The organism is Acinetobacter sp. UBA6571, assembly GCF_002434085.1.
Taxonomy (GTDB): Bacteria; Pseudomonadota; Gammaproteobacteria; order Pseudomonadales; family Moraxellaceae; genus Acinetobacter; species Acinetobacter radioresistens.
Map to the genome: position 1 here is coordinate 1 of NZ_DJJJ01000050.1, position 115,343 is coordinate 115,343.

The window sequence follows — 115,343 nt, forward strand, 5'->3', positions numbered from 1 at the left end:
CACGCTGTTTACCACGAAAATCTGCTACTTCGCCTTTAGGATCTACTGTAAAAATAACGCCGTTATCGACTGCGAGTCGTAACCGGAGTGGATCAGCTTCATCGGTAGAAGAAACATTTTGCGAAAATACAGGCACCAGACTTTTTGCTTGCGCAAGCTTTGGCAGTGGATTCGGTTTGGCCTCTTCTACTTTAATTTTATTACTTGAGCAACCGATCAGCGCAGCTGATAATACTGCCATTGCAAATGATATTTTATATTTTCTATCCATTAAGACTCATCCACTTGTGTTTCCAAAATAGGGCGTTCGATTGCAGGATCATCAACTAAAACGCCTACACTTTCGAGTTTAATTTGTAAAATTTGTCGTTCTTTTTTACGCTCAGCAAGTGCATCCCATGCGCTCTGATAAGCTTTTCTTGCTGAGGCAATATCATTTTTTGCCACATACACGTCGCCACGTGCTTCTTCAGCAGTAGCTTTAAAAGCCGGATCAGTTACATCAGCCAGAGTATTAAGTGCCGCATCATATTTGTTTTGAGCCAATTGGGCATAAGCCAAGCGCAGTTTCAATACATGAACCAGACCTTCATCCTTGAGTTTAGTCGCTTCCACCCGCTTGAGTGCTTTTTCTGCTGCAGCATAATCACCACGGTCATAAGCCTGCTTAGCCATTACAAACTGGGCCTGAAGTGCATGTACAGAATCAGGCGCTTCTTTCACAATCTTGTCAGCAGATTGTGAAAGTGCATTCAGGGCATTAATATCCTGACTATTTACATTTCTGGCTTCATCCATAAGCTGCTGCACCTTGGCAGTACGCATCTGGTTCTCAGCCAGAGTTTTCTTTTGCCAGTATTCCCAGCCAAAAAAGGCAATTAACGCAATTAAAATACCGCTAATAATGGCAGAGCCATATTTTTTGGTAAATGACTTTAAATTATCTAGCTGGTCTTCATCACTTAATGCGTTCATGTGATTATCCTTTTTTGTTTATATTCTCGGCTTATTCGGAGGCAAGCTGTTCAATCAGGTACGGCGTAAGATTATCTATTTCAACTTCAACCTGCTCTGCATTTTCCAGACGTTTTACTGTCAGCTTCCGGTTTTCCCATTCGCGCTGCCCCAGAATCACGGCAAAAATTGCTCCAGACTGATCGGCCTTTTTCATTTGGCTTTTCATGCTGCCCTGTGATCCGGTTTTTAGGCGGAATGGACTGTTAGCTGCCTCAAACTGGTTACGGAACTGTTCTGCCATGACTAGGACTTTCCCCTGATAAGCAGGTTCTGCCAGCAAGAATATCTCGCAGTCACGCACGGCAGTATTATCTTCAACCTGTTCAAGCAGAAGTAATAAACGTTCCATTCCCATAGCAAAACCCACAGCCGGTACAGACTGGTCTGCTTTACCTTTAAGCTGGCCTACTAAACCGTCATAACGGCCGCCGGCACACACTGTGCCCTGTGAGCCTAAATGAGTGGTGGTCCATTCAAAGACAGTTTTGTTGTAATAGTCGAGACCCCGTACCAACTTTTGATTAATGACAAAACTAATGCCTGCATCAGTCAAATACTGTTGCAACAGGTTAAAGTGCGCCAATGTTTCCTCACCCATAAAGTCATGAAGTTTTGGCGCATTTTCTAAAATAGATTGAGTTTTAGCATCTTTGGAATCCAGAATTCGCAAGGGATTCGTGGTTAAACGGCGCTGTGAATCTTCATCCAGATCTGCTTTATGTGATTCTAGAAATCCGACCAGTGCTGCACGATAAGCTGCACGTTCATCAGCTTCACCCAAGGTATTTAGCTCTAACTGAACTTTGTCTGCCACCCCCATACGTTTCCACAGACGTGCAGTCATCAGAATCAGCTCTGCATCCATATCTGGCGTTGCTACACCAAAAGTTTCGACCCCAAACTGATGAAACTGACGATAGCGGCCTTTTTGCGGTTTTTCATAACGGAACATCGGACCGATATACCACACACGAGGCGTCGCTCCGCGCAGCAGGTTATGCTCAAGCATTGCACGCACACAGCCTGCCGTTCCTTCAGGACGTAATGTCAGAGACTCCGGCGGATTACCTTTGTCCAGAAATGTATACATCTCTTTTTCAACAATATCGGTTGCATCACCGATCGAACGTTTAAACAGATTCGTCTGTTCAACTATCGGCAAACGGATTTGTTGATAGCCATATGCATCCATCAAAGATGACAGATGCTGCTCTAGACGTCTCCAGGCCGGGGTCTGTGCTGGAAGAATGTCATTAAAACCTTTGATTGCGACAATTGAACTCATGATGAACTACGAATGATCTCTTTAGATTTAGCTTCTTCAAGCTCGGAAACACGTTGACGAACCATAGTTTCGATTTCATCAACCAGCTGATTGGTATCAATTAAATGACTTTTTTCACCATTACGGTACACCAGTGAACGTGGACTTGCACCCACTACACCAATATCGGCTTCTTTAGCCTCGCCCGGACCATTGACCTTACAGCCAATTACGGAAACATCCATAGGTGTACGGATATCTTCCAGACGCTCCTCTAAAGCCTGCATAACTTTAATCACGTTGAATTCCTGACGTGAGCAGCTTGGACAGGCAATAAAGTTGATACCATTGGAGCGCAGACTGAGCGATTTTAAAATATCAAAACCGATTTTAATTTCTTCTTCAGGTTCAGCCGCCAGGGAAATACGCATGGTATCTCCGATGCCTTCCATTAACAAACCGCCTAGCGCAATGGCGGATTTGACAGAGCCTGTCCGGTAGACACCTGCCTCAGTCACACCTAGATGCAGCGGATTATCAATCTGCTGTGACAAGAGGCGATAAGCATCCATAGTCAGAAATACATTAGAAGCTTTAACCGAAACTTTAAACTCCTGAAAATTCAGGCGATCAAGAATGTCAATATGGCGCATCGCTGACTCAAGCAATGCCTGCCCGGTCGGTTCACCATATTTTTTCTGAATGTCCTTTTCCAGTGAACCAGCATTTACTCCAATACGCATAGAGATATCATGATGTCTGGCTGCAGCGACTACTTCACGGATTTTGGCTTCAGAACCAATATTTCCAGGATTAATACGCAGGCAATCTGCGCCAAAATCAGCAACAGCCAAGGCAATTTTATAGTCAAAGTGAATGTCAGCCACCAAAGGCACACTTACTTGCTTACGGATTTCACCAAATGCCTTTGCCGCTTCCATACTTGGCACTGAAACCCGCATGATATCCGCTCCAACATCTACACAGCGCTGAATCTGTGCAACTGTTGCAGCCACATCACAGGTTTCGGTATTGGTCATACTCTGGATACTGATGGGAGCATCACCTCCCACATACACTGAACCGACACGGATTTTACGTGTCGGCCGGCGTTTAATCGGATTTTCAATCATTGCATCGCTCTACTGTTGCGAATTAGCGAGACAAACGGAATTCTGCTTTTCCGTTCACCGTATATGGAGACAATGAAATCTGCTCACTATTTAAACTGAGTGATACTGCGGTCGCATCATCAAGACGGATCTGATATGGGCTTTCACCGCTTAGTGTCAGGGTGGAATCCTGACGTCCTGTCGCCAGCACCTTACCTGTCGCATCAACTATATGAACAGAGGTAGGCCGGGTAAAATTCAAGACCAGCTGATCACCAGATGCTGCTGCATTCGGACTGTTATCCAGATCAACAACCTGAACCTCTGACTGGGCTACAGCTGGACGCTCAGTTTCGTCCTTTTTACCTGATGTCCAATTCTGGATAGCAGCCACCACCAGCCAGACTAGCAGTAGAATCACAGCTGCCACAATAGCCCGTTTTATCCATTTCCGGTTACGGTCACTGTTAGAACCAGGCAGTTTACCCATAATTTTAATCGGGGAGTTATTCAGTGCATGATTTGGCAGCAGGCCGGTATCATTGGCATAAATCTCATCAAACCGCTGGATAATAGCAGTTGCATCCGTACCCAGATATTTAGCATAAGAGCGGTAATAACCTTTAATAAATGCTGCCTCAGGCAGGGTTTTATAATCATCCTGCTCAAGCGCCTTCAAAGTCTTTAAAGGTATTTTAAGGTCAGCCGCCACAGTTTCAAGTTCAAGGTTTTTTGCAATACGGATATGGCGTAAATACTCACCAGGACGTTGAACATTTCCTAACGCATTCGGCGCTACGTTAGAGCTAGAACCAGTAGGTTGCTGTGAATTAGGATTTACTTCCATACGGCCTCAGTACTGTGCTGTAATTGCAAATAACGTTGATATTCTTGGCTGTCCGGGAACAAGGCACGTAACTGGTTCACCAAAACTTGTGTTCCCATTTTATCATCATTGGCACGCGCAATTCGAATTCCGATCCAAAGAGCACGCGCACCCTGATTCTTTTGCCCTACACGACGCACATATTGTTCATAAAGCTGTGTAGCAGCAGGAATCTGTTGCCGCAAATAGAAAATTTCCGCTAACTCTAACATTGAAATGGAAGAATCGCGGTTAGCTTGCAATGCCTGTTTGAATGTTTTTTCAGCATTCGCAACATTGCCGAGCTTAAGATAAATTCGTCCCAGATTTTCAAGCGCCTGGTAACGCTGCTCATAGCCTAAAGTTGCACCAGCAATTTCCAGTTGTTCGATCGCATCTTTATAACGACCGATCTGGTACAAATAGGCGCCATAATTATTACGCGCCTGTGCATTTTTAGGCTCAATTGAAATAGAGCGTCTGAAATAACTCTCAGCCTTGTCCAGATTTAGCTGACTCCCCTCTTGCTGGAGCAGTACTCCCATCATCATGTTCGCAGTGGCGTCTCTGGAATCAACTTCAAGTGCCTGGTCTAGTGCCCGTTTAGCAGCATCCAGATCACCCGATTTAATATATTCCGCTGCCAGCTGGGTTCGAACCTTGACTGCCTTTTCTGGATCCTTACTGAGGGTATCAGGAGTCTGGCAAGCAGTAACAAGCAAGGCCGACAAAGTCACTGTAAGTAATACAAATGTTTTATACACCGGCTTTCTCAACTGCTTTTCTCCTCTCAGGTTTATCTATCCATGAGAGCGCATAATTTCATTGCGCTCTGCTACTTTCTTTTTCCATTGTTCAGCACGACGGGTACGGTCCGCAACCTGTCCCACCAGCTGGCCGCAGGCTGCATCGATATCATCACCACGAGTCTGACGAATCGTACACACAAAACCCGCATCCGACAAAGCTTTTTGAAAAGCAATAATACGGTTGCGGCTAGAGCGGCCATAAGGAGCATGCGGGAACGGATTAAACGGTATGAGGTTAATTTTGCTTGGCAGGTTCTTTAACAGCCTGATCATCTGCTGGGCATGCTCAAGTGAGTCATTTACCCCGTCCAGCATGACATATTCAATCGTAACGTGTTTGCGTGCACTTTCATTGCCATCTTTATTGATGTAACGCTGACAGGCAGCAATCAGCTGCGCCAACGGATACTTTTTATTGATGGGAACCAGCTCATTACGCAGTTCATCATTTGGCGCATGTAAAGAAATTGCCAGGGCTACATCAATATCCTGTGCCAGCTGGTCAATTTTAGGCACTACACCTGAAGTCGACAATGTGACACGGCGCTTGGACATCCCATAAGCAAAATCATCCAGCATAATATGCATGGAGCTTAAAACCGCATCATAGTTTAAAAGCGGTTCGCCCATTCCCATCATGACCACATTGGTCACGGAGCGGGTGCGTTCAGCTACCGGTACATCTTCCATATAAGACTGGTTAGCTACCCATAACTGCCCGATAATTTCATCAGGTGTTAAGTCACGCTGAAAACCCTGTTTACCGGTAGAGCAAAACGAGCAGTCCAAAGCACAACCGACCTGTGAAGAAATACATAGGGTTTTGCGCAAACCGGTCTTATCTTCTGCTGGAATCAGTACGGTTTCTACCAGTGAGCCTGTGCCATCTCCAACACGAAAAACCCATTTACGCGTACCGTCTTTAGAATAATGACGGTGCACCACTTCAGGTGCCTTGATTTCACATAACTGTTCTAGCTTGGCACGCAGCTTTCCAGAGATATTGGTCATCTCGGCAAAGTCGGTCACAAAATATTGATGCATCCATTTCATCACCTGACCGGCACGGAACTTTTTCTCTCCAAGCTTTTCGAAAAAATTTTCCAGCTCAGCACGAGACATGCCCAGCAGATTCACCTTTTTCAGCGCACTATTTGAGGCTTGAGTAGCAGGTGAAGGCTGTTGTTCATCTGTTGACGGAGATGAAACGACCACTTCAGAACTCATGTGTATTACCTAACTCATGTCAGAGATCAATGGGAGTTGCTCAATATTCAAGCAATAAATTCTTTAGAGAATAAAAAAACCAGATAAGTATAATAACACTTATCTGGTTTAAATGCTGTCAATTAACGAGTGCGTGGGCAGATCTCGTTGTCAGCAAAGAAGTAAGCAATTTCACGCTCAGCAGATGCAACTGAGTCTGAACCGTGAGCAGCATTTTCATCAATAGAAGTTGCGAAATCTGCACGGATAGTACCAGGAGCTGCTTCTTTCGGGTTAGTGGCACCTAGAATGTCACGGTGAGCAAGCACTGCATTTTCACCTTCAAGTACAGATACAACTACTGGACCAGAAGTCATGAATGCAACCAGGTCACCAAAGAAACCGCGTTCTTTATGTTCAGCATAGAAGCCTTCAGCTTCAGCTTGAGTCAGGTGTTTCATTTTAGTTGCAACGATTTTTAGGCCAGCTTTTTCAAAACGAGCAAAAATATCACCGATGTGGTTTTTAGCTACTGCATCCGGCTTAACAATAGATAGAGTACGTTCAACTGCCATGATTGGCTCCTTAACTGAAAATTTAAACGTCAAAAATTTGGCGCATTATACCTGAGGTCATACGCGATAAGCAGCTTTGAATATGTAAAAAGTTTAGGTTTTTTTAGCTATTTTTAGCGGACTTCATCAATCCAGGCCATTTGAATCGCTTCAAGTAGTCCTTCAGTTGATTTTTCTGGATTATCACTAAACTCAGGTAATGCACAAACCCAGGCATGTAGGTCAGTAAAGCGTACCCATTGTGGGTCCACTTCAGGGTGTGCTTCAGAGAGCTCAATGGCAATATCAATGGTATCTGTCCAGCGTAAACCCATAATCCAAGTTTCCATCATTTATTTACTGTTACGCTACTTTATCAATTCCGTCTGGGTAGAGATAGTCTGGAGATAAAAACTTATAACTTAAAGTATAAGCTCAAACCAGGGAGCACAGTAGATCAATACTCCTGCAACGCCCGCACCCAGAATAGCGCCAACCAGTACATCACTCGGATAATGCAGCCCTAGAACCATGCGTGAAACAGCTACCAGTACCGTAAAAGGCAGCATAAGTATCATAAGTACAGGCTGTACATAGCCCAAACTTACCGTCGCCAATACTGCATGTAGCGTATGTCCTGAAGGAAAGCTGAAGTGATCCAGAGGGCGCTCACCCAGAATGATGACCTGATGTACCTGATAAGGTCTGGGTCGAGTAGTTTTACATTTTAAGAACTTATAGAGACCTGTTCCAAGCAGCCCACCCAATGATAAATAGATAATTTGCAGACTATAAGCCAATCCTTTAAGCATCCAGACAGCTGCCAGCATTACATACCAGAAAGCTCCATCGCCTAGCCGGCTGATTATTTTAAAAAACAGGGCTATACGCTGTGAATGGGAAAAGTGATTAAGATATAGGCAACCTTTTAAATCAAGGTCTAATATTCTAATTTTGGCATTTCTAAATCTCATTATTATTCTCCTCTTTAGAAAAAGGATGCTAGGTGGTCATGACGGACTCCTGCACGACTTGGTAGAGCGCCTGCTCAAGCTGTTGTACTGGCTGCTGCCAGCCTGCATGCTGAACCCGCTTGCGGGCGTTTAGGCCCATTGTTCTTAAAACAGCATTCTCAGGCAGGTTCTCAATTGCCCTGCTTAAATCATTTATATCTTTTAAAGGGCTGAGCCACCCCGTTTGCCCGTGTTCAACATATACATGGGCACAAGCATAATCATAAGCGATTACAGGTAAACCGCTAGCCATCGCTTCTAAAACTACATTTCCAAATGTTTCGACCTGGCTGGCAAAAGCAAATACATCAGCACTAGCGTATGTAGTCGCCAATACTTCTCCACTTAAATTACCAGTAAAGATCACATTCGAATTCTGGACCATTTTTTGTAAGCGTGAACGGTCCGGTCCATCGCCAACAATGACTAATTTAGGTGATGACTCTTTATTGCTATAGAGCCGTGCATGACTTTCAATCAGCACATCTACTTCTTTTTCAGGAGAAAGCCGCCCCACATATAACAGAACTTTCGTATCGGCAGTTACTCCCCAGCTTTTACGCAACTGCTCAGAGCGTTTCTCCGGATTAAATTGTTGTGGATCTACTCCACGCGCGATCACTTTTAAAGGGCAAGAGACCCCCATATCTTTTAGCAACTGCTCGGTATCCTTGCTGGGTATACAGGTCAATTGGGTACTATTATGAAACCAGCATAAATATTTCTGGACAGGTTTCACCAGAAAAGCCAAATCAAAGAAACGGCTAAAATCCTGAAAAGGAGAATGAAAACCGCTTGAAACAGGAATACCAGCTGACTTTGCCGCCTGTAATGCTGTTAATCCTAGCGGCCCTTCTGTCACAATATGCACCACATGAGGCTTGAAATCATCTAGTGCCTGGGAAACCTTTAAATACTGGGGCCAGCCAAAATGCAGTCCCGGATAGCGTGGAATCGCTTGCGAAACCACCAGACATTCCCGGTTGGGAGTAAAATGTGGACATGTCTGATGCTGATGTGGCCGGATGAGTAAAATTTTATGGCCTTGCTGTTGCAGACCTTTACAAAGCTGTAGCAAAGATAAAGCTACGCCATTAATTTCGGGTGGCCAAGTTTCGGTGACCAAGGCAATTTTCAGGCGTGGACGGACTATTCCCTGAATCAGCTCAACTTCAGAGGTAGAATTAAGCTGCTGGTTTTTAAAATAGAATCTGAAATTTTCTGGAAAATCCTGCTGCTTGAAGGCTGTAGCGTATGGATTAGACATACGTCACCTGACTGATCTAGTTATTCTCATATATTCACTATAGAAGTCATGCTTGACAGAAATATGATCAGGTCATGACAGTTTTCTGACAGCTCATATAAAAAGCACGCCGAAGCGTGCTTTTTTCACTGATACACCCTAGTGTTTTAAGCTTGACCTTTTAACTTGGCATAGTCTAAAAGCACATTTGCAGCTTCAGAAACGAAGGTTTCTTCCTCGGGTAATGGTGGACGTTGAGTAGCTTTCATCTTGGCACGTGATTCTGCTAATGCTTCCAGTGAAGCCTGATAGCTTTCCCAATTAGCATAAGGTTTTTGGCCTGCGATTTGGCGACGGGCATTTTCAGCAGCCAAGGTTTTCTGTTCAAGATCCTTTAACTCAGCCTTGCGTTGATCAATGTCCAGCGCAAGCTGTTTTTTCTCTTTGCCGGCCTGAGAGATGGCTTTACGTTGTTCCAGATACTTAAATTGTGGATCAAGCTTTACGCGCTGGCTGGATAACTGGGCCAGTTGGGCAACATAAGGCTGAATAGATCCTTCACGCTTGAAAGGTGCAGTTGGAATAGTATCCCACTTTAAGGCATTTTTAGCTTTACGCTCGCCAAATTCCTCATCATAAATATCGACCAGTTTAATATCAGGAATGACACCCTTATTCTGGGTACTGCCACCTGTAACGCGGTAGAATTTACGCTGTGTCAGTGTAGCCTGTCCATATGCCAGAGTATCCAGCTGCACTTGAGCAGTCCCCTTACCGGTGGTAGTACTGCCAATTACAATACCACGCTCATAATCCTGAATAGCTGCTGAATAGATTTCACTTGCTGAAGCAGAAGCCAGATTGACCAGTACCGCCAATGGGCCGGCATAGGTTTGTAATCCACCATCATTATCTTCAAAGACGCTGACATTACCGTTACCATCACGGATTTGCACTACCGGGCCTTCCTTGATGACCTGACCCAGCATACGTGCGACTTCTTCTAGTGAGCCTCCAGGATTATTGCGCAGATCAATAATTATTCCTTCTACATTTTTAGCAGAAAGTGCACGTAATGCATTATTGGTATCCTCTGAAACCGAGCGATACTCCGTACCTGCACGACGTGCGCGGTAGTTCAGGTAGAATGACGGAATTTCAATTACACCAAACACATGTTTTTTACCATCACGGTTGATTTCAACCGTCCGTGAACGGACTCCTGCATCTTCTTCCTGAATGACATCACGAACTAAAGTGACGGTACGGGCCTGTCCCATTGAAGCTCCACTACCTAAAAGCTTTAAGGTTACTTTGGTGCCACGCTTGCCTCGAATCAGTCCAACAATTTCTGCACTTGGCCAACCAATGACGTCAATCATTTTGCCGCCATCTTGTGACACCCCGATAATTCGGTCACCAGATTTCACTTGTCCCGATTTACCAGCCGGACCACCTTCTACAATTGTTTCAATTTTAGTGTAGTCTTCATTACCACGTTCCGGCCGGATTGATACCCCGATGCCTTCAAGCTGTAAAGTGGTCTGACGGTTCAGCTCCATTGCATCAATTGGCGGGAAATAGTTACTGTGCGGATCATAAGTTGCCAGCATAGCATTCAAGGTTTTGTCCAGCACATCGTCACTCTTAATGCGACTGATACGTTCCAGCTGACGGGTATACCGTTTGGTGAGGGTCTGAACCGGGGACAAGTCCTCAAAACTGGAAAGATCCTGGCCGTTTGCCAGCTCCGGGTTATCTTTAATCGCTTTTTGCTTGGCCAGTTCTTCTTCTTTAGTGATAGTCAGGTTAATCAGCTGGGACACCAGCATTTTCCGCCAAAAATCTTGCTGCTCGGCAGTTGTTTTAAAATAAGGTGCCTTCTCTCGGTCCGTTTCAATGAAGACATTCGGCTGTTTCAAATTCTGCTGTTTCTTAAGTTCATTAAGCATGAACTGGTAAAACGCAGCTAGACGCTGACGGTACTGTGCATGAATTGTATAGGGTCCAGACAGATCTCCCGCCTTTAAGGATGCGCCAAAATTTGAACCGTATTTATTTTTATATTGCTCGACTTCCGGCTGTAGAAATAGTGAATGGTCTGGATCAAGGCTGTCCAGATACATCTCCAGAATCCGATTGGATGTCTGGGCATCAAGACGCATATTTAAGTAATGCTGACGGTCTACCAAAGTTGCCAACTGACGTGAAACCAGAGCCTGTTCCTGGGTCGGCTGAAGCGATACAGAAGAAACAGCCGTTTGATTGGTTGCAGCAGTTGCCTGACTAATGGCATGTGAAAAGAACAGTCCCCCAGTTGCCACTGCAACTGCACAAGCGAGCATTTGAAGTTTCATAAATAATTAATACTTCCTTGGATATTCCCAATTACACCACGATGTTTCCGAAATGAACAAAGCGAATTCAATATCTTAAACAGGCCGAAAAGTTGTATCGTGTAGTTTTATCATATTCTGTACCCACAAAATGTAGCAAAACATTGCTGAATTCAGGTATTGTTTTAATTAAAGATCTTAATACGGAACCCCATATGATTGGCGCACTAATGCTCGATATCGCCGGTACAACCCTGACCTTAGAAGATATTGAACTATTAAAGGCTCCGCAAGTCGGCGGCATGATTTTATTTTCACGGAATATTGAGTCTCCTGAACAGGTCCGTACGCTGACTGATCATATGCGCCTGATTCGTCCAGATATTTTAATTGCGGTAGATCAGGAAGGTGGCCGGGTACAGCGCCTTAAAACCGGCTTCACCCTGCTACCTGCCATGGGCCGTTTTGGTGAAGTCTATCAGCAGAATCCAGAAGCTGCTCTGGACCTCGCAGAAAAATGTGGCTGGCTTATGGCAACTGAAGTTCTTGCTGTAGGGATCGATTTTAGTTTTGCGCCCGTGCTCGATATCAATGCCATTAGTGATGTCATTGGTGACCGGGGTTTTGCTTTGACCCAGGCTGATATTATTCCTCTCGCACACGCTTTTATTCAAGGTATGCACCGTGCCGGTATGGCCACTACAGGTAAACATTTCCCAGGCCACGGTAATGTCAAAGCAGACTCTCACGTGGCCGCTGCCATTGATAACCGTAGTTATGATGAAATTTATCAGAATGACATGCAGCCCTTTATTCAATTACAGTCCGAACTGGATGCACTCATGCCGGCTCATGTGATTTATGAACAGGTTGATTCTAAACCAGCCGGTTTTTCCGAGTTTTGGGTACAACATATTTTGCGTAACGAACTTAAATTTGATGGTGTATTATTTTCAGATGACCTGACCATGCAGGCCGCTTGTGTGGCTGGTGGTGCTGATGCGCGTATACAAGCTGCACTGCAAGCTGGCTGTGATATGGGTCTGGTTTGCAATGACCGTACAGCTGCCCGTCTGGCACTGAGCGCCATTCAGGATTTCCCATTACCAGACCAGCAACGCCTGGAACGGATGCGCGGTAAAATCCCAGATATTTTACCTAAATCAGGACTTGAACTGGGTACCGAATGGCAACAAATCAAACAGGAAATTGAAGCATTTAAAGCCAATAGCTGCCATTAAGCGGTTAAAGTCAAAAGAGCATTACACATGCTCTTTTTTCTTATATAAATAGCAACTGATTAAAATAAAAATGAGGATTTATTCATGACACGAGAGCTGTCTAGACACCGGCATATTTCTTTTACTGCTCATTATACTGGTTATATTTGGTATCAGATGGGAATTTCACATCCTGAACTTGCTACGTCCAAGGGTAAAAGTCTGGCGATGCTGGTTAAACCGGTAGAAAGCTGGGCAGAGAAATTTATAGGCGCCAGTATGCGCAGCTCTTTGAAACAGCGTCATGAAATGCTAGATGATGCGCTTAAACAGTTGCTTGAGCAAACACCAAATTTACAGGTTCTGGAAATTGCCTGTGGATTATCACCACGTGGTTGGTGGTTTAGAAAACATTATCCACAAATCGACTATCGTGAACTGGACTTGCCAGCAATGGCACACATCAAACAACAAGCACTACAACAGATTGACCCTAATAGCCCAGAAGTTTTATCTGTTGATTTATTTAGTGAAAACTTTAAACAGGTTTTTGAAATTTTTGATCCTAAACGTCCTTTAGTTGTTATCAGTGAAGGATTAGTCAACTATTTTGACCTGACTCACTTAAAACAGCTGATCAGCAATATTTCTCTTTATGGCAGTAAGTTTAGAACATTACATTATCTGACCGATCTTTATCCCCAGCCCCAAGGCAGACGTCTGGCAAAGGTCATGTGGAGCAGCAGTAAATTATTAAAATGGATGTCACGTAGTGCTTTTACTTTCCATTTTCAAAATCCGGCTGAAGTACAGCAATTTATACAGAACGCAGGTTTTGATGAGGGTGAGGTTATTCAACCTGCAGATTCTCTTTATTCAAAAGGCTCCAAGCCGGCTCAAGAGGCCCGGTCACACGATATTGTCTGGATGGTTCATGCACAAAAAAAACAGCGTATATGACGCTGTTTTTTTAATATTTTAAATCAAGCTAAAGTCATAGCTTCCTGCTGACAGGCAATAAAATGAAGTAAACGTTCTGCCAGTTCAAAACTGCCATGCTTGAACAGTGCACGTATACCCTGCTGTTCTGCTTCAAAAATCAGACACTCTATTTGAAACACTCCCTGATCATCTTCAAGGTGAAGTGCCAGATCACGTGGATATTGCTGTATCAGGTTTAATTGCTGCGGGTCAGGAATTTTTAAATACACACCAAAAAAGCTGATGTCAGAAATATTCACTTGAAATTCTACAGACAGGTAACGGTGTGACAGTTGTGAAAGTTGACCGTACATAGAGATACGTCTTTCTCCACGGCGCTCCATCGTCAGGATTTCTTCACGAGTCATGGGAATAATGCCTTCGAGTCCTTCCAGCGCTTCGGCATTTAGGAAGGCTGAAAAGAGACGCATAGTTTCTTTACGCCGCTGTAACTGTGGAACATGGTCAGCATTGGCAATCAGGGCAAACTCCATATCCGGACATTGCAAGGCAAAATATGCGTTTTCATGAGGTAGTGTAAAACTGTCATATTGTCCAGCTGCAACGAGTGTTTTACAGGCAGGAGCAGGAACATGCTGTAATCTGAGTAATCGACTGCAATTAATCGCATAACGCTCACGTTCAGTAGACTGAAACTCAGCCATTTGCCGAAAAAATAATCGTTTGGCAGTAGGTGACATACGGGTCTTATCTAACTTGGCATGATTAACCAGATACAGAATCACTGCCTGACCGAACTCTTCCATCCGGTCTTCCTGCATAAGTTTGAGTGATTCTTCTAAAATCATGCGCCAGCTTTTCCGGGTTTTTTGCATTACGCCCATCAGAATCATACGCTCTACCAGTTCAGGTCGCTGCTCAGCAAAATAAGCCGCTACTACAGACCCAAGGGACATGCCCATAACTGATACTTTTTCCAGTCCTTCAATGTCGAGCCATCGACCAAGCATAGCCGCCAGGTCTGGCAATTCCAGACTTCCGGCAGACACACCGCTGTCATGATTCATAATTTGCTGGTTAGCCCCCATAGAAGGCAAGTCAATCAGAATAATCGGACCACTGGCAAAAAGCTGTTCAACACAATACTTGTAGGAATTGAAATTCTGAAATGCTCCACCCACAATAACGATAGGAGTTTTATGCACTGTCGCAGGTTGGGCGATAGCCATATACTCAACTTTCCAGCCGTCAATCCAGGTCATGCGTGGAGGTTGTTTAAAAATGTCCTTATGGTAAAAATCAAAAAAATGACGGTGTTGCTTCCCTTCGGCATCCATGTCCAGTTGGATAATGGAATTCATACTCCCTCCTCAACGCTTGCTTTATTTTTTATTGTGCAAGTCGGTTTTTAAAACCAAGGTATTCCTCTACCTTTTATAGATGTTTTGTTTTCTATAATTTTTTATTCATTTTATAGAATGCATTTCATAGTATACAAATGCTTTATTTTTGGGCAACTGCTTTCGTTACCGTTCATCTAGTTTTAGCGCTGAAAGTATTTCCAAAACTTTTTTATACTGCACTACATGACAGTTTTTTTTGAGACAAGCCTTCATTGCGCAGGCGGAGACTGTTACTATCAAAGAAAATTCTGAGTGATCAAACCGCTATGCACAATTCGATTGAACAGTATATGCAAACGGTCGGACAACAGGCTCGTCAGGCTTCGCGTCTGCTGGCCAGTGCTTCTACCGATACTAAAAACAATGCCTTGTCCGCAATCTACACAGCGCTTGAGAACAGTGAAACACAAATTCTCACGGCTAACCAGATGGATATGACCAAGGGCCGTAACAATAATTTGGACAGTGCACTGCTCGATCGCTTGGAACTGACTCCCAGCCGTTTCAAAGGTATGCTGCAGGGTTTAAAGGATGTCATCGGTCTGGTAGATCCGATTGGTGAAATTACTGACATGTCCTATCGTCCCTCAGGCATCCAGCTCGGTAAAATGCGTGTGCCCTTAGGCGTAGTCGGTATGATTTATGAATCCCGTCCGAATGTTACCCTAGAGGCTGCCTCTCTTGCGCTTAAATCAGGCAACGCCATCATTTTACGTGGTGGCTCTGAAGCATTCGAATCGAATCAGGCGATTGCAGCGGCTATTCAACATGGTTTAAAAACTGCCGGACTGCCCGAACATGCGGTTCAGGTACTGGAAACCACCGACCGGGCTGCTGTAGGCCAACTGATTACCTTGACCGAATATGTCGATGTTATTGTGCCACGTGGTGGCAAGAGCCTGATTGAACGAATCACAGAAGAGGCACGTATTCCTGTGATCAAGCATTTAGACGGTAACTGCCATGTATTTGTAGAGGCACAGGCAGATTTGCATAAAGCCTTGCCAATTGCTTTAAATGCAAAGACTCATCGTTACGGCGTATGTAATGCCATGGAAACCCTGCTGGTCGATGAACAGATTGCTGATGACTTTCTACCCCATATTGCCGAGCTGTATCAGGAAAAGCAGGTTGAGCTACGTGGCTGCCCTGAAACCCGTCGTATTTTGGGTACTTCAGTCAAGGCCGCCACTGAAGAAGACTGGTACACTGAATATCTCGGACCAATTCTGGCAGTAAAAGTCGTGAGTGGTATTGATGAAGCAATTGAGCACATCAATAAATATGGCTCGCATCATACTGATGCCATTATTACTGAAAACTTCTCTCTGGCACGCAAGTTTCTGGCCTTAGTAGACTCAAGTTCAGTGATGGTCAATGCATCGACCCGTTTTGCTGACGGCTTTGAATATGGTCTGGGTGCCGAGATCGGCATTTCAACTGATAAGATTCATGCCCGTGGTCCGGTGGGTCTCGAAGGGCTAACCTCACAAAAATGGATCGTTTTAGGTGATGGACAAATCCGTCATTAATTTCCTATTTAATTAGGATTACCTGTATACAAATCCTGATGTTTAGCATCAAACTCTGGTGCTAAACAGCCCAAATACTCCAGAATTCCTCTTTTCAGTCTAATAATTATAAAAACAAGGAGATGGATATGTTCTTTTATTTAATGTTGAGTACTTTCATTTTAGCACTGCTGGTTTCCTTCATTGTGATGCGAATTTTTTCCAGCTCTATTAATACTATTTTAGCCCGTATTATTCATGATCCTATTTATACAGCTTGGGCCAAATATACAAAATTTGCCGGCATGGTCGTAGGTACCTCTTCCGGAGTTCGCATCTACGATATGGAAAAATATATTAATCCTGTCAACTACGGCCCCAAAGATGAACGTTTTATTATTGAACTGACGAATGAGCGCTGGTTTCTGGAAATTTACCGGACAATTATCGAAACTCTGCAAGGTTTAGCCTGGATGATGCTGGTATTTTTCATGGTGGCACTGATTGCCTATGTTCTGGTGAGATGGGCCGAGATGAAATATAAATCTCAGGGGCAAGAGTAATAAATAAAGAAATGAACTATAGATGAAATTTGCAACGATACTTTAGCTTTGCGTAAAACCGAATATGATTTTTTTATTCCTGTGCTACGCTATAACAATTAACTGATTAATATTAAATATTATTGAATAGACCATCCATAGTGCTTAAGTCTAATCGGCTAAAGTCTAGGTTGGACAGAAAAAATACACGTGTTAAAACATACTCATGATCTCTAGCCTGTACACTGGTTCAAGATCAGAGGGACAAGATTATTTCAATTAGAATTCGGGTATCCAACGTGTCTACATCAGTATTAGTCATCAATTGCGGTTCTTCATCTATTAAATATGCCTTAATCTCTGAGCAGGCAAAAGATCGTATCTATGGTTTGGCAGAAAATCTGGGCTCTGCTGATGCACGCATCAAAGGTGTTACCATTGGTGGACAACCACTTGAACTTTCGATCCCTCATGCTGATCACGAACAGGCACTAGAAACCATTTTAAGCCGCCTGTCACAATACAAACCGCAAGCAATTGGTCACCGGGTAGTTCACGGCGGCACACTAACCAAGGCCGAACTACTGACTGATACGATTGTAGAACGTATTCGTGAAGCAACTCCGCTCGCACCATTGCATAACCCGGCTCATCTGGTAGGTATCGATGCTACCATGCGCCTGTTTCCCGAGCTTCCTCAGGTTGCAGTTTTCGACACTGCTTTTCACCAGACAATGCCGGCGCATGCTTATCGCTATGCAGTACCAAAATTCCTATACACAGAACATAATGTCCGTCGCTATGGCTTCCATGGCACCAGTCATGCTTACGTTTCTGAGCGTGGTTCAGAACTGGCTGGAAACCTTAAACAAGGGGGCTGGCTAACTGCACATCTGGGTAACGGCAGTTCAACTTGCGCCATTTGGAATGGTCAGAGCGTAGATACATCAATGGGGCTTACCCCTCTTGAAGGTGTAGTAATGGGTACACGCAGTGGCGATGTTGATCCAAGTCTGCACAGCTTCTTAGCAGCCAACCTTGGCTGGGATGTCTATAAGATTGACCGCATGCTAAACAAGGAAAGTGGCCTGCTGGGCTTATCTGATCTTTCTAATGACATGCGAACTTTAATTGAAGCTTCTGAACAGGGCAATGAAGATGCCACGCTGGCAATTGAAGTATTCTGTTACCGTCTTGCCAAATCTCTTGCTGCCATCAGCTGTGGGCTGCCACGTATTGACGGACTGATCTTTACTGGGGGTATTGGGGAAAACTCAGCTTATATTCGTGAAAAGACGCTCTCCTATCTGCCACACTTTGGCTTCAACTTAAATAAAACCCAAAACAATGAATTAAAACGTGGTACTGAAGGTCGGATTGACCAAGGCCATGGCCCACAAATATGGGTGATTCCAACCGATGAAGAGGCACGGATCGCCCAAGAAACCCGTCAGGTAGCTGCACAGACGAGCTTACTATCAAAAAAGTCTGAACTTGCTGTAGAGCCTGCTTAATTGCGGGCTTTAACCTTCTGTGATTTATATTTTGTTTAATTTTTTAAGGCTCCTATGAATACAATTCTACTGATTCCAACTGGAGAAGGTGTCGGTCTGACTTCAGCCTGCCTGGGAATGATCTATGCACTGGACTGTAATGGTATTAAGGCAGGATTTTTAAAACCTTTTTCTGAATCTTTTCAGGAAAATGATCAGAACCGTACCACTAGCCTGTTTGAACATTTATTCCAGACCAGTACGGTTGAACCGATTGCATATGAAAGAGTTAGCCAGCTGATCGCACTGGAAGAAATGGATGAATTGCTTGAGGAAGCAGTCAGCCTGCATCGCAGTATTGCCACCAAACATGATGTGATTATTGTAGAAGGCTTACTGCCAAATCATGAAGACCAGTTTGCAGGTGAGTTAAATGCCGCCCTTGCACAGGCACTAGATGCCAAGGTAATCCTGGTCAGTACTGCAGACGTACAGAATCCGCGTAAAACTGCTGAAAAAATTGAAGCACATCTACGCCAGTTCGGTGGCGCTGCTTCAGAGCGTACAGCAGGTGTGCTGTTCATGCGGACTAAAGGCTTACCTGAAGAAGTTGCACAGATTCCGGTGACCATTGATCCTTCACTGCGTTTAAGTGCAGAAATTGCAACCTTCACGATAGAGCTGCAAAAATATAACCGTTATTTAGGGACTGCTGACTTACCGATTATTGGTCTGGTTCCATTTAGCAATACCCTGAGTGTTCCACGTACACTAGACATTGCCCGTCTGATTCAGGGCGAATGGATTCATCAGGGGGAAGCACGGCAGCGTCGTGTATTACATAGCAGCCTGATTACCTCAAGTATTGAATATGAGCTGAACAAATTTGTTGCCGGTGAACTGATTATCAGTGCTTCCGAACGTACCGATGTACTACTTGCCAGCAGTTTAGCTACCAGTCATGGTATACCGCTAGCAGGCCTGGTACTAACCGAGCGTCAGGCACCCAATGCCCAGATTCTGAATTTCTGCCAGAATGCTATCAAACAGGGACTGCCCATTTTACATACGCAGCTGACTACTCTGGAAACAGCACAGCGTCTGGCAAATCTGAGCAATGAAATACCGGTTGACGATACAGAACGTGCCGAGCAGGTTACCCGTTTTGTCTCCAGTCATATTGATCTGGACTGGCTGACCCAGCAAATCAATGGCAATGCAACTCCCCGCCTGTCCCCTTCAGCTTTCCGGCATGAACTGGTTCAGAAGTCGATTGCTGCGAAAAAGCGCATCGTTCTACCAGAGGGTGATGAACCTCGGACTATTCAGGCTGCGGCGATCTGCCAGTCTCGCGGAATTGCTCACTGTATTTTGCTAGCCAAACCAGAAGCAGTTTTAGAAATTGCCAAAGCCCGTAATATTGAATTACCAGACGATCTTGAAATCATTGATCCGGATACTATTCGTAGCCAGTACATTAGCAGTATGGTCGAGCTGCGAAAAGGCAAGATCAATGACATTCAGGCCAAAGAACAGTTACAGGATACTGTAGTGCTAGGCACCATGATGCTGGCACTGGATCAGGTTGACGGACTGGTTTCTGGGGCGGTACATACCACGGCTAACACGGTGCGACCGGCATTTCAACTGATTAAAACAGCTCCAGAATATTCGCTGGTCTCTTCAGTATTCTTTATGCTGTTACCAGATGAAGTCTATGTATATGGGGATTGTGCTATTAATCCCGATCCAGATGCCCAGCAGCTTGCTGAGATTGCCATCCAATCCGCAGATTCAGCCAGGGCCTTTGGTATTGACCCGCGTATTGCCATGATCAGTTACTCAACCGGAACCTCAGGTACCGGTGCCGATGTTGATAAAGTTCGTGAAGCAACAGAGATTGCCCGTCAACGTCGCCCTGATCTGTTGATTGATGGTCCTTTGCAGTATGACGCTGCGTCTGTTGAAAGCGTGGGCCGCCAGAAAGCACCTGAGTCACCTGTAGCAGGGCGCGCCAATGTCTTTATCTTCCCAGACCTCAATACTGGCAACACAACTTACAAGGCTGTACAGCGTGCTGCAAATGTCGTAAGTGTTGGCCCAATGCTGCAAGGACTGAACAAGCCGGTAAATGACCTGTCACGCGGCGCTTTGGTTGATGATATTGTTTTTACGATTGCTTTGACTGCCATTCAGGCAGAACAACAGGCGACAGTATAAATTTTTAAATAAAACAGCCCCAGTATTTCAATTGGGGCTGTTTTATTTTGCTCTAAAACACTTTCCTTTACATTAACTGGGCCAACCATATGGTATGTCGGGCGCAGTCAGGATCTTCAAACCGCATATTTACCACCCTAAAACCGAACATCTCAAACAGATTCTTATATTCATCCGGGTCCAGACTTGCATGATATAAAACCTCACCCTGCATTTCCCCTAGAGCTGTGCCATGACTCGGGCCAGTGGTTAACATTAATGCCGTACCGGTTTTTGCATGTTTCTTAAAAATATGAAACATTGCTCTCTGGTCATTATGAGTCAAATGAAAAAAGCTGTCCCAAGCGATAATGCCATTAAAGCTTTGCTTCAAATCCAGTTGACGCATATCAGCTTCTAACCAGTTATGCTCAGGAAAACGGTTCCTAGATATTTCGAGCATGGCAGCTGAACTATCTATACCTGTAATTTGACATTTTTTTGCAGAAAAATATTGAGCGGTTGGTATGCCAGTACCGCAACCCAGGTCAAGAATAGATGATTGATCAGGAATCAGATTTAAAAACTGTTCAAGCCAGACTTGTTCATAAAAATGCTGGGAGCGTACCTTATCCCATTCGATCGCATATTTTTTATAGATCGGAATAATATTATCTGCGTATTGTTGATCTGACATACCTGATGATAGTTTTAAAATTCAGGAAAAGAATAGCAGAATGCCAAGAGAGGTTACAGGCTAAAAGTAGATAAAGAAGAGAACAATCTAGAAAGAAGATAAAGCTTAGGCTTGATCTTCTAACTGACCATAGAACCAGGTTGCAGCAATAAATATCATAAATGCAATAACCATGAGAATGCTAGATACTGTCATTGTTGATGACTCTATGTAGTGGATACCGGCATTATGCGAAAGTTTTATGACAACTTTATGACAATTTTCTTAAAACTTATATTACTAAAATAACTTTATATAAATCAAATAATAATGACTAAAAAACCTTGATTTTCAGGTATGCAACTATTACCGAAGTGTCATATCACAGAAAACGCATTTAAAAGACCTGCCAAGAATTCGTTTTATGCCATCCTGCGCTACCTTTCTTTTTACTATTAAACTTTCGCCCAAAACCTTGCCGGAAATACCCACAGCGGATGCTTTTTGTCTTATAATTTTGGCCGCTAGCTAACAGCCCGCTCAAGAGACATTTGATATGACAACTATTATCAAGCAAGACGACTTGATCACTTCGGTCAAGGATGCGCTTCAGTTCATTTCGTACTACCACCCGCAAGACTTTATTCAGGCAATGAGCCGTGCGTATGACCGTGAAGAAAACCAGGCTGCTAAAGATGCAATTGCACAGATCCTGATCAACTCACGCATGTGTGCTGAAGGTCATCGCCCAATCTGTCAGGATACAGGTATTGTCAATGTATTTCTTGAAGTGGGTCTGGATGTTAAATTCGATTTAACCATGAGCCTGGACGATGCCATTAATGAAGGTGTACGTCAGGGTTATTTGGAAAATACCAATGTCTTACGTGCTTCCGTTCTAGCTGATCCGGCATTTGGTCGCAAAAACACCAAAGATAATACCCCGGCAGTGATCCACTATAAACTCGTTCCGGGTAATAAAGTAGATATTACGGTTGCAGCAAAAGGCGGCGGCTCAGAGAACAAATCTAAACTGGCAATGCTCAATCCATCTGACTCAATCGTGGACTGGGTTTTAAAAACTGTCCCAACTATGGGTGCAGGCTGGTGTCCTCCTGGAATGCTCGGAATTGGTATCGGTGGTACTGCTGAAAAAGCCATGATGCTTGCTAAAGAAGCTCTCATGGAAGAAATCAATATGGATGAGCTGCTACGTCGTGGCCCACAAAGCAAGATGGAAGAGCTGCGTATTGAAATCTTCGAAAAAGTTAATGCCTTAGGTATTGGTGCACAAGGTCTAGGCGGTTTGACTACAGTACTGGATATCAAGATCAAGGATTATCCTTGTCACGCTGCTGGCAAGCCAGTAGGCATGATTCCAAACTGCGCCGCGACCCGCCATGCACACTTTACACTAGACGGTTCAGGTGTAGCGCATATTCAGGCGCCGAGCCTTGAAGACTATCCTGCTGTAACTTGGGATTCCTCAACTTCTAAACGTGTTGATCTCGACCACATTACTCAAGAAGAGATGAATTCCTGGAAACCGGGCGATACCCTACTTCTTAATGGTACAATTTATACTGGCCGTGATGCTGCCCATAAACGCATGGTTGATATGCTGAACAACGGCGAAGAGCTTCCTGTTGATTTAAAAGGTAAGTTTATTTACTACGTTGGTCCGGTAGATCCTGTAGGCGATGAAGTGGTTGGTCCTGCCGGTCCGACAACAGCAACACGTATGGATAAATTCACCCGCCAAGTGCTAGAAGCAACTGGTCTCTACGGTATGATCGGTAAAGCAGACCGAGGTCCTGCTGCGGTTGAAGCGATTAAGGATAATAAAGCGACCTACCTCATGGCAGTCGGTGGCGCTGCATATCTGGTTTCTAAAGCTATTCGTGAAGCAGAAGTGGTGGCTTTTGAAGACTTAGGGATGGAGGCAATCTATAAATTTGTGGTAAAAGATATGCCTGTATCTGTAGCAGTCGATGTAAACGGCACTTCAGTGCATGCAACTGCACCTAAAATCTGGCAAGCTAAAATTGGTAAAATCCCGGTGGTGGATGCTGCTGCGATTTAAACTGGTATAAATTAAAAAAGCATCCAATCATGGATGCTTTTTTATTTTTTTAATTAAAATATTTTCTCTAATCCTGTGCTTTTATTTGCTTAGTTAGATATTAAGAAAAGAAAACTAATTTTACCAAGTTAAAGGATTCCAGAGTTTAAAACGCTTCTTTAAAGCCAGCTCTTCACCTTCTTCATAATTTTGTTTGACAATTTTACGCTTGGGTTCAGTTAATTTACCCTGTGCATCAGTAAAAGCAGCGAAATTAAGTCCGGGACTTTTAAGCTGGGTAGTGCGAATTTCACGGAGTCCCTGTTTGACAGGCATTTGTATTAATGGTCCTGCGCGCAATAAACCAAGATTATGGTCAGGTGAGCCCCGAAATTTCTCTTCTTCATACTTCAGAAAATACTGCTGACCAGCACTCACTTTAAAGTCAGCCACTATCGGCTTTTGAAAATGTATTACGCCTAAGGGCCGGCTAATAGTCAGGCGGTAATGACCCTCGGCCAGTTCCAGCCAATAATAATGATTACTGATCAGACTCGGAATACGCTCACCATTCAGAAAAAAATTAGGTGCTACTACTTCCTGCCGGTTCCAGCGGCTATCCGGACGGTACAGATATACCACTGCAGCTTGCGGATGTTGGGGCTTAACTCGCTGAAAAAGCTGTCCCGGTTTCTGGTTTACCCAGGAACCAACTGAAAACATTCCAACCCGGTGCTGCTCTAGCATAGAAGGCGACTGACTCAGATCTATATTTTTTAACGTAGAGACCAAAGCCGGAGTTGGAGGCGAAACAGGTCGAGTATGACATCCCCATAGCATTCCGCTACCAAGTATTGTCAGCAATAAATAGCGCATGATTATCCCTTACCATGTTTTTCTTGTTTTAAATTTTTATCATGTTGCATTAACATTCTATTGAGCTTAACACCCGCATGTAAATTTGAAAATAAAAAAACGTGCCCAGCGGATTACACTCGGCACGTTTCAGATGAATAGCCAATCAGACTCAGGCAGATTTGGTATTCACAACCTTCAGCTCAGATTTAGGGACTGCCCCTTCTTCACCTTCTTGACGCGGCAAACGCTCAGAACGATATTCTGGCTCAGCACCATCATTGATTACTGCCTCATTAATGACCACTGTCCCGACATCGTTACGGCTTGGCAGGTCATACATGGTTTCGAGCAGGACATTTTCCAAAATAGAGCGTAGACCACGTGCTCCGGTATTACGTTCTAGTGCCTTTTTAGCAACAGCACGTAGGGCAGAATCTTCAAATACCAGATCCACATCTTCCATATTGAAAAGATACTGGTATTGACGGGTCAATGCATTTTTAGGCTCTGTCAGAATCTGCATCAGTGCATCTTCATCCAGCTCTTCAAGTGTTGCAATCACTGGCAGACGACCAATAAATTCTGGAATCAAGCCAAATTTAACCAGATCAGCCGGTTCTACCTGACGGAACAGCTCGGCAAGCTTTTTAGTTTCATCTTTGCTTTTTACTTCTGCAGTAAAGCCGATTCCACCTTTTTCCTGACGATGCTGTACAATTTTTTCCAATCCGGAGAAAGCGCCGCCACAGATAAACAGGACATTTGAGGTATCTACCTGGATAAATTCCTGCTGTGGATGCTTGCGTCCACCTTGAGGTGGAATAGAAGCAACTGTACCTTCAATCATTTTCAGCAAAGCCTGCTGAACACCTTCACCAGAAACATCACGGGTGATCGATGGATTTTCAGACTTACGAGTAATCTTATCAATCTCATCGATATAAATAATACCCTTCTGTGCTTTCTCGATATCGTAATCAGCTTTTTGCAAAAGCTTCTGTACAATATTCTCGACATCTTCACCCACATAACCGGCTTCAGTTAAAGTGGTGGCATCTGCCATAGCAAATGGTACATCCAGAAGACGGGCAAGAGTTTGTGCAAGCAGGGTTTTACCTGAACCTGTCGGTCCGATCAGCAAAATATTACTTTTGGCAATTTCAACCTTATCTTCTGTTTTCTGTCCATTCTGGCTGACTTTCAGACGCTTGTAATGGTTGTAGACAGCTACAGACAATGTTTTTTTAGCAATATCTTGACCAATCACATATTGGTCAAGCGCAGCACGAATCTCGTGCGGTTTTGGCAAAGGACGGCTTGCCCAGTCACCAGTTTCGACTTGCTGGCTGGTTTGTACAAGGTCCAAGCATACGTCCACACATTCATTACAAATATAAGCGTCCTCGCCTGCAATCAGTTTCCCGACTTCAGACTGCGTTTTACCGCAAAATGAACAATGCTTTTGTCCTTGAGGATGTTCGGACATATTTACTCCAATACTTGAATCTTAAAAATTAAGGGCGCTTGCTGAGAACTTCATCAACCAGGCCATATTCTTTGGCAGCTTGAGCTGTCATAAAGTTATCGCGGTCAGTGTCACGTGCAATACGTTCATAGTCCTGACCACTGTGTTCAGCCATCAGACGGTTCAGGCGTTCTTTAATAAACAGTATTTCACGTGCATGGATCTCAATGTCTGAAGCCTGACCACGGAAACCGCCCAAAGGCTGGTGTATCATGACACGGGCATTTTCCAGACAGAAACGCTTACCTTTGGCACCGGCATTTAATAAAAATGCCCCCATTGAAGCCGCCTGTCCCATACAATAGGTCACTACATCTGGTTTAATAAACTGCATGGTATCGTAAATTGCCATACCTGCAGTGACTGATCCCCCTGGTGAATTGATGTAGAGATGGATATCCTTGTCAGGATTTTCTGCCTCTAAAAACAACATTTGTGCCACAATCAGATTGGCCATGTTATCTTCAACTTCACCAGTTAAAAAAATTACACGCTCACGCAGAAGCCGTGAAAAAATATCAAAAGAACGTTCACCACGAGATGATTGCTCAACCACCACCGGAACTAAAGCATTTTCAATACTTGGGACATACATAGGGCTATTTATTCCTAAAATTCTTATGACTCAGCTCATAGCCACAATATGAGGGATAATTTGCAAAAATGCAAAATTTTCCCTAGTGAATATTGAATAAAAAACGGGGAAATATCGTGTATATAAACTAATTTAACAAATTTACGACGTGTATAAAAAAAGGCGCATTAAGCGCCTTTTTCTGTATCAGTCAGATTTAAGCACGACGAGCTTGCTGTTCTTTTAGCAAATCTTCATAGCTCACTTCTGTATCTGAAACCTGAGCTGCAGCAAGAATATAGTCAACAACCTGGTCTTCAAGCACAACAGCCTCGATTTGAGCACGTTGCTGTTTATCATTTTTGAAGTACTCAATAACTTCAGTTGGGTCTTCATAAGAAGAAGCCATATCTTCGATATAAGCCTCTACACGAGCCGGATCAACTTCAAGTTTAGCATCAGCCAAAACCTTGCTTACCAGTACACCAAGTTTTACTGATTTTTCTGCCTGTTCTTTAAACAGTTCATCAGGAAGCATGCTCTTGTCAAAAGTTTGCGCGTTTGCACCACCAAACTGCTGGGTAAACTGCTGGATCATCTGTTGACGTTGGCGGTCGATTTCCTGAGCAACCATGGCACTTGGAACTTCAACTTCATTTGCTTCAACCAGTGCATCAAATGCAGCCTGTTTTACCTGGTTACGAAGACCGTTACGAACTTCACGTTCCATATTTTTACGAACGTCAGCTTTTAACTTGTCAATTCCTTCTTCTTCAGAAACACCAAAGGTTTGCAGGAATTCAGCATCCAGTTCAGGAAGTTTTGCTTTCTCAACCTGCTTTACAGTAATTTTAAATTGTGCCGCTTTACCTGCCAGATTTTCAGCCTGATAGTCTTCAGGGAAAGTAACATCAATCACTTTCTCTTCGCCTTTCTTCATGCCAATGATGCCATCTTCAAAGCCAGGAATCATACGGCCTGAGCCTAAGACCAGTTTAAAGTCAGTTGCAGAACCGCCTTCAAATTTTTCACCATCGATTGTTCCTTCGAAGTCAAAAGTGACCTGCATGTCTTTTTTCGCCATACCTTTGGTCTCAACCCAGGTTTGACGCTGTTTTTGCAGGTTTTCAATCATCTGGTCAACATCTTTATCTTGAATTTCAGATGTTTTACGCTCAACAGTAAGAGTATCTAGAGCTTTAACTTCTACTTCAGGATAAACTTCTACAGTGGCTTCATATACCAGCGCATCATCTTTATTTTCAACTTTATCAATATTTGGCATGCCAACAGCATTGATTTTTTCTTGTTGAATCGCTTCAAATACAGTGTCACGAATAATATCGTTCACCACTTCCTGATAAATACCAGCGCCATATTCACGGCGTACAACGTTTACAGGCACTTTGCCCTGGCGGAAGCCGTTGATCTTCACAGTTTTGGCAGTGCGTTTCAAGCGAGCTTCAAACTGCTCGTTAATACGGCTCGTCGGTACAGAAACATTTAAACGACGGGCAACGCCCGAAACCGCTTCAGAAGTTACTTGCATGGCTTCCTCGATATGTGTGTTAGTAATAACAGTTTTAAAAAGTGCCACATTATATGACAACATTTAAAGATATACAAAATACACCGAAGAAACTACCTGAATTCGCCTGATTTGCATGAAATTAAGAAGATTATTTTAAATTTGGTCCCGAATTAAATATTAACTTCCTCCCTTAATATTGATAGAGAATTAAAAATATTGGAAACTCTGTCAAATTTGCCCTTTTAATAAAGCGCTGATCAATTTTAATTTTTATAAAGAAGTATTTAGTTTTTATTTAAATATCCTATTAAAAGCTATAAATTCCCGTATTCAACACAAAATATTAATTATCAAAAACTTATAAATTTTAAGTTACTGTATAACATTAATTTATTGAATTAAAGATATAAAGTTTATTGCCAATACCAATACAAAAATATGGTGATAAAAAATAAGAATCATTATTATTCGCATACAATTTCACACTATACATTTTGAGTAAGAAATGGCTTTCATCAAAACACGTAAGAAAATCGTATCTTCTGCGATTGTCTCATCACTTTCAGTGATGGCGGGGCATGCTGTTGCACAAGATCAAGTTGCTCAACTTGAAACTATTCACTCCCAAGCCACCACAGAACAACAAAGCTTAAAGGTAGATCAGTCTGCAAATAGCAAATTTGTTGCTCCTTTACTAGATACCCCTAAATCAGTTTCTATTATTTCGAATCAGCTGATTGAAGATACTAAAGTAACGACTTTAAGTGATGCCTTACGCACTGTGCCTGGAATTACCCTAGGAGCAGGTGAAGGTGGAAATCCAAATGGAGACCGACCATTTATTCGGGGTTATAACTCTGAAAGTTCAATGTATGTTGATGGCGTTCGTAACGCTACCTCTCAAAACCGTGAAATGTTTGCTGTAGAACAGGTTGAAGTCACTAAAGGTTCTGCTTCTGCTATGGGCGGAGCAGGTACAGTGGGCGGCAGTATCAACTTGATTTCTAAAGTAGCTAAAAAAGGCGACTTTCTAGAAGGCTCTGTTGAAAATGGTACAGATAATTATCAGCGTATAACGCTAGATGGTAATAAAGACTTCGGTAATGGGATAGCAGCCCGCGTTGCCATTATGGGGCACCACAATGAAAAAGCCGGCCAGTCTGATGGGGCTGAATATAAACGTGCCGGTATTGCACCAAGTATTACATTTGGTTTAGATACTTCTACTCGTGCGACCCTGAGCTACTACTACCTAAAAACAGACGATACTCCTGATTCAGGCGTACCATACAACAACCCTACTGGATATTCGCAATATTCAGGAAAGCCAATTGATGTCAAACAAGGAATTTATTACGGCTGGAAAGACCGTGATTTCCAAAAACAGGAAAATCAGGTTGGTACAATCAAGTTAGAACATGATCTGGCTGATAATCTAACCATTTCAAATACCGCAGTTTATAGCAAGTCTAAGAATGATTATCTGTGGACCAACCCGGATGATTCTCAAGGAAACATTTATAAAAATGGGAATGTATGGGCACGTGTAAACTCACGTATTGCTAATACTGATACATTTACTGACCAGTTAGCATTAACTGGAAAATTTAATACTGGCACTCTTAAGCATAGCTTTAACTTAGGTGCTGAGTATTCGGATCAAGAAACAGATCGTACTCAATATATTATTAATGGCTTGTCTGCTACAGGTGCAGAATACAACAAATGTACCCCTGCCGATATTGCTTCGGGCTGGTGTACTTCTGTTCAAAATCCTAATCGGGGACCATGGACAGGAAGTATCAGTACTGAAGGTGCAGACCAATATAATACACAAACTAAGTCTACTTCTATTTATTTCCTAGACAGCATTGAATTCAATCCACAATGGATTTTAGATTTAGGCTTACGTTGGGACAAGTTTGATACAGAACAAACCATGACATATGGCGCACGTAACAGTGCTGTTCTAGGTTCATCCACCACTCCTCCAACAAAACAAGTTGGCGAGCAAGTTAAAACTGAAAGTGATACTGATTTCTTTACTTATCAAGCAGGTATAACTTTCAAACCAGTTGAAAATGGTTCAATTTATGCCAGCTATGCAACATCTGCAAACCCTGTAGGTGTAGATGCTGGTGACGGTTCTGAAGGTATTGGCGCAGCGTATAGCAATTTAGATCCTGAAGAAAGCCAGACTTTCGAAATTGGGACCAAATGGGATCTTTTAGAAAATCGTTTAAATTTAACTGCTGCAATTTTCCGTACTGAAAAGCAGAATGCGCGTATTCAGTTGAGTCCTACTACTTATAGTAATATTGGCGAAAGCAAAGTTGACGGTATTGAGCTGGGCTTGAACGGTAAAATTACCGATAAATGGGATATCAGCGCCGGCTATACCTATCTAGATAGTGAAGCAACTAAGAATGGCGTAAGCTGTCGTGGCACAACCTGTACTGACCAAGCGGTATTTAACGGTAACCGGATGCCGAATGTTCCTAAAAACAGCGCTACACTTTGGACAAACTATCAGGCTCTTCCACAACTTCAACTTGGTGCTGGTGCAACTGCAATGGACAAAGTCTATGGTGACTTAGCCAATACCAAGTATGTACCGGGCTATGTCCGTTACGATGCCATGGCACGCTATAACGTAAATAAAAATGTTGATCTGCAGCTGAACCTTAACAATCTCTCAGATAAACGCTATTTCACTAAAGCCTATGCTTCTCACTATGCTACAGAAGCAGAAGGCCGCAATGCTGTACTGTCTTTAAACTTTAAATATTAATCTTGTGCCGAAAACCATAATATTTTTATGGTTTTTAGCTTAAAATAGCCTCTATATAGGGGCTATTTTTATATCCATATTTTACTAAGACAGGTGAAAGCCGTGATCCATCATATTCCTCATGTATTAACTCAAACCCAGGTCCAGCATTTTCGGGAAGAAATGGCTAAAATTGAGTGGGTCAATGGCAAAGTCACCGCAGGGACGCTGTCAGCCACGGTCAAACAAAATCAGCAGCTTCCAGAAGACCATCCTCTTACTCATCATTTAAGTACAATTATTTTAGAATCTTTAGGCCAGCACCCATTATTTTTATCGGCCGCCATTCCTCTTGATATCATTCCTCCGTTATTCAATCGCTATGAAAATAATGAGGCATTCGGTTTTCATGTCGACAACTCTATCCGCCGTATCCGTGGGACCAATGAGCGGTTACGGACCGATCTGTCCTGTACTGTATTTTTAAGTGAGCCGGAAGAGTATGTAGGAGGTGAATTGGTGGTAGAAGATACTTATGGTTATCACGAAGTCAAGCTGCCAGCCGGAGACATGATTCTCTACCCTTCAACCAGTCTGCATGAAGTCACACCAGTCACCCAAGGCTGCCGGATTGCTTCATTTTTCTGGGTACAAAGTATGGTACGTGATGATGCAGAACGTCATATGCTGTTTAATCTGGACCAGACTATACAAAACCTGCGCATGCAGCTGGGTGACCAGCATCAGGAGGTTATCAAGCTCACAAATCTGTATCACAACCTGATGCGTAAATGGGCAGAGCTTTAAGACAGTTAAAGAAAAAATAAACTGTTATTTTAATAGGCTTTTTCTATTAATTATAGTTGTCTGATTATTTTACAGATAACGATTGACAGCTTATTTTTTATCACGTAATTTTAAGGGCATGAATATATACCCGAATATTCTCGCCCTCCTCCCTACAGGCTCCCTCCTGAGCTTGCCCCTGATGCTGCGCCTCGCGCGCGCATAATATATACCTGCCTGTATAAGGCTAAAAGATACCTTGAAATTTTAAATAGTTTGACAAAATATAGTTAATATAAAAGTAGTACGTTGCGCTTAAATTCGATCCGAGCCACCTTGCTACATAAGGAGTTCCCTCATGATGTTGGCTGACCCAAGTAAAAAATACCGTCGTATGTATCAGCGTGTCGATTTACCAGACCGCCAGTGGCCAAATAAAGAAATCAATCAAGCGCCTATCTGGATGAGTACTGACCTGCGTGATGGTAATCAGGCCATTTTTGAACCGATGGATCTTGAACAGAAATTCAAGATGTTCCAGATGCTGATAAAGATCGGTTTTAAACATATTGAGATTGGTTTTCCATCTGCTTCACAGATTGATTTTGACTTTACCCGTAAGCTGATTGAAGAAAATCATATTCCAGATGATGTCTATATCGAGGTTCTGGTTCAGGCACGTGACCACTTGATTCAACGCACTTTTGAAGCGCTGGAAGGTGCCAAACGCGCGATTGTGCATATCTATAATGCCAACTCACCGACTTTCCGTAACAAGGTATTAAATGTAGATATCAATGGTGCCAAGCAGTTAGCGATTAATGCAGCACAAAAAGTGAAAGAATATGCAGCGCAGTATCCTGAAACTGATTTTATTTTTCAGTACAGCCCTGAATGTTTCTCTGCAACCGAGCTTGAGGTTGCCAAAGACGTTTGTGATGCTGTAACTGAAATCTGGGAAGCCTCTCCGGAAAATAAGGTTATTTTAAACTTGCCAGCTACTGTAGAAGTTTCTACGCCAAATGTTTATGCAGACCAGATCGAATGGATGCACCGCAATATTGAACGTCGTGATGGCGTAATTATTTCAGTTCATTGCCACAATGACCGGGGCTGCGGTATTGCTGCCTCAGAACTGGCCATTATGGCAGGTGCAGACCGTGTGGAAGGCTGCGTATTTGGTAATGGCGAACGGACTGGTAATGTTGATGTCGCAGCAATTGCCCTGAATATGTACACTCAAGGTGTGGCACCAAACCTGGATTTTTCCAATATTAATGAAATAATTGCTACAGTTGAAGAATGTACCGGTTTGCCTGTACACCCGCGCCATCCATACGCAGGTGATCTGGTCTTTACTGCATTTTCTGGCTCGCACCAAGATGCCATCAAGAAAGGTTTTGAATTCCAGAAAAATGAAGAAATCTGGGATATGCCTTATTTGCCAATTGATCCCAAAGATCTGGACCGTGATTATGATGCAGTAATTCGCGTCAACTCACAGTCAGGTAAGGGTGGTATCGCCTATTTGCTTGAATCTAACTATAACGTTGTATTGCCACGTCGCTTGCAGATTGAATTCTCACAAGTAGTACAAGAGCACACAGATGCGACCGCAACCGAGATTACTGCCCAGGAAATCTGGTCACTGTTCAAGCAGACCTATGTCGAAGCTAAAAATACTCACTACATTGCACAGAACTATAAGCTTTCCGACCATAATGGTAATCAGGTCATTGAACTTGAAGTGACCATGAATGGCCAGAAGCAACAGATCCGTGGAGAAGGCAATGGGCCAATTTCGGCTATTCTGGATGCCTTGCAACTGCCGATTGATGTATTGAACTATGAAGAACGCAGTATTGGTTCAGGTGCTAATGCAAAAGCACTGGCACTGGTCGAACTGCAAGTCAAAGGTTCGGGTAAAAATGCTTTTGGTGCCGGCGTACACGACAATATCGTAACCTCTTCAATTGAGGCCATCCTTGCCTGTACTAACCGCCTGATTGATCAGGGCGTATTACACCCTGAACAGGTCATTGCTGCCGCGATTTAATATACAATTCCTTTTGAAAGGATACCCTGAGCTTGGTATCCTTTTTATTATTCATTTTTAAAGATTTAAGGCGAACCATTCCCGTGTCTTTTCCAAGCGACTCAGTGGGCCTGGTCACCCCGCAAAAGTTTCAATTTGAAGAACCACTCGAACTAGAATGTGGACGTATTCTGCCCCGTTTTGACTTGATGGTTGAAACTTATGGTACCTTGAGCCAAGACAAGTCCAATGCGATTCTGCTTTGCCATGCATTATCTGGTCATCATCATGCCGCAGGTTATCATCATGAAGATGATAAAAAACCGGGCTGGTGGGATGCCTGTATTGGGCCTGGCAAGGCCATTGATACCAACAAGTTTTTTGTAGTGGCCCTGAATAATATTGGGGGCTGCCATGGCTCAACCGGTCCAACCTCCCCTAACCCTGATAATGATAACCTGCCCTATGGTCCGGATTTTCCACTGGTCACTGTACGTGACTGGGTAAAAACCCAGGCACTCCTGTCAGACCGGTTAGGAATTGATGTGTGGTACGCAATTGTGGGTGGATCACTCGGCGGCATGCAGGCACTACAGTGGTCAGTAGATTATCCGGACCGCTTGAAGAATTGTGTGGTGATTGCCAGTGCACCTAAACTATCTGCACAGAATATTGCTTTTAATGAGGTCGCACGCCAGTCTATTCTCTCTGATCCGGATTTCCATCATGGGCGCTATCTGGAACACGACAGTTATCCAAAACGCGGTCTGATTTTAGCGCGTATGGTCGGCCATATTACCTACCTTTCGCAAGAAGCCATGATGCAAAAATTCGGCCGTGACTTGAAGTCCGGAAAATTCATGTATGGTTTTGATGTCGAGTTTCAGGTTGAAAGCTATCTGCGTTATCAGGGTGAACAGTTTAGCCGTAATTTTGATGCCAATACTTATCTGATCATGACCAAAGCTCTGGATTACTTTGATCCCGCCCGTGAATATGAAGAGTCCCTAACCCGGGCCATGAGCCAGACCAAATGCCGTTTTCTGGTCATTTCCTTTACTACAGACTGGCGTTTTACTCCAAAGCGTTCACAAGAAATTGTAGAAGCTCTGATTACGAATCATAAACCGGTCAGTTATCTGGATATTGACGCTGAACAGGGCCATGACTCGTTCTTGTTCCCGATTCCGCTTTATGTAAAAACCTTGCGTGCTTTTCTTGGTGGCGAAGAACACCTGAAGTCCACCCCGAAGGAGACGGTATAATGCGTATTGATCAGCAGCTGGCAGAACGTTGGATCAAACCAGGCTCTAAAGTCCTTGATCTTGGCTGTGGGGATGGAGAATTACTCGCCCATATGAGCCGCCGGCATCAAATTCAGGCCTATGGACTAGAAATTGATCAAGAAAAGATTGCAATTGCCATCAGTCGCGGGTTAAATATTATCCAGCAGGATTTGAACCTGGGTTTGAGCCGTTTTGATGATCAGTCTTTTGACTATGTAGTCATGGCACAGGCTTTACAGGCGGTGGATGCACCAGATGTGTTACTTCGTGACATGGTGCGTGTAGGGAAACAGGCTATTATTACTTTCCCGAACTTCGCCCACTGGAAAACCCGTTCTTTTCTGGCTCTTAAAGGGAAAATGCCTGTTTCGGATGCTCTACCCTATATGTGGTATAACACCCCAAACATTCATTTATGTACGTTCCGCGATTTTGAAGCTTTATGCGCGGAAAATGATATCCAAATTATTAACCGACTCGCCGTGAATGGGAATCAGCAAGGTAGTTTACTGAGTAAACATGTTCCGAATCTGTTTGGTGAAGTCGCTATTTATCGAGTGAGCGCTCTATGAAAAAAACGACCTTAATTGGCACATTGGTATTTGGACTTTTAACTATCCAGGCGCATGCTGACTATATTCCACAACAACAATCTACAGCAGCCCAGGCAGCGCGTTATTCAACTATGGGGATCAATGATCTGGTTAAAGCTGCAAAAGCAGGCCAGCCAGGTGCCCAGTTCTATTTAGCCACCCATTACCAGTACGGTAAAGATATTCAAAAGGATGAAAAGCAGGCATTTGCCTGGTTTAAAGCTGCCGCTGACCAAGGTTTGTCTGCTGCCCAACTGAATGTGGGCCGGATGTATGCAGACGGGATCGGCGTAAAAAAAGATGAGATTCTGGCTCGCCGTTATTTTGAAAAAGCCGCCAGCAGCGGTGACAACCGTGCCAGCTTTAACCTGGCAATGATGGAAGAGCAGAAAAAGAACTATGTAGGTGCTTATCAGTGGTATGAACTGTCTACCCGCGACGGTATGCTCGACACTAAAGTTATTAATCTGTCTGAGGGCAAGAAAACTGCACTGGCAGCTAACCTTACCCAGGAACAGATTCGTATGGCACGTGACCGTGCAGACAAATGGATTCAGGCCCAATAATTTGAAGCTTGTATTTAAGGCGCCTTCGGGCGCTTTTTTATGGTCTCAATAAAGCATTCGATTTGAGGTAAAATATTTAAACTGTTTCTTAAAGTGACGAGCACAATAAAATGTCTGCAAATACATGGTTATCTCAGGAAAGTCTGGTTCTGGCCAGTAACAACAAAGGGAAAATTGCCGAGTTTGAAAAACTGTTTGAACAGCTGGCACTTCCAGTTGAGGTCATTCCTCAAGGTCAGCTAAATATTGCTGATGCAATTGAAGACGGGTTGAGCTTTGTTGAAAATGCCATTATTAAGGCCCGTCATGCTGCACGTATTTCTGGCAAACCGGCGATTGCCGATGATTCGGGGATTTGTGTCCCGATTTTAAATGGAGCACCCGGTATCTACTCGGCTCGCTATGCTGGAGAACATGGGAATGATGCAGCCAATAATGCTCGCTTACTGGAAGAATTAAAATCTCTGCGAAGACCCGGAGAACCGGTTGAAGCCATGTTTGTCTGTGTTTTGGCCTTAGTACAACATGCTGAAGATCCGCTACCGCAAATTTTTGAGGGCGTGTGGCAAGGAGAGATTCTGGAAAAACCACGTGGTGAACATGGCTTTGGTTATGATCCCCTGTTCTGGTTACCAGAACTTGGCCTGTCCAGTGCCGAGCTGCCAAAAGAAGAGAAAAATAAAATCAGTCATCGCGGGCAGGCCATGCAGCTATTTCAACGAAGTTTGCAGAATCATCAATAAGCCACAGTTTAAATTCGTTTTAAAGGGTGAAAAGTTCCTTTTCTTTAAGAAAGGAACTTTAAACGATGTGTAGTAGCAGACCATAAATCAGAATAATTGCGCAGCTCACCATAGTACCTGAAGCAATATACTTGGCAGAGATTCCAGTACCCTGATAATGAGTTTCTAGCGCCACAATATTTGCCGCCGGCGGCAAACAGAACAGTAGAAACATGACTCCTATATACTGCCCGATATGTGGAATAGAAATAAAAAAATAAGTCAGACTACATAAAACCAGTCCACAGCACAGTTTAAGTACAGCCAGTTTTAAACTATAAGTTATATCGTCTAGCTGAACTTTCGTCCGGCGCAGCCACATGCCTAGCACGCACATCCCCGCAAAGCTCATACCGATTTTGGCCAGACCGTAAAGCATATCAATCCATTTATGCTCAGGCATATACTGAAAACCGAATAAGCGGCACAATATAGCAATAGTCAGGGCAATTACTGGTGGTGATTGAAGCACTTTTTGCAAAATACTCTTCCAGGACTGCTGCTCCGAACTGACCGCAGTCACTGCCCAGATGTTGCCAAAAATTGAACCGCCAATATATAAAGCTACCATTGGTGCACTGATTTCAGGCCCAAATAAAGCAATCGCAAAAGGAAAACCGAGCCAAGCCATATTTACATAGCTAAAACATAAAGACTGGAGCTTGTCTTGAGAAATGAGCCAGAAAAAATAAAATAGAATTACCGCGACAATAAAACTAAATATCATCAGGCTAAGGCTGCCTGCCTGATAAAACACCATATTATAAATAATGACAGCGGGTATAAATACTCGTGCCAGCAGGGTTGCGAGCATAGTTTTTAATGCAGAGGCATATGCAGTTGTCGCCAGTCCCAGACCACATAAAAATGCAAAGAGGGGTAAAAGCAATGCCACGTGGTTTTCCTCTGGTGTTGTGGCGCTATGGTAGCACTAACATTAATTAAATGCTCTAAATGGCAGGCTGTCTTTAAACTGCAATATATAAGTCACAAGGCTGTCATACAGACCTGTTGAGATATCTTCTAGTTAAAACAGGAGAATTTTCTATGGCTGGACTATCTATTTGGCATGTGGTCATTTTTGCAATTGTCGTTATCTTGCTGTTCGGCACGTCAAAACTTAAAAATTTAGGTAAAGATGTAGGTGGTGTAGTTAAAGACTTTAAAAAATCTATTCGCGAAGATGAGCAGCAAACTGTAGCCCTTCAGGAACCGCGCACTATTGAACACCAGAATGTTAGTGCTGACACAAATTCAACCGTAAAACACTAGGGTATTTTTCATGCTCAATATTGGTATGACTGAGCTGCTGGCTTTTGGCATCATTGCTTTATTGGTGCTTGGGCCGGAAAAGTTACCAGAGGCAGCGCGCTTTGCTGGCAGGTGGTATGGCAAGATCAAACGTATGGTCAGTAATGTACAGGCTGATCTGGACCGTGAATTGCGCCTTTCAGAACTCCGTGAGCAGATGCAGCAGGAAATGGCCCGTATTCAAGAGCTGGAACAGAAAATGCAAGCCCAGATGCATGAACTACAACAACACAAAAACTTTGCAGATAACGCTCTACAAGAACATGCAAATACTCATAATAAAAATTTATCCACGCAGTACTTTTTTATTGAGCAAGCCCCGTCTCTGGTCCTGACTCGTCAACCAGAACGGCCGGCCTGCTTTTGCCAAATTACTGAACAGCCAGAAAGCCCTGTACAGTCTTCTTATCCTGAACTCAAGGTGGCTGTATGAGTCAACTTTCTCCTTCACAGCTCCCAGGCCCAATATTAAATGAGCAGTCACAAACCCAACTTGAAGAGATGCCCATTACCCGGCACTTAATGATTTTGCGCCGTCATCTTTTTAAAATTGTTGCTATTCTAATTGCTCTATTTTTTTGTCTGCTGCCTTTTGCAAACCGGACTTATCAGCTACTTTCAGAACCACTAAGGGCCCAGTTACCCAGCTCGTCAACCATGATTGCGACCGATGTAACCGCGACGTTCATGGTGCCCTTCAAGCTGAATTTCTTTATCGCCCTCATGATTGCCATGCCCTTTATCATTTATCAGCTCTGGACATTTGTAAAACCGGCGCTATATGAAAAAGAAAAATCCTTAGCCCTGCCCTTATTGGTAGGAAGTATCAGCTTGTTTTATGCCGGCATTGCATTTGCCTATTTTGTTGCCCTGCCTTCAATTCTGCATTTCTTCATGAGTGTGTCACCTGAAACAGTGGCACCGATGACAGACATTAATAGTTACCTAGCTTTCTGTTTAAAACTGTTTCTGGTATTTGGACTGACTTTTGAAATTCCGATTATTACTTTGCTTCTGATTTTGATTGGGGTTGTATCTACACAACAACTGGTCGAGAAAAGACGTTTTATCATTGTCGGGTGTTTTTTTATCGCCATGTTTGTTACTCCACCAGATGCAATTTCCATGGTTATGCTGGCTATTCCAATGTGGCTACTTTTCGAAGCTGGACTTTTCTTTGGAAAACTCATTGAAAGGCGTAGAGCAGTCTAAGATCTTCAACTTTATTTCAGCAGACTTCGGTCTGCTTTTTTCATCATACTGTCTTATTTTCTTCACCTGAATGTCACTTAACCGTCAAGGTCCCGTCATATTTATCACCTAATTTAATTACAACTTAACAACACCTTACTTGTATTTAGGAAAAAACATGACGCAGCTGACGCCATATCATGAAGATCAAGAACTTGATAATAATACTTCATCTAATATCCATTTCCGTGACATTTTAGAGCAACGCATGACGCGCCGCAGTCTCATTACCAAGACAGCAAGTGGAGCAGTTGCCTTGGCGCTGGCTTCTACACTGACTGGCTGTAATGATGATGACGACAATAGTAATAGCGGAACAGCACCAGTTACTCCGAATGACCCTAACCAGAAGCCTAGCAAACTTTCATTTACTCCAGTGGCTAAAAATCTGGATGACATTGTGACTGTACCTGAAGGCTATCAAGCTACTGTAATCTATGCGTTGGGAGACCCAATTAATCCAATGCTTGGGGACTGGAATGATAATGATATTCCACCTGGTCCAAGCTTCCAGTTCCGTTCTGGTGACTGCCATGATGGTATGCATTTCTTTGGTTTAAACAGCGCTACAGACCGCTTTGATGATACGGTCTCAGCACAAGGTTTGCTGGTAATGAACCATGAATACATCAACCAGACCTTCCTTCATCCTAAAGGTCCAACCAAGGTTGAAGGACGCCGTCCTGAGGATGAAGTTATTCGTGAAACCAATGCGCACGGCGTATCTGTAGTCCATATTAAAAAGGACCCGGCAACTCAAAAAGTAGAAATTGTTAAAAACTCTGTTTTTAACCGCCGTATTACTGCCTCAACAGAAATGGATTTTGCCGGTGCTGCTGCAGGTTCCAGTCTGCTTGCTACACGTTTTTCACCTGCCGGACGTCAAACACGTGGTACACATAACAACTGTGGCAATGGCTATACACCTTGGGGTACTTATTTAACTACCGAAGAAAACTTTATTGGCTATTTCCAGCGTTCAGGACATGACGAGTACCAACGTACAAATGCCGAGAAAATCGCATTAAAACGTTATGGTCTGGGACTAAAAAAAGACGAACCTTATCTTTATGAGCTGGATGAGCAGGGCGCTCCTAAAAAGGGTGAAGATGGCAAAATTGTTTATAGAAAAGATTCAAATGGTAATTTAATACCAAATATTGATGATCAGGGTCGACCAGTCTATTTGGGCGCAAGCTCACGCTATGCTTGGGAAACTGTCATTGGACAGGTTGAGTCACAGGATCTATATGACCGCTGGAATGCTGATGTAAAAGCGGATCAGCCTACTCAGGACTATCGTAACGGACCCAATACTTTTGGCTGGATGGTCGAGATTGACCCGTTTGATGGCGGTCAGAGACCGGTTAAACGTACTTCTTTAGGCCGTTTTGCACATGAAGACAGTGCCTGCCGTGCAGTAGCGGGCCAACCTTTGGCATTTTATATGGGTGACGACTCTAAAGGCGAATACATCTATAAATTTGTCTCGAGTGCAGTATGGGACCCGAAAGATGTAAACCGCGGCTATACTGCTGGCGATAAATACATGAACTCAGGAAAACTGTATGTTGCCAAGTTTAACAGTGATGGTTCAGGCCAGTGGATTGAACTAAGCTATGGTAAAAATGGTCTGAATGAAAGTAGCAGTACTTATCCCTTCACCTCTCAAGCCGATGTGGTGACATTTGCCCGTTTAGCGGGGGATGCTGTCGGCGCAACAAAAATGGACCGTCCGGAATGGGCGACCGTTAATCCGGTAAATGGTGAAATCTACGTTACCCTGACCAACAACTCGAATCGGGGAACCAGTTACCCGACAGATGCAGCTAACCCGCGTAATTATGATGACCTTAAAGACAAAAAAACTCAAAGTGGCAACGTAAATGGTCATATTATCCGTTTTAAAGAAACCGATGATAAAACTACAGCTGAAACCTTCAAGTGGGATATTTATCTGTTTGGTGCCGAAGCCTCTATGGCATCAAATATTAACCTGTCTGGTCTGACTGATAACAATGACCTGTCTTCACCAGACGGAATGTGGTTTGACCCGCGTGGTGTGCTCTGGATTCAAACAGATGATGGAGCTTATACCGATGTCACAAACTGTATGATGCTTGCTGCTTTGCCAGGTCAGATTGGTGATGGTACTACCGCAACTACTTCAAGCGGACAGCAGACATTAATGGGTGCAAAAGTAACAGACTCAACCCTGCGCCGTTTCCTGGTAGGGCCAAAACAGTGTGAAATTACCGGGATTGCCATGACCCCTGATTACAAAGCTATTTTCATTAATGTGCAGCATCCGGGCGAAGACTCTGCCAGCTATGTAACTCCTGCAAGTCACTGGCCGGCAACCCAAACTGACCGGAATAACACTACAGCCCGCCCACGTTCGGCAACTGTCGTAATTACCCGTAAAGACGGCGGCGCAATTGCGGGTTAATCCTCTTTTTATGAATATGCCGGCCTATTGACCGGCATATTTATTTTTGTTGAGTCAGAGAAATCCGCTGCTGCACAATCTGCCCGCTCTGCTCTCCTTGCTGAGTCTTTTCCAGCCAATTCCATGCATGATGGTACAACCTTAAAAAATTTGAACACCGGGTTCCGTACATCGGGCTTTGAATAAAAGTAGAAGAAAGTAGCAGTTCCATATCCTGACTGATACCCGTCTCTGGCAGGGCATTCTGATCTACCTTGCGCTCATCTTCTAAAATATCCCAGACAGCTGACTCCAGTATGTGCTCAGCAACAGGACGCTGGAGCATAGGTAAAAATTCCTGGGTAAAGCGCTTTCGTAAATGCAAGGTCTTTTGCCAGGAGTCGCTCATGAGCCCGTTAGAAATTACGTATACGCCACTGGCCAGCACCTGAGGAGCCTCACCTCGGTTACTCATATATACTGCCTGCGTTTGATCTCCTATCACCAGGTTAAAACCAGCATATTCCTGCTGTTGTTTCTCAAGCATTTGAGCAAAGCGAATGGGTTTCTGCTCAGATTCCAAAAAGGCCTGCACTAAATGACCACGCGAGGTCGGATAATGCTGCCGGTCTGTGCCATCACGAAAATTGGTGATCACTGCCCAACGTCCAGATGCTGTAATACCCATCCACGTACCACCAGATTGTAAATCTTTGCCAGCTATAACCGGACTGTTCTCCCAGTGATTCAAGACTTGCGTAGGTCGCTGATAAAACTCATCCCGGTTAGAAATCAGGCATAATGGCATACGATCTAACACTTGCCAGGCTAAAGCCACAATACACATAGGCATCTCTCATGATCTTTACACATTGAATGTACAACATTTTTAGGAACATTCCGCTAGAATCTGTGCAAAACGAATACATAAAGGAGCTGTAATGCTGACCTATCCGAGTATTGACCCAGTCGCGCTGGCACTGGGTCCTTTAAAAGTTCACTGGTATGGGCTGATGTATTTATTGGCCTTCTTGTTTGCTTGGGGACTGGCCAGCTACCGGGTTAAACAGCGTGTAGGCTGGACCACCGATATGGTATCTGATCTGGTTTTCTACGGCGCACTTGGTGTTGTGATCGGTGGACGGCTGGGTTATGTGTTCTTTTACGGATTTGATCAGTTCCTAGCCAACCCGCTCTGGTTATTCGAGGTCTGGACCGGGGGCATGAGTTTCCATGGCGGTTTTCTGGGGGTTATGCTAGCAATGCTGCTCTGGTGCCGTAAATATCAGAAAACCTGGTTCCAGACACTGGACTTTATTGCGCCATGTGTCCCCACTGGTTTGATGTTTGGCCGCATCGGAAACTTTATCGGTGGTGAGCTTTGGGGTCGTCCAGTTATCAATCCAGACTATCCCTTCGGAATGGTTTTTCCGCATGTAGATAATCTGGTACGTCACCCATCCCAGCTTTATCAAGCTTTAGGCGAAGGCCTGATTCTGTTTATCGTGTTGTGGTGGTTTAGTTCCAAGCCACGTCCACGTATGGCAGTTTCAGCGCTGTTCCTGATCGGTTATGGTATTGCACGCTTTGTGGTTGAGTTCTTCCGTGAACCGGACAATGGCCAGCTCTTTATTGGCTGGATGAGTAAAGGCCAGTTCCTGACCCTGCCAATGATACTGATTGGTCTGTGGATGATGTGGTACGCCTACCACAGAAAAATTTATGACTGGGGTCCACAGAAAAATACCTGATACATAGAGGAGCAATTGCTCCTCTTTTTTATGCTAAAGTTCTGAGCTGTTCTGCTTGATTTCAAAAGACTATGCTTGAGTTCTGGTTTGATCCTAAAGTTTCCATCACACGTAAATTGCTGATCTTTGTATCTATTGCAATAATTACTGCTGTGCTGTATGGGATGCAGCCGTTGGCATTAGACGCTATTTTAATGTTTTCGGGCACAGGTATCATTTTTTTAATCTGCCGTTACTGCAAAATGCACTTTGCAGCCGGGCAGCCCGCTGGCTTGCTCTATCGTCTGTTAACCTGGATTCCCATAGCATTATTGCTTGCCCTGATTTTTATGAATATGAAAGAGGGCGAAATTTTACTGCCAGGTGCACAGGGAATTGGTTTTATGGCACTGGCCGTTTGTCTGTTCTCGCCTTTATCCCTTCTACATAAAAACAAAAATCCAGAAGAGAGTATGTAATGCTTGATTTTTGGTATTCGGCACGCTGCACCCGTCAGGTTAAGCTGATAGTTTGTATTATGACCTGTGCCATGATTTACCTGTGTTCTACTGTGCAGGCGTTGTCGGCTGTATTGACAGGATTTAGTCTTGGTTTGGGCATATCAATACATCTACTCAGGCAGCTGAATCTTAAAATAAGACAAGATAATATTTATAAAAATGGCCTTTCTATTTTGCTCTATAGCGTACCTTTGGCTGTTTTTCTTATTTTGCTTTATGTATTGCCTGATGAACATAAAATGATTTTAGGATTACAGGTGCTAGGGTTTACTGCATTAGGACTATTTATCGTATCGATCTATGAAAACCGCGCCAAACGCTTTAAATAAATTTTTCTCCAACCAAAACGCTAGATTTATATTTGAACTATAGGCATTTCAGGTTTCAGGACAATAAGCTGTAGTTTCAAGCTGTTTTAGAAAAGTCGAAAAACCTTGAGGTGTACGGGCTATTAAGCGGCTACTGGTCATGACCCTTACCCGGTTACTCCATATCACCTTGTATTGCAGGTTTAACATTCTTTTCACCAGACCTACATCCTCATGACAGGTTAGTGCTCCAAACCCGCCAGACTTGATATAGGCCTCGGCACTAAAACTCAAGTTGGCGCCATGAATATGTCGATGATCCATATCATCACAATAATGCTGCAGATAGCGCTGCCGGGTAAGTGACGACAGATGTTGCCAGCTATCTACCTCAACCACGCCACAGATTACATCAGCAGGCTGATGCAATAGCTGCTGCTTAAGCCAGAAGCGGTCTACTTTCGAATCTGCATCAGTGCAGGCAATCCAGCGGGCACCTGTAGCAATGAGAGTGCGAACACCCAGATCACGGGCATGGCCTACACAGCGCACTGCACACTGCAAGTAGTTTATACCTGCACGTTGTACCAGTTTCAGAGACTGATCGGTACAACTATCTAGCACCACCAAAACTCTTACCTGAACGGAAGCCGGCAGTTCATCTACAGCCTGTTGAATGGCCAGCAGGCAGTCAGACAGATGCTCTTCCTCATTATGGGCAGGAATGACAATGCCAATCATGTTAGTCCCTCCTGATGTGCCAAGCTACCAGACTCTGTAGTCCAGAGGTCGACCAGAAAATCCGGATCATCTAACCCAAGATAATGATAAAGTTTCAGGTGCTGCTTTAACAGCTGATGGACTAAATTCCCGTTTAAACTAAACCCGTCAATTGGGTAACGCCAGTGACAGCACAGCAAAGTACCGGTGTCATTTAAACTCCGTTGTACCCATTCAATCAGCTGTAACAGTTCATTCTCATTTAAATAGTAAGCAATCTCGCTAATCACGATGAGATCAAATTTTTCTTCAGGACACTGCTGGGGAATCCGTTTCTGCTGTATATCAATATGTAGCTGTCCTTTTAAGCGCTGCCGGGCCAACTCGACTGCTTTGCTGTTTGCATCCAAACCAAGCAGTTCGTCACAGCGGCTGGCCAGCTCTTGACTAAAAACCCCATTGGCACAGCCAAGTTCCAATATGCGTCCGTACCTTTGCCGGGGTAGCAAGGCCAGACAAATCTGCCGTTTGCGCTGTTCATACCAGCGCTGGGTATAACCCCATGGGTCATCATTATAATGATAGAGTGTATCAAAGTAATCCTGTTCAGGCATGTATATAAACCTCGCAGGGCATCAAGATTCGCTCTACCGTATGTGAAGATAAAATAGGTGCCTGTCCGGTACTTGGGTCTGTTTCAAGCTGGCTTTTAAAGCACTGAATCGCCTGTTTCTTGAGCCTGAGCTGTGCGGCTGTCAGTTCCAGCTTGCAGGCAGATTTCCAGGGAATACGGTTGTCCTGTGGCCTGGCCCAGTGCCATGACCAGATCAGGACTTGATAACAGCTAAGCTGCTGTTGATCTGCCAGCCGCTGTACAGTTTGACCAGTTGCTTCATGATCAGGATGACCATCCTTTGCAAATGTACACACCAGAATATCATCAGGTCTGACCAGCTCTTTTAGAGCAGCATACAACTTTTGCTGCTCAGCAGTCACTTCACCATCTGTCAGCTGCAGTGCAATCCGGTTTACCCGATTCTGCACGCCTAATACTTTAAGCGCATTCAGGCTCTCTTGAGGCCGCAGCTGATCCAGCTGCTGTGGTGTATAAAGCTGTGAGTCCGGATGGCTTTGTGTACCATTAGTCACAGCCACCAGCAGAATTTCACGTTCCAGTGTACTAAGCTGCTGTATCAGGCCAGCACATCCTAAAATTTCATCGTCTGGATGCGGCGCTATAATCAGTATACGTTGCCCTGCCGGAAAGGCTTGCTCAGGGACAAGCGTCTGTAATGACTGTAACCCGCTCCATTGCTGCCAAGCCCGTTTGGTCGTGCCATTTCCATAAATCAGGCGGTCTCCTACCGGACTATTTATAACATCCATGCAGTGTCCTCCATAACCGAACGCTCACCAATCTGTTCCAGATCAAAAGCCGCATGGCTTTGCCTTAAAAAAACCGGTAAATCTGCTGCCATTTGGGCAAACATGGTATTTTCACAGAAAGGTCGTGCTCCCAATGCCTTACCAACCAAGTCCAGAACCTTTTGTGCAGTCTGCTCAGTCTGAATACGCAACATCCGAATAATCAGCTCGTGACTTTGCGCAGGATGCTGATCAATTTGTGCTGCTACATATTTGAAATATTCACGGGTAGTAGCTAACGCACTATTTACTTCACCTAGATACATTAGCCGAAAAGTATTGGGTTTCTCCTGACAGGCCTGTTGTAATGTATGGGCCAGACGGGTAGCCGCACCATACCAGCAAGCTGCCACACCAGCAGCACCATGCCAGAATCCTGATCGGTCTAGATATTGTCCGGGCTGCCCTACCGTTTGTGCAACAACTTTATTAAAACTGATTTTTGCAGTCTGGGTATAAGCCATTCCTATAGCATTCCATTCACTATGGTCGATGCAAATATCTGGCTGGTGCATGTCAACAATTAACAGCTGTGAATTATTCTGTGTATCCCGATAGGTCATGAGTCCATAATCGACCAGCCCTGCACCCGAACACCAGTACTTATTACCTGAACATTGCCCATTTTGGTAATAAAGTGGTTGTATGCCACCCTCTGCAGCCCAGACAGCATAGACTCCCACAGGCACCTTGCTGTAACCAAGCTCATGCAAAATACTCAAAGCATCCAGATGGGATTCAAACCATTTCACCAGATTCAGGTTAGTTGCCGCGACTTTTGCCAGAACTTTCCAGCGTTCATACGTCTGGCCGCTTGCAGGATGAGGAATTTCGCTACTCAAATTGCAAAGTTGCTTAAATGTCGTGATCAAACTGTCTGAAAGATGAGAAGAATCCTGCTCAAACTTGGTCAATATAGTATTCAGGGTGGTCATAAAACTCCCAGATATAGCTGTATTACTTTAAAAAGAACACAGCGAGCTCAATGATTATGATGAATTTTTTATAATTAAAAACTTATAACATTGAATAACTTGATACTCATAGAGGTCTTATACCTTTCATTCAGTCAGGTTCTGTAAAAAAATATTATTAAAAGTAACTTACTCAGTAATTATTTTTATATCCGGTTCTGTTGATATTCAGGAACGTGGTTGGAAAATAAAACCATGATGAACCTCGTCTTTTAATGTAGCGGTTTTCAGTCAGGCTAAAAAAAGCTAATATGTACGGTCAGCTGATACTTATCTCTGATCTTCTTAAGCCCTTCGATTTTCTTAGGCCCTTCCTAGTGAGAGAACCATGCGCCAATATCTAGACCTTTTACAACATATCCTTGAACATGGTGGTGATAAAGGTGATCGTACCGGAACAGGTACTCGTTCTGTATTTGGTCATCAGATGCGCTTTGACCTCTCTAAAGGCTTTCCACTTTTAACCACAAAAAAGGTCCATTTTCGCTCTATCGTCGTTGAACTGTTATGGTTTTTAAAAGGCGATACCAATGTGAAATATTTACAGGATAACAAAGTAACAATCTGGGATGAATGGGCAACAGCTGAACAAACTGCCCGCTTTGGGCGTCCTGCCGGAGAACTGGGACCAGTCTATGGACATCAATGGCGTAACTTTGGTGCGACCCAGAATGAAGATGGCAGTTATCAGCAAAACGGGTTTGACCAGATTTCCTGGCTAATTAATGAGATCAGAACCAATCCGAATTCACGCCGGCTCATCGTTTCTGGCTGGAATCCTAAAGAAGCCAGCCAGGTTGCATTGCCACCTTGCCATACCCTGTTTCAGTTTTTTGTACAAAATGGCAAATTGTCTTGCCAGCTTTACCAGCGCAGTGCCGATGTATTCCTGGGTGTACCCTTCAATATTGCGAGTTATGCCCTGCTCACTCATATGATTGCTCAAGTCTGTGACCTTCAAGTTGGTGATTTTGTCTGGACCGGGGGTGATACACACCTGTATGCCAACCATTTTGAGCAAGCCAGATTACAGCTGGGCCGTGATCCGCTAGAACTGTGTCAGTTAAAACTGAATCCAGAAGTAAAAAGTATTTTTGACTTTAAATTTGAAGATATTGACATTATAAATTATCACTCGCATCCTGCAATCAAGGCACCGGTGGCTGTATGAGTTTTCAAGGCTTAGAAGTTGTACATGTAGTTGCGATGGACCAGCAGCGCTGTATTGGCAAAAATAATGATCTGCCTTGGCACATTCCAGCTGACCTCAAGCATTTTAAAGAGATTACTCAGGGCGGTGTAGTAATCATGGGCCGCAAGACCCTGGAATCCATGGGACGTGCTCTACCTAAACGGGTCAACTGGGTAATTACCCGTGATCCAGACTGGTCGTTTGAAGGTACCAAGGTTGCACATAGCATCGAGGATGCTCTAGAACAGGCCATCACTGATGTGAAAACCAGTGAAAAACCTGAGAGTTTATTCATCATTGGGGGTGGAGAAATCTTTAGACAGACGCTGGAGATAGCTGACCGTCTGGAGCTTACTCATGTTAAACTAAATGTGCAGGGTGAAGCTTATTATCCTGAAATTCCTGAATTTTTTAAAAGGATTCAAAGTACGCCACAAAAAGATGACAAAAGCGGAATTGAGTTTGAGTTTGCAACCTATCAGAAATAGAAGGGACTCAGACTGACTTGACCACTTATGCACAATATTGGAAAGCGTGATTTTTTTATTGCTCTAGGCAAAGGGTTACTGCATTTTATCTTTAGCTTGTTTGTTATTCTTTCATCTATCTGGTTATGTCTGGCACTCTGGGTTCAGGAACCTGTTAGCTGGCTGGTTACCCGGATTCTGATCGGAAGCTGGATCGCTTTTGCGCTTAGTGTGCTTGGTATTTATGTCAGCCAGCATTTTTTTAGCCGCCGTATAAATAGTATCATTTATATCTTGTGTTTTATGAGCGCCCTGTCTTGGTATATAGGACTGGATGCCCGGCAAGACCGGGACTGGAACCCGGAAGTTTCCCGACTTCTTGAATACGAGCGTCAGGGTGATCAAGTAACCTTACATAATGTCCGTAACTTTGCTTGGGAAGCAGACGGTAAAGTCCATGAGCGCTGGAAAACCCGGCATTTTGATTTAAACCAGATTACCGGAATTAATATCATCACCTCTTACTGGATGGGTCCACAAATTGCTCATACCCTGGTCAGTTTTGATTTTGCCAATCAGGAGCCCCTTACCTTTTCTATTGAAATTCGTAAAGAAAGAAATGAAGAGTTTTCAGCGATTGGCGGTTTTTTCAGACAGTACGAACTGAGCCTGGTGGCCTCGGATGAGCAGGATATTATCTATACTCGCAGTAATATTCGTCATCAACAGGTATATTTTTTTCCCATCAGGATGAGTGCCTCGGAACGTAAAGCTCTTTTTTTAGAATATTTAAAGACGGCAGATGAACTGCGGGCAGAACCGCAGTGGTATAACACTCTGACCAGTAATTGTACTACCATCATTTTTGATATGGTTCAGGCAATTAACCCGTATCAGTTACCCAAAGATTATCGGCTGCTGGCTTCAGGCTATCTACCAGAGTATTTGTATGATCTGTATGCTCTAGATCATCAATGGAGCATTCAGGAATGGTATCAGCATGCGCATATTAACCCGCGCACTGAACAGATCAGTCAGAATCCTGAAAAGATTCAACAGTTCTCTCAACTGATGCGTCAGGGTTTACCCTCACCTCAGCCTTGAAAAGTGAGACTTTACTCATTTTATTTAGAAAATACACCTAAAGCTACATATTGAAGCTAAATTTTGCGTTATGTTTTTACTTTAATGTCAATAACATAATAAATGATGAGAACGCTAAAATGTTTAAACAGATTTTAATGGCGAGCGTGATAGGCAGTTCGGTTCTATTTACTGCATGTACGAATATGCCTGATCAAGGCAATACTACTGTCGACGTTGTTCAAGCACAATTATTGGATCGCAACTGGACCGTAACATATATCGGCAATACCGAGATTGTTAAAACTAGCCAAGCTGTCCAGACTCTCCCAAGCCTGATGCTTGAATCAGCCACACAACGTTTTAGCGGCACTGATGGCTGCAACCGGATTATGGGTAGCTATCAGCTTACCAATAAAGGACTGGTTTTTGGCCAGATGGCATCCACCCGTATGGCTTGTTTAAATCCGAGTAACCAGCAGGTTGCTGCAGCTTATAACGAGGCTCTCGCTAAAGTAAGCGCTTATCAGGTCTATCATAAAACCTTAAAGTTACTCGACCGTCATGGCAATGTAGTAATGCAGCTTAGCAGTCCAGCTCCACTACGCTAAAAATTGAATAGATTGATTTGCCCGTTTAGACGGGCTTTTTTACGTCTGTTGCACACAAGCTCTATTGTAGCTCTATGAAAATTTATTATAGTGGAGGAAATCTATTCAACAGGATAAGACTATGCAACAGGCATTATTTGGAGGCGGCTGTTTCTGGTGTGTTGAAGCAGTTTTTCTGCAACTCAAAGGTGTAGAAAAAGTCGTCAGTGGCTATGCAGGCGGTCATACTGAGAATCCGGATTATGAAGCCGTATGTAGCGGACAGACACATCATGCCGAAGTCATTCTGGTAGAGTTTGATGAGCAGCAGATCAGCTATCAGCAGCTACTTGAAGTATTTTTTGCCACTCATGACCCAACTACGTTAAACCGTCAAGGCAATGACATTGGTACACAGTACCGCTCAGTGATTTATTATTTTGATGAAGAACAGCAGCAACAGGCACAGCAGATGATTAATGCGCTCAAAGCTGAGGGTTTAGATATTGTGACAGAACTGAGTCCGGTACCTACTTTTTATGAGGCTGAAGAGTATCATCAGAATTTTTTTGCCAAAAACCCTTCCCAAGGCTACTGTAACTTTATGATTCCTCCAAAACTGTTAAAGTTGAGAAATAAATTCCAGGATTTACTCAAATCTGAATAAAAAACATCTATAAAAAAAGCGGCTATACTGGCCGCTTTTTTAACGTTTTTACTTTAATTATCACTAACGAAAGCAATATCGCTGAGCCCGGCTTCGCTCGCACGAGACATTACTTGCGCTACAGTGTCATACCGTGAGTCTTTATCTGCTCTTAGCTGAACTGTGGGTTTACGTTCAGCTTGTCCAGCTTCTGCAAACCGGGTTTCAAGCTCTTGAAGACTGATCATCTGATCATTCCATGCCACCTGATTCTGGGCATTGATACTGATTGTAATCGCCTCAGGCGGCGGATCGATAATTTCTGCTGTAGTTTGTGGCAGATTTAATGGAATTGATGGGTTGGCAACGGTTGCTGTCACCAGAAAGATGATCATCAAAACCAGCATAATATCGATGAGCGGAATGAGATTCATCTCATTCATGCCAGCATCGTTATCTTCACCCAATTGAAAAGCCATTAAGCCTGACCTCCAGCATATTGCTGCTGTGCAGCATTATTTACTTCTGTTTTAGATACATTACTGTCCTGCTGTAACATAGTATCAATCAGCAAGCTATGTGCCTGATCTTGCAGGTCATGAGCAAGTCCACGATTGAAACGTACTGCAATGTTGTAAGCCAGTACTGCAGGAATCGCTACGGCCAAACCAAGTCCTGTCATGATCAAGGCCTCACCTACTGGTGTTGCAACCTGAGCAAGACCGGCCTGGCCACTCTTACCTACGGCCACTAGGGCATGAAAGATTCCCCATACTGTACCGAACAAGCCAACAAATGGTGCAATAGAAGCAATAGTCCCCAAGACTGCCACACCTTTTTCTGCAGAAGCTTTCTCTGCAGAAATCTGGCGCAGTAGAGCCTGTTCAGCGACTGCCTTACGTTGCTCAAAACCGAGTGGTGCCAGTTTGGTTTTAAGTTTAGCCAAAGCCTGCGAGAGTTGAGCATAAGCTTGCTGTTTAAGTTGGCGGGTACCCATCAGACGTAAAATAAAGATGGTCCATGTCGCAATCGACATTGCCAAGAGCACGAAATACAGTGTTTTGCTGACTGCATCCGCATGTTGCCAATAAACTGAAAAGTTCATACTCGAACTCCTGAAAATGTTAGCCGTTAGGATTCAATGTTAATTCAAATGGCTGCTCGGCCCGGATCGGATAAGCTACACCATTTTCTTTATACGGTTTGAACTTTGCACTACGCACTGCGCGTAAAATCTTTTCATCGAGTGCACTAATCCCACTTGATTTGGTAATACGGGTCCGCTCTTTAATAATAGAACCTTTTTCATCCGCCTCTATATGTACCACAATTACCCGGGTTTCACCCTGCAAGTCTTTATTACTATAAGACGGTTTTGGCGAACGGCTCCACTGTACTCCTGCTCCGCCAATTGAAACAGTTTTTGGAGACGGTGGCGAAGGCGGAGCCGGTGGTGCAGCAGCAGGTGCGGGTGGTGGTGCAGCTGCTGGTGCCGGTTTAGCTATTTTAGTTTCTGAAACTGTTGTGGTAGCTACAGGTGAAGGCACTGGTGGTGTTTCTACCGGTTTCGCAACAGGTTTAGGTGCTTCAGCTTTTTTCACCTGCTGAACCTTCTCAACCTTTTTCGGTGGCAGAGGTAAAGGTTTTTCAACTACTTTTACTTCTTTAACCTCTTTTGGCTTGGCAGGTTCAGCTTTTTTTGGCTCAACCTTTGGTTTAGGTGGTAAAGGTTCAGGTGGCTGCTGGATCTTGACAAACCGGACCTGTAAAGGTTCTTTTTCAATCGGTTTAAGATCAGCAGTTTTAAGATGGCTCACACCCCAAAGCACACCGATATGCCCGACCATTACCACGGCTAAAGCTGCGACAATTTTCTTTTTCATCGGGTTAGAGGGGGGCATACTGGACACGGAGGAATGACTCATAAGAATCTGTTACCTAATAGATTGCTTTACTTCAATACAACAGGAGAAGAAGATAAAGCTCATCGGTTAGCACAATGAAAGTATCGCAATAATAAATGAGAAGTGTTTTCATTTGCAACCGTTATTTAATTTATTTTAACCACCCTTCTAATTCAGTAATAAAAAAAGGCATATCCCTAGATATGCCTCTTTTTAGTCAGACTTTAATTAGTTTTACTGAAAAACAACAGTCTTGTTGCCATCTACAATAATACGGTCTTCAAGGTGCCATCTCACTGCTCGCGCCAGTACGTGGCGCTCTACATCCTGACCAAGCTCACGCAACTGCTCTACTGTAAAGTCATGGCTCACCCGTTCTACATCCTGCTCAATTATCGGACCCTGATCCAGATCAGCAGTAACATAATGTGCTGTAGCACCAATCAGTTTTACACCTTTGTCATAAGCTTGCTGATATGGATTGGCTCCTACAAATGCTGGCAGGAACGAGTGATGAATATTAATAATTTTCATCTCCCATTTGCTGACAAACTCTTCGTCCAGAATCTGCATATAACGTGCCAGTACCAACAGATCATTGCCCTGCATCAACTCATCAATCTTCGCATAAGCTTCACGCTTGTTTTCTTTATTGACGGGCACCACTTCAAATGGAATACCAAAGTTCTCTACTGCTGAACGCAGGGTCTCATGATTAGATACCACCTTGGTAATTTCACATGGCAGAGCTCCGCGGGCATGACGCCATAGCAGCTCAAGCAAGGCATGGTCGACTTTAGAGACTAAGATACCCACTTTTTTCACATCACTAACAAAAGCCAGACGCCAGTGCATGTCATAACGCTGGGCTACATTCACAGCAAAGGTCTGGATCAGTGTTTCCTTCCGGGTCTGCAAATGTTCAAGTTCAAACTCAACACGCATGAAATATCGACCGCCCTGCGCTTCAGTTGCATATTGATCAAGTGCGGTAATATTTGCTCCCTGATGATACAAAAAGCTCGATACAGCCTGCACAATGCCCGGCTTGTCTTCACAAGTAATCAGGAGTCGTGCTGTATTGGCAGTGGTCATGTTCATGTCGGTTGATATCGCTTATAAGTCAAATTAAAAACAAGCCGCATATTCTAGCGCGTTTTTACGGCGGGCAGAATACTTATGAAAAAAGCTGCATGCTATTTTGCTGAAGACAGGCTGGCAAACAGTTCTGAAGAGCCGAAGGTTTCAAGCAGACGCTCATAAGTCTCACGACTTTCTCCCATCAGGTATGGCCCTTCCAGAAAGACCATCTGGCGCAGCGCCTGCCATACCCATTTTTCTTCAAGATGGTTGCTGTCACTGATGTGGCCAGACATATACAGGAAATTGGTCCAGTTGGTCAACACAATCCACAGGTTAATAATGAGTGCCTCAATTTCTGAAGCAGTCATTTTCATTAGCCCCGCATCGACAAAAGCCTGATAAATTCTCTGGCCCTGCTGCATGACCTGGCCGGCAAAGCGTGGATACATCTTTCTAAAGTCATCATTGTTTTCGACCAGATGATAAACATCCCGATGCAAAAAGCGGTATTCCCATAACTGGCTGCTAAGGACCTGAAAATAACGAATCTTGTCATTGGCATTCAACTGACGGTCATCTGGCAGAGACAGCATGTCGAGTGTCTCTTTCTGGTATTGTTCCATCAGTTCCTTAATAATTTCCTGCTTGTTGCGAAAATGGTAATACAGATTACCTGGACTGATTCCTAATTCGGCTGCAATATGGTTGGTGGTTACAGAACGCTCTCCACGCTCATTAAAGAGTTGCAAACTGATCTGCAAAATCCGGTCTTTAGTTTTCACGGTCTTGGAGTGGGACATTCTTAATAACCATCTATTTCAAAAAGTTAGTGGACTAACACATAAAGTGACTTGACTATTTAGAGCATTTCCTCTAAAAAATTAAATATTAGATTTTATTTAATGGTAGCGTGTCATGAATAGTCAAACAAAAACAACTCAAATGACTCCACATTCACCTGATATTCAGCATATGCAAGACTTGCTTGAACATCAGAGATTGGCGTATCAGCGTCATCAGGTACCTTTGGCCAAAGAACGTATTGACCGCCTGTCCCGTTTAAGACGCGTACTGGTAAAATATCAGGACCAGTTTGCAGACGCAATCAATCATGATTATTACAACCGTTCAATTGGTGAAACTAAAATTGGCGAGCTGCTGACCTGTCTTGAACATATTAAATATTATAGCAAGCATTTAAGCCAGTGGATGAAACCATCTAAACGTCATGTTGCCATGATTCATCAGCCTGCCAAGGCATGGGTACAATATCAGCCTATGGGCGTGATCGGCATTATTGCACCTTGGAACTATCCCCTACTTTTATCCATAGGCCCATTAATCTGTGCATTGGCAGCAGGCAACCATGCCATGATCAAGATTTCCAGCGCGTCTTCAAATTTTGGCCAGATTCTGGAAAGAGCTCTGGCAGAAGCCTTTCCGCAAGATCTGGTCGCAGTAGTCAATGGAGGTGGGCCTATTTCAGATGCTTTTAGCCATCTGCCTTTTGACAAGATTATTTTTACCGGCTCAACCGCAGTGGGTAAAACTGTAATGGCAGCAGCAGCTGAAAATCTGGTGCCAGTCATTTTAGAACTGGGCGGCAAGTCGCCAGTGGTAGTACACCCTTCCATGAATATGAAAGATCTGGCACAGCGGATCGCTGTGGGCAAACTCTGGAATGCCGGACAGACCTGTGTTGCACCAGACTACATGTTTCTACCCAAAGGTAAGACAGAGGAGTTTATAGCAGAATTCCGTACGATTGCCACGACTATGTATCCTCATTTACGTGATAATCAAGATTACACCTCCATCGTAAATGACAAGCAATACCGCCGGGTACAGAGTTATTTAGATGATGCGCGTGAACAGGGTGCGCAGATTGTGGAAATTAATCCAAAAAATGAACTGCTGGAAGATGTCTATAAAATTGCACCGACCCTAGTGACTGGGGTCACCAGTTTTATGCAAATCATGCAGAATGAAATTTTTGGGCCGGTACTACCCATCATGGAATATGATCAGATTGATGAAGTGATTGAGTTTATTAATCAACGTCCACGCCCACTTGCGTTATACTATTTCGACTATGATTCAGCACGCGCTGATTATATCGCACAGCGTACGCATTCCGGACATTTTGGTATGAATACCGTATTAACTCACGTTGCTCAGGATGACTTGCCTTTTGGTGGGATCGGGGCCTCCGGTATGGGTAAATATCATGGACCGGAAGGCTTCTTCAGTTTGTCGCATGAACGTTCAATGATGTCAAATTCCAAGCTCTATAGCTTAAAATTTATTCTGCCACCATTTAACAAGCCGCTCTACAAATTGATTTCAAAAACACTGTTGCGTTAAATGATCAAGGCATGATCTATCACACCAGATCATGCTGTGTTTTAACCGAATTCGCTTGTCTTTTAATCGGATTTTTGGTATAAAACGCCCCTTGAATGAATTCATCCGTTTATTTTATGACTGGCCACACATTTGCTGCTGGCTAAATCAATGGAGTTCCACCATGTCTAAGGTTTGCCAAGTTACCGGCAAGCGTCCAGTCGTTGGTAACAACGTCTCACACGCCAACAACAAAACCAAGCGCCGGTTCGAGCCGAACCTGCACCACCACCGTTTCTGGTTAGAAAGCGAAAAGCGTTTTGTACGTCTTCGTCTGACCACTAAAGGTATGCGTATTATCGACAAATTGGGCATTGAAAAGGTTGTAGCTGATCTTCGTGCTCAAGGCCAAAAGATCTAAGGAGTCATTGCAATGCGTGACAAAATTCGCCTAGTTTCGTCTGCTGGTACTGGTTATTTCTATACCACGACTAAAAACAAACGTACAATGCCTGAAAAAATGGAAATCAAAAAGTTTGACCCAAAAATCCGTCAACACGTGATTTTCAAAGAAGCTAAAATCAAGTAATCTTGATGAAGCGCCAAGAAACGATCTCCCTAGAGGTCGTTTTTTTTTGCATTTTTTTTGCTTGACTTGCTACACTTTTTATATCAATAGATTTTGGCATCTTTTGTGCTTTATTTTTATTATTTTCTTTTCACCTCCATCTTTAAGGAGTAGGTAGTGCCTCATGACGTAGATCTCATTATTTTACTGGCAGTCGGTTTTGGTATTGCTCTGATCTTTGGCTATATTGCTGCCCGTCTACGCCTTCCTCCCCTGATTGGCTATCTTATTGCCGGTATCATTATTAGCCCCAACACCCCAGGTATGGTGGGTGATATTCAACTGGCCAACCAGTTAGCCGAACTTGGTGTAATGTTTCTAATGTTTGGTGTGGGCATGCATTTCTCGCTTAATGACCTGCTTCAGGTTAGGCGAATTGCTGTGCCAGGCGCAATTTTACAGATTACAGTAGCAACACTGCTGGGAATCGGTATTAGCATGTTATGGGGCTGGAGTTTCGGCTCAGCTCTGGTCTTTGGTTTAAGTCTTTCCTGTGCCAGTACAGTCGTTTTACTTAAAGCACTGGGTGACCGTGGCCTGCTCGAATCAGTCAACGGCAAAATTGCTGTAGGCTGGCTACTGGTTGAAGATCTGGTTATGGTACTGGTATTGGTGCTGCTTCCTGCTACTGCAGTGCTTTTAGGCGGAACACCACTATCTGATGGTAGTGGCGATGAAAATATCTGGCTTACTTTAGGTCTGACTTTACTTAAAGTGACCGGTTTTATTGCTTTTATGCTGATTATTGGAAAACGCCTAGTCCCAATGATTATGCAGTTTGTCGCACGTCTGGGTTCTCGTGAACTTTTTACTTTAACTGTGGTTGCTGCGGCAGTTTCAATTGCTTATGGCTCATATGCGGTTTTCGGCGTATCGATGGCACTGGGAGCTTTCTTTGCCGGTATGGTAGTCAAGGAATCAGATTTTAGTCATCGTGCTGAAGAGGAAACCTTACCACTGCGTGAAATTTTTTCGGTACTGTTTTTCGTTTCAGTTGGCATGTTATTCGACCCTCGGATTCTAGTCGAAGAACCTGTTCACATTTTAGGTGTAGTCGCCATTATTATGATCGGCAAGACACTGGCAGCGATGGCACTGGTCCTGTTCTTCCGTTATCCGATTAATACAGCCCTGACTGTCGGTGCCTCACTGGCACAAATTGGTGAATTCTCTTTTATCCTGGCCACATTAGGCTTATCTTTAGGTCTGCTTAGCCTGGAAGGCCAGAATCTGATTTTGGCAGGGGCCCTCATTTCGATTAGCCTGAACTCATTTATTTTCTCTGCCATTGAACCAGCACAGCGCTGGATTCGTGAACGATCTCATTTAGCCCGGCTACTGGAGCGTAGCGGTGACCCGCTTGCGATGCTACCGGATGAAGTATCTCAGGATTATCTGCGCGACCAGGTGGTAATTGTTGGGCATGGGGAAGTTGGCCGTCGCATCACTCGCACTTTAATGCAAGAGAATATCAAAGTTGTTATTGCTGAAGAAAACCGCGAAATAGTAGAGAAATTACGTGAGCGGGGTATTGCTGCGGTCAGTGGCGTTGCAACTGAGCCTGGTGTATTGATACAGGCCCATATTATGCATGCACGACTGTTAGTATTGTCGCCCATGGACATTGTAAATGTGCATCGTATTATCGATATTGCCAAACAGCTAAATCCACAGATTCAGGTACTGATCTGTGCGGAAAGTAAGGAAGAGGCTGAAGTTATCCGGGCAGAAAATATTGGCGAGGTATTCTTTGCCAAAGAAGAAATGGCTAAAAATATGAGTAATCATATCTTGAACCAGATCGAAATTGCGCACCATACAGCCCCGACACACTAGTTAAAATGTTTAAAAAAGCGTACTTTGATGTACGCTTTTTTAGTATAAATTCTAAGTTTCCAGTGCTTACTAGCTCAGGTATTTTGGTTTTTCATCAATAACCTGAGCCTGCCACTGATTAACCTGTTTTTCAAGCAAACCAAATAATGCGGCCTGTATCATATGCTGTGCTACTACAGCAGTTTCATCACCAAGCAAGGCTTTAACTTCATCATTAAACTGGATTTTAACCAAGGGTTCTTTTTCTGAACCTGCATTGCGCAATGCCAATTCACCACCTTCGAGCTGTACCAGTTCCAATACTGCTTCCTGATTACCAAATAATTTTTTCAACTGTTGTATAGACATAACTCCTCCATGCTCCGACATGGTGGCAAAGCATTGATACTTTGCATCTCGAAATATTTATATAAGAGCGGGTCAATCAAATTTCAAGTCTATCCAATAGACCCTTTTAGAACTCAACCATTTCATTACGAAAACCATCAATCAGCTGGGTCAGTTCACGGTGCCATTCCCGCAGAATTTTAACATCTGGCAACCAGCTTTGTGGGCCTTGGGTGACTTTAATAATCAGATTGGATGAGGTCTCTTCTTCAGGTACAGGAGCATTAGGTTCAGGTGCATACTGGCATAAGCGATAAGCCCGCTTAAGCTCGGCAATAAAGCCATGTTTGGCCAGTTGCTGCATAACGACCACTTCAGGCGAAACCTGTCCTTTATCTGCCATCTGTTCCTCAATTGACTTTAAGGTAGGCTGTGAATCATTTAAGCGGTAATAACGGGCCAGTTCCTGTAAAAATGCCAGTAATGAACCATGCAGATGAAACACAGCAGCCTCACGATAAGCCTGTGCCTGCTGTACATGCTCAATCTGCTCTGCCTGCTGGCAAGCCAGACGTGCAAAATAGAGTTTCTGGTTAGTACGGTCAGCATGAAAGCGGGCAACACGGGACATGAAAAGTCTTCCTAAATTTTGTTTTTACTTACAAGATTAAGATAAACAGAATTAGCCGGGATTCACAATAAGAATTATGGATGAGTAACATAACCTGGATAGATTTTTTCTTTTGAATGATATGACTACATTGCTCTATAGTAATATTTTATTGATCGCTATCCATCTCAGCCAGAGAGTATTCTTCCACAATATAGGGTATATCAGATTTACTCCAATTATTCCAAGTATAAAAAAGGAGCATTATCTGCTCCATCTTTATTTAAGCCTTAGGCTTGTCTTCCGCAGCTTTTACGCGAATACCATGACCATGCAGTCGCAAGGTATTGAGACCCTTGATTGCTTTTACAGCTTCACGCCCATGTGGCATTTCAACAAAGGCAAAGCCTTTAGACTTGCCAGTTTGTGCATCAAGTACTAGCTGGCAGGAGTCAACCGTACCATAGGCCTTAAACAGCTCTAGCAGTTCAGCTTCAGTGACGGTACGTTCCAGGTTGCGTACTAAAATTTTCATAAATTACCTTTTCCAGCGGCAGGTATGTAACATCAAAAAGTATATGCCTATTCTACTTTTCGAGTGCATTAGCACAATCTGACTAGTTTAATCGAGATCTATACCAAAACCTAAATTTATTGCAGCTGAATTATTCCAGCGTTTTTGCACAAAACTGCGCGATGACGGTTGATGGATCTGCACATCGACCAGTGATTCAGGCAAGTCATTTAAAAAATAACTTTCAATGATACGGCCCTGTTCATCATATTTATCTTGTGCCCAGCTACTGAATTCCTGCTTGGTCAGAATCAGCTCATCCTGCGCCCGGGTCAATGCTACATACAGAACACGGCGCTCTTCTTCTACTTGGTCAAAATCACCCTGTGCACGAGCATGTGGATACTGACTTGGTGAAACATGAGGAACGTAACAGACTTTTTGCTCTGCTCCCTTGGCAGAATGGATAGTAATCAGGGTAACCAGATCCTGATCAGTGCTACGCTCCACTTCTGACACCGAAATAGGCTCCAGTACATATTCTTCAAGAAAACCGGCCAGGCTGTTATGTTTACGGGCTAATTGCTTGACCAGATCAAAGTCTTTCAGACGTCTGGACCATTCTTTGTTTTTGTAATTATCTTCTAGCTGTTCAGAGAGTGCTTCTACAGCAAGACTGATACAAACCTCGACTTCATGTTGTAAAACATCTAGCTGTTTCATCATCAGTATTGCTTTAAGTTCTACCCGGCCATGCTGTTCCAGCCGCTCACAACGCATATCAATATCAGACAACTGAATCAGTTCATGAGCGAGCTTGCTGGCACCTACATCTCCTACACCATTCCAGAGCGTCAGAAAACGCATCCAGGCAATATCATCCTGTGGATTAGCTACCACCCGCAGCATGCTCAGCATATCTTTTACATGCGCAGATTCAAGCAGTTTTACCCCACCCACAAATTTATAGGGGATATTGGCATTGATTAATGCCGCTTCCAAATGCCGTGCAGTAAAAGAAGAACGTACCAAAATCATATGCTCATACCACTGGGCGCCTGTGTATTGACGCTTGATCAGATCTTGAGCGATCCAGTTAGCCTCTTCAAATTCATTACTGAACAGGTGCAATTGTGGTTTTATTCCGCGGCCTCGAGCGGCAATCAGATGTTTATCGTAATGAAGTGGACTTTTATCAAGCAGCCAGTTAGATAAATCCAAAATCTCCTGAGTAGAGCGGTAATTAAAATCCAGATTTAATACCTCGGCATCAGGCACATGTTCTTTAAAATGATGGATATTCTCAAAATCAGCCCCCCGAAAGCCATAAATCGACTGTGCGTCATCACCCACACAGAATAGTTTGATTTTACCCACCAAGGGCTGTAGTAAAGCCCATTGCAGCGGATTAGTATCCTGCATTTCATCAACCAGCAGAACTGAACACAGTCGGGTTACCCAGTTAACCAGTGCTTCTGAATGTTGTAAGTGCACCGCTACAATTGCCAGAATATCATCATAGTCCAGAAAATTACGCTCACGCTTTCGCTGTTCATAAGCTTGCATGAGTTCAGCGATCTGTGCCTTATGTTCCAAAGCATCTGGCCATTGCTGTGCAATTGCTTCACTCAGTTTGTTCCGGGTATTACGGGCATATGAATAAATATCACAAAGCTGTGCTGCCTTGGGCAATACACTCTCTTTATCTTTGCCACGTAACAGCCGGAACATCAGTATCTGGTCATCACGGTCAATAATACTGAACTGGCCCAGTCCAAATGCCTGAGAATTACGGCGCAGCAGGTACATACAAAAGGTATGGAATGTTGAGGCACGCAGACCCCGGGCTTTTGCTCCGAGGTGCTGCTCTACCCGAGTGACAATTTCACTCGCAGCACGACGGGTAAAGGTCAAGATCTGAATCTGGTCAGCGGGTATACCCTGATCAATCAAGTAAGCAGCCCGGGCTACAATTGTTTTGGTTTTGCCACACCCGGCACCCGCCAGGACCAGACAATTCTGGGCAGTGGTGGTAGCCGCCTGTTTCTGTTCTAGATTTAACTCATCAATCAGGGTACTTAAACTCATGCTATCTGTTCATCCGCACTTGAAGCACCAGTTTAGCAGAGCCAATATAGAAAGGCAGGCTCATCTACCCTGCTTTTCAGCCAGTTTTAAAATACGACCGATATTTTCGCAAGTACGCTCCAAATTAATGGCTCCATTTTGGCAAGCTGCGATAATATCGCTGCACTGGTCCAGAATTCCGAAAATTGCAGTAAAACCTTCTTCATACAGAGTGTCAGCTTGTGGGCCAATACTCCCCGCACAGGCGATCACAGGTTTACCATACTGTCGAGCCAGACGAGCGACTCCCACCGGAGTTTTACCAAAACAGGACTGTTCATCCAGTCTCCCTTCACCAGTAAAAATATAGTCAGCCCGGGCAATATATTTTTCCAGCTGGGTTTCCTGTATAACCAGTTCAACACCTGACTGAATCCGGGCACCCGTAAAAACTAACAAGCCAAATCCAAGCCCCCCTGCCGCACCTGCGCCAGGAACTTCGCGTTTTCTCAGGTTTAACTGCTGTTCTACAATATCTGCAAAATGGCTGAGGTTATGATCTAGTTGTAAAACCATATCAGGCGTAGCACCCTTTTGCGGACCAAAAATATAAGAAGCTCCCTGCGCTCCAGTTAACGGGTTATTGACATCACTGGCAATAATAATTTCTGTAGACTTCAAGCGTGGGTCCAGTCGAGACCAGTCGATTGTTTTTACCCGATCAAGTTCCCTACCCCCTAAAGATACTTCATGGCCATTATTATCATAAAAATGTACACCTAGTGCCTGCGCCATACCTGCTCCGGCATCATTAGTAACACTCCCACCGAGCCCAATAATAATTCTGGATACACCTAATTCCAGTGCCAGACGAATCATCTCACCAGTACCATAGGTTGTGGTTAAAATCGGGTTACGTTCTGCCGGAGTAAGCAGATGAATACCATTGGCTTTAGCCATTTCAATCACAGCAGTCTGGCCAGCATCGATAAGACCAAAATAGCTTTCAACTTTCTGGGCAGGTAGAGGACCCGTGACCTGACATTTAACTTGCTGTCCCTGAGCAGCGGCAATCAGTGTATCTAATGTACCCTCTCCGCCATCTGCCATAGGAACTTTTATAAACACAGCTTCAGGAAATATTTTACTGAGTCCGTTTTGCATGGCATGACAGGCTTGTAGTGCAGTCATACTTTCTTTAAAAGAATCAGGAGCAAGTACAAAGGTAGGTGCCATAAAGTTTTCTTTTTGTGGATAAATTTAAACTTTCAATGAACAGAAAGAGGCTTATGTCTCTTTCTTGTTTTAAACATCTGCCGAACTTTTTGGAATACGCTTAATCGCAGCTGCCAGTGTTAAATAGTTAACTCCCTGAAAAAGGATATCGACAGCCAGAAACAAGCCTAACACCCAAAACGGCGCATCGGGCGACATCAAAATGATAATACCGGTAGCCAGAGTCAGCAGCCCGGAAAGCAGGATCCAGCCCCAGCCTATTAAGGGTTTTAATATAAAAGCATTTACACTTCGAATTACGCCGGCAATGATCAGAAAAATAGCCAAAATATTGGTCAGGACAATTGCTGTTTTAACTGGTGTACTAAAAGCATAGTAACCGGCTACCAGATAAAGAATTCCAAACAGTGCCCACAGCCAGCGTGAACCGCCTCTAAAAATTTTAAAGGCAGCAACAAAGTGCAAGATACCGCCTATCATCATCAAGATACCGAACAAAAATATTACGGACAACGTTGCGAAAGGCAAGGAGGCTAATAGTAATATTCCGAATAGCACCAGAAGGATACCAATACCTAAATACCATTTACGATTTTCATGTAATTGATGCCGGATGAGATCATTGCCTACAGTTTTCATTTTCATTACTCTTCTAGTTATTAAGTCTTTAACTACTGTAAGTAACAAGTCATCACTTGTCTGTATAAATAGTTTTTATACCGGTTTCATGCATTGTGGATAAGTTGGTTTTTATCCCCAGTTTATTTTAGCCAGCCAATTTCTGTAGCTGTTTGTCGACTAACCATCGTTTGCTGGAGGTTTTCTGCCATTCTGCTTTTATCGGCTGAAAGCGGAATATGGCCAGTCATAATCTCGGCACGCTTTTGCGGATATAAAGGTTGAAGATGAGGATCAGCATAACCTTGCGGATATAAAGGTAAACCAGTATTGAGATCATATTTATCGGATGCTCCAAATGCATGGAGCAACTCATGCGCTAGCACAATCTGATTCTGTTGTGCCTGCTTACTCGAAGCAAACAGATTGACTGAGCCGATCCGGCCTTTTTCAAGTGCTGTAGAATGTTTTAGTATCCGGTTAAATTGAGGATCATAGAAGTTCAGATAGAGCGTTACACTGGGGGAGCCTTCTTGGCTCATCGAATTTTTCCAAGCATAAAAGCGGAATTTTAAACTCCACAATATGACATCGATTAAACCCGCCTGTTCAGGAACTTTAGGTGGAAGCTGTTGTAGAGGCCGGCCCAACTGAAAATAAAAATAAACTGGTTGTATCCGGTACGGAGCGGCAGCACTGCTGAGATACTTCTGTATATCTTTAAACTGATCGATTGTGAGCTGATCAATATACTGCTGTGTTGAACTACGCTGGTCAGCATTAATAGGATGTAATAAAACAGTCACCGGGCGGTCCCAGTTCTGGTTCTGGTCACGCCAGGCATTTATGGCAACCACCAGCAAGATCAGCAATAAAACTACAATCCGAATACTTTTCCACACTGCTGTGCTTCCCCATCAATTTCTTAGAGATTCTATTATTTTCTTTTGTTTAGTCATAAAAAATGCCAGTCGAAACCGGCATCTTTTTAGTTAGATATCAGGCTTCGGTCCATTTACCATTTTGGAAGACTAAACTCCATTTGGTCTGTTTACCTTCTGGTGTTTCAGAGCCGATATACTGCTGTTGGTTTTTACGGCTGAATTTTACCACTGTCGGGTTACCTTCAGGGTCAGTATCAGGTGCCTGTAATAGAAACTGATATTTCGGATCCAGCTGTCCGGCTACTGTACGCAGCTCGGCAACTTTAGGTGCCCGGGTTTCACGGATTTTTGGAAACTTACTGGCTGCCAAGAACAGACCGGCTGCCCCATCGCGTAGGACAAAATAGTCATCATGCTTGGTGGAGCGCAGATGCTCCATCTTGATCGGATCAACACGCGGTGGCGCAGGCTGCCCGTTTTTCAAAACTTTACGGGTGTTGTCACAGTTATTGCAGGCAAAGTATGGACCGAAACGTCCAGTCTTAAGCTGCATTTCACCATCACATTTATCACATGGAATTGTTGGGCCATCATAACCCTTAATCTTGAACTCACCTTCTTCAACTTCATAACCGTCACAATCCGGATTATTGCCACAGATGTGCAGTTTACGACCACCATCGATCACATAGCTGTCCATAGCAGTTCCACAGATCAGACAGCGTTTTTTCGACATCAAATCGGCTGTTTCTGCTCCATCATCATCAGATAGTGCGGCCAGTGACTCAACTGGTACAAGATTCAATGTACCCTTACAGCGTTCTTTAGGGGGAAGGTTATAACCTGAGCAGCCCAAGAATACACCGGTGGTTCCGGTGCGGATCTGCATTGGACGATCACATTCCGGACAATGTACGTCAGGCACTTCAACCGGCTGATTACGACGCATCCCCTGATCACCCTGTGCATTATTCAGCCGCTGCTTAAAGTCACCATAGAAACTGTCCAGTAGTTCCTTCCAGTTGCGTTCGCCTGTCGCGACTTTATCTAGCTGTCCTTCAAGGTCAGCAGTAAAAGCATAGTTCATCAGGTTATTGAAACTTTCATCTAAGCGATCAGTAACAATCTCACCCATTTTTTCTGCATACAGACGGCGGTTTTCCAGTTTGACATAACCACGATCCTGAATTGTTGAAATAATCGCAGCATAAGTCGAAGGACGGCCAATTCCGCGTTTCTCCAGTTCTTTTACCAGAGAAGCCTCAGTAAAACGGGCGGGTGGTTTGGTAAAATGCTGACTAGGGTCAAGTTTCTCCAGTTTAAGCACTTCACCCACTTTCACAGCAGGAAGCAGTACATCATCATCAGATTTGTTTGCACCACGAATTTTAGTAAAGCCATCAAAAACCAGAATTCGGCCTTTGGCTTTCAACTCGACATCAGAAGCCGTGACCGTAAGAGTAGATGATAAATATTCGGCTGGTGTCATCTGGCAGGCTACAAACTGACGCCAGATCAGGTCATATAGACGCTGGGCATCACGCTCTACACCTGCAAGCTGGTCACCTTTAAGCTCTACACTCGATGGACGTATTGCTTCATGAGCTTCTTGTGCCCCGGCTTTACTGCCATAGCGGTTCGGTTTTGCCGGTAAATATTTATCACCATATTCACTTTCAATATGGTTACGTACCATTTTAATCGCGTCATCACTCAGGAAGGTTGAGTCCGTACGCATATAAGTAATGAAGCCGCCTTCATATAAGCGCTGGGCCAACATCATGGTTTTCTTGACTGAAAATCCGAGACGTGTGCTCGCTGCTTGTTGCAGGGTAGAGGTAATATAAGGCGCACTCGGATTAACCTTGGTCGGCTTGTCTTCACGCTGCGCTACGGTAAACTCGGACTTTTTCAGTACTTCAAGCAGCGTATCAGTCTGGGCCTTATTTTTTAGTTTTAAGGTTTTACCCGCTTGTTTTACGGCTTCCAGACGAATCTGGTCTTTTTTAGACAGGGTATCAGCAAATACCTGCCAGTATTCTTCAGGAATAAAGGCACGGATCTCCCGTTCACGCTCAACCACCAGTTTGACTGCAACAGACTGTACCCGGCCCGCCGACAGGCCACGGGCAATTTTTTCCCATAGCAAAGGCGAGATCATGAAACCTACAACACGGTCGAGGAAGCGGCGTGCCTGCTGGGCATGAACCTTATTGGTATCCAGGCGACCGGGCTGCTTAAATGCTTCCTGAATGGCATTTTTAGTAATCTCATTAAACACTACACGCTGGTAGCGCGATTCATCACCACCAATTACTTCTTTCAAGTGCCAGGCAATTGCCTCACCTTCTCGGTCCAAATCCGTTGCGAGATAGATTTCATCAACTTGTGATGCCAGCTTCTTTAACTCAGAAACTACATTTTCTTTACCTGGTAGCACTTCATAATGCGCTTCCCAGCCGTGTTCAGGGTCAACCCCCATACGGTTGATCAGAGCCTGCTGGGCCTTTTTAGCCTTGTCGGCTTCGGTCAGTTTGGTCCGGACAGCCGGTTTTTTGTCGGTATTTTTGGCTGAACCACCGGTAGGCAGGTCACGCACATGGCCAACAGAAGATTTAACAATGTACTGCGAACCCAGATACTTGTTGATGGTTTTCGCTTTTGCAGGCGACTCCACAATCACTAAGGCACGCTTGTTGGCAGCACTTGACGAACTTGCTGAGGTGCTTTTGGATGTGGATCGAGGAGCATTCGCCATAATTAACTGTTATTCCTGTAGATAAATTAAGAGATTAGTGAGCAGCCAAAGCATGCAGATAAGCTTTGATATCTTCTAACTGTGTAGCCCTGAGATCAGTTTCTTCATCCCAGTAAATTCCAACACAGTTTGCCTGCATATCAATAGCATAAATCCCTTTTAATGCAATGGGAGAATCATCCAAGCTTTGATCTCCCTCGATGACTTTAAGTTTCTGGTCAACAACACGCGCCCGCATTAAAGGCAGACGGGCATCTGGAATCAGGATGCTGTAATAAGCCACCATACTGGCACGGTTTTCTGTAGCCATCGGAATTTTAGTCCAGGCAGGGGCTGCAACCAGTCGCGGATGCAGGCCAATCTTACGGGCTTTTTCTCGCATCAGGCCGAGTGCTTTTTCTCGCGGGCTAACTCTTAACCCGACAATAGATCCAAACACAAAAACAATAATGACGATTGCGACCCAAATTCCAACGTTTTCCATAGTTCAACCTTTTTATTCCTTTATTAGAGTTGCACAAGGCCAATATAAAACGCAAGTTTACTGAATAAATTAATGCTGGAGCTGTTCGGGACTATAAATGAAGAAAACATATGATTTCTGTATAAATTTGTGTTTTTCAATATAAAAAGCATTTAGTACCAGATTTCCAGCTGTTCAAATTAGCTTCTGTTTTAGGCGGCCTAACAGTTTAAAATGCCTTCTCTTCATCTAAATCTATTGTTTCAATACTGATTTAAACTTAGTTCTAGCCCAAAAGTTTTAACATTCAAGGTATTAATGCAGTAGAATTTCCGGACTATAATGCATTTTATATCCATCCCAATAAATATAGCCTTTTTCAAGCATTTCCTTCAGTAGCAGCTGGATATTTTCCTCTGGAAAAATGCTTTTTAACAAATCACGCAAGGCATAGATATTGTCAGGTTTTTTATGTCCCGCCTGATCCAGCTGACGTATAATCTGCCATTGCAGCGGATCAATACGGGCAAATTCTGAATACAGGTCTTCCGTATGGCGCTGCTGTTTTAAAGCAGCTTCGAGTGATGCAGATGAATTTGTTGAAATTTCAGTAGTGTGGATATCAAAAGTTTCAACAGAAGGCTGTGAAGGTAAAGGCATCGTGTGCACTTCCGCCTGCATATACTCTTCAAGCTTTAAGTTCAGCCAGTGTGCCAGTATTCTTTTTCGATATGACACGTGTCCATCCTGTGACCTGACAATTTTCAGATTGATCAATAGCCCCACCAGCTGCTGTGCTGTTTCAGCGAATATATTCAAACTACTGATAATTGAATGTTTTAAGCCCTGTATAGTTGCCGGTTTACCCTGCATTTTCCCTAACAGATCACAATATTTTTTAACGAGCTGCAGCTGAGGCTTTTTTTCAAAGGCTTCTCTGCTCGGCAACCTGTAAATTACGGTTCTTGACTTCTGTTTTGCGGAAGCTTCCATTTTTATCAGGCTGCAACTGACTGCCGAAGCGCCCAGCAGCTGCACCAGTAACTCACTTTCTGGCATTGCTGAAATAACATCAACATGCACTTCAGCTTCCAGAAGAGCCAGACACTGCCCCACGGCTAACGCATATTCAAACTCTTTAAAATCTGCTTCTGCAGTTTCCAGTACCACAATCCGGCCTGACTGAATCCAGCCAGCCAGCTCTGTCAGGTCAACCAGTGCATATTCAAACTGTTTCTGGCAGTTGAACAGATACAGAGTTGAATAGTGCTGAAGCAGTTCACGCAGCAGACTGGCAGCCGGCTTATTTTTTTCAAGATCAAAGAGTATGACTTTATTCATGGTATTTCAGCAGTTGTAACACAGCGCGCTGCATTACAGCTGTATTTCAGTTCAAGGTCAAATGAATTTCAGATTAATAGTGTGGAGGAATATTGGTAGAAGGATCAAACGGGGCAATCCCTTCTGAAAGATCAGCAGCTTCAACACGCTGATAAAGTAGCTGCATTTGCTGCTTCAGATGGGTAATCTCGACACTCTGTCGGGTGACCTGTTCATTGAGCTGTTCAACTAAATCATCCAGAAATGCAATTCTTACTTGCAAATCTTCAATGGGTGCGGAAAATGTCGCCTGATTATTATGGTATGTTTGTTTAGTCATTTAATACTCCTCACGGATTTTTTCAGGAAACACTATGGCCTATATTACTTTAAGGGATGTCCAGCTTGCATTTGGTGGACCCGCCCTACTCGATGGCGCGAACTTTACATTAGAACGTGGCGAACGGGTATGTTTGATTGGCCGTAACGGTGAAGGTAAGTCTACTTTACTTAAGCTGATCGAGGGAAGCCTGCTACCTGACCGTGGTGAAGTTTCAATACAAAATGGCGTAACAATTTCAATGCTGGCTCAAGATGTACCGATGGATTCGGGCAAGGTTGCTGACATTGTAGCCGACGGAGCAGGCGAAGCTGCCCAGGTACTCAAGGATTATCATGAAGCCAGTGATGCCTGCGTACTTGGTGATATGGAAGCCTGTGACCGTATGGGCCTGCTACAGCATAAAATGGATCAGCTTGATGGCTGGGCATTAGAAAACAAGGTCAATAATATTCTTAGCAAGATGGGCTTAGATCCGGATGCTGATCTGGCTGATCTGTCAGGTGGACGTAAGCGCCGGGTTCTTTTGGCCCGTGCACTGCTTACCCAGCCGGATGTACTGCTGCTTGACGAACCCACCAACCATCTGGATGTCGAGAGTATTGAATGGCTAGAAAAATTTCTTATGGATCAGAATAATCTGACCTTACTGTTTATTTCACATGACCGTTCTTTTGTTGACCGGCTGGCTACCCGTATTGTTGAACTTGACCGTGGTACCCTGCGCAGCTTTGAAGGAAATTATTCACGTTATCTGGACCTGAAAGCCCAACAGCTTGAAGCAGAAGAAAAACAAAATGCCCTGTTCGAGAAAAAACTGGCTGAAGAAGAAGCCTGGATTCGTCAGGGTATTAAAGCCAGACGTACCCGTAACGAAGGCCGTGTCCGTGCATTAAAGACTTTACGTGAAGAATCCAAGGCACGCCGCTTCCAACAGGGCAAAGTCAATATGGGGGTACAGGAAGCTCAACGGTCTGGCAAACTGGTATTTGATATTGAGCATCTCAGTGTTTCTTATGATGACCAGGTGTTAATTAAGGATTTCTCGGCGATTGTACTGCGTGGCGACCGTATTGGTCTGGTCGGCGACAACGGTGTGGGCAAAACCACCCTGATCAAGGCAATACTCGGTGATATTCCACATCAAGGTACAGTCAAGGTCGGTACCCAGCTAGAAGTGGCTTACTTCGATCAGCTACGTAACCAGCTTGATCTGGAGAAATCAGTTTCAGAGAATGTATCCGAAGGCTCAGATTTCGTCGATGTAAATGGCCAGCGCCGTCATATTTACAGTTACCTGCAGGACTTCCTGTTTTCACCAGAGCGTGCCCGCACACCAGTTAAAGCACTATCAGGAGGAGAGCGGAACCGCGTATTGCTGGCTAAATTACTGCTTAAACCGTCTAACCTGATTGTCATGGACGAGCCAACCAATGACCTCGATATGGTTACATTGGAGCTGCTTGAGGAAATGCTGGCTGAATATAAAGGTACGCTGCTTCTGATCAGCCATGACCGTGCCTTTATGGATAATGTCGTAACATCGACTTGGGTCTTTGATGGCAAAGGCCACATTGAAGAATATGTGGGTGGCTATCAGGATTATCTGATGCAGCGGCCAGACCAGAAAGTAGTAGACCAAAAAGCGGATGTAAAAAAAGCTCAAGCAAAAGCAGAGACCGTAACCATGCCTAAAAAGGCAAAGCTGAGTTACAAGGATCAGCGGGAACTGGAACAGCTCCCTGCCGAAATTGAGCAGCTTGAAGCGGAACAGGCTCAATTAAATGAAAAACTGGCAGATGGTTCCTGGTTTGTAACAGATGCAGATGCAGCAACACAGGCTTCACAGCGTTTGTCAGAAATTGAAGAGCTCTTGCTTGAAAAACTGGACCGCTGGACTGAGCTTGAAGCAATGTCGCAAAACGGCTAAACAAATAGCCTGAACTTGTTACCAGATACAGGTTCAGGCTTCAATTTTCAATTTGAGTTCCTGCTGTTCCAGGAGCCGCTGCTTTAATAATTCTTCATACAATTCAAAATTCTCCAGATCAAAACATACCAGTGCAACTTCCTGTACTGTTTCCGAATTTTTTAATAGTGGAATCAGAGTATCAATAGCTATGGCAGCTGCTTCCACCTTAGGAAAGCGATATACACCTGTTGATATGTTGGGATAGGCAATGCCAGTCAGATAGTGCTGTTCAGCCAATGCAAAACTGTTTTGGTAAGCCTGCGAGAGTAGTGTACGCTCATTTGCCTTTCCCTCTTCCCATATTGGCCCGACAGTATGAATCACATACTGGGCTGGCAAGCGGCCCCCAGTTGTCATTACAGCTTCACCGACTGTGCAGCTTCCTTGGCGTGCCCTAATCTGTCTGCACTCTTCAATTATATCAGCCCCACCAGCCTGATGAATGGCACCATCTACACCATGACCTCCCAGCAGGGTACTATTGGCTGCATTTACTATGGCATCAATTCTAATTCCGGTAATATCTCCATGAATCAGACGAAACTGTTTCATGTACTGTCTCCTTCTTTATTTGAATTTTTGTTCTTTCATATTTAGCGGTAAAACACGTATGTAACCAGATAAGAAGTGCTACCAATTAAGTGTTTCAGGTAACGGACAGCGGTTTTTCTTTTCAAAAACAGTTCATGCTAAACTGTCGGCACTTTTGAGGCACAGTATTGTCAGGATTTATGAGCAAGAAGCAGCACTATACGCCAGGTGAATTTCAGTGGTCTTTTTTGTTACCACAGTATTGGGGCATTTGGCTTGCGATTGTCTTTCTGATGTTACTGGCAATACTACCTTGGGCAGTCCAGCACCGTATGGCAAAATTTCTGGGCAATGTAGCATTTGAACGGCTAAAATCACGTCGAAAAACTACTGTCCGTAATCTTGAAGTATGCTTTCCAGAGTGGACAGAGGAACAAGTTCAGCAGCAGGCCCGTGAGGTATTTATTGACATGATGCTGGGGGTTTTTGAAACCTTGAATGCCTGGTATAGCCCTACCTGGTTTAATGGCCGGGTGAGTATTGAAGGACTTGAATACTTAAACCAGGCACAAGCCCGACAGCAAGGTGTATTACTGCTTGGTACCCATAGCACCTTGCTAGATGCTGGCGGTTATATCTGCTCTCAATATTTCAGTCCAGATGTGGTGTACCGCCCTCAAAATAATCCGCTTTTAGATATGCTGATTTACCGCTGCCGGGCAACCATCTATACCCATCAGATTGATCATGATGACATGCGCGGCCTCATTCGACACCTGAAAAATGGCCGTGCGATCTGGTATAGTCCGGATCAGGATTTTGGATTAAAACAGGGTGTAATGGCGCCTTTTTTCGGAGTGCCTGCCGCTACAGTGACTGCTCATCGGCGCTTATTGAAAATTTCCAGGGCAGTTGCCATCCCCTTATATTTTTATCGTTATGGTGATATTAAGGATCCCAAGTACCGTATCTTGCTTGAGCCCGCACTTGAGCAGTTTCCAAGTGAAGACGAAGTAGCTGATGCAACCCGGGTAAATTCCATTATTGCGCAACAGCTACGGATTGCGCCTACACAGTACATGTGGTTTCATCGCCGTTTTAAAAGCCGTCCAGAAGGCTATGACAAAATTTATTGAGCTATTGAAAATAGTAATTCAACAGTGCAATGAGCCCCCTATTTAACAAGAGAATAAATATGAAAGTGATGCAACTGCTTCCAGAGCTCAATAGTGGCGGTGTAGAGCGCGGGACACTTGAAATTGCACGGGCACTGGTCAGCCAAGGTCATCAATCTCTGGTCGTGTCCAATGGTGGCCGGCTGGTGGCCCAGTTAGAAGCCGAGGGTTCTACTCACTTAACATTGCCTGTTCACAAGAAATCATTGTCCAGTTTATGGCAAATTCGCTCACTTCGAAAATTAATTATGCAGTATCAACCAGATATTGTTCATGTACGCTCGCGCGTACCGGCTTGGCTGATACATTTTGCCCTACGCGGCATACCCGCTTCACAACGTCCACATCTGATCAGTACTGTACACGGATTTTATTCAGTTAACCGTTATAGTGCGATCATGACTCAGGCAGAGAAAGTCATCGCAGTTTCCGATAGCGTGGTGCAGTACATTACTGAACATTATAAAAACTGCCCGCCTCAAGATATTGTACGGATTTACCGGGGTATCGATCCCAAAGCTTTTCCACATGGCTATCAGCCATCAGCGCAGTGGATTCATCAGGCTTTTGTAGATTATCCTCAACTTGAGCATAAATTTCTGCTCTGTCTGCCCGGACGGATTACCCGCTTGAAAGGTCATGAAGTACTCATTGAAGTGATGGCTGCGCTTAAACCCTTTTATCCACAATTACACGCTGTCGTTGTAGGCGGCGCCGACCCGAAAAAACAGGCCTATCTAGAAGAGCTGGCTAACACTATTCAAAACAAAGGACTGGGCGATGATATTACGTTTGTCGGCCATCGTTCCGATATCCGCGAATGGCTGGCTTTCTCAGATGTAGTGTTGTCACTTTCAACTCAGGCAGAAACTTTTGGTCGTACTGCTTTAGAAGCTTTATCAGTTGGAACACCAGTTATTGGCTGGAATCGCGGGGGTGTGGCTGAAATTCTGGCAGAACTTTATCCGCAGGGACTAATTCCCTCCGAAGATATGAATAATTTACTTGGCACCATTAAACAGCATATTGAACAGCCACAGCAGGTTTCACCTGTCACCCTGTTTAGCCTGAGTGATATGTGTCAGCAGACACTGGATTTATATCAGCAGGTGATCAATTCTAAAGAGCAGCAATATTGAAATACTGTAAACTAAAAGATTAATAGTATTTAATCTATCCAGTAGATTTTTAATACGGTTGCTTAAATTTCAAATGGCTTAAACTTGATTTCAAGCTATACTCTAAAACATAAACCCGAGTTCTGCTTCCTGCAAAACTCGGGTACATGAGGTTGTGCTTTCAACTTACTTTATTCTTATAGAGTGGTTTTCCCTACCAACATCTTATCCTTGATGTATACCATCAGCATTTAACTATCCTTAAGGGATTTTCCATTCCCAGTTCCTTGTGCTGATAGACTTAGAGTAAGCTATACTTTGTGTTGCTGCTAGCCGTTTGGCGCCTAAATCGATGTAAGCAATTTCGTACACTTTTCTATGGCTTGAAAGTAGGTGTAGGTACTTGTTCTTTATAAGGCTCTACAATTTCATCTGTTAATTTTTTTTCTTCCTGTTCAGCTTTGGCAACCCCCTGTTCGATGGCTTCTTGCGCTTCCTGCTCATCGGCTGCACTCTGCTCCAGTTCTTGCTGTGACTGCTCAAAAACGCGGCCACTTTGTAAAACGATATAAACTGGAAAGTGGTCAGAGCCGACATGACTTAGCCGCTGCATATCAACCAAAGCAAAATCAGTACTATGAAAAACATGGTCTAACGACCAGCGAAATAAAGGATAATTGGCATGAAAGGTATTTACAAAATGCCGGCCTACCCGCGGGTCCAGTAAACCGCTAATACGCTGAAACAAGCGTGTTGTACGTGACCAAGCCACATCATTTAGGTCGCCCATTACAATACAGCTCTTGTCCATGTCTTTAATCTGATCACCCACAATCAGCAGTTCAGCATCACGCAAGGTTGAATCTTTGGCCTCAGTTGGACTTGGCGGTTTGGGATGTAGACAGAATAGCTGTACCGGTTGTCCTGAACGTAAACGTACAGTGGTATGGATGGAAGGAATTTCATCACTTAAAATAAATTTGACTTCAGTATCTTCAAGCTTTAAACGGCTGTACAGATGCATGCCATATAAATTATCAAGTGGTACAGCTACCCGGAAGGGATAATCTTTTTCGATTCCTGATAGTTCATTTTGCCAGGTCTGATCAGTTTCCAAGGTAAGTACTATGTCTGGCTGATATTTTTGAATCTGCTCAATCAATAGGTGATATTGAGTATTAGGGGTCAGAACGTTCGAAACGATCAGTGAAATCTGCCGTTCGGGATCCAGCTGTTCTGGTTTGACCTTTTTGACCTGTTTTTTCCAGACAAATGTATAAGGCAAAACCATTTTTAGCTGATAGGCAATCGCTGCAATCAGGCCAACAATCCAGATTTCACGCCATATAGTCCAGTCCGCCTCCCAAACCAGCATTAAAACAAGTATGACCATACCTGCTGATAATAACTGTAGCCGTGGAAAATCTGCACCACGAATCCACCATTCGTCACGGGGGATCAAGGACCAGAAGCTGAGCCAGATCACCATACCGGCCATAATTTCTATCCAGATCATATTCACACCAATAATTTATAATTTTTTGAATAAATCAAACAAGTTAGCGTTCTACTATCTGCTCTATGTAGCACAGTTATAAAATTATTCACAATATTATTTATGTAGTGCTTGAAGTTGCAAACACTTTTGTTACACTCAAACCCCCTTTAATTTTTTAACGCACCGAGGCAAAGAGACAATGAAAGTAGGTCTGGTCGGTTGGCGCGGGATGGTTGGTTCTGTCCTTATGCAACGTATGGTTGAAGAGAATGATTTTGCTCATTTTGAGCCATTCTATTTTTCTACCAGTAATGCAGGTGGTGAAGCACCTGTATTTGGTGGTAAAACTGCCCCAGCACTTATGGATGCTTCAGACATTAGCAGTCTGAAGCAGATGGATGTCATTATTACCTGTCAGGGTGGCGACTATACCTCTGAAGTCTTTCCTAAACTGAAAGCGGAAGGCTGGAAGGGTTACTGGATTGATGCGGCCTCGACCCTGCGCATGAGTGATGATGCCATTATTGTCCTAGACCCGGTCAATCTCAACGTGATTAAGGATGCGCTGGTTAAAGGCACCAAAATATTTGTAGGTGGCAACTGTACCGTTTCCCTAATGCTGATGGGCCTAGGTTCACTGTTCCAGCATAATCTGGTGGAGTGGATGAGTGCCATGACCTATCAGGCAGCTTCAGGTGCAGGTGCACAGAACATGCGTGAACTGATCACCGGCATGGGATATTTATATAATAATAGTAAAGATCTGCTCGATGATCCCAAGTCAGCTATTCTAGATATTGACCGCAAGATTGCAGACTTGCAACGTGGTGAAGGTTTCCCTTCAGCCAACTTCGGTGTGCCACTGGCCGGTTCACTAATTCCATACATCGACAAGCAGCTTGAAAATGGTCAGTCGAAAGAAGAATGGAAAGGTCAGGCCGAAACCAATAAAATTCTGGGAAATTCACAGATAGTACCTATTGACGGGCACTGTGTACGTATTGGCGCAATGCGTTGTCACTCTCAGGCTCTCACCATCAAGCTCAGAAAAGATGTACCTCTTGATGAAATTGAAGATATGATCCGTTCTTCAAACGAGTGGGCCAAGGTGGTGCCAAATACCCGTGAAGCCTCAATGACTGATCTGACTCCAGTAGCAGTTACAGGTACTTTATCTGTGCCAGTAGGTCGACTGCGTAAACTGAATATGGGTAAAGAATATTTAGGTGCTTTTACTGTAGGTGACCAGTTACTTTGGGGAGCTGCCGAACCTTTGCGTCGTATGCTTCGCATTTTAATTGACTATAAAAATGTTTAATTAATTTTAAGTATTTTAATAAATAGAACCGGTCGACCATGGCCGGTTTTTTGTAATTGTAGTTTGAATAATTTCCACTGCCTTTATGGCAAGATCATGTATACTTTTTGTGTTTGCATTGTTTTCAAGCTCCAGATCAAGATGACTGTTTATAAGAAATTAAAAATTGCTGTCCTAGCCATCATGACATCGCAAACAGCTTCTGCGATCATCATTGAACCAATTCAAGTGCAGTCCGCACCTGGAGAGCTTCTGTATGCAGAAATGGCTTTCAGCCAAGCCGATACAGATGAAAACATGCAGGTCAGCCTTGCCAGCCCAGAAGATCTGGCGGGCTTGGGAATTCAGCATCAGCCACCGGGTCATCTTAATTTTTTTAACCGTCGTAACGGTCAGGGCGCTGGTGTCATCGTGATTACCTCTTCTCGCCCTCTCACCAGTTCCGAACTGAACATTGTGGTTAAGGTTAAAGAAGGAAATGCTACCCGGCTACAGCACATAAAAACCACACTTAAACCTAGCCAGACAGTGCCATTGCGAGCCTCGGTTAATGAAAAACCACTTGTGCCTGTCATGGTTACTGAAAAAGATATTGCCCTGAATTTGCCAGAGAGTACGGCGTATCAGGTCACCCAGCAGAAAAGCCGTAGCCCGCTCCCTAGCAAGCAGGACCGGCCATTGTTAATCAATAACAGCCGTCCCCCTGCATTAAGTGGTTCGGCTATTTCTATCGTTCAGCAGCCAAGTTCGGTTGCATCTTCTATCGTACAGCCAAAAGATACACTTCATAGACAAGAGCAGGCACTGAGAAATAAAACGCAGCTTTCCGCTACACCTAATACAAGGCCTAGCACAACAGCTTCTGCCAGACCGAACCCCACTACGCAGTCTGCATTAACAGCAAAAACAGGACCTAGCGCCAAGAAAACTGCTGAACCCCAACAACGGAAATTAGCTGTAAAACCAGCAATCACTTCTACTACCAGTAGCAGGGCTCCGGTAGAACAGCCCCATACTTATGTAGTTCGAAATAATGAGTCACTCTGGACCATTGCATCACAGGTTGCAGCCCAAACCCAACAGCCTGTTACAAACGTAATGCAGCAAATCAAGGAAGCGAATCAGCATGCATTTATTCAGGGAGATGTGAACCGGTTACGTCGTGGTGCAGTTTTAAATTTAAACACTCAACCTGTGATGACACAGAATAAATCTCGTCCCAAAGCTGTTTCTCCTTCTTATTCACCTAAGACAAAATACCGTCTAAATGAAGCAGAAATGAGCTTGGTCGCTGAAAGTACAAAAAATACAGCTCAAGGAAATGCTAAAAGAAATAACGACCAGTCCATGAGCAGTGCGGATTTAGTATTAAAAGTTATGACAGCTCGTGAAAAAACCGTTAAATTACAGAAGAACGTAACGCAGCTGGATCTGGCATTACAGAAAAAGGATCATAAGATCCAATTATTAAATGCCCGGCTGGCGCAGCTCGAACAGCAACTCAAAGCACAGCAGACAAAAAAATAGGTCAAGACGCAGTTAAAAAGATTTCAATCAGAAATTAGCTGCCATGATGGTTCAGTATTAAGGGGTTTAAATTATGTTGTTGTATGTGATTCCATTTGTCCTGCTCTTGGTCATCGCAATTTTTCTTAAAAAACGTGAAGCGGCCCAGCAGGATGACAGTTCTGCAACAAAAGGAAGTTCACGGAAAAAAGCGTCTAAAAAAGTTGCAAAAACCAAAGCAGTTAAAACTACTCACAAGCGTAAAGCGGCTCGCATTGTAGAAGATCCGATAGCAACTCAACAAAAAACGTCCACCCCTATTCCTGCTGATGTTCATCGTAAAATTGAGAATCTGATTGAACAGCGTAATTACTTTTCTGCTGAAGCACAGATTAATCAGGCACTAAACCGTGATAACACTCAGCATGAATTATATTTATTATTACTTAAAATTCATCTAGACCAAAAAGATGAATTTGCCATAAATCAGCTGATTCAGCATCTTCACTCTTTGGGATTAGAGGAAATTGCCAGACAGGCAGAACAGAAGTATCAAGCTTATAATCAGCAACAGCAACCTGATGCGATCGAGTTCGCTGTAACAACAGATGTTCCTGACCCTGCTCCTGTCACTCTATCACAGCCACATGCACACAATAGTGCTGATTTTGATGCTCTGGTACAGCAAGCTCCGGTAAATATTCCCGTTTTAACGCCTTCATTTGATGAGTTACAGGCAGAACCAGCCCCATCTGTACAACCCAAAGAAGCTGTAGTTGAACTTGCGCCCTTAGAGTTTAATTTCGGTGAAATCAACACTAAACCAACAGAAACCGAACAGCCGCCACAAGCCACTGTCCTTGATCAAGATAGAACTGTTGATTTTTCTTTCCCACTTGAGAGTCAAGAAGAGCGATCTACAGACAAGACAGCTCTTGCTCAGGAGCAAAGTCAAAACCAGTCCGTACCACTTGCGCTGGACTTCAATTTTGGTGAGCTTCATCTGAGTCCTCAAGAGGAAGAGAAACCTGAAAGTGTCAAACCGGTAACTCTTGATTTTGAAACGGTTCCGTCAGCAACCCATGCTCCAGCATCCGGTTTAGATTTCAAACTTGAACCCGTTGAAATTTCGACTGAACCTGCCCTGTCTGAGCCACAAGTTTCATCTGTTCATGCTTCTGAGACATCAGCTGTAGTTTCAACAACTGATATTCACCAGAATGATCCCCTAGTTCAGGCATTTCCCGAATTGGCACAGATCAATGCCATTAATTTGGATCTGGAATTGGCGCAGCGCTATGTCGAGTTGGGCGCCTATGAGTCTGCACGTCATCTGCTTAGTCAGAATCAGGACCAGTTCAATCCTGAACAGCAAGAACAGTCAAAAAAAATACTCAATCAAATAGCTTCTTGAGTGTGTTCAATTTAGTATAGGGCAGTCATATGACTGCCTTTTTTTATGATGAAAAAGATTGCTTTACTTTATATGGGAGGAACTTTCGGCTGTGTAGGTGAGCCATTGACGCCCATGCCGGAAACAGAATTTCTCCCTAAACTGCAAAATACTCTTCCTGCCAAGTATCAGGTCGACTGTCTTGCTGCACCCTTAATTAAAGATAGTAGTGCTTGCAGTGCTGCTGACTGGCTTTTGCTTGTACAGTATATACAGCAGCTTAAAGTACGCTACACTTACTTTGTGGTGATCCATGGTACAGATACGTTAAGTTATGCTGCAGCATTGCTGGCACGTTTTTTAGGCCAGTCTTGCCATGTAATATTAACCGGTAGTCAGTATCCGTTGCTTGATATCCAAGGCAATGCCCCCCGGGTATTTACAGATGCTGTCGATAATCTATATTTTGCCTTGGAACAGGTTTCCCGCAAACCAGCCGGAGTCTATCTAGCATTTCACCAGCAGGTTTTTCATGCCCAGTCTGTCATGAAAATGCATACTACTGAGCTGGATGCTTTTAAAGGAATAGAGGCTGACCAAGATTTCCCTGTTTATAAGGAAGAGATTTCCGTCCAGGATGACATAATTGAACAGGCGAAGAGTTTTAACCTGATCAGCTGGCAACTTCAGCCCCAGCCTGTAGAACATCTCATCAAGAATTTAAGCTTATTACAAGATGAACCCCCACACTTTTTAATTCTACAAGGTTTTGGCACAGGAAATCTGGCAGTTAACCAGGCTGTTATCGAATGCTTGCAAAAATTTCAGCATAAGGGCTGCTTACCTGTTCTGGCTACTCAGGTTCCTTTTGGCAGCATGGATCAACGCTATGCAGTCAGTAGCTGGGTTAAACAAGCCAATATTTTAGTCAATAATACATATAGCAATGCAGATCTTTATGCAAAAGCCCTGCAAATCTATTTAAAATATCCATCTTGCGAGCAACGGTATCAGGGCTGGTCTACGCAGTCTTAAAAGAGGAACAGTATGCAACGTTATGCAGTCGGTATAGAGTTTTGCGGCATTCGCTATCGGGGCTGGCAAACTCAGCAGGCCGGTGTCCCGAGTGTGCAAGAAACTCTGGAGCGGGTTTTAAGTAAAATTGCCGATGAAAAAATTATTCTGCATGGTGCCGGGCGTACTGATGCTGGTGTACATGCCACTAATATGGTTGCACACTTTGATACCCATGCCATTCGCACGGAACGTGGCTGGATGATGGGTTCAAACAGCCAGTTACCAAAAGATATTGCACTACAGTGGTTACAACCCATGGGTGAAGATTTTCATGCCCGATTCAAGGCCTGTGCCCGCCGCTATCGTTATGTCATTTACAATGCCCCATATCGGCCTGCCTTACTGCATAAACAGGTGACTCATGTTTATCAGCAGCTTGATATTGAAAAGATGAAGGAAGCTGCAAAAAAGTTTCGTGGTGTACATAATTTTGAAAGCTTTCGTGCTGCTGCCTGCCAGTCTAACCAGCCGATACGTGATGTAACTCACTGCGAGCTGTTCGAGCACGGACGTTATCTGGTCCTAGATATACAGGCCAATGGTTTTCTGCATCATATGGTCAGAAATATTGTAGGTTGTTTGCTAGAAGTCGGACAAGGCATGTATGACATTGGCCATATTGATAGTATTTTTGCAGCAGAAGACCGCCGTGCTGCAGGAATGACCGCCCCTGCAGATGGACTGTATTTTATTCAGGCTTATTATCCCGAGCAGTTTGCATTACCGCAATTACCACTTGGCCCACATTGGCTTAACTTGCCAGAATAGAAAATGCCGGTCTCAGACCGGCATTTTTTTAACGCTGTTTACGTTTTCGGTACTCTACCGGCGTTTCATTGGTCCAGCGCTTAAAAGCCCGATAAAAGGTACTCGGTTCAGAAAAGCCTGTCAGATATACAATGCGTTCTACACTTTCACTGGTATTGGCAAGAAGCTTTTTTGCCAGTCGGCAACGGTAATCAGAGAGTATTTGCTGAAAACTGGTATTAGCTTCACTCAGTTGGGTGCGTAGGCGTCGAGGCGTGATATTCAACTGGGCAGCTACAGTTTCCAAGGTTGTTTCACCACTTTCTAGTGTAGAGCCGATCGCACGCCGCACTTCTCCGACCAGGTCATAACGCGCCAGTTCCTGCAATTTTTCCAGTGCCAGCTGTTCATGTAGCTGTAATAATTCCGGCTCGGCCTGCCATAAGGGATAATCTAGAATAGAGGGTTCAAAATACAGGCGGGTTTCTTTCTGGCCCAGACTGACTGGACAACCGTAAACCCTCAGGTATTCATCTGGCGATGCGCCTTCACTAAAATTAAAATCAATGAAGATCGGGGTGAAATTCCCCTCGGTAATAAATTTGAAGAAGCGTAGCACGCCTGACATCGCACACTCAGAAAAATGGCGGTTAACCAGATTATCAGGAGAAGCTACTGATCCGTTTGTTAAATAGCAGCTGTCTTCTTCTATGATAAGTTTAGCATGGAAAGCATCACTGATCAGACGCTGATAAGCCAAAGCCCGTTTCAGGCCTTCGCCAAAATTATCACTACTAATAAAGAGATGTTCAATTACCTGGCCCCGATATAACGGCAGATGTTCACCTAGATGTAACCCGATATCAGCGTCTTTGCTGACTTCTTCAGCTGCTGTCCAGAAAGCATGTTGTGCGCTTAAAGGTGTACGTGCATTGATTTCAACCTGATTCAGTGCAACGCCTGCTTTTGTTAATATTTCTTCGGTTGGTAATCCCGCACGACGAATCGCTTGATAGCCAAATCGCAACACAACCGATGCATCAGTTAGCTGACCCACGCAATACCCTTCCTTGTATGTTATTAATTTATACTTAAAACATTAATTTTAGATTAACTGTGATTGGCCGAACTGACAACTCTATTCAGGTATTTTTTGTTGAAAATATTTATGAAATGACTTCGCTTAATTTACTAGCAGCTGGAACCTCGACAGGCCTGATGTGTCTTGTGTTTGACACAAAAATTGGCTATAATTTGCGCCTTTCCAATTTGATCATCAGGTAGGCTATGGCCAATAAAGAGGAACTCATTGAGTTCGAAGGCGTTGTCACCGAAACGCTTCCTAATACTATGTTCCGTGTCCGTTTAGAGAATGGTCATGAAGTGATTGCACATATTTCTGGCAAAATGCGCAAGCACTATATTCGTATTTTGACTGGCGACAGCGTTAAAGTTGAAATGACGCCTTATGACTTAACTAAAGGCCGTATTACTTATCGTGCCCGCTAAGTCTGAGTAAATATAAAAAGCCACCTCTATTTTGTGGCTTTTTTTATACCTGTTTTTATATTTTATAAATTACCTATCCGAATTTCTTTATAGATTCCTGTATTTGATCCCGCCTTTTATCGTGTTTTACTGTTCTATAACGCTTTATTGTTTTTAAAAATCTTAAGCTTGATATTGTTTTCTGATTTATAGGTTAGATCATGAACAGTTTAAAACTTGTTTTCCTAGGTCTGGGCTTTACCGGTTTATTGACTGCCTGCACCACAACCTATCAGGCACAGCCAAATCTCGATACTTATCTGGAACAGTTTATTGGGCAATCTGCTGAACAGATTAAAGCCAAGATTAATCTGCCAGCTTTAGGCTATGAGCTTAAAGGTTCACCAGTGCAGACTACAAACCAGCTCAGCTATACGATTTTGCGACCCCTTGCTGTACCTATTCCGTCTGGCCTGCAATCTGTAGGCACAGGTGGAGCTGTCATTGCCCCCCCTACCAGTTTAGGTGCCAACTCTTATGAAATTGATATGTATTGTCAGATCAGTTTTATTCTTCAAAATAATATTGCCAAAGATGTGCAATATCGTGGCCGTTCCTGTTAGCTCATCCTATAACTAAAATAAAAAACGCAGCATAAGCTGCGTTCTTTATTTCTTTTTTAAATTAGCCGAGTGCCTGCACTACTGCCTGGCCCATTTCAGCAGTTCCGATTTTCTGCATGCCTTGTGACATGATGTCTGCAGTACGCAAGCCCTGGTCTAATACCTGGCCTACTGCATCTTCAATCGCTTGAGCTGCAGTTTCTTCACGGAAAGTATAGCGCAGCATCATGGCAACCGACAAAATAGTGGCTAGCGGATTGGCAATATTCTGGCCGGCAATATCAGGTGCTGAACCATGACAAGGTTCATACATACCTTTACCATGTTCATCCAGTGAGGCAGATGGCAGCATTCCAATCGAACCGGTCAGCATTGCAGCTTCATCAGAGAGAATATCCCCAAACAGGTTACCGGTTACGATGACATCAAACTGTTTTGGCGCACGTACCAGCTGCATGGCTGCATTGTCGACATACATATGTGATAATTGGACCTCTGGATACTGCTCGGCCTGAAATGCAGTTATTGTTTGCTTCCAGAGTTCAGTGACTTCAAGTACATTGGCTTTATCAACCGAGCAGACTTTTCCACCACGCAGTCCAGCAATCTCAAAAGCGACTTTAGCTATTCGCTTGATCTCAGATTCGCTGTATACATCGGTGTTATAACCCTGCTTTTCACCATTTTCCAGTTCCCGGATTCCGCGTGGCTGGCCAAAATAGATTCCACCCGTTAACTCACGTACGATCAGGATATCCAGTCCAGCTACAATCTCAGGTTTTAAACTTGAAGCATCTGCCAGCTGGGGATATAAAATTGCCGGACGCAGATTAGCAAACAGATTCAACTCGCTACGGATTTTAAGAAGACCACGCTCAGGACGGATTGAACGTTCAATCGTATCCCATTTAGGCCCACCTACAGCACCAAGCAGAATCGCATCTGCCTTTTTTGCCTGCTGACTGGTAACTTCAGGGTAGGGTTCACCATGTGCATCAATTGCGGCCCCGCCCAACAGTCCCTGTTCCCAGCTCAAGTCCAAACTAAACTTTTCATTCACACGGTGAAGGACCTGTTCTGCTGCTGCAATAATTTCAGGTCCGATGCCGTCGCCAGCTAAAATGAGGATGTGTTTGGACATATGCATTTCCATAATTTTAAAACCAGCGTATATCTACAGCTGATGAGCGATTAAAGTTTCTTTTCCACAAACTCGCCCAAACCCGTCAATACATTATAAGGACGGCAGAACCGGCGAATCGTGCGTTTTTCCTGTTGCAGATCGACACAGAGCGGATCAGGTGCTGAAACATTTAGCAAGCTTCCGGTTCTGCTTGAACGATCACGAAACATATGAAAGGTATAGCGCTGATTAGCCTTGAACTGATGAATGACATGCAGTTTTTCAGCCCGATCCTGCGATATAGGATAAAAACGGATTACCACTTCATACTGTTTGGCTGGAACTGATAGGTACAACGGATTCGGCTGGCTGAGGGAACTGCCCTGCAAACGTACAATTCCTTCACGGATTGCTTCCGAATTTACCCGATGTGTTAAGGGATCAACGATTTGAATATCACTAATCCGCTCAAATTCACAGTTTTCTGTTCCTGAACAGTAAATCAGCGCATTCGTCTGAGATTCTGGTTTTTCCGCATATTTAATACGGACAGTGTCTACCGCGTTCTGAGTACTTTGACATGCACTAAGTAACACGCCACATAAACTGATAATAACACTATGGCCGAATATCCTGTTCATCGTCCGAGCCCAACCTCATATATAGAGAAACTATAAATATTTTTATAGTCAAACATGTTAGCAAGACTTGGACTCCTGCGCTACGCCTAAATGTCGAGCTTAACCTTGAATATTATTGAAAACCCATGGACGTGACTTTTGGATTTTCGCTTCATATTCACGGATTAAATCTGCATCCTGTAAAGTCAGACCGATATCATCAAAACCGTTTAACAGACAATGCTTGCGAAACGGGTCAACCTCAAAACTGAAGCTTTGACCATCAGGTGTACACACCTGCTGAGCGGCCAGGTCTACTGTGAGCTGATAGCCTTCATGGGTATTTACTTCCTGAAATAACTGATCGACCACTGACTCAGGTAAAATAACCGGCAGCATGCCGTTTTTAAAACAGTTATTAAAGAAAATATCAGCAAAGCTTGGCGCAATAACGGTACGGAAGCCGTATTCATTTAGCGCCCAAGGTGCGTGCTCACGGCTGGAGCCACAACCAAAGTTCTGACGCGCCAACAAAATTTTGGCATCCTGATAACGTGGCTGGTTCAAGACAAAATCCGGATTGATCGGACGCACTGAATTATCCTGACCCGGATAGCCTTCATCCAGATAACGTAATTCATCAAACAGGTTATCACCAAAACCGGTCCGTTTGATGGACTTTAAAAACTGCTTTGGAATGATCAGATCAGTATCAACATTTGCACGGTCTAATGGCGCAACGATTCCCTGTTCAACAGTATATGCTTTCATGGTGTGCTCCTTAGAAAGAACGAACATCAACAAAATGACCGGCAATTGCCGCAGCAGCTGCCATCGCTGGACTTACCAGATGAGTACGTCCACCATTGCCCTGACGGCCTTCAAAGTTACGGTTAGAAGTAGAAGCACAGTGTTCGCCTGGCTGTAACTTGTCTGCATTCATAGCCAAGCACATGGAACAGCCCGGTTCACGCCATTCGAAACCTGCTTCAATAAAGATTCTATCAAGACCTTCGGCCTCAGCCTGCTGTTTTACCAAACCAGAACCCGGCACCACCATCGCCTGTTTGATGCTTGATGCAACCTGGCGTCCTTTAACAACTTCTGCCGCTGCACGGATATCTTCAATACGGGAGTTAGTACATGAACCAATAAAGACACGGTCCAGCTGGATTTCAGCCAAAGGCTGTCCGCCATTTAAGCCCATATACTGGTAAGCACGGGTCCAGTCATTGCGTTGTACATCATCTTTAGCCTGTTCTAACATAGGTACAGCCTGCGATACAGGAATAACCATTTCAGGTGAAGTACCCCATGAGACCTGTGGTTCAATCTCTTCACCCTGTAATACAACTACCGTATCAAATACTGCATCACTATCCGAATGCAGGGTATTCCAGTAAGCCACAGCCTGATCCCATTCTGTACCTTGCGGGGCATAATTACGGCCTTTGACGTATTCAATAGTTTTTTCATCGACTGCGACCATGCCTACACGTGCACCAGCCTCAATTGCCATATTGCAGACAGTCATACGGCCTTCAATCGACATGTCACGGAAAACCTGACCACCAAATTCAATGGCATAGCCTGTGCCACCTGCGGTACCAATCTTGCCAATAATTGCCAGGACTACATCTTTTGGCGTGACACCCTGACCAAGCTGGCCATCGACACGAATCAGCATATTTTTCATTTTCTTCTGGACCAGACACTGGGTTGCCAGCACATGTTCAACTTCTGATGTACCAATCCCGTGAGCCAGACAGCCAAATGCTCCATGAGTTGCAGTATGTGAGTCGCCACAGACTACTGTCATACCTGGTAAGGTTAGACCCTGCTCCGGCCCAACTACGTGCACAATTCCCTGACGGATATCATTAATACCAAATTCTACAATATTAAATGTCTTGCAGTTGTCATCTAGGGTTTGCACCTGAATTCGTGAGGTTTCATCTGCGATACCGGCAATGCCCTGTGCCCGCTCTGCCTTGGAGGTAGGTACATTATGGTCAGGTGTTGCAACATTGGCACTTAAGCGCCAAGGTTGACGGCCTGCTAGCTGTAATCCCTCAAAAGCCTGCGGAGATGTCACTTCATGCAATAAATGACGGTCGATATAGAGTAGACATGAACCATCATCCCGCTGGGAAACCAAGTGATCATCCCATAATTTGTCATATAATGTTTTTGCTGCTGATTGATTGCCTGCCATGTCGATGTGCTCCAAGGACTGGGTATTTCCTAAATTATTTTAAATTATAATCGCTATTTTACATAAATCTAATTTATCATTTTTATTAATTATTAAACTTTTTGGAATTAAAAAAATTTTATTCATTAGAAATAACTTAAAATCGGATTTGCTTTATTATTTCTTAAATTTTATAAATAATACTGAATATATAAAAAATCCTTATAGGATAGAGTATCCACATGAATCTTGCCGCCTTCGAAGCTTTTGTCAAGGTAATGGAAACTGGTTCCATTTCCCAAGCTGCCGAACAACTATTTATCACCCAGCCTGCGGTGACCAAACGTATCCACAGTCTGGAGGATTACTTCGGAGTTAAACTTTTTGAATCTGCGGGACGAGGTGTACAGGCGACTCATGCGGCCCACTCTCTCTTGCCTAAAGTCAAAAACTGGTTAAATGAGTTAGGTGATATCCACCATACTTTGAGTCATGAACAAAGTCAGGTGCAGGGACGCCTAAAAATTGGCACCAGTCATCACATCGGACTGCATCACTTACCCCATCATTTGAAAAAATATGTACAACAATTTCCAGATGTGACCCTGGATGTACATTTTGTTGACTCTGAACAGGCACACGAACAGGTGCTCGCGGGCGATCTGGAACTGGCATTTTTAACCTTGCCGCCACAGGGAGATAGTCGCCTGAATTACAGTACCATCTGGAATGATCCTTTGGTTTTTGTAGCCGCACCTTTTCACCCACTCGCCCAGCGCAGTAACTTAAAGCTGGAAGACCTGATTGCCTATCCGAGCCTGCTACCTTCAATTCAGACCTATACCAGCCAGATTACGCTTGCAGAATTTGAAAAGAAGGGATTAAAACCCAAAATCACAATGAGCAATAATCCTTTAGAATCAATCCGCATGCTGGTTTCAATCGGTCTAGGTTGGTCCGTCCTGCCACAAAATCTGATTAATCAGGATTTACAACGCCTGAATATTCCGCTGGAAATGAGCCGTAAACTGGGTCTGGTATGGCACCCGGGGCGCAGCCAGTCCAGAGCCATGCTGGAACTGATCGACATGATGGATACAGAAATAAAAATATAGCACCTCGAAGTGCTATATTTTGAAACCGGATATACAGCTTAGATTGACCAGTCCTGAATTTCCCATCCCTGTGCCTCGGCCAAGGCCTGCAAGCGCTCATCCGGATTGACTGCAATAGCATGGCTTGCATATTCGAGCAAGAACCGGTCATTAATTGAGTCCGAATAAGCCCACGATTCGGTTACTGTACGGCCATTTAACCATTGTTCCAGACGAGCCAGCTTACCCTTCTGGTAACATGCTATTCCAGTTACCTTGCCAGTATACCGATGATCAATTAGTTCTGCATTGGTGGCAATAATCTCGGTAATACCGAATTCACGGAAAATAGGCGCAGTAATGAAGTCTGAAGTTGCGGTAATCCCGACAATTTCATGACCCAATGCCTGATGTTTTTTGACAGTTTCAAACCCTTGAGGCCGCATTTGTGCACGAATAACTTTTTGCATAAATCGTTCATGCAATTCGGTCAGGTAAGGTAAATCATGTTTTGTCAAAAACTCAAAAACAAATTCATTGTAAGCAATCGGGTCCAGCTGACCAGCTTTATAGTCTTCATAGAAGCTGTCATTGATCTGACGGTGACGTACCGGATCGACCAGTCCCTCATTGACCAGAAATTCTCCCCAAGAATGGTCAGAATCGGTGTTAAGGAGCGTATGGTCCAGATCAAATAAAGCCAATTTCATAAAAATTCTCGTTAAAACTGAAATTTAAAGCAAAAAAATGTAAATCTATCTCCGCTAGTCGATAGAAATTCGTTAAGATCATAGCAATTTTTAACATTTTACTTTGATCTTTTTTCGAGCTGGATGCAGTTATTTATCATCCCCGATTTCAAAGTTAAGCCAATAGATAAATTTAGGTAGCCAAATGATCGACTCAGAAGGTTTCCGACCGAATGTCGGGATCATTTTGGCAAACGATGATGGACAGGTGTTATGGGCAAAACGCATTGGACACAATGCATGGCAATTTCCACAAGGAGGGATCCAGTTTGGAGAAACCCCTGAGCAGGCACTTTATCGTGAACTGAGAGAAGAAGTCGGCTTATTGCCTGAACACGTTGAAATTATTGCGCAGACTAAAGGCTGGCTGCGTTATCGTTTGCCACACCGGTACATCCGCTCCGATTCAGAGCCTGTATGTATCGGACAAAAGCAGAAGTGGTTTTTATTAAAACTAGTGGCCTCTTCCGAGCATATCCAGCTGGACCTGTCCAATCCGCCAGAATTCGACCAGTGGCAATGGGTCAGTTACTGGTATCCGCTCGGACAGGTGGTAAACTTTAAACGGGATGTTTACCGTAGGGCCATGATGGAATTGTGTATGCAGTTACCACAGCAGCCATCCTGAAAATTCAGCATTTTCGCGAATGATTTTTGTCAGGGCTGCTGTTATAAAGAGTAAATAGATTTAAAAATATTTGGAGCATTCATCCATGTCAAACATGCAGCTGGACACCCTAAGACGTATTGTGCAGGAAATCAATGCGTCGGTCAGTCTGCATGAGTCCTTGGAAATTATGGTGAACCGGGTGGCCGAGGCCATGAATGTGGATGTGTGTTCGGTTTATCTGCTAGATGAACGCAATCAGCGTTATCTGCTTATGGCTTCAAAAGGTTTAAAGCCAGAATCTGTCGGGAATGTTTCGTTACAGGTAGGTGAAGGCCTGGTTGGACTGGTCGGTCAACGTGAGGAAATCGTCAACCTCGACAATGCCCCTAAACATGAACGATTTTTATATTTGCCAGAAACCGGTGAGGAAATCTACAACTCCTTTTTAGGTGTGCCGGTCATGTATCGCCGTAAGGTGATGGGTGTGTTGGTCGTACAAAACCGGGAATCACAGGATTTCAGTGAAGCGGCTGAGTCTTTTCTAGTCACACTGTGTGCACAGCTCTCCGGCGTTATTGCTCATGCCCATGCTGTAGGCAATATTGATGTCTTTCGAAAATTCAATAACTCTACCACTTATAAAACCTTTCAAGGCGTTTCAGGTGCAGGTGGAATCGCCTTAGGCCGTGCAATCATTTTATATCCTCCGGCTGATTTGGCTGCCGTGCCTGACCGTGAAGCAGAAGATATTAGCGATGAGCTGAGTTTACTTGATCAGGCGGTACAGTCAGTGCGTACTGAAATCAAGGCACTGGATGAGAAAATGCAGGATTCCCTGATTTCTGATGAACGGGCGCTGTTTAGTGTCTTTTTACGGATGCTGGATGAAAATGCTTTGCCGGCCGAGATTAAAGAGTTGATTCGAAATGGCAGCTGGGCACAGGGCGCTGTCCGCCGGGTAATTGATAAACATATTAATCTGTTCTCCCTGATGGAAGATGATTATCTGCGTGAACGGGTGGCAGACTTAAAAGATTTAGGCCGACGTATTCTGGCTTATTTGCAGGAGGCTGAGTCTGGTCACCGCGAACTAAGTGCTGACAGTATTTTAATTGGTGAAGAAATCAGTACGGCGGCACTGGTAGAGCTACCTGTCGATAAAATTGCTGCGATTGTCACCTCTGAAGGCGCAACCAACTCACATATGGTGATTGTAGCGCGGGCATTAGGTATTCCGACTGTTGTCGGTGTAACCGAATTACCCGTTAATACGCTTGATGATGTCGAGATGATTGTAGATGCCTATCAAGGTCGGGTTTTTATTAATCCGCCACGGCGCCTGCGTCAGCGCTATAAAGATGTGCAAAAAGAAGAAGAGCAGATCGCCAAGGATTTAAAACAGTATGAAACTCGTGATGCGATCACGCCAGATGGACATGTGGTTCCGCTTTACGTCAATACTGGTTTAATGATCGATGTGGTCCGTGGTGTTCAACGCGGCGCCAAAGGTGTAGGCCTGTACCGCTCTGAAATCCCCTTTATGCTGCGTGACCGTTTTCCGGGTGAAGAAGAACAGCGTGCAATTTACCGCCAGCAGCTGAGCCACTTTGCCAATAAACCGGTAGTAATGCGTACGCTTGACATTGGTGCAGATAAAGATCTGCCATATTTTTCAATTGAAGAAGAAAATTCGGCGCTCGGCTGGCGTGGTCTGCGTTTTACACTAGACCATCCGGAAATTTTTTCCTCACAGATTCGTGCTATGCTCAAAGCCAGCATTGGACTCAACAATTTGCACATTTTGCTGCCTATGGTAACCAGTGTCAGTGAAGTAGAAGAAGTGCTTTATCTGCTAGAACGGGACTGGGTCGCGGTTCAGGAAGAAGAGCAGGTCAAGATCACTAAACCAAAAATCGGAATCATGGTGGAAGTACCGAGTGTACTGTTACAGATTGATGAATTCGCCGATCTGGTAGATTTCTTTTCAGTGGGTTCGAATGACCTGACTCAATATTTGCTGGCAGTTGACCGTAATAATCCTCGGGTTGCCAATGTCTATTCACATTTTCATCCTTCAGTACTGCGAGCCCTCTACCGCCTGGTGGGAGAATGCCGGAAATATAACAAACCTATCAGTATTTGTGGAGAAATGGCAGGCGATCCGCTTTCGGCAGTATTGTTAATGGCAATGGGCTTTAATACTCTTTCCATGAGTTCAAGTAATATTTTAAGGGTACGAAAAGCAATCTGTCATACACCGTTTAGTGATGCTGAACAGTTACTGGAAGAAGTACTGAGAATGAATAATCCGCTGGTCGTAAAAAGCTGGCTTGAGCATTACTTTAAAACGCATGGCCTGACTGATATGGTGAAATCTAGCCGTCTGGTGGTATAAATGTCAGCTTAACTTAAGCTGCAAAGCTGAAACAGGAAGGACGATAATCATCAGAATATCGCCCTTGCTTATGTTTGCTATAACCGCGTTTTGCATTTTTTTTGCGGTCTGTAAATACATGACTGCGGTTGACTTCATGCATATGTTTAGCAACAAAGTTATGAATAATAACTTCTGGCTGCTTCTTGCTTTTTGCCATAGTGTTTACCTATCAGGTCAGATTAATTCAGAGTATTATTTTTACACAGAGCCTGTGCCAGCAGATTATCGCCTATTTTACTCTGCTGGCAAGAGATATTGATGGGGGCAGTATGTATTTTTTAAAGTCACGCTACCCTCTCATCAAGATGCTTTTTTATACCCTTAAAATTATAGAAACTTTAAGCAGGAAAAGCCCGTTCCAGTACACGCTGCATATCAACTAAATGGAGATCGATCAGTCCTGTAACCCGACCATGAAATGCCGTATAGCGAGTCTGGATAAAGGCATTTGCTACAAAATCTGGAGCATATTTTTTCAATAGTACTGCTTGTGCCAGAATGACCAGGCGACTCACTAAAGTCCGTGCCATAAATTGCAGCTGATCTGGACTTTGTGCGAAAAGCTGTAGCAACTGCTGTAATTCCTGTTGTAACAATGGTTCATCCTGAATAGTTCCGGCAAATGAATGTATTAAAATCTCTATAGATTCGCGGTCACGCTGTACCGCACGTAATACATCCAGGCACATTACATTGCCTGAACCTTCCCAGATTGAGTTTACCGGTGCTTCCCTGAAAATACGTGCCATGATTCCGGTTTCGACGTAGCCATTGCCTCCAAAAACCTCCATTGCTTCGCCACTCAGTTCTACCACTCTTTTACAGATCCAGAATTTTGCAGCTGGCGTCATCAGACGTTGCCAGGCTTTAGACAGCGGATCATCTTGCTGGTAGCAGGAAGCCAGATGCATAGCTAACTGTACTGCTGCTTCAGATTCCAATGCCAGATCGGTCAGTACTGATTGCATGAGAGGCTGTGCTGCCAGAGGTTTACCAAAAGCCTGACGCTGCCGGGTATAGGCTAGACACTGAACCAGTGCCTGACGCAACATGGCACTACTGCCTACTACACAGGTCAGCCGGGTATATGCGGCCATTTCAATAATAGTCGGAATACCTCTGCCCGCCTCACCCAGCATGATTCCCCAAGCCTCCTGAAATTCGACTTCACTACTGGAATTACTGCGGTTACCCACCTTATCTTTTAAGCGCTGCACATGAATACTGTTTTTGCGACCATCCTCCAGCCAGCGCGGCACAAAGAAACAGGCCAAACCATCTTGTTCGGTATTGGCGACCACCAGATGTGCATCACACATCGGCGCTGAAAAAAACCATTTATGACCGGTAATCAGATAACCCTGCCCACGTCCGTGCTGTCCGACTGGTACTGCTTTGGTCTGGTTGGCACGCACATCGGAACCACCTTGTTTTTCAGTCATGCCCATGCCTAACCAGATTGATTTTTTCTGGCTTATGCGCAGGTCGCGCGCATCATAATGCTGCGACAGTAATTTATCACCCAGCTGTTGCCATAGCGCCGGTTCACGCTGTAGCAAGGGAATACTGCCAAGCGTCATGGCAGTTGGACACAGACTACCGCATTCGATCTGCCCATTTAAATAAAAACGTGCTGCCCAGTTCAGCCAGCCTTGTGCATCATCTGGTTTACTAAAAGGATAGGCATGGACTTCATAGCTGCGGTTGAGTACCATCCACTGATGCCAAGCCGGATGAAACTCAATTACATCACAGCGCCGGCCACGTGCATCAAACGCCTTAAGCTCCGGTGTATAGCGGTTAGCCTGTTCGGCATACTGATAATATTCGGCAGAACCGGCTATCGTACCTAACTGGCTTAGCCTGGCCTGATCTTGACTTTGATGGCGTTGCAATATTTCCTGTAATATCGGATCGGTATCAAACAGGTTATAGTCTTGAAGTTCATCAAACTGATTCTGGATTTGATGAGTCGCCCATGTATTCATTCTTCTTTCCATATAGTCATTCTTATCTTTCTTCAGTATAAAAGAATCAGCTCTATATAGTGTTCGGTTTCTCCTATATGAAAACACCAGCCTTTAAAGCTCGCCGCAAACCGCAACAGTCACGTGCGCGCATGACTCAGGCCGCCTTACTAGAAAGCTTTGTTCGGCTTTTAGATACTCAAGATTACCCTGATATCACTATTCGGGATATTACTGAGCTGGCAGGTGTCGGCTTGGGTACTTTTTATGAATACTTTGGTGATAAAGATGAACTGGCCGCACTTTGCATCCATCAGTACATTAAACAGCAGGCCAAAGCCCTAGAACAGTATGCCAATACCTTAGAAGCTTCTTTAGAATTAGCGTTATATATTGAAGCACTGGTTAATTTCCAGATTCAGAGTATTTGGCAAGAACAGCACATTTGGGCCACTTTATTTTTACTTGAACGTCAGATTTCCAGTTTGTCTGCCTATCAAAAACACTATCGCTTACATGTAGAAAGCTGGTGTAAGGTTCTTGTGCACCTCTGCAATTGTCCTAGGCAAGAACTCGAAAGTCTTGCCCTCAATCTGCACCGGATTATTTATGGCATGATTTCACAGACCCTGCTTCAGGAGCCGGAATACCAGCACTGGTTTGAACTGAAACAAGATATCCGGCGCGCTATCTCCGGCTTTTTACCCTTAAGCCCTTAAAATCTAATTAATTAATTAAAAATAAAATAATAATCGTTTTTACCTATACAAACCATTAATTTTTATCGTTGGTAAATCAATCAGATAACCTCTAAATTATGCTTAACAGAACAGATATACCGAACGTTTATATAGCTCGTAGTTCAAGGCAGAGCCAATACGCAGTGAACATGCCGGTATATAAGGTTCCTTACCGATACTGGAAACAGTGGCAGCTAGAATACAGTGATTTGATCAGTAGTTTAGTCAGAAGAACTGGTCCTATTTTAGAGCACCACTGCACCAGACATTCAAAGAATGGAGCATAGCATGAGTCAAGACATCAAAAAGTGTCCAGTCAGCCACTTAACTACAGACTTCGGTGCGCCCGTTGTAGACAACCAGAATAGTATGACTGCTGGCCCACGCGGTCCGCTTTTAGCCCAAGATATGTGGCTCAATGAGAAACTTGCCAACTTTGTCCGTGAAGTTATTCCTGAACGCCGTATGCACGCTAAAGGTTCCGGTGCATTTGGAACATTTACTGTCACCCAAGATATTACCCGGTATAGCTGTGCCAGCATTTTCTCTGAAATTGGTAAACAAACTGAAATGTTTGCACGTTTTACCACTGTAGCAGGTGAACGTGGAGCAGCTGATGCTGAACGTGATATTCGTGGCTTTGCCTTGAAGTTTTATACTGAAGAAGGCAACTGGGATATGGTCGGTAACAACACGCCAGTGTTTTTTCTGCGTGACCCGCGTAAATTCCCGGATTTGAATAAAGCTGTTAAACGTGACCCACGCACTAATATGCGTAATGCCACTTATAACTGGGATTTCTGGACCTTGTTGCCTGAGTCATTACATCAGGTCACCATTGTTATGTCAGAACGCGGTATTCCTGCCAGCTACCGACATATGCATGGTTTTGGCAGCCACACCTATAGCTTTATTAATGCCAGCAGTGAACGGTTTTGGGTGAAGTTTCACTTCCGTACCCAGCAGGGTATTAAAAACTTGACAGATGCTGAAGCAGAAGTACTGATCGGAAAAGATCGTGAAAGCCACCAGCGTGACCTGTATGAGGCCATTGAACGGGGTGAATATCCGAAATGGACTATGTATGTTCAGGTCATGCCAGAAGCAGATGCCGAGAAAGTACCATATCATCCTTTTGACCTGACAAAAATCTGGCCACATGCCGATTATCCACTGATTGAAGTCGGTAAGTTTGAACTGAACCGTAATCCGGAAAATTTCTTTCTAGATGTAGAACAGTCAGCTTTTGCGCCAAGTAATCTGGTTCCGGGAATTAGTGTATCACCTGACCGTATGCTGCAGGCACGCCTATTTAATTATGCCGATGCCCAACGTTACCGTCTGGGAGTAAACTATCAGCAGATCCCGGTGAATAAACCACGCTGTCCGGTACACTCTAACCACCGTGATGGACAGGGCCGGATTGATGCCAACTATGGCAGCCTGCCACATTATGAGCCAAACAGCTTCAGTCAATGGCAGGAACAGCCGCAGTATAGAGAGCCGCCATTAAAGATTACAGGTGATGCAGCATACTGGGATTATCGTCAGGATGATGCAGACTATTTCAGTCAGCCACGTGCACTTTTTGCTCTCATGAATACTGAACAAAAACAGGTTTTATTTGAAAATACGGCACGGGCAATGGGGGATGCGCTGGATTTTGTTAAATACCGCCATATCCGTAACTGTTATGCCTGCGACCCGGCTTATGGTGAAGGTGTTGCTAAAGCACTGGGATTAGAGGTAGCTGATGCTCAGGCTGCACGTGATTCGGACCCAGCCTATGGCCAGCCAGGTTTTCTTTAACCTGAAATAAACCCTTTAAAAAGAAACCATCTGGTATGGTTTCTTTTTTTGCTTGTCAGGCATAAGAGCATTAACTCTTTACAAAAAATTCTCGTCATGTGCGAGAATATTGCTCCTGAAGAAATCAATTAAAAATAATTTCTGAAAAGACACTACTAATAAATGCCAGGCATATTTTTATGCGTCCACTCTTTACCATTCAGCTCACGTTAGCCTTACTCTGGTTATATCAGGGGCTTGTTCCCAAACTTCTGTTTCAATCTCCTGATGAAATCATAATCTGGCAAAATATGGGCCTTGATCTGGTTCTGGCTAAAATTTTGCTGGGTCTGTCCGGGGGCATCGAAATGCTGTTCGGTTTATTCTTCTTGAAATGGCCTAGATCTATTCTCTTGCATAGCTTAAACATCATCGGACTTATAGGACTGCTACTGCTGATTATATGTATAGCACCTCTTCAACTTACAGCTGCGTTTAATCCGGTAGTCATGAATATTGCCATGCTGATGCTTTCTGTAGTGGCAGTTCAGCTTATTGTACAGGAACAGAATAAAGACCTTAAACAATGAGGCGTCTTCCTTCCCGTATGCAATAAAATGGCCCCAACAGTTTGGATGAATTCTGCATGGCTATATTCAGGTCCTGTTCAGGCTGCTCGCGACCTTCATCTGTGAGCTGGAAAGTCCGGTAATGGATTGCCAGTGAACGACGGGGTGCCAGATCCAAATGTGCCTGAAATGCTTCTTGAGGATTCATATGCATATATTGCATCAACTCTCGCGGCTCATATGCGCCGATCGGAAGCAAAGCGATCCGGGGAGCTCCCAGTTCGGCATGAATCTGTTTGAAATGCGGTGAATAACCTGTGTCACCTGCAAAAAAACAGTGACCGGTCTCATGTATGATTGAAAAGCCCCCCCACAAAGCCCGGTTACGATCACGCAAACCACGCCCTGAACCGTGTTGTGCAGGTGTGTACACTATTTGAAACTTATGCAACAACGCAGCCTGCCACCAGTCCATTTCTATTACCTGAAACTTTTTAGGCAGATAAAAACTGTTGCCAAGCCCGGTATAAATTGGCATGGCAAATTTTTTGTGCAGCCAGCGTAGAGTTGCCAAGTCCATATGGTCGTAGTGGTTATGACTCAAGAGTACGGCATGAATTTCCGGTAATTGTTCTAATGCAATACCGGCAGTACAGCTTCGTTTTGGACCTGTACCCTGCTGCGGACTGACATAGTCTGCCCACACCGGATCTGTCAGAAAATTATACGGCCCGATTTGAATCAGTACGGTAGCATGACCAATAAACCAGACCTGCCAGTCGTCCATACTGGCATGTGGCCGGTTCTGTGGACCCGCATGTGCCGGAATTTCTGTCTGTGTATTTTCCTCTTCCCATGGCAAAGGTTTACGGCTATATAACCACTTGATCAGATCACGGCGCCGATAACCGGCCGGATGAGCCACATAATTAAAGAACTCTTCTCCATTGTAATGGTCAGAAGGGCTGAAACTAAACTCAGGTTTTCTCAAGGTATGTAACCAGCAGGATTCCGTCTTTAAACGGTAAGAGTAATGAGCTTGCTTATTCATGAATAAAAATCTTTATATAAAACGGCAAATCTGTAGGTGCAAGTACTGATATCTGGCCGTGATTATGCTGTGTCATCGAGGCGATCTTTCATACGTTCCATCCAGACCTTCTGGGTTTGGGGTTTTACAAAAAGTGCCACCACTTCCGGATGCACTTTTTTTGTATTGGCCTCAATCCGGTTTACACAGGCTTCAATCTGGTCTGAAGTCAGATTATCTTTAAACTCAAGACTTAAGGCAGCCAGCACCTGATGTGCACCCAACTGTTCAGTAATCAGACCGTTTGCCGAGAGTACCGCCGGGTCCTGCTGTGCAATACTCAGAACATTTTGCCGCAGTAAGGGATCTGCAGTTTCTCCCAGCAGCAATCCCTTGGTTTCCCGGCCCAGCAATAGGGCTGCCACAGCCAGAATCACACCAATGAGAATTGAAGCAATACCATCAAGTACTGGCATATTCAAAGTATGAGAAAAATAGACACCGAGCAATGCAATTACCAAACCAAGCAGTGCAGCTGTATCTTCAAACAGAACTGTAAATGTAGTCGGATCTTTACTACGCCGGAATGCCTGAAAGTATCCAAGTTTACCCTTGCTTTTGCGAAAGCTTTTTAAAGCGATAAACCATGAAGTACCTTCTACAACAATAGCAATTCCAAGTACAACATAGTTAATCACCGGTGAAACGATTTCTTCAGGATGACGAATATGCTGAATCCCCTGATAGATCGAAACTACCGAACCTAATGCAAACACCATCAGAGCCACAATAAAAGCCCAAAAATACAGTTCTCGTCCATAACCAAAAGGATGACGCATATTGGCTGGCTGCTGGGATTTTTTCAGTCCATAGAGCAGCAAGATTTCATTGAGGGTATCAACAACTGAATGGATTGCCTCACTCAGCATAGCCGAACTGTTCGTCAGATAAGCTGCCACGAACTTGACCATTGCAATGATCAGGTTCCCGATCAGGGCTGCATAAACAACGACTTTATTGGATTCAGACATGGAAAATGACCTAATTTTATTTTTATCAGACCGGCTGATTCAATTTTCTAATGGACTTTCCTGATCTTAGCCAAACTTGGGCCTGACTTTTTTTATTTTTTGTTGTTTTCTCTGCTGTTAGTTATTACATCTTCATCAGCTAAAGTTGCAGGGCACGCCCGTGCTTTTATAGAAGCTACTTAACTATAAACATTTAAAGTTTAATATTTTTTTGCTCTATATTGGCTATGCCAGTCCTTCCAGAAGTACAGAACAATACCAAACATTACAACACTTACCCCAGCAAATGCATGTGAACCAATTTGTTCATTATTCAGTGTGGCGCCTAGCATAAGCGCCAATACCGGGGTAATCACATTACTTAAAGATACTGTAGAAGCATTTAAGCGCTTGATCAGCCAGAAATAACACAGCATCGCCACAATAGAGGACATAACCATGGTAAATAAGAAGCCGATTATGGTTTTAGTACCTGGTATAGCAGTCGGTATATGTTCATAAATAAAAGGAACCAGCAGTAGTGAAGCCAGTGCTGATACTAAAAGCGAGCCTGTTGCTTGAGACATAGGGGCCAAAGGCGCATTAATCTGTTTAACCCAGAAAATCGAGCTGATATAGGACACCATACTGATAAACATCAGTACAACGCCAATTGGATTTACCTGAGTTTCTGCCTGATCTGCAAAAACGAAACTTAACCCTGCAACTGCTATCGCCATGCCCAGCCATTGTAGTGCCACCAATTTTTGAGTTTTCAAGATGACATGACCAATCAGCCCGGCAACCAGTGGCGAAAAACCAAAAATTAAAGCCATTAACCCCGAAGTAAGATAATTAGCTGCTAAATAGATAAATAACTGTGCACCAATCAGGTTCAGGCTACCGGCCAGATAACTCTTCATGGCCATCTGATCAAAAGGTAATGGAGCACGCATCAGTTTTAGAATCAGGAATGCCAGTATTGAAGCGCCAAAATAGCGAATAATGAGTACCCACATCGGGTGAACTTCTTCTACACTCCAGACAATGGCCAGTGGCGTGGTTGCCCAGATCAATACCAGTAGTGCATAAACAGATGAAGTAAACAGTAACGATGCAGATGGAGTGCCTGAAGCAGTTGAACTCATAAAATCGCTCATTCTTTAAAATTGAGTTTTTACCAATAAAAAACAGACTTATAGTGGGTCCATACTATAGGTCTGTTCAATAGAAAGCCGTTTTATTTAGGCAATTTTACGTAGCTCTTGGGCAAGGTCCAAGTGTGTATCTGCATGAAAAGCGATACCTTTGCTAATCATTTTTTTCAGATGGCGCATATCTTTAGCGGCATTGACCGTAATACCAGCCACAATAATTCCATTACTGACTCCGTACAGAATAAAAGATGAGGCAGGCCCCTGGCTAATATCCATAGTACCGCGCACATGCCATTCTGCCGCGCTCATGTCACCGACAAACTGGAAATTGATACCGAGCTGATCAGTCCAAAACCAGGCCGGATTTGCTTTAGAATGTTCAATACCCATCACATGGCGTGCAAAGATACCTGCCTGCAGATTGGCATTTTCCCAGGTTTCAACCCGGCTATACTGACCATCTGCACGAAGCTGGGTAGCAACATCCCCTGCTGCATAAATATCTGGATTAGAAGTCTGGCAGTTCTCATTCACCTTTACAGCAAAATCAACGTCCAGCCCAGCCTCAACTGCCAGACGCGCATTTGGGATAATGCCGATGCCATATATGACTGCATCTGCACGTAGCTCTTCACCATTTTCCAGTTGAATCACCACCTCTTCACCCTGCAGGCTACAGCCTGCAATTCTGGTTTCAAGACGGATATCGATACCGGCCTGACGATGCTGGGCCAGCAAGAACTCACTGAGTAACCGTGGTGAGCAGCGACCCATCACCATAGGGCCCATTTCAATTACAGTTACATGACAATGTTTAGAGCGCGCTGATGATGCCAGTTCCAGACCAATCACACCGCCACCAACCAAGATAATCCGGCGCTCGGGCTGCAATACGGGCACCAATGCCTGAGAGTCTTCCAGATTACGCAAGGTATAAACATGTTTACCTAAAGCATCAAGGTCCGGCAAGCGGCGCGGCGCGCCACCGGTAGCCAGTAACAACTTGTCATAACCAAGTACTTCACCATTTTTCAGAGTGAGCTGATGGGTATCGGCATTAATTTTTACTGCGGCATTGCCACGGATGACCTCAACGCCTAGCTCTGCCAGCTTCTGCACTGAAAGAATCTCAACTTTGGTTTCTTCAGGCTTCAAGATTACATCTTTAGATAAAGGCGGGCGTTCATAAGGTAAATGAACTTCATCACCCACCAGTATGATTTTCCCTGTGTATCCATTGGCACGAAGTTCCAGGATAGCGCTCGCACCTGCCTGACCGGCTCCTACAATAACAATAGTTTCAATGCTCATCTGTCTGTTTCCTTAATCTTTCAGTTCAGCAGAAACAATACCGAAACCTGCAATCCACTCACTGATAGCTTCATAGACATGGGTTGTCATCTGGTACTGCCCCAGCTCGGCAAAAGCGGCAAAGGCTGCAATCCAGCAGCGGATTTCCTGACCGCCACGGCCACCCTCACGGCGGATCTCGTCTTCGGTCATAGCCTCTAGCGCGGCAAAGTCCGCTTGGGCAAATTTTTCTAGTAATGCCTGATCCCACTTGGCATTCAGGGGCACTGCCACAGAAGTATCTCCTGCTGCCAGCTTCTGACCGACTGCAATGATTTTGGCCTGGCGTGCCTGACGTGCTTCAGCAGTCGGGTTACGGCCGGCGATCAGAAACTCTTCTACTTCGGGGGGTACTGCGCCCATTTGCGGCGTAGGCGGATCATGAGATAGACCACCTGTACCCAGAATCAGTACACGCTCCGCCTCAAGATCCAGTGACTTGATAAACTGGCCAATTGCCCGACCAAGCGCTACAGTGCGTTTAGGGGTAGGCATCGGAGCGGCTGCTCCGTTTACAAATACAGGAATGGTAGGATAGCGGTCGAGTTGACCATCACATAAAAAATGCAGTGGCTGCGTGACACCATGATCAGCCTGCATACGGTAGGAGTAGGCAACATCGACGCCTTCATTTAGTACACAACGTACCAGACTCAGGGCGGTCTGCTCTGGTACATCAATTTTGCCCGGACCATAGTTCCAGTCTCCCGCTGCACTGGCCCGGATACCTACACAAAAACTTGGCATCAGGTCATAGAAGAAACCATTAAAATGATCAGGGCCAAAAGCAATAATCAGTGTCGGATTATAAGCCTTGACTTGTTCAGACAACTTGGCAAAAACGGTACGAACTTTTTGTTCCTGAGAACTGTCCTGTGGAGAAGCAAACTCCATTAAAGGGCTATGTGAAGCACAAATCAGTTTAACGGGCATAAGACGCTCCTTAACACAAGGCAGCCAACAGGCTGCCATTTAGTCCTTTACTGCATGGGAAGATTTTATTCATCGAAGAAGCCTGCACGTGGCTGACGCAAGCCACGAATTCCCAATCCACACTCGGCATTAATCAGGACGCCAGTCAATGGCCGGTTATTCTGGCGAGAGGCCAGCAGTACGTAAGAACCTGTCATTTCCTCAGGTTCTGGCAAAAAGTTAAGCGGCATACCGCGAGCAATTTTTTCCGGATCACGCGCATCCAGCAGCCCAATATTTTCCTGTCCCAATGACGCCGCACCTTTGATATTGATATTCATACCGGAGGGAGCCACTGCATTGACCCGAACTTTAGGTGCAAGTTCATAAGCCAGTTCTTTCATGATACCCACACCAGCATGCTTGGAAGCGGTATAAACCGGGCCGCCACCTGCTGAATACAGTGCAGAATTAGACAGGGTAAAAACAATCGACCCTTCAGTTTTGACCAGCTCATTCAACGCAGCCTTGGCCCCTAGAATAAGTGACTTGGTGTTAATACCCATAATTTCATCAAAGGCTTTATCCAGCTGCTCGCCAGAGGTATTGACGATATCGGCATAGTGATCCCAGATGCCAGCATTACCAATGAAGCAGTCCAGCTTGCCAAATCGCTCTACGGTTGCCTGAACAGCACGGACATTGTCTTCATAGTTGGCCACATCACCAGCGACAGCCACAATCTGGTCACCAAACCGTTCTTTTAGGGCATCTACTTTAGACTGTGAACGTTGTAATACCCCCACATGCGCGCCTTCTTCCAGAAAACGCTCAACTAAAGCCCAGCCCAGACCTGAACCGCCACCAGTGATCAGTGCAACTTCACCTTTTAGCCAACCCATGATTACTCTCCTGCCATCTCTACATATAAAGCACCGTCTTCAATCATTACCGGAAAAGTCTGAATCGGATCGGTAGCCGGCAGGCATAGTGCCTGACCGGTTTTTAGACAGAAACGGGCTGAATGCAGAGGACACTCTACCGTCCCGTCATCTTCAAGATAACCTTCTGACATGGAAGCATTACCATGTGAACAACGGTCGTTCATGGCGAAGAAATCTCCGCCATTGTTGAATACTGCCAAGGCATCAATACCATTTATGCCGCAGTCTACTTTTAGCGCTTCACCTTCATCGAGCTCATCGACCTGGCAAACAAAAATCTTATTCATTAGAAGAATACACTCAGGTTATGTGACGTATAGGTCGCTTGATCAAGCGTGATCTTGCGGTTGAAAATCTGGAAGCCAAGACCACCTTCAACCTTGCGAATCTTGTCATGACGCTTGCCACAATAAATCGTCACGTCTTTTTCTTTCTGGGCACGGTACAATACATAAGTAACGTAGACATAGTATTCACCTTCTACGTCAGTTGGCTCAACAATAATATTTGAAACCATGTGGGTAGTACGTGATGGAGGCTCTTCAGCCCAAGCCATACCGGTTTCCAGACGTGCGACCCGGCGTTCCAGCAGGTCTTTGGTGTCATTAAAAACCCAAGTGGTTGGCGGTTGTACCGAACGGCGACGGTCACGGGTCTGCGCATTTGCAGTCGTACGCAGCGTATAAGAGATATCATCGGCCAGCATGTCTAGCCAGGCACGGAAATCCCAGTCGTCCAGTGCTTTGGCTTCACGGTATAAAAACTGGCTAATCTGATGATGAAGTTCTAAACTGATCTGACTCATTTCATTAGCTCCTTCTCATATTCGTCAGCGGCTTTCTCGACTTCTTCCCATGTTTCATGAATCAGCAGATCTGCCCAGCGGCGATATAAACCACGTGCTGCAGTTTCAGAGAAAATGTAATTGATAATCCCCGGAATGCCATCTTCACGAACTTTTTCATTGCCCAGACCCATTTTCATAATGAGCGGATTATTACGGGCCTTATAGCCGCGTAATACTTTCTGGATTTCGATCCAGTTCTCAGAGTCATCCTGCTCAAGAAAACCTGCCGGACCAAATGCACGTGTCGCAGAGCGTTCAAATGCTTCTTTAACTTCCTGAGAGGCTTCAGCATCAGCAATACAGAAAGCCCAGACTTCTGTCTTATTTGGACCACGCGGATGCCACACACGGAGTGTTGCTGTACCATTTAGCCATGACAATGTCGGGAACATATTATTGTGACCCGCCAAACGTAAAGCACGTACTTCACCCAGACGCTCTTTGACCTCTTCATAGGTTTCACGGAAATAATTGGCGACTTCACCATCTACCCATACATTTGCATCTGGCTTTTCCGTAAAGAAGAAGCCTGAACCGTGGCCACGCGAGCCATACTGGATAGCATCTTTCGCAGTTTCCCAAACTGGACGTGCAGTCTGTGCTGCGCCTAATTTCTTAGAAGTTTCATCATCCGGTTTTGCGCCCAGAACCTGAATGGCAGAAGCATGCGAAAACAGTGCATGGTACTGGTCAGAAGCAAACTGTTCCGCTGCAAATTTCCAGTTACATTCAATTTCCCATTTATGTACGCCGCCAATGATTTCTGTACCACCCGGACGACGGTCCAGCACCCCATCCAGATACCAGGCAATATCACCCATGTAGTCCACCAGATCAGGCGTGGTTTCATCCCAACAGCCAAAGATCAGGCCTTTATAAGACTCGACACGGTTGACTTCAATTAAACCCCATTTTTCTTTACAGGCACCTTGTGGAAAAGCACGGTCTTCCAGGGGAATATCTTTTAATGAACCATCTACACCGTAAGACCAGCCATGATACGGACAGGTAAATGCACGGGTATTACCACAATCAGCGAAACTGACACGCATTGAACGATGGCGACACTGGTTTAATAATGCTTTGATTGAGCCGTCTTTTTGACGTACCACAATGATTGGATCTTCACCCATATAAGTGTTGAAAAAATCACCCGCCTTAGGTATCTGGCTTTCATGACAAAGGAATAACCAAGTACGCCCAAATACGCGTTCCAGTTCCAATTCGTACAGATCCGGATCAGTGTAGATAGATGGCGAGATACGTCCATTTTGTGCATCGACCAAAGCATCGATTTCACGCACATCAATTTTGCGACTCATGAAAAGCACTCCTGTGACTGAGCGTCAACCAAAGTTATTAGACTCAACTAGACAGGGATAATGATTTTTTAACCGTTTTTAGTGAAATATTTATTTTGTTTTAATTAATAGATTTTTTAGATTATTAAGAGATAAAATTTCTATAGTAAAACTCGGGCATATTGTCAAATAGTATTTATTTTCTAAATAGTAGAATAATCTTCACGAGATAGTTGTTTATAGATTATACTTTTCGCCAATTATAATAAGACATTTTTTGGATTAGTCTTATGGAATTACGCCACCTTCGCTATTTCATTACAGTTGCAGAAGAACTGAACTTTAGTAAGGCAGCCTTAAAACTGTATACCGCCCAGCCCTCTCTTAGCCAACAGATCAAGGACCTTGAAGAAGATGTTGGCGTCAAGCTGTTACACCGTACCAAACGTAAAGTTGAACTGACTGAAGAAGGCGCTGTTTTTCTGGAACAGGCGCGTTTGACCTTGGCGCAGGCAGATAAAGCCGTAGCAATGGCGCGTCAGGTTTCTAAAGCCAAACAGCAGATGCTCAGAATCGGTTTTGTTCCGGTTGCTGAAATGAAAGTATTCCCTTATGTTCTACCTAACTTAAGGGTTCAGAATCCGGACCTTAAAATCGAACTGCTCAGCCTTAACAACAATGAACAGATGCGGTTAATTAAGAAGGGTGAACTGGACATTACCTTTACCCGGCAGAACTTTCAGAATGACGAAATTGAAAGCCAGTTTGTTCTGCGTGAGCCCCTGATTTTCATATTGCCTAAAGATCATCCGCTCACTAAATATGAGCGTATTCCAGTAAAAGCACTTGATGGCATAGATTTTATAATTCCAGCTGCGGAAGAGTCACTTACCCTGCATAACCTGATTCTCGATTTTGCCAAACAAAACGGTATTGAGTTCAATATCATACAAAAGGCAGATAACATCCTGTTTAATATTAATTCTATCGGTATCGGTCTTGGCTGTACAATTTTGCCGGGTTATATTGCGCCACTGATGATGGAAAATACGGTAATCCGACCGCTCAGTGTAGAGCTGCCTTTTTTAGATTTATATGTCAGCTATCGTAAAGACACGGCTTTAGTTACTGCGCATAAATTTATTGAACTGCTGACCAAGGTGTTTTATCTCGATATTAACCGTAATGATGCCTAATTTTTTTCCTGACTGATGCGTATACATTTTACCCTACTATTTTTTTAAAAAATATTAGGGTCTGTTTTTTAACTACCCAGCCATATTTTTTCAGGTACTAGCTCTCTTTTTTTACTATTTCAGCCTACTTAGCACGTATCTTAAAAAGCCAAATTTTAGTGCTGTATTTTTCTCATGATAAATTACAACTTAAGTCTAATATCTGAACCAGACTCTATAGTAAATTGAATCTAGCTTAAAGTTATAACAATAACCAATTGAAAAACTGGAGTTATATATGACGTTCGGTATTTTTCATTCTTTGATGAGTGGTATTAAAAATCGTCCGCAATTTTTTCTGGCTTTTCTGACAGCAGCAGTATTAAGTATGCTGTTATTCTGGTTAACGTCCTGGTCTTGGTCGACCAATTTATTGATTGGCTGGAATACAGCAATATGGTTATTTCTGGCTAATCTGGCTTATCGCATGTGGCAGGCAGATCATAGCGATATGCAAGAACAGGCAAAACGCCAAGATGAGAGTAAATGGATTATTCTGCTTTTAGTCATCATGGCTTTAATCATGTGTATGGTCGCCATCGGAGCCCAACTTTCAGACTTGCCTAAAACAGGCTGGCTCAAATTTGGTCATCTTTTACTGGCATTTTTAACGATCATGTCATCCTGGTTATTAATGCATAGTGTATTTGCCCTGCACTATGCTCATGACTTTTATCTTGCCCGCTCCAGGGGCCAGAATGATGGCTTGAATTTTCCGGAAACTGAACGTCCGACCTATCCCGACTTTATTCACTTTAGCTATATTATGGGTACGGCCGCCCAGACAGCTGACATTGAAATCACCAATCGGCGCATGCGCATGTTAAATACTTTACATGCCTTGCTGTCATTCGGTTTTAATACTGTGATTCTAGCTATTTGTATCAACGTTGCTTCAGGCTTACTTGGCGGTTCTTAAATAATTTACCTCATAAAAAGGATGGCTAAAGCCATCCTTTTTAAGTGAAATACTATACCGGTTAAACACCATGTGCCGTGAGATAGTTTTTAACAACGGTATTAAACTCATCAGCTTTTTCAACCTGTGACCAGTGACCGCACTGGCTAAAAATATGTGCGTCCGCATTTGGTACTACATTCAGGATATCCCAAGTCCGTGACACTGGAATCACCACATCTTGCGTCCCGTGAATCAGCAGTACAGGAACTGTAATATTTTTCATTTTCTCGAAATCAAGCGGGAATTCGAAACGGTCACGATCACGTGCGCCCACAACATCCATCAGACGGTCAGATGCATAATCATTTTTTGCAGAAGCAAAACGTACCTTAACCAGCTCATCGGTAATCAGGTCTTTGTTGACTACAAACATTGATAGGGTTTTCTTGATTCCGTCTTCGGTCAGCACCGGATTGGCATGCGCTTTAAGTGCTGCTGTCTGTTTTGCACCGCCTGTGCCCATCGATACGATTCCAAGCACACGTTCCGGATAGTCAAGCGCCAGCTGGAATGCCAGCCAGCCACCAAGTGAATTACCTACCAGCCAGGTCTTTTCAATACCCAGTGCATCTAGAGTACGGATAGCATGGTCCACCCAGGCACGAATACCATATGGAGTGCCCGGTGCCACTACAGTCTGTCCATAACCAATCGTATCAATTGCTATACAACGCGCCTGCTCGCCAAGCTGGGGCAGGTTTAACCACCAGTTTGCAGCAGCAGAGACACCAGTTCCCGACCCATGTAAAAACAGAATAGGTGTTCCCTCACCCACCTCATGATAATGGGTCAGCTCACCTTCAGCCGTCTCAATCCACTTATCTTCCAAACCAAAAAATGGGTCCGTTTTATAATCAGGGATTTGTACAGTGCTCATACTTACTCCTCGTACAGCCTTAACCTGTTTTTGCTTCATTCATAAAACAGGTCAAAAGATTCAATTTGATGATTTTACCTATTCATATTACATGTTCGGCAAAGTCCGACTGATACTTAATAACGATGACAAATGACAAAAAAACGATAATTTAAACTTTTGTTTTTTATAAAATTAATTTCATTATTTATTTAAAGATTCTGTATTTTCATTATAGCGTAAACAAAAAGAGGATGGCCTGTTTCAAGTCATCCTCTAGCAAGTCTCTGTGGCTAAAACTTATAAGTATAGGTTGTCGCTATACGATGTTCTTCCAGATCCATAAATCCTGGAATCTGCTCATAGTTCACATCAATATACATCCATTGCAGTCCTAAGCCCTTCAGCCTGCCTTCCGGTACTGTATAACCTATAATGAGATTATTCTCATCTTCTTTACCCCGGGTCCCGTTGCCATTATCTATATTCCAGCCTTCATAGTGGCGAACTGTTGCAGTTAATCCGGGTACACCAGCTTCTTTGAAATCATAGCTGTATCCTAGACTCCATGATTTTTCATCTTTACGGATAAAACTCGCCACTGACCAGTTGGCCAAGTAGGGTTGTGGGACCCAACCCGACAAGGTTGGAAAAAATGGAGCATGACTACCATGCTCACCAAACATTTGCTGATAACCGGCATCTAATGTATGCGAACCATGAGTCCAGGCAGCTTTTAATGACAGAGCCTGACTATCAATCTGGCCATATAGTGCTTCTCCTGATTCCTGATTGTCAAAATAGCGGACATGGGTCGCCAGCTGGTTGTGCTGGTCTAGTTTTTTGTTATACATGACGCCAATATAATGCTGACGATAGATTTCAGTGACGTCTCCGTAGAAATAACTGAGCCCAAGCTCGGGGCTAAGCTGGTAATCCACCCCAGCTATGATCATGCCATGACTGTCTCCCGCTTTGATCTGGTTTTTTTCTGTATTCAGTTCATTTGGCCACAATTTAAAATCATGCAACTGATTTTCATATCGTGCATTAATACCATCCAGATAACCGAATGTTATCTTGGTTTTATCAAGATCTTTAGATTCAAGCCATATGCCCTGATAAGTGGTCAACAGTTGCCGTGAAGGGTCAAAGTAGACTACTGGCGTCATGGGCAGGATCTCTCCGATCCGCAATTCGGTGTTACTAACTTTGGCTTTAAGAGTGATACCTAGCTTGAAATTATCGCGGGCCTGCTTTTTGCTAGCATAATCATAAGGCATGATATAATCATTATCTCCACGGTCATTACTCAGACGCAATGCATATTGCGCCAGCAGGTCTATGCCGACCTGAGCTTTCCCTAACTCCAAATAACCTGATTTTGCGTCCAGCGTGATTCCCTGTGACCAGCTGCCAAAATCTTGTGGCTTGTTCAGATCAGGCTGGCTAATCTGGCGGTCCAGATAAAAATTACGCAGCTTTAGCTGAACTTGACTGTTATCAGTAAAATCTGCATGAGTAATAGAAGTTCCTGAGGTTGTTACCGCAGCAAAAAGTGCTATCCATAAGTTGTGGGAATGCATGGCTCAAATCCATTGATCAAGTAAAGCAATGGCGCTATCATGCTGAACAATAATCTGATAAAAAATCAGACTACAGTATGAAGATTCTGATTAAAAAGTATTTTTTAGACAGAGTATAATGATCTTTTATTATTCTTTAAGAGCTTTTAGCAATAAGCCATTTTTCTGGATAAATATTAAGATATGATTTAAAACCTGACTAACTGGCATATTGCCCAGAAGAATCAGATATTTTTCTCAAATTATAATTTTTATAAGTGTTTTTAAGTTTAAGTATTTTATTCAGATTTAATATGTCTAAATTATACTTATAAGAAATAACTTTAATCTGAACGATATTTTCTATATTTCAGTTCTCAGATTTTGTATAGACCCGTTAGCTTTAAGTCAAAAAGGCTGAGTTTTAATGAGCTTAAACTGGCCGTTCTGCTCTATAAAGTATTTGGTAGAGCAGCCTTCCTCATTATCATAACCGCCAGAAGTAATAAAGAGACGGCTATTCGCCCGGTAATAGATTTCATAATCGGTGAAGCTCGCTTCTTTATAACATGCGGTCAATGCACCAGAAGGTAAAAACTGGGTAGCACCATTTCTCACATTAAATGCAATTCCAATAATACAGCTGGTCCCGCAGCCAAAAAAGTCAATAACATAATGTCCGGCAAAATTTGGCTTTTCATTTTTCAGATAGCCAAAACGGGTTCTATAATTTTTTGTATTTTCATTCAGTTGCATCGCCGCATTTTTACCCTTAAACACTGGAGCAGGATAATCAGAGAACTGCGGGACTTTTGCGAAAATAATACTGGAATTTAGCAGCAAAAATATAATCAGAAGTTTCTTCATACTTGTTTTGGTTTTATTGAATATATTGAAGCAGTGTATATGATATTGCTTTAAATAAAAAAGCGTCCGAACTGGACGCTTTTTAAACTGATTATTTTAAAGCTTAAACACTTGCTGTTTTGGCTTTTGACATGGTGAGTGCCAAGTCTTCAATCATATCCTCCTGACCGCCTACGGTACCACGGCGACCAAGTTCCATCAGGATTTCACGCGCAGAAATACCATACTTCGCTTCAGCACGTTTAGCGAACAACAGGAATGAAGAGTAAACACCAGCATAACCTAAAGTTGCCGCATCACGGTCGGCTCGGATCGGGTTGTGCATCATTGGGATCACTAAATCTTCGGCCACATCCTGTACTTTGAACAGGTCAACACCAGTGTCCATACCCATACGGTTTGCAACAGCAATAAATAGCTCAAGTGGTGTATTACCTGCACCCGCACCTAGACCTGCAGATGCCAAGTCTACACGAACAGCGCCTGCTTCAACCGCAGCCACAGTATTGGCAACCCCCATACCCAGGTTATGGTGACCATGAAAACCGAGTTCGATGCCTGAATCAAGTGCATCACGCAAACATGCTACACGGTCAGTGACATCTTGTGGCAGCATATAGCCCGCAGAGTCCGTTACATAGATACAGTTTGCACCATAAGACACCATTTTTTTTGCTTCTTCAAGCAGTTGTGCTGGAGTTGCCATGTGCGCAAGCATCAGGAAACCGACAGTATCCATCTCTAGCTTACGTGCAGCTGTAATGTGCTGTTCAGAGCAGTCGGCTTCAGTACAGTGAGTCGCCACACGAATGGTAGATACACCAATTTCATGTGCCATTTTTAAATGGTCAACCGTACCAATACCAGGCAGGAGTAATGCAGAAATTTTTGCATTTTTCATCCGTGGCACAACTGCAGACAGATATTCTTCATCCGTTGCGGCAGCAAAACCATAGTTCACTGATGAACCACCCAGGCCGTCACCATGAGTCACTTCAATTAAAGGTACGCCAGCATCATCCAGTGCTGTTGAAATCGCAATCATTTGTTCAACAGTAGTCTGATGGCGCTGCGGATGCATACCATCACGTAAAGTCATATCATGAACAATAATCTTAGACATTTTGGTATTCCTTTAAGCTTCAACAGTCTTAAACACGTGTTCTGCAAACATTTCTGCTGTACGTGCAGCTGCTGCAGTCATAATATCCAGGTTGCCTGCATATTTCGGCAGGAAGTCACCCAGACCTTCTACTTCTAAGTAAATTGATACGCGGTTACCATCAAATATCGGACCATTTACCAGTTTATAACCGGGTACGTATTTCTGAACGTCCTTGATCATCGCATGTACTGAATCAGTGATTGCAGCCTGATCTGGCTCGCCTTCAACCAGACAATGAACTGTGTCACGCATCATTAGAGGTGGCTCGGCCGGATTAATAATAATGATGGCTTTACCCTGTTTTGCACCGCCGACCTTTTCGATTGCACCCGCAGTGGTCCGTGTAAACTCATCAATGTTCTTACGCGTACCCGGACCAACTGATTTGGTCGACACAGTCGCAATGATTTCACCGTATTCAACAGGCTGAACGCGTGACACTGCCGCCACCATCGGAATCGTTGCCTGACCGCCGCATGTCACCATATTAACATTTGGCACCTCACCTGCAGCCAGTAATGCCTCAAGGTTGACCGGTGGTACACAGAACGGACCAATTGCAGCCGGAGTCAAGTCAATCATTAGTACGCCAAGTTCATTTAGCTTGCGACTGTTTTCAGCATGGACATAAGCAGAAGTGGCATCAAATGCAATCTTAATGTCATCTTCGATTATGTGAGGAAGCAGACCATCGACACCTTCAGCCGTGGTTTTTAGACCCATTTTCGCTGCACGTGCCAGACCTTCAGAGGTTGGGTCGATTCCCACCATCCAGACTGGCTCCAACCATTCGCTGCGTTGCAGTTTATAAAGCAAATCAGTACCAATATTCCCAGGACCAATCATTGCACATTTAATCTTTTTCATGAATGTACTCTCTCAAAATCTAGCTTATTCAGCAGCGAATGCGGCTGTAACAGAGCCGAAACCTTCAATTTCAACCTTGAATTCATCACCTGGGTGAGCTACCACCATCGGGCCTAAAGCACCTGTTAAAATAATGTCACCTTTTAACAATGGTCGACCACGGCGCACCATCTCGTCTGCCAGCCATACTGCGGCATTTAAAGGATTAGCCAGGCAGGCTTTACCAATGCCTTGAGACACCACTTCTTCAGCGCGTGTCATCACCATCTTGCAGTTCACCAGATCAAGATTTTCTAATTTAACTGGCTGAGAACCCAGTACAAATGCAGCAGAAGAGGCGTTATCTGCTACGGTATCAATCAGGCTGATTTTCCAGTTTTCGATACGGCTATCGACCACTTCAATCGCGGGCAACGCATAATCAGTTGCACTGATGATGTCTGCATAGGTATGTTTTTCTTTGGTTAAGTCTTCTTTAATTACCAATGCAATTTCTGCTTCTACTTTTGGCTGAATTAGTTTGCCGGCAGGGATCAGTTCAGCATCGCCATACGCCATATCGGCAAATAGCATCCCGAAATCTGGC

At 43.9% G+C, this 115,343-nt stretch carries 112 protein-coding genes and 1 pseudogene (1 of these 113 running past the window's edge); 48 read left to right on the forward strand and 65 right to left on the reverse strand.

Translation table 11 applies throughout. The features are described from left to right. The 12 genes and pseudogenes from B3X18_RS09035 to B3X18_RS09090 all read right to left on the reverse strand — a co-directional run. A pseudogene (locus tag B3X18_RS09035) lies at positions 1 to 271 on the reverse strand (outer membrane protein assembly factor BamB); the annotation flags it as partial. Next, a complete protein-coding gene (locus B3X18_RS09040; RefSeq protein ID WP_034688339.1) occupies positions 271 to 975 on the reverse strand; it encodes a YfgM family protein in 705 nt (234 codons plus the stop codon). The gene B3X18_RS09040 and the pseudogene B3X18_RS09035, both read right to left, overlap by 1 nt. A 31-nt stretch (positions 976 to 1,006) precedes the next feature. Beyond that, positions 1,007 to 2,302: a histidine--tRNA ligase gene (hisS, locus tag B3X18_RS09045; protein WP_005023391.1), complete on the reverse strand. Its 1,296-nt coding sequence runs from the start codon at positions 2,300 to 2,302 to the stop codon at positions 1,007 to 1,009. Beyond that, on the reverse strand, positions 2,299 to 3,414 hold the full coding sequence (gene ispG, locus B3X18_RS09050; protein ID WP_005016500.1) for a flavodoxin-dependent (E)-4-hydroxy-3-methylbut-2-enyl-diphosphate synthase: 1,116 nt from the start codon (positions 3,412 to 3,414) through the stop codon (positions 2,299 to 2,301). Before ispG ends, hisS begins: the two co-directional genes overlap by 4 nt. 22 nt (positions 3,415 to 3,436) lie before the next feature. After that, on the reverse strand, positions 3,437 to 4,240 hold the full coding sequence (locus B3X18_RS09055) for a helix-turn-helix domain-containing protein (RefSeq protein ID WP_005023389.1): 804 nt from the start codon (positions 4,238 to 4,240) through the stop codon (positions 3,437 to 3,439). After that, positions 4,231 to 5,034: a type IV pilus biogenesis/stability protein PilW gene (gene pilW, locus B3X18_RS09060; protein WP_005016505.1), complete on the reverse strand. Its 804-nt coding sequence runs from the start codon at positions 5,032 to 5,034 to the stop codon at positions 4,231 to 4,233. Before pilW ends, B3X18_RS09055 begins: the two co-directional genes overlap by 10 nt. Positions 5,035 to 5,058: 24 nt before the next feature. After that, positions 5,059 to 6,294 carry a 23S rRNA (adenine(2503)-C(2))-methyltransferase RlmN gene (gene rlmN, locus B3X18_RS09065; protein WP_005023387.1) on the reverse strand — a complete coding sequence of 412 codons (1,236 nt, stop codon included), beginning with the start codon at positions 6,292 to 6,294 and terminating at the stop codon, positions 5,059 to 5,061. Between the two features lie 122 nt (positions 6,295 to 6,416). Then, complete coding sequence (gene ndk / locus B3X18_RS09070; protein ID WP_005016515.1) at positions 6,417 to 6,848, reverse strand: nucleoside-diphosphate kinase; 432 nt, start codon at positions 6,846 to 6,848, stop codon at positions 6,417 to 6,419. 113 nt (positions 6,849 to 6,961) lie between these two features. Further along, entirely contained in the window at positions 6,962 to 7,162 is a 201-nt protein-coding gene (gene iscX, locus B3X18_RS09075) for a Fe-S cluster assembly protein IscX (RefSeq protein ID WP_005016518.1), read from the reverse strand. A gap of 87 nt (positions 7,163 to 7,249) precedes the next feature. Then, positions 7,250 to 7,801: a phosphatase PAP2 family protein gene (locus B3X18_RS09080; protein WP_005023384.1), complete on the reverse strand. Its 552-nt coding sequence runs from the start codon at positions 7,799 to 7,801 to the stop codon at positions 7,250 to 7,252. A 28-nt stretch (positions 7,802 to 7,829) separates the two neighbouring features. Continuing rightward, positions 7,830 to 9,107, reverse strand: a complete 1,278-nt coding sequence (locus tag B3X18_RS09085; protein WP_034670258.1) for a glycosyltransferase family 4 protein — start codon at positions 9,105 to 9,107, stop codon at positions 7,830 to 7,832. Positions 9,108 to 9,253: 146 nt separating this feature from the next. Continuing rightward, positions 9,254 to 11,443: a carboxy terminal-processing peptidase gene (locus tag B3X18_RS09090; RefSeq protein ID WP_026443929.1), complete on the reverse strand. Its 2,190-nt coding sequence runs from the start codon at positions 11,441 to 11,443 to the stop codon at positions 9,254 to 9,256. Positions 11,444 to 11,637: 194 nt separating this feature from the next. Between B3X18_RS09090 and nagZ the strand changes: the two genes are divergently transcribed. Both nagZ and B3X18_RS09100 read left to right on the forward strand, forming a co-directional pair. Further along, complete coding sequence (gene nagZ, locus B3X18_RS09095) at positions 11,638 to 12,663, forward strand: beta-N-acetylhexosaminidase (protein ID WP_017400717.1); 1,026 nt, start codon at positions 11,638 to 11,640, stop codon at positions 12,661 to 12,663. Between the two features lie 84 nt (positions 12,664 to 12,747). Beyond that, positions 12,748 to 13,602, forward strand: coding sequence for a class I SAM-dependent methyltransferase (locus tag B3X18_RS09100; RefSeq protein ID WP_005023376.1), 855 nt, complete (start codon positions 12,748 to 12,750; stop codon positions 13,600 to 13,602). A gap of 23 nt (positions 13,603 to 13,625) precedes the next feature. Here B3X18_RS09100 and B3X18_RS09105 read toward each other — a convergent pair whose 3' ends face one another. After that, positions 13,626 to 14,945 (reverse strand): alpha/beta fold hydrolase, encoded by a 1,320-nt coding sequence (locus tag B3X18_RS09105; RefSeq protein ID WP_005023373.1) that lies wholly within the window; start codon positions 14,943 to 14,945, stop codon positions 13,626 to 13,628. A gap of 308 nt (positions 14,946 to 15,253) precedes the next feature. On the opposite strand from B3X18_RS09105, the gene B3X18_RS09110 reads away from it, so the two are divergent. The 4 genes from B3X18_RS09110 to pta all read left to right on the forward strand — a co-directional run bounded on the left by B3X18_RS09110 (position 15,254) and on the right by pta (position 20,753). After that, complete coding sequence (locus B3X18_RS09110; protein ID WP_005405421.1) at positions 15,254 to 16,519, forward strand: glutamate-5-semialdehyde dehydrogenase; 1,266 nt, start codon at positions 15,254 to 15,256, stop codon at positions 16,517 to 16,519. A gap of 128 nt (positions 16,520 to 16,647) precedes the next feature. Continuing rightward, a complete protein-coding gene (locus B3X18_RS09115) occupies positions 16,648 to 17,061 on the forward strand; it encodes a hypothetical protein (RefSeq protein ID WP_005023368.1) in 414 nt (137 codons plus the stop codon). A 278-nt stretch (positions 17,062 to 17,339) separates the two neighbouring features. Then, complete coding sequence (locus tag B3X18_RS09120) at positions 17,340 to 18,554, forward strand: acetate/propionate family kinase (protein ID WP_005016542.1); 1,215 nt, start codon at positions 17,340 to 17,342, stop codon at positions 18,552 to 18,554. Positions 18,555 to 18,608: 54 nt separating this feature from the next. Continuing rightward, positions 18,609 to 20,753 (forward strand): phosphate acetyltransferase, encoded by a 2,145-nt coding sequence (gene pta, locus B3X18_RS09125; protein WP_005023366.1) that lies wholly within the window; start codon positions 18,609 to 18,611, stop codon positions 20,751 to 20,753. A 67-nt stretch (positions 20,754 to 20,820) separates the two neighbouring features. On the opposite strand, the gene B3X18_RS09130 is transcribed toward pta, so the two are convergent. Beyond that, positions 20,821 to 21,429, reverse strand: a complete 609-nt coding sequence (locus B3X18_RS09130; protein ID WP_005023364.1) for a class I SAM-dependent DNA methyltransferase — start codon at positions 21,427 to 21,429, stop codon at positions 20,821 to 20,823. Between the two features lie 535 nt (positions 21,430 to 21,964). Between B3X18_RS09130 and B3X18_RS09135 the strand changes: the two genes are divergently transcribed. Then, positions 21,965 to 23,491, forward strand: coding sequence for a fumarate hydratase (locus B3X18_RS09135; protein ID WP_034670273.1), 1,527 nt, complete (start codon positions 21,965 to 21,967; stop codon positions 23,489 to 23,491). Positions 23,492 to 23,611: 120 nt separating this feature from the next. Here the strand turns inward: B3X18_RS09135 and B3X18_RS09140 are convergent, their stop codons facing one another. The 4 genes from B3X18_RS09140 to tig all read right to left on the reverse strand — a co-directional run bounded on the left by B3X18_RS09140 (position 23,612) and on the right by tig (position 27,976). Then, entirely contained in the window at positions 23,612 to 24,346 is a 735-nt protein-coding gene (locus B3X18_RS09140; RefSeq protein ID WP_005023361.1) for a DUF2846 domain-containing protein, read from the reverse strand. Between the two features lie 151 nt (positions 24,347 to 24,497). Next, positions 24,498 to 25,814, reverse strand: coding sequence for an ATP-dependent protease ATP-binding subunit ClpX (gene clpX, locus B3X18_RS09145; RefSeq protein WP_005023359.1), 1,317 nt, complete (start codon positions 25,812 to 25,814; stop codon positions 24,498 to 24,500). Between the two features lie 28 nt (positions 25,815 to 25,842). Continuing rightward, the gene (clpP, locus tag B3X18_RS09150; RefSeq protein ID WP_005016556.1) at positions 25,843 to 26,448 is read right to left on the reverse strand and encodes an ATP-dependent Clp endopeptidase proteolytic subunit ClpP; all 606 of its coding nucleotides are present in this window, start codon (positions 26,446 to 26,448) and stop codon (positions 25,843 to 25,845) included. 196 nt (positions 26,449 to 26,644) lie between these two features. Continuing rightward, positions 26,645 to 27,976: a trigger factor gene (gene tig, locus B3X18_RS09155; RefSeq protein WP_005023356.1), complete on the reverse strand. Its 1,332-nt coding sequence runs from the start codon at positions 27,974 to 27,976 to the stop codon at positions 26,645 to 26,647. A 487-nt stretch (positions 27,977 to 28,463) separates the two neighbouring features. Here tig and B3X18_RS09160 point away from each other — a divergent pair, with 487 nt between their 5' ends. From B3X18_RS09160 to rdgB, 7 genes are all read left to right on the forward strand, one after another. Continuing rightward, on the forward strand, positions 28,464 to 30,749 hold the full coding sequence (locus B3X18_RS09160) for a TonB-dependent receptor (RefSeq protein ID WP_005023353.1): 2,286 nt from the start codon (positions 28,464 to 28,466) through the stop codon (positions 30,747 to 30,749). Between the two features lie 102 nt (positions 30,750 to 30,851). Further along, positions 30,852 to 31,535 (forward strand): Fe2+-dependent dioxygenase, encoded by a 684-nt coding sequence (locus B3X18_RS09165; RefSeq protein ID WP_005023351.1) that lies wholly within the window; start codon positions 30,852 to 30,854, stop codon positions 31,533 to 31,535. A gap of 337 nt (positions 31,536 to 31,872) precedes the next feature. Further along, complete coding sequence (leuA, locus tag B3X18_RS09170; protein WP_005023350.1) at positions 31,873 to 33,570, forward strand: 2-isopropylmalate synthase; 1,698 nt, start codon at positions 31,873 to 31,875, stop codon at positions 33,568 to 33,570. Positions 33,571 to 33,653: 83 nt separating this feature from the next. Then, complete coding sequence (metX, locus tag B3X18_RS09175) at positions 33,654 to 34,814, forward strand: homoserine O-succinyltransferase MetX (protein ID WP_010699871.1); 1,161 nt, start codon at positions 33,654 to 33,656, stop codon at positions 34,812 to 34,814. Beyond that, positions 34,814 to 35,407 (forward strand): methionine biosynthesis protein MetW, encoded by a 594-nt coding sequence (gene metW, locus B3X18_RS09180; protein ID WP_005016574.1) that lies wholly within the window; start codon positions 34,814 to 34,816, stop codon positions 35,405 to 35,407. The genes metX and metW overlap by 1 nt, the downstream gene beginning before the upstream one ends. Further along, on the forward strand, positions 35,404 to 35,994 hold the full coding sequence (locus B3X18_RS09185; protein WP_005016576.1) for a tetratricopeptide repeat protein: 591 nt from the start codon (positions 35,404 to 35,406) through the stop codon (positions 35,992 to 35,994). Before metW ends, B3X18_RS09185 begins: the two co-directional genes overlap by 4 nt. A 110-nt stretch (positions 35,995 to 36,104) precedes the next feature. Then, entirely contained in the window at positions 36,105 to 36,737 is a 633-nt protein-coding gene (gene rdgB, locus B3X18_RS09190; RefSeq protein ID WP_005023345.1) for an RdgB/HAM1 family non-canonical purine NTP pyrophosphatase, read from the forward strand. Positions 36,738 to 36,795: 58 nt separating this feature from the next. Here rdgB and B3X18_RS09195 read toward each other — a convergent pair whose 3' ends face one another. Then, positions 36,796 to 37,671, reverse strand: a complete 876-nt coding sequence (locus tag B3X18_RS09195) for an AEC family transporter (RefSeq protein WP_005023343.1) — start codon at positions 37,669 to 37,671, stop codon at positions 36,796 to 36,798. A gap of 152 nt (positions 37,672 to 37,823) precedes the next feature. Here B3X18_RS09195 and tatA point away from each other — a divergent pair, with 152 nt between their 5' ends. The 4 genes from tatA (at position 37,824) to B3X18_RS09215 (ending at position 41,787) form a co-directional block, all read left to right on the forward strand. Next, entirely contained in the window at positions 37,824 to 38,048 is a 225-nt protein-coding gene (gene tatA, locus B3X18_RS09200) for a twin-arginine translocase TatA/TatE family subunit (protein WP_005023341.1), read from the forward strand. A gap of 10 nt (positions 38,049 to 38,058) precedes the next feature. Continuing rightward, entirely contained in the window at positions 38,059 to 38,520 is a 462-nt protein-coding gene (gene tatB, locus B3X18_RS09205) for a Sec-independent protein translocase protein TatB (protein ID WP_005023338.1), read from the forward strand. Then, positions 38,517 to 39,299, forward strand: coding sequence for a twin-arginine translocase subunit TatC (gene tatC, locus B3X18_RS09210; RefSeq protein WP_034670279.1), 783 nt, complete (start codon positions 38,517 to 38,519; stop codon positions 39,297 to 39,299). Before tatB ends, tatC begins: the two co-directional genes overlap by 4 nt. A 157-nt stretch (positions 39,300 to 39,456) precedes the next feature. Beyond that, on the forward strand, positions 39,457 to 41,787 hold the full coding sequence (locus B3X18_RS09215; protein ID WP_005023335.1) for a PhoX family protein: 2,331 nt from the start codon (positions 39,457 to 39,459) through the stop codon (positions 41,785 to 41,787). 40 nt (positions 41,788 to 41,827) lie between these two features. Here B3X18_RS09215 and B3X18_RS09220 read toward each other — a convergent pair whose 3' ends face one another. Further along, positions 41,828 to 42,613 carry an NRDE family protein gene (locus B3X18_RS09220; RefSeq protein ID WP_005023333.1) on the reverse strand — a complete coding sequence of 262 codons (786 nt, stop codon included), beginning with the start codon at positions 42,611 to 42,613 and terminating at the stop codon, positions 41,828 to 41,830. A gap of 94 nt (positions 42,614 to 42,707) precedes the next feature. Between B3X18_RS09220 and lgt the strand changes: the two genes are divergently transcribed. The 3 genes from lgt to B3X18_RS09235 all read left to right on the forward strand — a co-directional run bounded on the left by lgt (position 42,708) and on the right by B3X18_RS09235 (position 44,346). Continuing rightward, positions 42,708 to 43,517: a prolipoprotein diacylglyceryl transferase gene (gene lgt / locus B3X18_RS09225; protein ID WP_005016611.1), complete on the forward strand. Its 810-nt coding sequence runs from the start codon at positions 42,708 to 42,710 to the stop codon at positions 43,515 to 43,517. Positions 43,518 to 43,588: 71 nt separating this feature from the next. Next, positions 43,589 to 43,975: a hypothetical protein gene (locus B3X18_RS09230; protein WP_005016614.1), complete on the forward strand. Its 387-nt coding sequence runs from the start codon at positions 43,589 to 43,591 to the stop codon at positions 43,973 to 43,975. Then, complete coding sequence (locus tag B3X18_RS09235; RefSeq protein ID WP_005023331.1) at positions 43,975 to 44,346, forward strand: hypothetical protein; 372 nt, start codon at positions 43,975 to 43,977, stop codon at positions 44,344 to 44,346. The genes B3X18_RS09230 and B3X18_RS09235 overlap by 1 nt, the downstream gene beginning before the upstream one ends. A gap of 48 nt (positions 44,347 to 44,394) precedes the next feature. Here the strand turns inward: B3X18_RS09235 and B3X18_RS09240 are convergent, their stop codons facing one another. From B3X18_RS09240 to B3X18_RS09255, 4 genes are read right to left on the reverse strand one after another with little or no spacing between them, the layout of a single operon-like run. Then, positions 44,395 to 45,066 carry a glycosyltransferase gene (locus tag B3X18_RS09240; RefSeq protein ID WP_005023329.1) on the reverse strand — a complete coding sequence of 224 codons (672 nt, stop codon included), beginning with the start codon at positions 45,064 to 45,066 and terminating at the stop codon, positions 44,395 to 44,397. Further along, positions 45,063 to 45,659: a class I SAM-dependent DNA methyltransferase gene (locus B3X18_RS09245; protein WP_005023325.1), complete on the reverse strand. Its 597-nt coding sequence runs from the start codon at positions 45,657 to 45,659 to the stop codon at positions 45,063 to 45,065. The genes B3X18_RS09240 and B3X18_RS09245 overlap by 4 nt, the downstream gene beginning before the upstream one ends. Beyond that, positions 45,652 to 46,431 carry a PIG-L deacetylase family protein gene (locus B3X18_RS09250; protein WP_005023323.1) on the reverse strand — a complete coding sequence of 260 codons (780 nt, stop codon included), beginning with the start codon at positions 46,429 to 46,431 and terminating at the stop codon, positions 45,652 to 45,654. The genes B3X18_RS09245 and B3X18_RS09250 overlap by 8 nt, the downstream gene beginning before the upstream one ends. Further along, the gene (locus B3X18_RS09255; RefSeq protein ID WP_005016625.1) at positions 46,419 to 47,405 is read right to left on the reverse strand and encodes an acyl-CoA/acyl-ACP dehydrogenase; all 987 of its coding nucleotides are present in this window, start codon (positions 47,403 to 47,405) and stop codon (positions 46,419 to 46,421) included. The genes B3X18_RS09250 and B3X18_RS09255 overlap by 13 nt, the downstream gene beginning before the upstream one ends. Positions 47,406 to 47,772: 367 nt before the next feature. Here B3X18_RS09255 and thyA point away from each other — a divergent pair, with 367 nt between their 5' ends. The 5 genes from thyA to msrA all read left to right on the forward strand — a co-directional run bounded on the left by thyA (position 47,773) and on the right by msrA (position 51,443). Then, positions 47,773 to 48,615 carry a thymidylate synthase gene (gene thyA / locus B3X18_RS09260; protein WP_005023318.1) on the forward strand — a complete coding sequence of 281 codons (843 nt, stop codon included), beginning with the start codon at positions 47,773 to 47,775 and terminating at the stop codon, positions 48,613 to 48,615. After that, a complete protein-coding gene (locus tag B3X18_RS09265; protein WP_005023315.1) occupies positions 48,612 to 49,124 on the forward strand; it encodes a dihydrofolate reductase in 513 nt (170 codons plus the stop codon). Before thyA ends, B3X18_RS09265 begins: the two co-directional genes overlap by 4 nt. A gap of 27 nt (positions 49,125 to 49,151) precedes the next feature. Beyond that, complete coding sequence (locus tag B3X18_RS09270) at positions 49,152 to 50,207, forward strand: DUF4105 domain-containing protein (protein ID WP_005016631.1); 1,056 nt, start codon at positions 49,152 to 49,154, stop codon at positions 50,205 to 50,207. 119 nt (positions 50,208 to 50,326) lie between these two features. Beyond that, positions 50,327 to 50,797, forward strand: a complete 471-nt coding sequence (locus B3X18_RS09275) for an META domain-containing protein (protein ID WP_005016633.1) — start codon at positions 50,327 to 50,329, stop codon at positions 50,795 to 50,797. Positions 50,798 to 50,918: 121 nt separating this feature from the next. Next, a complete protein-coding gene (gene msrA / locus B3X18_RS09280; RefSeq protein ID WP_005016635.1) occupies positions 50,919 to 51,443 on the forward strand; it encodes a peptide-methionine (S)-S-oxide reductase MsrA in 525 nt (174 codons plus the stop codon). Positions 51,444 to 51,496: 53 nt separating this feature from the next. On the opposite strand, the gene B3X18_RS09285 is transcribed toward msrA, so the two are convergent. From B3X18_RS09285 to B3X18_RS09305, 5 genes are all read right to left on the reverse strand, one after another. Continuing rightward, positions 51,497 to 51,901: an ExbD/TolR family protein gene (locus B3X18_RS09285; protein WP_005016638.1), complete on the reverse strand. Its 405-nt coding sequence runs from the start codon at positions 51,899 to 51,901 to the stop codon at positions 51,497 to 51,499. Beyond that, complete coding sequence (locus tag B3X18_RS09290) at positions 51,901 to 52,527, reverse strand: MotA/TolQ/ExbB proton channel family protein (protein WP_005016640.1); 627 nt, start codon at positions 52,525 to 52,527, stop codon at positions 51,901 to 51,903. Before B3X18_RS09290 ends, B3X18_RS09285 begins: the two co-directional genes overlap by 1 nt. A 19-nt stretch (positions 52,528 to 52,546) precedes the next feature. Continuing rightward, positions 52,547 to 53,347, reverse strand: a complete 801-nt coding sequence (locus B3X18_RS09295; protein WP_005016642.1) for a TonB family protein — start codon at positions 53,345 to 53,347, stop codon at positions 52,547 to 52,549. A 213-nt stretch (positions 53,348 to 53,560) separates the two neighbouring features. Next, on the reverse strand, positions 53,561 to 54,427 hold the full coding sequence (gene purU, locus B3X18_RS09300; protein ID WP_005404562.1) for a formyltetrahydrofolate deformylase: 867 nt from the start codon (positions 54,425 to 54,427) through the stop codon (positions 53,561 to 53,563). Positions 54,428 to 54,522: 95 nt separating this feature from the next. Beyond that, positions 54,523 to 55,209, reverse strand: coding sequence for a TetR/AcrR family transcriptional regulator (locus B3X18_RS09305; RefSeq protein ID WP_005016645.1), 687 nt, complete (start codon positions 55,207 to 55,209; stop codon positions 54,523 to 54,525). A 115-nt stretch (positions 55,210 to 55,324) separates the two neighbouring features. Here B3X18_RS09305 and B3X18_RS09310 point away from each other — a divergent pair, with 115 nt between their 5' ends. The 4 genes from B3X18_RS09310 (at position 55,325) to B3X18_RS09325 (ending at position 59,216) form a co-directional block, all read left to right on the forward strand. Next, positions 55,325 to 56,773 carry a coniferyl aldehyde dehydrogenase gene (locus B3X18_RS09310; protein WP_005016647.1) on the forward strand — a complete coding sequence of 483 codons (1,449 nt, stop codon included), beginning with the start codon at positions 55,325 to 55,327 and terminating at the stop codon, positions 56,771 to 56,773. A gap of 163 nt (positions 56,774 to 56,936) precedes the next feature. Continuing rightward, positions 56,937 to 57,173 carry a 50S ribosomal protein L28 gene (rpmB, locus tag B3X18_RS09315; RefSeq protein WP_000048256.1) on the forward strand — a complete coding sequence of 79 codons (237 nt, stop codon included), beginning with the start codon at positions 56,937 to 56,939 and terminating at the stop codon, positions 57,171 to 57,173. Between the two features lie 12 nt (positions 57,174 to 57,185). Next, on the forward strand, positions 57,186 to 57,341 hold the full coding sequence (gene rpmG / locus B3X18_RS09320; RefSeq protein ID WP_001205031.1) for a 50S ribosomal protein L33: 156 nt from the start codon (positions 57,186 to 57,188) through the stop codon (positions 57,339 to 57,341). A 156-nt stretch (positions 57,342 to 57,497) separates the two neighbouring features. After that, positions 57,498 to 59,216, forward strand: coding sequence for a cation:proton antiporter (locus B3X18_RS09325; RefSeq protein WP_005016649.1), 1,719 nt, complete (start codon positions 57,498 to 57,500; stop codon positions 59,214 to 59,216). A gap of 69 nt (positions 59,217 to 59,285) precedes the next feature. On the opposite strand, the gene B3X18_RS09330 is transcribed toward B3X18_RS09325, so the two are convergent. The 11 genes from B3X18_RS09330 to B3X18_RS09380 all read right to left on the reverse strand — a co-directional run bounded on the left by B3X18_RS09330 (position 59,286) and on the right by B3X18_RS09380 (position 70,353). Beyond that, positions 59,286 to 59,564, reverse strand: coding sequence for a hypothetical protein (locus tag B3X18_RS09330; RefSeq protein WP_005016657.1), 279 nt, complete (start codon positions 59,562 to 59,564; stop codon positions 59,286 to 59,288). A gap of 106 nt (positions 59,565 to 59,670) precedes the next feature. Next, a complete protein-coding gene (locus B3X18_RS09335; protein ID WP_005023301.1) occupies positions 59,671 to 60,174 on the reverse strand; it encodes a DUF6586 family protein in 504 nt (167 codons plus the stop codon). A 262-nt stretch (positions 60,175 to 60,436) separates the two neighbouring features. Beyond that, the gene (locus B3X18_RS09340) at positions 60,437 to 60,688 is read right to left on the reverse strand and encodes an RNA recognition motif domain-containing protein (protein ID WP_005016663.1); all 252 of its coding nucleotides are present in this window, start codon (positions 60,686 to 60,688) and stop codon (positions 60,437 to 60,439) included. A gap of 87 nt (positions 60,689 to 60,775) precedes the next feature. Beyond that, positions 60,776 to 62,755: an ATP-dependent helicase gene (locus B3X18_RS09345; protein WP_005023296.1), complete on the reverse strand. Its 1,980-nt coding sequence runs from the start codon at positions 62,753 to 62,755 to the stop codon at positions 60,776 to 60,778. Positions 62,756 to 62,815: 60 nt separating this feature from the next. Next, positions 62,816 to 63,970, reverse strand: a complete 1,155-nt coding sequence (locus B3X18_RS09350) for a glycerate kinase (RefSeq protein WP_005023294.1) — start codon at positions 63,968 to 63,970, stop codon at positions 62,816 to 62,818. 69 nt (positions 63,971 to 64,039) lie between these two features. After that, complete coding sequence (locus B3X18_RS09355; RefSeq protein WP_005023291.1) at positions 64,040 to 64,609, reverse strand: HdeD family acid-resistance protein; 570 nt, start codon at positions 64,607 to 64,609, stop codon at positions 64,040 to 64,042. Between the two features lie 122 nt (positions 64,610 to 64,731). Continuing rightward, positions 64,732 to 65,490, reverse strand: a complete 759-nt coding sequence (locus tag B3X18_RS09360; RefSeq protein WP_034670299.1) for a hypothetical protein — start codon at positions 65,488 to 65,490, stop codon at positions 64,732 to 64,734. A gap of 97 nt (positions 65,491 to 65,587) precedes the next feature. Next, the gene (gene topA, locus B3X18_RS09365; RefSeq protein ID WP_005023286.1) at positions 65,588 to 68,230 is read right to left on the reverse strand and encodes a type I DNA topoisomerase; all 2,643 of its coding nucleotides are present in this window, start codon (positions 68,228 to 68,230) and stop codon (positions 65,588 to 65,590) included. A 34-nt stretch (positions 68,231 to 68,264) separates the two neighbouring features. Further along, positions 68,265 to 68,714, reverse strand: a complete 450-nt coding sequence (locus B3X18_RS09370) for an ammonium transporter (protein WP_005016678.1) — start codon at positions 68,712 to 68,714, stop codon at positions 68,265 to 68,267. 294 nt (positions 68,715 to 69,008) lie between these two features. Then, entirely contained in the window at positions 69,009 to 70,034 is a 1,026-nt protein-coding gene (locus tag B3X18_RS09375; RefSeq protein WP_005023283.1) for a hypothetical protein, read from the reverse strand. Positions 70,035 to 70,107: 73 nt separating this feature from the next. Beyond that, on the reverse strand, positions 70,108 to 70,353 hold the full coding sequence (locus tag B3X18_RS09380) for a SlyX family protein (RefSeq protein WP_005016680.1): 246 nt from the start codon (positions 70,351 to 70,353) through the stop codon (positions 70,108 to 70,110). Positions 70,354 to 70,387: 34 nt separating this feature from the next. Here B3X18_RS09380 and B3X18_RS09385 point away from each other — a divergent pair, with 34 nt between their 5' ends. Next, positions 70,388 to 72,283: an ATP-binding cassette domain-containing protein gene (locus B3X18_RS09385; RefSeq protein WP_005016681.1), complete on the forward strand. Its 1,896-nt coding sequence runs from the start codon at positions 70,388 to 70,390 to the stop codon at positions 72,281 to 72,283. A 33-nt stretch (positions 72,284 to 72,316) separates the two neighbouring features. On the opposite strand, the gene B3X18_RS09390 is transcribed toward B3X18_RS09385, so the two are convergent. Next, the gene (locus B3X18_RS09390) at positions 72,317 to 72,877 is read right to left on the reverse strand and encodes an O-acetyl-ADP-ribose deacetylase (RefSeq protein WP_005023276.1); all 561 of its coding nucleotides are present in this window, start codon (positions 72,875 to 72,877) and stop codon (positions 72,317 to 72,319) included. 179 nt (positions 72,878 to 73,056) lie between these two features. Here B3X18_RS09390 and B3X18_RS09395 point away from each other — a divergent pair, with 179 nt between their 5' ends. Next, positions 73,057 to 73,992 carry a lauroyl acyltransferase gene (locus tag B3X18_RS09395; RefSeq protein WP_005406023.1) on the forward strand — a complete coding sequence of 312 codons (936 nt, stop codon included), beginning with the start codon at positions 73,057 to 73,059 and terminating at the stop codon, positions 73,990 to 73,992. Positions 73,993 to 74,051: 59 nt separating this feature from the next. Continuing rightward, a complete protein-coding gene (locus tag B3X18_RS09400) occupies positions 74,052 to 75,170 on the forward strand; it encodes a glycosyltransferase family 4 protein (RefSeq protein ID WP_005023271.1) in 1,119 nt (372 codons plus the stop codon). Between the two features lie 355 nt (positions 75,171 to 75,525). Here the strand turns inward: B3X18_RS09400 and B3X18_RS09405 are convergent, their stop codons facing one another. After that, positions 75,526 to 76,665 carry an endonuclease/exonuclease/phosphatase family protein gene (locus tag B3X18_RS09405; protein ID WP_010699875.1) on the reverse strand — a complete coding sequence of 380 codons (1,140 nt, stop codon included), beginning with the start codon at positions 76,663 to 76,665 and terminating at the stop codon, positions 75,526 to 75,528. Between the two features lie 181 nt (positions 76,666 to 76,846). On the opposite strand from B3X18_RS09405, the gene asd reads away from it, so the two are divergent. The 5 genes from asd to truA all read left to right on the forward strand — a co-directional run bounded on the left by asd (position 76,847) and on the right by truA (position 82,709). Then, positions 76,847 to 77,965 carry an aspartate-semialdehyde dehydrogenase gene (gene asd, locus B3X18_RS09410; protein ID WP_017400707.1) on the forward strand — a complete coding sequence of 373 codons (1,119 nt, stop codon included), beginning with the start codon at positions 76,847 to 76,849 and terminating at the stop codon, positions 77,963 to 77,965. 141 nt (positions 77,966 to 78,106) lie between these two features. Next, positions 78,107 to 79,492: a type IV pilus assembly protein FimV gene (locus B3X18_RS09415; RefSeq protein WP_005023264.1), complete on the forward strand. Its 1,386-nt coding sequence runs from the start codon at positions 78,107 to 78,109 to the stop codon at positions 79,490 to 79,492. A gap of 73 nt (positions 79,493 to 79,565) precedes the next feature. Beyond that, a complete protein-coding gene (locus B3X18_RS09420; RefSeq protein ID WP_005023263.1) occupies positions 79,566 to 80,885 on the forward strand; it encodes a hypothetical protein in 1,320 nt (439 codons plus the stop codon). Between the two features lie 48 nt (positions 80,886 to 80,933). Then, entirely contained in the window at positions 80,934 to 81,899 is a 966-nt protein-coding gene (locus tag B3X18_RS09425; protein ID WP_026055457.1) for an asparaginase, read from the forward strand. A 12-nt stretch (positions 81,900 to 81,911) separates the two neighbouring features. Continuing rightward, a complete protein-coding gene (gene truA / locus B3X18_RS09430; RefSeq protein ID WP_005023258.1) occupies positions 81,912 to 82,709 on the forward strand; it encodes a tRNA pseudouridine(38-40) synthase TruA in 798 nt (265 codons plus the stop codon). A 28-nt stretch (positions 82,710 to 82,737) separates the two neighbouring features. On the opposite strand, the gene B3X18_RS09435 is transcribed toward truA, so the two are convergent. After that, positions 82,738 to 83,745: an AraC family transcriptional regulator gene (locus B3X18_RS09435; protein WP_005023255.1), complete on the reverse strand. Its 1,008-nt coding sequence runs from the start codon at positions 83,743 to 83,745 to the stop codon at positions 82,738 to 82,740. A 230-nt stretch (positions 83,746 to 83,975) separates the two neighbouring features. Here B3X18_RS09435 and infA point away from each other — a divergent pair, with 230 nt between their 5' ends. Next, positions 83,976 to 84,197, forward strand: a complete 222-nt coding sequence (infA, locus tag B3X18_RS09440; RefSeq protein WP_001284370.1) for a translation initiation factor IF-1 — start codon at positions 83,976 to 83,978, stop codon at positions 84,195 to 84,197. A gap of 200 nt (positions 84,198 to 84,397) precedes the next feature. Then, positions 84,398 to 84,799 carry a hypothetical protein gene (locus B3X18_RS09445; protein ID WP_005023252.1) on the forward strand — a complete coding sequence of 134 codons (402 nt, stop codon included), beginning with the start codon at positions 84,398 to 84,400 and terminating at the stop codon, positions 84,797 to 84,799. A gap of 61 nt (positions 84,800 to 84,860) precedes the next feature. Here the strand turns inward: B3X18_RS09445 and leuB are convergent, their stop codons facing one another. From leuB to leuC, 4 genes are all read right to left on the reverse strand, one after another. After that, the gene (leuB, locus tag B3X18_RS09450) at positions 84,861 to 85,940 is read right to left on the reverse strand and encodes a 3-isopropylmalate dehydrogenase (RefSeq protein ID WP_005016753.1); all 1,080 of its coding nucleotides are present in this window, start codon (positions 85,938 to 85,940) and stop codon (positions 84,861 to 84,863) included. Between the two features lie 50 nt (positions 85,941 to 85,990). Then, a complete protein-coding gene (locus tag B3X18_RS09455; RefSeq protein ID WP_005016754.1) occupies positions 85,991 to 86,563 on the reverse strand; it encodes a hypothetical protein in 573 nt (190 codons plus the stop codon). 99 nt (positions 86,564 to 86,662) lie between these two features. Further along, entirely contained in the window at positions 86,663 to 87,313 is a 651-nt protein-coding gene (leuD, locus tag B3X18_RS09460) for a 3-isopropylmalate dehydratase small subunit (RefSeq protein ID WP_005023249.1), read from the reverse strand. A gap of 10 nt (positions 87,314 to 87,323) precedes the next feature. Next, positions 87,324 to 88,757 (reverse strand): 3-isopropylmalate dehydratase large subunit, encoded by a 1,434-nt coding sequence (gene leuC, locus B3X18_RS09465; protein WP_005023247.1) that lies wholly within the window; start codon positions 88,755 to 88,757, stop codon positions 87,324 to 87,326. Between the two features lie 221 nt (positions 88,758 to 88,978). Between leuC and B3X18_RS09470 the strand changes: the two genes are divergently transcribed. Beyond that, complete coding sequence (locus B3X18_RS09470) at positions 88,979 to 89,851, forward strand: LysR family transcriptional regulator (protein WP_005023244.1); 873 nt, start codon at positions 88,979 to 88,981, stop codon at positions 89,849 to 89,851. A gap of 38 nt (positions 89,852 to 89,889) precedes the next feature. On the opposite strand, the gene B3X18_RS09475 is transcribed toward B3X18_RS09470, so the two are convergent. After that, positions 89,890 to 90,540 carry an HAD family hydrolase gene (locus tag B3X18_RS09475; protein WP_005023241.1) on the reverse strand — a complete coding sequence of 217 codons (651 nt, stop codon included), beginning with the start codon at positions 90,538 to 90,540 and terminating at the stop codon, positions 89,890 to 89,892. A 184-nt stretch (positions 90,541 to 90,724) separates the two neighbouring features. Between B3X18_RS09475 and B3X18_RS09480 the strand changes: the two genes are divergently transcribed. Both B3X18_RS09480 and ptsP read left to right on the forward strand, forming a co-directional pair. After that, a complete protein-coding gene (locus B3X18_RS09480; protein ID WP_005016769.1) occupies positions 90,725 to 91,207 on the forward strand; it encodes an RNA pyrophosphohydrolase in 483 nt (160 codons plus the stop codon). A gap of 85 nt (positions 91,208 to 91,292) precedes the next feature. Next, a complete protein-coding gene (gene ptsP / locus B3X18_RS09485; RefSeq protein ID WP_034670304.1) occupies positions 91,293 to 93,584 on the forward strand; it encodes a phosphoenolpyruvate--protein phosphotransferase in 2,292 nt (763 codons plus the stop codon). Positions 93,585 to 93,597: 13 nt separating this feature from the next. Here the strand turns inward: ptsP and B3X18_RS09490 are convergent, their stop codons facing one another. Both B3X18_RS09490 and B3X18_RS09495 read right to left on the reverse strand, forming a co-directional pair. Continuing rightward, positions 93,598 to 93,783 carry a DUF7230 family protein gene (locus B3X18_RS09490; RefSeq protein ID WP_005023237.1) on the reverse strand — a complete coding sequence of 62 codons (186 nt, stop codon included), beginning with the start codon at positions 93,781 to 93,783 and terminating at the stop codon, positions 93,598 to 93,600. A gap of 181 nt (positions 93,784 to 93,964) precedes the next feature. After that, entirely contained in the window at positions 93,965 to 95,614 is a 1,650-nt protein-coding gene (locus tag B3X18_RS09495) for an acyl-CoA dehydrogenase family protein (protein WP_005023235.1), read from the reverse strand. 77 nt (positions 95,615 to 95,691) lie between these two features. Here B3X18_RS09495 and B3X18_RS09500 point away from each other — a divergent pair, with 77 nt between their 5' ends. The 3 genes from B3X18_RS09500 (at position 95,692) to B3X18_RS09510 (ending at position 98,711) form a co-directional block, all read left to right on the forward strand. Further along, a complete protein-coding gene (locus B3X18_RS09500) occupies positions 95,692 to 96,312 on the forward strand; it encodes a TetR/AcrR family transcriptional regulator (protein WP_005023232.1) in 621 nt (206 codons plus the stop codon). A gap of 309 nt (positions 96,313 to 96,621) precedes the next feature. Continuing rightward, positions 96,622 to 98,142, forward strand: coding sequence for a catalase (locus B3X18_RS09505; protein WP_005023229.1), 1,521 nt, complete (start codon positions 96,622 to 96,624; stop codon positions 98,140 to 98,142). A gap of 179 nt (positions 98,143 to 98,321) precedes the next feature. Next, positions 98,322 to 98,711, forward strand: a complete 390-nt coding sequence (locus tag B3X18_RS09510; protein ID WP_005023226.1) for a DoxX-like family protein — start codon at positions 98,322 to 98,324, stop codon at positions 98,709 to 98,711. On the opposite strand, the gene B3X18_RS09515 is transcribed toward B3X18_RS09510, so the two are convergent. The 9 genes from B3X18_RS09515 to hcaE form a co-directional block, all read right to left on the reverse strand. Then, positions 98,701 to 99,741, reverse strand: coding sequence for an MBL fold metallo-hydrolase (locus B3X18_RS09515; RefSeq protein WP_005023224.1), 1,041 nt, complete (start codon positions 99,739 to 99,741; stop codon positions 98,701 to 98,703). The genes B3X18_RS09510 and B3X18_RS09515 overlap by 11 nt on opposite strands. 62 nt (positions 99,742 to 99,803) lie before the next feature. After that, positions 99,804 to 100,751 (reverse strand): cation diffusion facilitator family transporter, encoded by a 948-nt coding sequence (locus B3X18_RS09520; RefSeq protein ID WP_005023221.1) that lies wholly within the window; start codon positions 100,749 to 100,751, stop codon positions 99,804 to 99,806. Positions 100,752 to 100,951: 200 nt separating this feature from the next. Then, complete coding sequence (locus B3X18_RS09525; protein ID WP_005023219.1) at positions 100,952 to 101,878, reverse strand: DMT family transporter; 927 nt, start codon at positions 101,876 to 101,878, stop codon at positions 100,952 to 100,954. A gap of 96 nt (positions 101,879 to 101,974) precedes the next feature. Beyond that, positions 101,975 to 103,198 (reverse strand): 3-phenylpropionate/cinnamic acid dioxygenase ferredoxin--NAD(+) reductase subunit, encoded by a 1,224-nt coding sequence (hcaD, locus tag B3X18_RS09530; protein ID WP_005023218.1) that lies wholly within the window; start codon positions 103,196 to 103,198, stop codon positions 101,975 to 101,977. Between the two features lie 12 nt (positions 103,199 to 103,210). Then, positions 103,211 to 104,170: a 3-carboxyethylcatechol 2,3-dioxygenase gene (locus B3X18_RS09535; RefSeq protein ID WP_005023216.1), complete on the reverse strand. Its 960-nt coding sequence runs from the start codon at positions 104,168 to 104,170 to the stop codon at positions 103,211 to 103,213. A 65-nt stretch (positions 104,171 to 104,235) separates the two neighbouring features. After that, positions 104,236 to 105,051 (reverse strand): 3-phenylpropionate-dihydrodiol/cinnamic acid-dihydrodiol dehydrogenase, encoded by an 816-nt coding sequence (hcaB, locus tag B3X18_RS09540; protein WP_017400696.1) that lies wholly within the window; start codon positions 105,049 to 105,051, stop codon positions 104,236 to 104,238. 2 nt (positions 105,052 to 105,053) lie between these two features. Then, positions 105,054 to 105,380 carry a 3-phenylpropionate/cinnamic acid dioxygenase ferredoxin subunit gene (gene hcaC / locus B3X18_RS09545; RefSeq protein ID WP_005023212.1) on the reverse strand — a complete coding sequence of 109 codons (327 nt, stop codon included), beginning with the start codon at positions 105,378 to 105,380 and terminating at the stop codon, positions 105,054 to 105,056. Then, positions 105,380 to 105,898 (reverse strand): 3-phenylpropionate/cinnamic acid dioxygenase subunit beta, encoded by a 519-nt coding sequence (hcaF, locus tag B3X18_RS09550; protein ID WP_005023210.1) that lies wholly within the window; start codon positions 105,896 to 105,898, stop codon positions 105,380 to 105,382. The genes hcaC and hcaF overlap by 1 nt, the downstream gene beginning before the upstream one ends. Continuing rightward, complete coding sequence (gene hcaE / locus B3X18_RS09555) at positions 105,895 to 107,262, reverse strand: 3-phenylpropionate/cinnamic acid dioxygenase subunit alpha (RefSeq protein ID WP_005023208.1); 1,368 nt, start codon at positions 107,260 to 107,262, stop codon at positions 105,895 to 105,897. The genes hcaF and hcaE overlap by 4 nt, the downstream gene beginning before the upstream one ends. Positions 107,263 to 107,531: 269 nt before the next feature. Between hcaE and hcaR the strand changes: the two genes are divergently transcribed. Both hcaR and B3X18_RS09565 read left to right on the forward strand, forming a co-directional pair. Then, positions 107,532 to 108,437, forward strand: coding sequence for a DNA-binding transcriptional regulator HcaR (hcaR, locus tag B3X18_RS09560; RefSeq protein ID WP_005016808.1), 906 nt, complete (start codon positions 107,532 to 107,534; stop codon positions 108,435 to 108,437). A gap of 277 nt (positions 108,438 to 108,714) precedes the next feature. Next, the gene (locus B3X18_RS09565; RefSeq protein ID WP_005023206.1) at positions 108,715 to 109,395 is read left to right on the forward strand and encodes a DUF1345 domain-containing protein; all 681 of its coding nucleotides are present in this window, start codon (positions 108,715 to 108,717) and stop codon (positions 109,393 to 109,395) included. Between the two features lie 61 nt (positions 109,396 to 109,456). Here the strand turns inward: B3X18_RS09565 and B3X18_RS09570 are convergent, their stop codons facing one another. The 6 genes from B3X18_RS09570 to B3X18_RS09595 all read right to left on the reverse strand — a co-directional run. After that, positions 109,457 to 110,314, reverse strand: coding sequence for an alpha/beta fold hydrolase (locus B3X18_RS09570; protein WP_005023204.1), 858 nt, complete (start codon positions 110,312 to 110,314; stop codon positions 109,457 to 109,459). Between the two features lie 272 nt (positions 110,315 to 110,586). Beyond that, positions 110,587 to 111,879, reverse strand: coding sequence for an OprD family outer membrane porin (locus tag B3X18_RS09575; protein WP_005023202.1), 1,293 nt, complete (start codon positions 111,877 to 111,879; stop codon positions 110,587 to 110,589). Between the two features lie 387 nt (positions 111,880 to 112,266). Beyond that, the gene (locus B3X18_RS09580; protein ID WP_005023200.1) at positions 112,267 to 112,725 is read right to left on the reverse strand and encodes a hypothetical protein; all 459 of its coding nucleotides are present in this window, start codon (positions 112,723 to 112,725) and stop codon (positions 112,267 to 112,269) included. Between the two features lie 103 nt (positions 112,726 to 112,828). Beyond that, entirely contained in the window at positions 112,829 to 113,848 is a 1,020-nt protein-coding gene (gene dmpG / locus B3X18_RS09585) for a 4-hydroxy-2-oxovalerate aldolase (protein ID WP_005023198.1), read from the reverse strand. 12 nt (positions 113,849 to 113,860) lie between these two features. Continuing rightward, on the reverse strand, positions 113,861 to 114,757 hold the full coding sequence (locus B3X18_RS09590; protein ID WP_026443934.1) for an acetaldehyde dehydrogenase (acetylating): 897 nt from the start codon (positions 114,755 to 114,757) through the stop codon (positions 113,861 to 113,863). A gap of 24 nt (positions 114,758 to 114,781) precedes the next feature. Then, on the reverse strand, positions 114,782 to 115,343 hold the 3' portion of the coding sequence (locus B3X18_RS09595; protein ID WP_026443935.1) for a 2-keto-4-pentenoate hydratase. 236 nt of this gene lie beyond the right edge of the window; the window shows 562 of its 798 coding nt (coding positions 237–798); its start codon lies beyond the right edge, outside the window — the gene reads right to left on this strand; the stop codon is at positions 114,782 to 114,784.

What these genes read in the sequence shown, in the direction of transcription:
- B3X18_RS09040 (WP_034688339.1), bottom strand. Translation starts at nt 975, where the DNA reads ATGAACGCATTAAGTGATGAAGACCAGCTAGATAATTTAAAGTCATTT.
- hisS (WP_005023391.1), bottom strand. Translation starts at nt 2,302, where the DNA reads ATGAGTTCAATTGTCGCAATCAAAGGTTTTAATGACATTCTTCCAGCA.
- ispG (WP_005016500.1), bottom strand. Translation starts at nt 3,414, where the DNA reads ATGATTGAAAATCCGATTAAACGCCGGCCGACACGTAAAATCCGTGTC.
- B3X18_RS09055 (WP_005023389.1), bottom strand. Translation starts at nt 4,240, where the DNA reads ATGGAAGTAAATCCTAATTCACAGCAACCTACTGGTTCTAGCTCTAAC.
- rlmN (WP_005023387.1), bottom strand. Translation starts at nt 6,294, where the DNA reads ATGAGTTCTGAAGTGGTCGTTTCATCTCCGTCAACAGATGAACAACAG.
- ndk (WP_005016515.1), bottom strand. Translation starts at nt 6,848, where the DNA reads ATGGCAGTTGAACGTACTCTATCTATTGTTAAGCCGGATGCAGTAGCT.
- iscX (WP_005016518.1), bottom strand. Translation starts at nt 7,162, where the DNA reads ATGGGTTTACGCTGGACAGATACCATTGATATTGCCATTGAGCTCTCT.
- B3X18_RS09080 (WP_005023384.1), bottom strand. Translation starts at nt 7,801, where the DNA reads ATGAGATTTAGAAATGCCAAAATTAGAATATTAGACCTTGATTTAAAA.
- B3X18_RS09085 (WP_034670258.1), bottom strand. Translation starts at nt 9,107, where the DNA reads ATGTCTAATCCATACGCTACAGCCTTCAAGCAGCAGGATTTTCCAGAA.
- B3X18_RS09090 (WP_026443929.1), bottom strand. Translation starts at nt 11,443, where the DNA reads ATGAAACTTCAAATGCTCGCTTGTGCAGTTGCAGTGGCAACTGGGGGA.
- nagZ (WP_017400717.1), top strand. Translation starts at nt 11,638, where the DNA reads ATGATTGGCGCACTAATGCTCGATATCGCCGGTACAACCCTGACCTTA.
- B3X18_RS09100 (WP_005023376.1), top strand. Translation starts at nt 12,748, where the DNA reads ATGACACGAGAGCTGTCTAGACACCGGCATATTTCTTTTACTGCTCAT.
- B3X18_RS09105 (WP_005023373.1), bottom strand. Translation starts at nt 14,945, where the DNA reads ATGAATTCCATTATCCAACTGGACATGGATGCCGAAGGGAAGCAACAC.
- B3X18_RS09110 (WP_005405421.1), top strand. Translation starts at nt 15,254, where the DNA reads ATGCACAATTCGATTGAACAGTATATGCAAACGGTCGGACAACAGGCT.
- B3X18_RS09115 (WP_005023368.1), top strand. Translation starts at nt 16,648, where the DNA reads ATGTTCTTTTATTTAATGTTGAGTACTTTCATTTTAGCACTGCTGGTT.
- pta (WP_005023366.1), top strand. Translation starts at nt 18,609, where the DNA reads ATGAATACAATTCTACTGATTCCAACTGGAGAAGGTGTCGGTCTGACT.
- B3X18_RS09130 (WP_005023364.1), bottom strand. Translation starts at nt 21,429, where the DNA reads ATGTCAGATCAACAATACGCAGATAATATTATTCCGATCTATAAAAAA.
- B3X18_RS09135 (WP_034670273.1), top strand. Translation starts at nt 21,965, where the DNA reads ATGACAACTATTATCAAGCAAGACGACTTGATCACTTCGGTCAAGGAT.
- B3X18_RS09140 (WP_005023361.1), bottom strand. Translation starts at nt 24,346, where the DNA reads ATGCGCTATTTATTGCTGACAATACTTGGTAGCGGAATGCTATGGGGA.
- clpX (WP_005023359.1), bottom strand. Translation starts at nt 25,814, where the DNA reads ATGTCCGAACATCCTCAAGGACAAAAGCATTGTTCATTTTGCGGTAAA.
- clpP (WP_005016556.1), bottom strand. Translation starts at nt 26,448, where the DNA reads ATGTATGTCCCAAGTATTGAAAATGCTTTAGTTCCGGTGGTGGTTGAG.
- tig (WP_005023356.1), bottom strand. Translation starts at nt 27,976, where the DNA reads ATGCAAGTAACTTCTGAAGCGGTTTCGGGCGTTGCCCGTCGTTTAAAT.
- B3X18_RS09160 (WP_005023353.1), top strand. Translation starts at nt 28,464, where the DNA reads ATGGCTTTCATCAAAACACGTAAGAAAATCGTATCTTCTGCGATTGTC.
- leuA (WP_005023350.1), top strand. Translation starts at nt 31,873, where the DNA reads ATGATGTTGGCTGACCCAAGTAAAAAATACCGTCGTATGTATCAGCGT.
- metW (WP_005016574.1), top strand. Translation starts at nt 34,814, where the DNA reads ATGCGTATTGATCAGCAGCTGGCAGAACGTTGGATCAAACCAGGCTCT.
- B3X18_RS09185 (WP_005016576.1), top strand. Translation starts at nt 35,404, where the DNA reads ATGAAAAAAACGACCTTAATTGGCACATTGGTATTTGGACTTTTAACT.
- rdgB (WP_005023345.1), top strand. Translation starts at nt 36,105, where the DNA reads ATGTCTGCAAATACATGGTTATCTCAGGAAAGTCTGGTTCTGGCCAGT.
- tatA (WP_005023341.1), top strand. Translation starts at nt 37,824, where the DNA reads ATGGCTGGACTATCTATTTGGCATGTGGTCATTTTTGCAATTGTCGTT.
- tatB (WP_005023338.1), top strand. Translation starts at nt 38,059, where the DNA reads ATGCTCAATATTGGTATGACTGAGCTGCTGGCTTTTGGCATCATTGCT.
- tatC (WP_034670279.1), top strand. Translation starts at nt 38,517, where the DNA reads ATGAGTCAACTTTCTCCTTCACAGCTCCCAGGCCCAATATTAAATGAG.
- B3X18_RS09215 (WP_005023335.1), top strand. Translation starts at nt 39,457, where the DNA reads ATGACGCAGCTGACGCCATATCATGAAGATCAAGAACTTGATAATAAT.
- B3X18_RS09220 (WP_005023333.1), bottom strand. Translation starts at nt 42,613, where the DNA reads ATGTGTATTGTGGCTTTAGCCTGGCAAGTGTTAGATCGTATGCCATTA.
- lgt (WP_005016611.1), top strand. Translation starts at nt 42,708, where the DNA reads ATGCTGACCTATCCGAGTATTGACCCAGTCGCGCTGGCACTGGGTCCT.
- B3X18_RS09230 (WP_005016614.1), top strand. Translation starts at nt 43,589, where the DNA reads ATGCTTGAGTTCTGGTTTGATCCTAAAGTTTCCATCACACGTAAATTG.
- B3X18_RS09235 (WP_005023331.1), top strand. Translation starts at nt 43,975, where the DNA reads ATGCTTGATTTTTGGTATTCGGCACGCTGCACCCGTCAGGTTAAGCTG.
- B3X18_RS09240 (WP_005023329.1), bottom strand. Translation starts at nt 45,066, where the DNA reads ATGATTGGCATTGTCATTCCTGCCCATAATGAGGAAGAGCATCTGTCT.
- B3X18_RS09245 (WP_005023325.1), bottom strand. Translation starts at nt 45,659, where the DNA reads ATGCCTGAACAGGATTACTTTGATACACTCTATCATTATAATGATGAC.
- B3X18_RS09250 (WP_005023323.1), bottom strand. Translation starts at nt 46,431, where the DNA reads ATGGATGTTATAAATAGTCCGGTAGGAGACCGCCTGATTTATGGAAAT.
- B3X18_RS09255 (WP_005016625.1), bottom strand. Translation starts at nt 47,405, where the DNA reads ATGACCACCCTGAATACTATATTGACCAAGTTTGAGCAGGATTCTTCT.
- thyA (WP_005023318.1), top strand. Translation starts at nt 47,773, where the DNA reads ATGCGCCAATATCTAGACCTTTTACAACATATCCTTGAACATGGTGGT.
- B3X18_RS09265 (WP_005023315.1), top strand. Translation starts at nt 48,612, where the DNA reads ATGAGTTTTCAAGGCTTAGAAGTTGTACATGTAGTTGCGATGGACCAG.
- B3X18_RS09270 (WP_005016631.1), top strand. Translation starts at nt 49,152, where the DNA reads ATGCACAATATTGGAAAGCGTGATTTTTTTATTGCTCTAGGCAAAGGG.
- B3X18_RS09275 (WP_005016633.1), top strand. Translation starts at nt 50,327, where the DNA reads ATGTTTAAACAGATTTTAATGGCGAGCGTGATAGGCAGTTCGGTTCTA.
- msrA (WP_005016635.1), top strand. Translation starts at nt 50,919, where the DNA reads ATGCAACAGGCATTATTTGGAGGCGGCTGTTTCTGGTGTGTTGAAGCA.
- B3X18_RS09285 (WP_005016638.1), bottom strand. Translation starts at nt 51,901, where the DNA reads ATGGCTTTTCAATTGGGTGAAGATAACGATGCTGGCATGAATGAGATG.
- B3X18_RS09290 (WP_005016640.1), bottom strand. Translation starts at nt 52,527, where the DNA reads ATGAACTTTTCAGTTTATTGGCAACATGCGGATGCAGTCAGCAAAACA.
- B3X18_RS09295 (WP_005016642.1), bottom strand. Translation starts at nt 53,347, where the DNA reads ATGAGTCATTCCTCCGTGTCCAGTATGCCCCCCTCTAACCCGATGAAA.
- purU (WP_005404562.1), bottom strand. Translation starts at nt 54,427, where the DNA reads ATGAACATGACCACTGCCAATACAGCACGACTCCTGATTACTTGTGAA.
- B3X18_RS09305 (WP_005016645.1), bottom strand. Translation starts at nt 55,209, where the DNA reads ATGTCCCACTCCAAGACCGTGAAAACTAAAGACCGGATTTTGCAGATC.
- B3X18_RS09310 (WP_005016647.1), top strand. Translation starts at nt 55,325, where the DNA reads ATGAATAGTCAAACAAAAACAACTCAAATGACTCCACATTCACCTGAT.
- rpmB (WP_000048256.1), top strand. Translation starts at nt 56,937, where the DNA reads ATGTCTAAGGTTTGCCAAGTTACCGGCAAGCGTCCAGTCGTTGGTAAC.
- rpmG (WP_001205031.1), top strand. Translation starts at nt 57,186, where the DNA reads ATGCGTGACAAAATTCGCCTAGTTTCGTCTGCTGGTACTGGTTATTTC.
- B3X18_RS09330 (WP_005016657.1), bottom strand. Translation starts at nt 59,564, where the DNA reads ATGTCTATACAACAGTTGAAAAAATTATTTGGTAATCAGGAAGCAGTA.
- B3X18_RS09335 (WP_005023301.1), bottom strand. Translation starts at nt 60,174, where the DNA reads ATGTCCCGTGTTGCCCGCTTTCATGCTGACCGTACTAACCAGAAACTC.
- B3X18_RS09340 (WP_005016663.1), bottom strand. Translation starts at nt 60,688, where the DNA reads ATGAAAATTTTAGTACGCAACCTGGAACGTACCGTCACTGAAGCTGAA.
- B3X18_RS09345 (WP_005023296.1), bottom strand. Translation starts at nt 62,755, where the DNA reads ATGAGTTTAAGTACCCTGATTGATGAGTTAAATCTAGAACAGAAACAG.
- B3X18_RS09350 (WP_005023294.1), bottom strand. Translation starts at nt 63,970, where the DNA reads ATGGCACCTACCTTTGTACTTGCTCCTGATTCTTTTAAAGAAAGTATG.
- B3X18_RS09355 (WP_005023291.1), bottom strand. Translation starts at nt 64,609, where the DNA reads ATGAAAACTGTAGGCAATGATCTCATCCGGCATCAATTACATGAAAAT.
- topA (WP_005023286.1), bottom strand. Translation starts at nt 68,230, where the DNA reads ATGGCGAATGCTCCTCGATCCACATCCAAAAGCACCTCAGCAAGTTCG.
- B3X18_RS09370 (WP_005016678.1), bottom strand. Translation starts at nt 68,714, where the DNA reads ATGGAAAACGTTGGAATTTGGGTCGCAATCGTCATTATTGTTTTTGTG.
- B3X18_RS09375 (WP_005023283.1), bottom strand. Translation starts at nt 70,034, where the DNA reads ATGAATAAAGTCATACTCTTTGATCTTGAAAAAAATAAGCCGGCTGCC.
- B3X18_RS09380 (WP_005016680.1), bottom strand. Translation starts at nt 70,353, where the DNA reads ATGACTAAACAAACATACCATAATAATCAGGCGACATTTTCCGCACCC.
- B3X18_RS09385 (WP_005016681.1), top strand. Translation starts at nt 70,388, where the DNA reads ATGGCCTATATTACTTTAAGGGATGTCCAGCTTGCATTTGGTGGACCC.
- B3X18_RS09390 (WP_005023276.1), bottom strand. Translation starts at nt 72,877, where the DNA reads ATGAAACAGTTTCGTCTGATTCATGGAGATATTACCGGAATTAGAATT.
- B3X18_RS09395 (WP_005406023.1), top strand. Translation starts at nt 73,057, where the DNA reads ATGAGCAAGAAGCAGCACTATACGCCAGGTGAATTTCAGTGGTCTTTT.
- B3X18_RS09400 (WP_005023271.1), top strand. Translation starts at nt 74,052, where the DNA reads ATGAAAGTGATGCAACTGCTTCCAGAGCTCAATAGTGGCGGTGTAGAG.
- B3X18_RS09405 (WP_010699875.1), bottom strand. Translation starts at nt 76,665, where the DNA reads ATGATCTGGATAGAAATTATGGCCGGTATGGTGATCTGGCTCAGCTTC.
- asd (WP_017400707.1), top strand. Translation starts at nt 76,847, where the DNA reads ATGAAAGTAGGTCTGGTCGGTTGGCGCGGGATGGTTGGTTCTGTCCTT.
- B3X18_RS09415 (WP_005023264.1), top strand. Translation starts at nt 78,107, where the DNA reads ATGACTGTTTATAAGAAATTAAAAATTGCTGTCCTAGCCATCATGACA.
- B3X18_RS09420 (WP_005023263.1), top strand. Translation starts at nt 79,566, where the DNA reads ATGTTGTTGTATGTGATTCCATTTGTCCTGCTCTTGGTCATCGCAATT.
- B3X18_RS09425 (WP_026055457.1), top strand. Translation starts at nt 80,934, where the DNA reads ATGAAAAAGATTGCTTTACTTTATATGGGAGGAACTTTCGGCTGTGTA.
- truA (WP_005023258.1), top strand. Translation starts at nt 81,912, where the DNA reads ATGCAACGTTATGCAGTCGGTATAGAGTTTTGCGGCATTCGCTATCGG.
- infA (WP_001284370.1), top strand. Translation starts at nt 83,976, where the DNA reads ATGGCCAATAAAGAGGAACTCATTGAGTTCGAAGGCGTTGTCACCGAA.
- B3X18_RS09445 (WP_005023252.1), top strand. Translation starts at nt 84,398, where the DNA reads ATGAACAGTTTAAAACTTGTTTTCCTAGGTCTGGGCTTTACCGGTTTA.
- leuB (WP_005016753.1), bottom strand. Translation starts at nt 85,940, where the DNA reads ATGTCCAAACACATCCTCATTTTAGCTGGCGACGGCATCGGACCTGAA.
- B3X18_RS09455 (WP_005016754.1), bottom strand. Translation starts at nt 86,563, where the DNA reads ATGAACAGGATATTCGGCCATAGTGTTATTATCAGTTTATGTGGCGTG.
- leuD (WP_005023249.1), bottom strand. Translation starts at nt 87,313, where the DNA reads ATGAAAGCATATACTGTTGAACAGGGAATCGTTGCGCCATTAGACCGT.
- leuC (WP_005023247.1), bottom strand. Translation starts at nt 88,757, where the DNA reads ATGGCAGGCAATCAATCAGCAGCAAAAACATTATATGACAAATTATGG.
- B3X18_RS09470 (WP_005023244.1), top strand. Translation starts at nt 88,979, where the DNA reads ATGAATCTTGCCGCCTTCGAAGCTTTTGTCAAGGTAATGGAAACTGGT.
- B3X18_RS09475 (WP_005023241.1), bottom strand. Translation starts at nt 90,540, where the DNA reads ATGAAATTGGCTTTATTTGATCTGGACCATACGCTCCTTAACACCGAT.
- B3X18_RS09480 (WP_005016769.1), top strand. Translation starts at nt 90,725, where the DNA reads ATGATCGACTCAGAAGGTTTCCGACCGAATGTCGGGATCATTTTGGCA.
- ptsP (WP_034670304.1), top strand. Translation starts at nt 91,293, where the DNA reads ATGTCAAACATGCAGCTGGACACCCTAAGACGTATTGTGCAGGAAATC.
- B3X18_RS09490 (WP_005023237.1), bottom strand. Translation starts at nt 93,783, where the DNA reads ATGGCAAAAAGCAAGAAGCAGCCAGAAGTTATTATTCATAACTTTGTT.
- B3X18_RS09495 (WP_005023235.1), bottom strand. Translation starts at nt 95,614, where the DNA reads ATGAATACATGGGCGACTCATCAAATCCAGAATCAGTTTGATGAACTT.
- B3X18_RS09500 (WP_005023232.1), top strand. Translation starts at nt 95,692, where the DNA reads ATGAAAACACCAGCCTTTAAAGCTCGCCGCAAACCGCAACAGTCACGT.
- B3X18_RS09505 (WP_005023229.1), top strand. Translation starts at nt 96,622, where the DNA reads ATGAGTCAAGACATCAAAAAGTGTCCAGTCAGCCACTTAACTACAGAC.
- B3X18_RS09510 (WP_005023226.1), top strand. Translation starts at nt 98,322, where the DNA reads ATGCGTCCACTCTTTACCATTCAGCTCACGTTAGCCTTACTCTGGTTA.
- B3X18_RS09515 (WP_005023224.1), bottom strand. Translation starts at nt 99,741, where the DNA reads ATGAATAAGCAAGCTCATTACTCTTACCGTTTAAAGACGGAATCCTGC.
- B3X18_RS09520 (WP_005023221.1), bottom strand. Translation starts at nt 100,751, where the DNA reads ATGTCTGAATCCAATAAAGTCGTTGTTTATGCAGCCCTGATCGGGAAC.
- B3X18_RS09525 (WP_005023219.1), bottom strand. Translation starts at nt 101,878, where the DNA reads ATGAGTTCAACTGCTTCAGGCACTCCATCTGCATCGTTACTGTTTACT.
- hcaD (WP_005023218.1), bottom strand. Translation starts at nt 103,198, where the DNA reads ATGAGCATTGAAACTATTGTTATTGTAGGAGCCGGTCAGGCAGGTGCG.
- B3X18_RS09535 (WP_005023216.1), bottom strand. Translation starts at nt 104,170, where the DNA reads ATGCCCGTTAAACTGATTTGTGCTTCACATAGCCCTTTAATGGAGTTT.
- hcaB (WP_017400696.1), bottom strand. Translation starts at nt 105,051, where the DNA reads ATGGGTTGGCTAAAAGGTGAAGTTGCACTGATCACTGGTGGCGGTTCA.
- hcaC (WP_005023212.1), bottom strand. Translation starts at nt 105,380, where the DNA reads ATGAATAAGATTTTTGTTTGCCAGGTCGATGAGCTCGATGAAGGTGAA.
- hcaF (WP_005023210.1), bottom strand. Translation starts at nt 105,898, where the DNA reads ATGAGTCAGATCAGTTTAGAACTTCATCATCAGATTAGCCAGTTTTTA.
- hcaE (WP_005023208.1), bottom strand. Translation starts at nt 107,262, where the DNA reads ATGAGTCGCAAAATTGATGTGCGTGAAATCGATGCTTTGGTCGATGCA.
- hcaR (WP_005016808.1), top strand. Translation starts at nt 107,532, where the DNA reads ATGGAATTACGCCACCTTCGCTATTTCATTACAGTTGCAGAAGAACTG.
- B3X18_RS09565 (WP_005023206.1), top strand. Translation starts at nt 108,715, where the DNA reads ATGACGTTCGGTATTTTTCATTCTTTGATGAGTGGTATTAAAAATCGT.
- B3X18_RS09570 (WP_005023204.1), bottom strand. Translation starts at nt 110,314, where the DNA reads ATGAGCACTGTACAAATCCCTGATTATAAAACGGACCCATTTTTTGGT.
- B3X18_RS09575 (WP_005023202.1), bottom strand. Translation starts at nt 111,879, where the DNA reads ATGCATTCCCACAACTTATGGATAGCACTTTTTGCTGCGGTAACAACC.
- B3X18_RS09580 (WP_005023200.1), bottom strand. Translation starts at nt 112,725, where the DNA reads ATGAAGAAACTTCTGATTATATTTTTGCTGCTAAATTCCAGTATTATT.
- dmpG (WP_005023198.1), bottom strand. Translation starts at nt 113,848, where the DNA reads ATGTCTAAGATTATTGTTCATGATATGACTTTACGTGATGGTATGCAT.
- B3X18_RS09590 (WP_026443934.1), bottom strand. Translation starts at nt 114,757, where the DNA reads ATGAAAAAGATTAAATGTGCAATGATTGGTCCTGGGAATATTGGTACT.